At 71.9% G+C, this 115,343-nt stretch carries 99 protein-coding genes (1 of these 99 running past the window's edge); 60 read left to right on the top strand and 39 right to left on the bottom strand.

The annotated features are described in order from the left end of the window. A protein-coding gene (locus J3486_RS12805; protein WP_207820392.1) for a glucosidase crosses the window boundary here: on the bottom strand, positions 1-2,086 show its 5' portion. 614 nt of this gene lie to the left of the window's left edge; the window shows 2,086 of its 2,700 coding nt (coding positions 1-2,086); the start codon lies at positions 2,084-2,086; its stop codon lies off the left edge, out of view. A gap of 20 nt (positions 2,087-2,106) precedes the next feature. Next, the gene (locus tag J3486_RS12800) at positions 2,107-3,537 is read right to left on the bottom strand and encodes a hypothetical protein (protein ID WP_229377963.1); all 1,431 of its coding nucleotides are present in this window, start codon (positions 3,535-3,537) and stop codon (positions 2,107-2,109) included. Positions 3,538-3,681: 144 nt separating this feature from the next. Here J3486_RS12800 and J3486_RS12795 point away from each other — a divergent pair, with 144 nt between their 5' ends. The 3 genes from J3486_RS12795 to J3486_RS12785 all read left to right on the top strand — a co-directional run bounded on the left by J3486_RS12795 (position 3,682) and on the right by J3486_RS12785 (position 7,154). Further along, the gene (locus J3486_RS12795) at positions 3,682-4,236 is read left to right on the top strand and encodes a DUF1269 domain-containing protein (protein ID WP_207820773.1); all 555 of its coding nucleotides are present in this window, start codon (positions 3,682-3,684) and stop codon (positions 4,234-4,236) included. Continuing rightward, on the top strand, positions 4,236-4,721 hold the full coding sequence (locus J3486_RS12790) for a DUF1269 domain-containing protein (protein ID WP_207820391.1): 486 nt from the start codon (positions 4,236-4,238) through the stop codon (positions 4,719-4,721). The genes J3486_RS12795 and J3486_RS12790 overlap by 1 nt, the downstream gene beginning before the upstream one ends. 147 nt (positions 4,722-4,868) lie before the next feature. Further along, entirely contained in the window at positions 4,869-7,154 is a 2,286-nt protein-coding gene (locus J3486_RS12785; RefSeq protein ID WP_207820390.1) for a LuxR C-terminal-related transcriptional regulator, read from the top strand. Here the strand turns inward: J3486_RS12785 and J3486_RS12780 are convergent. Together J3486_RS12780 and J3486_RS12775 are read right to left on the bottom strand one after the other, a co-directional pair. Next, positions 7,075-7,551, bottom strand: a complete 477-nt coding sequence (locus tag J3486_RS12780; protein WP_207820389.1) for a LuxR C-terminal-related transcriptional regulator — start codon at positions 7,549-7,551, stop codon at positions 7,075-7,077. The two genes, J3486_RS12785 and J3486_RS12780, sit on opposite strands and share 80 nt — an antisense overlap. Before the next feature lie 146 nt (positions 7,552-7,697). After that, positions 7,698-7,907: a hypothetical protein gene (locus J3486_RS12775; RefSeq protein ID WP_207820388.1), complete on the bottom strand. Its 210-nt coding sequence runs from the start codon at positions 7,905-7,907 to the stop codon at positions 7,698-7,700. A gap of 160 nt (positions 7,908-8,067) precedes the next feature. Between J3486_RS12775 and J3486_RS12770 the strand changes: the two genes are divergently transcribed. Continuing rightward, the gene (locus J3486_RS12770; RefSeq protein WP_207820387.1) at positions 8,068-8,532 is read left to right on the top strand and encodes a hypothetical protein; all 465 of its coding nucleotides are present in this window, start codon (positions 8,068-8,070) and stop codon (positions 8,530-8,532) included. 17 nt (positions 8,533-8,549) lie between these two features. On the opposite strand, the gene J3486_RS12765 is transcribed toward J3486_RS12770, so the two are convergent. Next, complete coding sequence (locus J3486_RS12765; RefSeq protein ID WP_207820386.1) at positions 8,550-9,869, bottom strand: diacylglycerol kinase family protein; 1,320 nt, start codon at positions 9,867-9,869, stop codon at positions 8,550-8,552. 159 nt (positions 9,870-10,028) lie between these two features. Between J3486_RS12765 and J3486_RS12760 the strand changes: the two genes are divergently transcribed. Then, positions 10,029-11,447 carry a DUF2252 domain-containing protein gene (locus J3486_RS12760; protein WP_207820385.1) on the top strand — a complete coding sequence of 473 codons (1,419 nt, stop codon included), beginning with the start codon at positions 10,029-10,031 and terminating at the stop codon, positions 11,445-11,447. On the opposite strand, the gene J3486_RS12755 is transcribed toward J3486_RS12760, so the two are convergent. After that, positions 11,439-12,254, bottom strand: coding sequence for a YhjD/YihY/BrkB family envelope integrity protein (locus J3486_RS12755; RefSeq protein ID WP_207820384.1), 816 nt, complete (start codon positions 12,252-12,254; stop codon positions 11,439-11,441). The two genes, J3486_RS12760 and J3486_RS12755, sit on opposite strands and share 9 nt — an antisense overlap. Positions 12,255-12,524: 270 nt before the next feature. On the opposite strand from J3486_RS12755, the gene J3486_RS12750 reads away from it, so the two are divergent. The 8 genes from J3486_RS12750 (at position 12,525) to J3486_RS12715 (ending at position 21,691) form a co-directional block, all read left to right on the top strand. Then, positions 12,525-13,247: a GAF and ANTAR domain-containing protein gene (locus J3486_RS12750; RefSeq protein ID WP_207820383.1), complete on the top strand. Its 723-nt coding sequence runs from the start codon at positions 12,525-12,527 to the stop codon at positions 13,245-13,247. Positions 13,248-13,416: 169 nt separating this feature from the next. Further along, positions 13,417-14,382: a helix-turn-helix transcriptional regulator gene (locus J3486_RS12745; protein WP_307804789.1), complete on the top strand. Its 966-nt coding sequence runs from the start codon at positions 13,417-13,419 to the stop codon at positions 14,380-14,382. Between the two features lie 163 nt (positions 14,383-14,545). After that, a complete protein-coding gene (locus J3486_RS12740; RefSeq protein ID WP_207820382.1) occupies positions 14,546-14,917 on the top strand; it encodes a hypothetical protein in 372 nt (123 codons plus the stop codon). 11 nt (positions 14,918-14,928) lie between these two features. Then, positions 14,929-16,515, top strand: a complete 1,587-nt coding sequence (locus tag J3486_RS12735; RefSeq protein WP_207820381.1) for a peptidoglycan-binding protein — start codon at positions 14,929-14,931, stop codon at positions 16,513-16,515. Next, a complete protein-coding gene (locus J3486_RS12730; RefSeq protein ID WP_207820380.1) occupies positions 16,484-17,035 on the top strand; it encodes a protease inhibitor I42 family protein in 552 nt (183 codons plus the stop codon). Before J3486_RS12735 ends, J3486_RS12730 begins: the two co-directional genes overlap by 32 nt. 22 nt (positions 17,036-17,057) lie before the next feature. After that, positions 17,058-17,474 carry a hypothetical protein gene (locus J3486_RS12725; protein WP_207820379.1) on the top strand — a complete coding sequence of 139 codons (417 nt, stop codon included), beginning with the start codon at positions 17,058-17,060 and terminating at the stop codon, positions 17,472-17,474. A 208-nt stretch (positions 17,475-17,682) separates the two neighbouring features. Further along, positions 17,683-19,158 (top strand): sigma-70 family RNA polymerase sigma factor, encoded by a 1,476-nt coding sequence (locus J3486_RS12720; protein WP_207820378.1) that lies wholly within the window; start codon positions 17,683-17,685, stop codon positions 19,156-19,158. Positions 19,159-19,375: 217 nt separating this feature from the next. Then, the gene (locus tag J3486_RS12715; protein WP_207820771.1) at positions 19,376-21,691 is read left to right on the top strand and encodes a non-reducing end alpha-L-arabinofuranosidase family hydrolase; all 2,316 of its coding nucleotides are present in this window, start codon (positions 19,376-19,378) and stop codon (positions 21,689-21,691) included. 246 nt (positions 21,692-21,937) lie between these two features. Here the strand turns inward: J3486_RS12715 and J3486_RS12710 are convergent, their stop codons facing one another. The 8 genes from J3486_RS12710 to J3486_RS12675 all read right to left on the bottom strand — a co-directional run bounded on the left by J3486_RS12710 (position 21,938) and on the right by J3486_RS12675 (position 35,074). Continuing rightward, positions 21,938-24,277: a sialidase family protein gene (locus J3486_RS12710; RefSeq protein ID WP_207820377.1), complete on the bottom strand. Its 2,340-nt coding sequence runs from the start codon at positions 24,275-24,277 to the stop codon at positions 21,938-21,940. Between the two features lie 69 nt (positions 24,278-24,346). Further along, positions 24,347-26,329 (bottom strand): glycoside hydrolase family 31 protein, encoded by a 1,983-nt coding sequence (locus J3486_RS12705; protein ID WP_207820376.1) that lies wholly within the window; start codon positions 26,327-26,329, stop codon positions 24,347-24,349. Positions 26,330-26,445: 116 nt separating this feature from the next. Continuing rightward, entirely contained in the window at positions 26,446-29,079 is a 2,634-nt protein-coding gene (locus tag J3486_RS12700) for an RICIN domain-containing protein (RefSeq protein WP_207820375.1), read from the bottom strand. A gap of 126 nt (positions 29,080-29,205) precedes the next feature. Then, entirely contained in the window at positions 29,206-32,076 is a 2,871-nt protein-coding gene (locus tag J3486_RS12695; RefSeq protein ID WP_307804788.1) for a glycoside hydrolase family 3 C-terminal domain-containing protein, read from the bottom strand. A 461-nt stretch (positions 32,077-32,537) separates the two neighbouring features. Further along, entirely contained in the window at positions 32,538-33,053 is a 516-nt protein-coding gene (locus tag J3486_RS12690; protein WP_207820374.1) for an ROK family protein, read from the bottom strand. Beyond that, a complete protein-coding gene (locus J3486_RS12685; RefSeq protein ID WP_207820373.1) occupies positions 33,044-33,364 on the bottom strand; it encodes a hypothetical protein in 321 nt (106 codons plus the stop codon). Before J3486_RS12685 ends, J3486_RS12690 begins: the two co-directional genes overlap by 10 nt. Before the next feature lie 48 nt (positions 33,365-33,412). Continuing rightward, positions 33,413-34,720: a serine hydrolase domain-containing protein gene (locus tag J3486_RS12680; RefSeq protein ID WP_374194718.1), complete on the bottom strand. Its 1,308-nt coding sequence runs from the start codon at positions 34,718-34,720 to the stop codon at positions 33,413-33,415. Between the two features lie 213 nt (positions 34,721-34,933). Beyond that, positions 34,934-35,074: a hypothetical protein gene (locus J3486_RS12675; RefSeq protein ID WP_207820371.1), complete on the bottom strand. Its 141-nt coding sequence runs from the start codon at positions 35,072-35,074 to the stop codon at positions 34,934-34,936. A 592-nt stretch (positions 35,075-35,666) separates the two neighbouring features. Between J3486_RS12675 and J3486_RS43995 the strand changes: the two genes are divergently transcribed. The 6 genes from J3486_RS43995 (at position 35,667) to J3486_RS12645 (ending at position 38,829) form a co-directional block, all read left to right on the top strand. Further along, positions 35,667-35,906 carry a peptidoglycan-binding protein gene (locus tag J3486_RS43995; RefSeq protein WP_229377961.1) on the top strand — a complete coding sequence of 80 codons (240 nt, stop codon included), beginning with the start codon at positions 35,667-35,669 and terminating at the stop codon, positions 35,904-35,906. 93 nt (positions 35,907-35,999) lie between these two features. After that, positions 36,000-36,158 (top strand): hypothetical protein, encoded by a 159-nt coding sequence (locus tag J3486_RS12665; RefSeq protein ID WP_207820369.1) that lies wholly within the window; start codon positions 36,000-36,002, stop codon positions 36,156-36,158. 692 nt (positions 36,159-36,850) lie between these two features. Next, entirely contained in the window at positions 36,851-37,276 is a 426-nt protein-coding gene (gene panD / locus J3486_RS12660) for an aspartate 1-decarboxylase (protein WP_207820368.1), read from the top strand. Positions 37,277-37,306: 30 nt separating this feature from the next. Further along, positions 37,307-37,660, top strand: coding sequence for a GNAT family N-acetyltransferase (locus J3486_RS12655; RefSeq protein WP_207820367.1), 354 nt, complete (start codon positions 37,307-37,309; stop codon positions 37,658-37,660). Positions 37,661-37,702: 42 nt separating this feature from the next. Next, entirely contained in the window at positions 37,703-38,353 is a 651-nt protein-coding gene (locus J3486_RS12650; protein WP_207820366.1) for an aspartate/glutamate racemase family protein, read from the top strand. A gap of 44 nt (positions 38,354-38,397) precedes the next feature. Next, positions 38,398-38,829, top strand: coding sequence for a nitroreductase family deazaflavin-dependent oxidoreductase (locus J3486_RS12645; RefSeq protein ID WP_207820365.1), 432 nt, complete (start codon positions 38,398-38,400; stop codon positions 38,827-38,829). Between the two features lie 341 nt (positions 38,830-39,170). Here the strand turns inward: J3486_RS12645 and gndA are convergent, their stop codons facing one another. After that, entirely contained in the window at positions 39,171-40,610 is a 1,440-nt protein-coding gene (gene gndA / locus J3486_RS12640; RefSeq protein ID WP_207820364.1) for an NADP-dependent phosphogluconate dehydrogenase, read from the bottom strand. Positions 40,611-40,721: 111 nt separating this feature from the next. Between gndA and J3486_RS12635 the strand changes: the two genes are divergently transcribed. Both J3486_RS12635 and J3486_RS12630 read left to right on the top strand, forming a co-directional pair. Next, positions 40,722-41,693 (top strand): acetylxylan esterase, encoded by a 972-nt coding sequence (locus J3486_RS12635; RefSeq protein ID WP_207820363.1) that lies wholly within the window; start codon positions 40,722-40,724, stop codon positions 41,691-41,693. A 123-nt stretch (positions 41,694-41,816) separates the two neighbouring features. Further along, positions 41,817-42,941, top strand: coding sequence for a transglycosylase family protein (locus tag J3486_RS12630; RefSeq protein ID WP_207820362.1), 1,125 nt, complete (start codon positions 41,817-41,819; stop codon positions 42,939-42,941). Here J3486_RS12630 and J3486_RS12625 read toward each other — a convergent pair. Continuing rightward, positions 42,931-43,989, bottom strand: a complete 1,059-nt coding sequence (locus tag J3486_RS12625; RefSeq protein WP_229377960.1) for a DMT family transporter — start codon at positions 43,987-43,989, stop codon at positions 42,931-42,933. The genes J3486_RS12630 and J3486_RS12625 overlap by 11 nt on opposite strands. A 304-nt stretch (positions 43,990-44,293) precedes the next feature. Here J3486_RS12625 and glgA point away from each other — a divergent pair, with 304 nt between their 5' ends. Both glgA and glgC read left to right on the top strand, forming a co-directional pair. After that, on the top strand, positions 44,294-45,451 hold the full coding sequence (gene glgA, locus J3486_RS12620; protein WP_207820769.1) for a glycogen synthase: 1,158 nt from the start codon (positions 44,294-44,296) through the stop codon (positions 45,449-45,451). A gap of 16 nt (positions 45,452-45,467) precedes the next feature. Continuing rightward, complete coding sequence (gene glgC / locus J3486_RS12615; RefSeq protein WP_207820361.1) at positions 45,468-46,685, top strand: glucose-1-phosphate adenylyltransferase; 1,218 nt, start codon at positions 45,468-45,470, stop codon at positions 46,683-46,685. Positions 46,686-46,720: 35 nt separating this feature from the next. Here glgC and J3486_RS12610 read toward each other — a convergent pair whose 3' ends face one another. Continuing rightward, positions 46,721-47,761 (bottom strand): Lrp/AsnC family transcriptional regulator, encoded by a 1,041-nt coding sequence (locus tag J3486_RS12610; protein ID WP_207820360.1) that lies wholly within the window; start codon positions 47,759-47,761, stop codon positions 46,721-46,723. Positions 47,762-47,874: 113 nt separating this feature from the next. On the opposite strand from J3486_RS12610, the gene J3486_RS12605 reads away from it, so the two are divergent. Both J3486_RS12605 and J3486_RS12600 read left to right on the top strand, forming a co-directional pair. Beyond that, on the top strand, positions 47,875-49,077 hold the full coding sequence (locus J3486_RS12605) for a M20 family metallopeptidase (RefSeq protein WP_207820359.1): 1,203 nt from the start codon (positions 47,875-47,877) through the stop codon (positions 49,075-49,077). Further along, entirely contained in the window at positions 49,074-50,510 is a 1,437-nt protein-coding gene (locus J3486_RS12600; RefSeq protein WP_207820358.1) for an MFS transporter, read from the top strand. The genes J3486_RS12605 and J3486_RS12600 overlap by 4 nt, the downstream gene beginning before the upstream one ends. Before the next feature lie 56 nt (positions 50,511-50,566). On the opposite strand, the gene J3486_RS12595 is transcribed toward J3486_RS12600, so the two are convergent. The 5 genes from J3486_RS12595 to J3486_RS12575 form a co-directional block, all read right to left on the bottom strand. Beyond that, positions 50,567-51,583, bottom strand: a complete 1,017-nt coding sequence (locus tag J3486_RS12595; RefSeq protein WP_374194723.1) for an ABC transporter permease — start codon at positions 51,581-51,583, stop codon at positions 50,567-50,569. Between the two features lie 2 nt (positions 51,584-51,585). Continuing rightward, positions 51,586-52,548: an ABC transporter permease gene (locus J3486_RS12590; protein WP_207820356.1), complete on the bottom strand. Its 963-nt coding sequence runs from the start codon at positions 52,546-52,548 to the stop codon at positions 51,586-51,588. After that, positions 52,541-54,070, bottom strand: coding sequence for a sugar ABC transporter ATP-binding protein (locus tag J3486_RS12585; RefSeq protein WP_207820355.1), 1,530 nt, complete (start codon positions 54,068-54,070; stop codon positions 52,541-52,543). Before J3486_RS12585 ends, J3486_RS12590 begins: the two co-directional genes overlap by 8 nt. A gap of 1 nt (position 54,071) precedes the next feature. After that, on the bottom strand, positions 54,072-55,178 hold the full coding sequence (locus J3486_RS12580; RefSeq protein WP_207820354.1) for an ABC transporter substrate-binding protein: 1,107 nt from the start codon (positions 55,176-55,178) through the stop codon (positions 54,072-54,074). 228 nt (positions 55,179-55,406) lie between these two features. Then, the gene (locus tag J3486_RS12575; RefSeq protein WP_207820353.1) at positions 55,407-56,423 is read right to left on the bottom strand and encodes a LacI family DNA-binding transcriptional regulator; all 1,017 of its coding nucleotides are present in this window, start codon (positions 56,421-56,423) and stop codon (positions 55,407-55,409) included. Positions 56,424-56,615: 192 nt separating this feature from the next. On the opposite strand from J3486_RS12575, the gene J3486_RS12570 reads away from it, so the two are divergent. The 4 genes from J3486_RS12570 (at position 56,616) to J3486_RS12555 (ending at position 65,676) form a co-directional block, all read left to right on the top strand. Next, positions 56,616-59,267, top strand: a complete 2,652-nt coding sequence (locus J3486_RS12570; protein WP_207820352.1) for a PA14 domain-containing protein — start codon at positions 56,616-56,618, stop codon at positions 59,265-59,267. Positions 59,268-59,335: 68 nt separating this feature from the next. Further along, positions 59,336-61,729, top strand: a complete 2,394-nt coding sequence (locus J3486_RS12565; protein WP_207820351.1) for a beta-L-arabinofuranosidase domain-containing protein — start codon at positions 59,336-59,338, stop codon at positions 61,727-61,729. 67 nt (positions 61,730-61,796) lie between these two features. Next, positions 61,797-64,145, top strand: coding sequence for a GH92 family glycosyl hydrolase (locus tag J3486_RS12560; protein ID WP_374194717.1), 2,349 nt, complete (start codon positions 61,797-61,799; stop codon positions 64,143-64,145). Positions 64,146-64,299: 154 nt separating this feature from the next. Beyond that, positions 64,300-65,676 (top strand): wax ester/triacylglycerol synthase family O-acyltransferase, encoded by a 1,377-nt coding sequence (locus J3486_RS12555; protein ID WP_207820349.1) that lies wholly within the window; start codon positions 64,300-64,302, stop codon positions 65,674-65,676. A 1-nt stretch (position 65,677) separates the two neighbouring features. Here J3486_RS12555 and J3486_RS12550 read toward each other — a convergent pair whose 3' ends face one another. Further along, positions 65,678-66,565: a LysR family transcriptional regulator gene (locus tag J3486_RS12550; RefSeq protein ID WP_207820348.1), complete on the bottom strand. Its 888-nt coding sequence runs from the start codon at positions 66,563-66,565 to the stop codon at positions 65,678-65,680. Between the two features lie 136 nt (positions 66,566-66,701). Between J3486_RS12550 and J3486_RS12545 the strand changes: the two genes are divergently transcribed. Further along, positions 66,702-67,970 carry an MFS transporter gene (locus J3486_RS12545; RefSeq protein WP_207820347.1) on the top strand — a complete coding sequence of 423 codons (1,269 nt, stop codon included), beginning with the start codon at positions 66,702-66,704 and terminating at the stop codon, positions 67,968-67,970. Between the two features lie 172 nt (positions 67,971-68,142). After that, a complete protein-coding gene (locus tag J3486_RS12540; protein WP_207820346.1) occupies positions 68,143-69,648 on the top strand; it encodes an SDR family NAD(P)-dependent oxidoreductase in 1,506 nt (501 codons plus the stop codon). Here the strand turns inward: J3486_RS12540 and J3486_RS12535 are convergent. Beyond that, positions 69,627-70,451, bottom strand: a complete 825-nt coding sequence (locus J3486_RS12535) for an SDR family oxidoreductase (RefSeq protein WP_207820345.1) — start codon at positions 70,449-70,451, stop codon at positions 69,627-69,629. The genes J3486_RS12540 and J3486_RS12535 overlap by 22 nt on opposite strands. A gap of 94 nt (positions 70,452-70,545) precedes the next feature. Then, positions 70,546-71,103, bottom strand: coding sequence for an inositol oxygenase family protein (locus J3486_RS12530; protein WP_207820344.1), 558 nt, complete (start codon positions 71,101-71,103; stop codon positions 70,546-70,548). Positions 71,104-71,292: 189 nt separating this feature from the next. Here J3486_RS12530 and J3486_RS12525 point away from each other — a divergent pair, with 189 nt between their 5' ends. From J3486_RS12525 to J3486_RS12505, 5 genes are all read left to right on the top strand, one after another. Next, positions 71,293-71,649, top strand: coding sequence for a hypothetical protein (locus J3486_RS12525; protein WP_207820343.1), 357 nt, complete (start codon positions 71,293-71,295; stop codon positions 71,647-71,649). Between the two features lie 59 nt (positions 71,650-71,708). Next, entirely contained in the window at positions 71,709-72,443 is a 735-nt protein-coding gene (locus tag J3486_RS12520; protein ID WP_207820342.1) for a DsbA family protein, read from the top strand. Further along, positions 72,440-73,342, top strand: coding sequence for a cytochrome c biogenesis CcdA family protein (locus tag J3486_RS12515; protein WP_207820341.1), 903 nt, complete (start codon positions 72,440-72,442; stop codon positions 73,340-73,342). The genes J3486_RS12520 and J3486_RS12515 overlap by 4 nt, the downstream gene beginning before the upstream one ends. A 496-nt stretch (positions 73,343-73,838) precedes the next feature. Then, positions 73,839-74,012, top strand: a complete 174-nt coding sequence (locus J3486_RS12510; RefSeq protein ID WP_207820340.1) for a hypothetical protein — start codon at positions 73,839-73,841, stop codon at positions 74,010-74,012. A 237-nt stretch (positions 74,013-74,249) separates the two neighbouring features. Beyond that, the gene (locus J3486_RS12505; protein ID WP_207820339.1) at positions 74,250-76,595 is read left to right on the top strand and encodes an alpha-L-fucosidase; all 2,346 of its coding nucleotides are present in this window, start codon (positions 74,250-74,252) and stop codon (positions 76,593-76,595) included. A 21-nt stretch (positions 76,596-76,616) separates the two neighbouring features. Here the strand turns inward: J3486_RS12505 and J3486_RS12500 are convergent, their stop codons facing one another. Further along, positions 76,617-77,408: an alpha/beta fold hydrolase gene (locus tag J3486_RS12500; RefSeq protein WP_229377958.1), complete on the bottom strand. Its 792-nt coding sequence runs from the start codon at positions 77,406-77,408 to the stop codon at positions 76,617-76,619. 66 nt (positions 77,409-77,474) lie between these two features. Between J3486_RS12500 and J3486_RS12495 the strand changes: the two genes are divergently transcribed. The 4 genes from J3486_RS12495 to J3486_RS12480 all read left to right on the top strand — a co-directional run bounded on the left by J3486_RS12495 (position 77,475) and on the right by J3486_RS12480 (position 80,310). Further along, complete coding sequence (locus J3486_RS12495; protein WP_207820337.1) at positions 77,475-77,930, top strand: MarR family winged helix-turn-helix transcriptional regulator; 456 nt, start codon at positions 77,475-77,477, stop codon at positions 77,928-77,930. Positions 77,931-77,947: 17 nt separating this feature from the next. After that, complete coding sequence (locus J3486_RS12490) at positions 77,948-78,769, top strand: alpha/beta fold hydrolase (protein WP_207820336.1); 822 nt, start codon at positions 77,948-77,950, stop codon at positions 78,767-78,769. Positions 78,770-78,911: 142 nt separating this feature from the next. Next, on the top strand, positions 78,912-79,790 hold the full coding sequence (locus J3486_RS12485) for a formylglycine-generating enzyme family protein (protein WP_207820335.1): 879 nt from the start codon (positions 78,912-78,914) through the stop codon (positions 79,788-79,790). Beyond that, complete coding sequence (locus tag J3486_RS12480; RefSeq protein WP_207820334.1) at positions 79,783-80,310, top strand: hypothetical protein; 528 nt, start codon at positions 79,783-79,785, stop codon at positions 80,308-80,310. Before J3486_RS12485 ends, J3486_RS12480 begins: the two co-directional genes overlap by 8 nt. On the opposite strand, the gene J3486_RS12475 is transcribed toward J3486_RS12480, so the two are convergent. Next, a complete protein-coding gene (locus J3486_RS12475; protein ID WP_207820333.1) occupies positions 80,292-81,944 on the bottom strand; it encodes an amidohydrolase in 1,653 nt (550 codons plus the stop codon). The genes J3486_RS12480 and J3486_RS12475 overlap by 19 nt on opposite strands. 28 nt (positions 81,945-81,972) lie before the next feature. After that, on the bottom strand, positions 81,973-83,454 hold the full coding sequence (locus J3486_RS12470; protein WP_207820332.1) for an APC family permease: 1,482 nt from the start codon (positions 83,452-83,454) through the stop codon (positions 81,973-81,975). 143 nt (positions 83,455-83,597) lie between these two features. On the opposite strand from J3486_RS12470, the gene J3486_RS12465 reads away from it, so the two are divergent. Continuing rightward, a complete protein-coding gene (locus J3486_RS12465; RefSeq protein WP_207820331.1) occupies positions 83,598-84,296 on the top strand; it encodes a TetR/AcrR family transcriptional regulator in 699 nt (232 codons plus the stop codon). A 3-nt stretch (positions 84,297-84,299) separates the two neighbouring features. On the opposite strand, the gene J3486_RS12460 is transcribed toward J3486_RS12465, so the two are convergent. Continuing rightward, the gene (locus J3486_RS12460) at positions 84,300-85,271 is read right to left on the bottom strand and encodes a LysR family transcriptional regulator (protein WP_207820330.1); all 972 of its coding nucleotides are present in this window, start codon (positions 85,269-85,271) and stop codon (positions 84,300-84,302) included. Between the two features lie 70 nt (positions 85,272-85,341). Between J3486_RS12460 and J3486_RS12455 the strand changes: the two genes are divergently transcribed. Continuing rightward, complete coding sequence (locus J3486_RS12455; RefSeq protein ID WP_207820329.1) at positions 85,342-86,280, top strand: NAD-dependent epimerase/dehydratase family protein; 939 nt, start codon at positions 85,342-85,344, stop codon at positions 86,278-86,280. A gap of 326 nt (positions 86,281-86,606) precedes the next feature. Here J3486_RS12455 and J3486_RS12450 read toward each other — a convergent pair whose 3' ends face one another. Further along, a complete protein-coding gene (locus J3486_RS12450) occupies positions 86,607-87,305 on the bottom strand; it encodes a FadR/GntR family transcriptional regulator (RefSeq protein ID WP_207820328.1) in 699 nt (232 codons plus the stop codon). A gap of 252 nt (positions 87,306-87,557) precedes the next feature. Here J3486_RS12450 and J3486_RS12445 point away from each other — a divergent pair, with 252 nt between their 5' ends. Genes J3486_RS12445 through J3486_RS12410 form a run of 8 tightly spaced genes read left to right on the top strand, consistent with a single transcriptional unit; the run spans position 87,558 to position 95,572 of the window. Then, a complete protein-coding gene (locus J3486_RS12445; RefSeq protein ID WP_207820327.1) occupies positions 87,558-88,655 on the top strand; it encodes a sugar ABC transporter substrate-binding protein in 1,098 nt (365 codons plus the stop codon). After that, positions 88,652-90,187: a sugar ABC transporter ATP-binding protein gene (locus tag J3486_RS12440; protein WP_207820326.1), complete on the top strand. Its 1,536-nt coding sequence runs from the start codon at positions 88,652-88,654 to the stop codon at positions 90,185-90,187. The genes J3486_RS12445 and J3486_RS12440 overlap by 4 nt, the downstream gene beginning before the upstream one ends. Continuing rightward, entirely contained in the window at positions 90,180-91,214 is a 1,035-nt protein-coding gene (locus J3486_RS12435) for an ABC transporter permease (protein WP_207820325.1), read from the top strand. Before J3486_RS12440 ends, J3486_RS12435 begins: the two co-directional genes overlap by 8 nt. Positions 91,215-91,262: 48 nt before the next feature. Continuing rightward, positions 91,263-92,624 (top strand): L-fuconate dehydratase, encoded by a 1,362-nt coding sequence (locus tag J3486_RS12430; protein WP_207820324.1) that lies wholly within the window; start codon positions 91,263-91,265, stop codon positions 92,622-92,624. Beyond that, positions 92,621-93,376, top strand: a complete 756-nt coding sequence (locus J3486_RS12425) for an SDR family NAD(P)-dependent oxidoreductase (RefSeq protein WP_207820323.1) — start codon at positions 92,621-92,623, stop codon at positions 93,374-93,376. The genes J3486_RS12430 and J3486_RS12425 overlap by 4 nt, the downstream gene beginning before the upstream one ends. Positions 93,377-93,381: 5 nt before the next feature. Next, a complete protein-coding gene (locus J3486_RS12420) occupies positions 93,382-94,404 on the top strand; it encodes an aldo/keto reductase (protein WP_207820322.1) in 1,023 nt (340 codons plus the stop codon). Beyond that, the gene (locus J3486_RS12415) at positions 94,401-94,715 is read left to right on the top strand and encodes an L-rhamnose mutarotase (protein WP_207820321.1); all 315 of its coding nucleotides are present in this window, start codon (positions 94,401-94,403) and stop codon (positions 94,713-94,715) included. The genes J3486_RS12420 and J3486_RS12415 overlap by 4 nt, the downstream gene beginning before the upstream one ends. Then, a complete protein-coding gene (locus J3486_RS12410; protein WP_307804787.1) occupies positions 94,712-95,572 on the top strand; it encodes an amidohydrolase family protein in 861 nt (286 codons plus the stop codon). The genes J3486_RS12415 and J3486_RS12410 overlap by 4 nt, the downstream gene beginning before the upstream one ends. Here J3486_RS12410 and J3486_RS12405 read toward each other — a convergent pair. Next, entirely contained in the window at positions 95,533-96,939 is a 1,407-nt protein-coding gene (locus tag J3486_RS12405; protein WP_207820320.1) for a lipase maturation factor family protein, read from the bottom strand. The genes J3486_RS12410 and J3486_RS12405 overlap by 40 nt on opposite strands. 106 nt (positions 96,940-97,045) lie before the next feature. On the opposite strand from J3486_RS12405, the gene J3486_RS12400 reads away from it, so the two are divergent. Genes J3486_RS12400 through J3486_RS12390 form a run of 3 tightly spaced genes read left to right on the top strand, consistent with a single transcriptional unit; the run spans position 97,046 to position 101,320 of the window. Continuing rightward, the gene (locus J3486_RS12400; protein ID WP_207820319.1) at positions 97,046-98,281 is read left to right on the top strand and encodes a DUF6777 domain-containing protein; all 1,236 of its coding nucleotides are present in this window, start codon (positions 97,046-97,048) and stop codon (positions 98,279-98,281) included. A 47-nt stretch (positions 98,282-98,328) separates the two neighbouring features. Next, positions 98,329-100,443 carry a SpoIIE family protein phosphatase gene (locus J3486_RS12395; protein ID WP_207820318.1) on the top strand — a complete coding sequence of 705 codons (2,115 nt, stop codon included), beginning with the start codon at positions 98,329-98,331 and terminating at the stop codon, positions 100,441-100,443. 16 nt (positions 100,444-100,459) lie between these two features. Then, on the top strand, positions 100,460-101,320 hold the full coding sequence (locus J3486_RS12390) for an Fpg/Nei family DNA glycosylase (protein WP_207820317.1): 861 nt from the start codon (positions 100,460-100,462) through the stop codon (positions 101,318-101,320). Between the two features lie 7 nt (positions 101,321-101,327). On the opposite strand, the gene J3486_RS12385 is transcribed toward J3486_RS12390, so the two are convergent. Further along, entirely contained in the window at positions 101,328-101,993 is a 666-nt protein-coding gene (locus tag J3486_RS12385) for a zf-HC2 domain-containing protein (protein WP_207820316.1), read from the bottom strand. Positions 101,994-102,072: 79 nt separating this feature from the next. Between J3486_RS12385 and J3486_RS12380 the strand changes: the two genes are divergently transcribed. From J3486_RS12380 to J3486_RS12365, 4 genes are all read left to right on the top strand, one after another. Next, complete coding sequence (locus tag J3486_RS12380) at positions 102,073-102,822, top strand: LytTR family DNA-binding domain-containing protein (RefSeq protein ID WP_207820315.1); 750 nt, start codon at positions 102,073-102,075, stop codon at positions 102,820-102,822. A 68-nt stretch (positions 102,823-102,890) separates the two neighbouring features. Continuing rightward, positions 102,891-103,253, top strand: a complete 363-nt coding sequence (locus J3486_RS12375; RefSeq protein WP_207820767.1) for a hypothetical protein — start codon at positions 102,891-102,893, stop codon at positions 103,251-103,253. Continuing rightward, positions 103,250-105,187: a cation acetate symporter gene (locus J3486_RS12370; protein ID WP_307804786.1), complete on the top strand. Its 1,938-nt coding sequence runs from the start codon at positions 103,250-103,252 to the stop codon at positions 105,185-105,187. Before J3486_RS12375 ends, J3486_RS12370 begins: the two co-directional genes overlap by 4 nt. Next, positions 105,184-106,383, top strand: coding sequence for a sensor histidine kinase (locus J3486_RS12365; RefSeq protein WP_207820314.1), 1,200 nt, complete (start codon positions 105,184-105,186; stop codon positions 106,381-106,383). The genes J3486_RS12370 and J3486_RS12365 overlap by 4 nt, the downstream gene beginning before the upstream one ends. A gap of 24 nt (positions 106,384-106,407) precedes the next feature. Here J3486_RS12365 and J3486_RS12360 read toward each other — a convergent pair whose 3' ends face one another. Beyond that, entirely contained in the window at positions 106,408-106,911 is a 504-nt protein-coding gene (locus J3486_RS12360) for a hypothetical protein (RefSeq protein ID WP_207820313.1), read from the bottom strand. A 144-nt stretch (positions 106,912-107,055) separates the two neighbouring features. Further along, the gene (locus J3486_RS12355) at positions 107,056-107,592 is read right to left on the bottom strand and encodes a sigma-70 family RNA polymerase sigma factor (RefSeq protein ID WP_207820312.1); all 537 of its coding nucleotides are present in this window, start codon (positions 107,590-107,592) and stop codon (positions 107,056-107,058) included. A gap of 273 nt (positions 107,593-107,865) precedes the next feature. Between J3486_RS12355 and J3486_RS12350 the strand changes: the two genes are divergently transcribed. Beyond that, positions 107,866-109,056, top strand: coding sequence for a CapA family protein (locus J3486_RS12350; protein WP_207820311.1), 1,191 nt, complete (start codon positions 107,866-107,868; stop codon positions 109,054-109,056). 115 nt (positions 109,057-109,171) lie between these two features. On the opposite strand, the gene J3486_RS12345 is transcribed toward J3486_RS12350, so the two are convergent. Together J3486_RS12345 and J3486_RS12340 are read right to left on the bottom strand one after the other, a co-directional pair. Continuing rightward, the gene (locus J3486_RS12345) at positions 109,172-110,422 is read right to left on the bottom strand and encodes an MFS transporter (RefSeq protein WP_374194716.1); all 1,251 of its coding nucleotides are present in this window, start codon (positions 110,420-110,422) and stop codon (positions 109,172-109,174) included. 154 nt (positions 110,423-110,576) lie between these two features. Beyond that, complete coding sequence (locus J3486_RS12340; RefSeq protein WP_207820310.1) at positions 110,577-111,038, bottom strand: universal stress protein; 462 nt, start codon at positions 111,036-111,038, stop codon at positions 110,577-110,579. 145 nt (positions 111,039-111,183) lie between these two features. Between J3486_RS12340 and J3486_RS12335 the strand changes: the two genes are divergently transcribed. After that, positions 111,184-112,038 (top strand): polysaccharide deacetylase family protein, encoded by an 855-nt coding sequence (locus tag J3486_RS12335; RefSeq protein WP_207820309.1) that lies wholly within the window; start codon positions 111,184-111,186, stop codon positions 112,036-112,038. A 34-nt stretch (positions 112,039-112,072) separates the two neighbouring features. On the opposite strand, the gene J3486_RS12330 is transcribed toward J3486_RS12335, so the two are convergent. Next, a complete protein-coding gene (locus J3486_RS12330) occupies positions 112,073-112,732 on the bottom strand; it encodes a class F sortase (protein ID WP_207820308.1) in 660 nt (219 codons plus the stop codon). A gap of 349 nt (positions 112,733-113,081) precedes the next feature. Here J3486_RS12330 and J3486_RS12325 point away from each other — a divergent pair, with 349 nt between their 5' ends. Continuing rightward, a complete protein-coding gene (locus tag J3486_RS12325) occupies positions 113,082-113,573 on the top strand; it encodes a hypothetical protein (RefSeq protein WP_207820307.1) in 492 nt (163 codons plus the stop codon). Between the two features lie 115 nt (positions 113,574-113,688). On the opposite strand, the gene J3486_RS12320 is transcribed toward J3486_RS12325, so the two are convergent. Together J3486_RS12320 and J3486_RS12315 are read right to left on the bottom strand one after the other, a co-directional pair. Continuing rightward, the gene (locus tag J3486_RS12320; protein WP_207820306.1) at positions 113,689-114,213 is read right to left on the bottom strand and encodes a hypothetical protein; all 525 of its coding nucleotides are present in this window, start codon (positions 114,211-114,213) and stop codon (positions 113,689-113,691) included. 183 nt (positions 114,214-114,396) lie between these two features. Continuing rightward, on the bottom strand, positions 114,397-115,158 hold the full coding sequence (locus tag J3486_RS12315; protein WP_207820305.1) for a DUF4239 domain-containing protein: 762 nt from the start codon (positions 115,156-115,158) through the stop codon (positions 114,397-114,399). Positions 115,159-115,343 lie beyond the last annotated feature (185 nt).

Raw genomic sequence — 115,343 nt, 5'->3', positions numbered from 1 at the left:
GCCGCGGACCGCCCGCCGAACCGGCCTGCGCCGCGCTCAGCGTCACCGACAGCGAGGGGTGCCGCGCCGCGAACCGCTGCAACCGCTCCAACAGGTCGCCGACCTGCGCCAGTTGGTCGGGTCGGAACACGGTCGACGCGCACAGCGGCAGCAGCCCCACCATGGAACGCACCTTCAGCCGCACCGCCTGCCCGTCGGGAAGACGCAGCACGTCGTAGAAGAAGCCGTCCTCCTCGTCCCACAGCTCGTCGCCGAGGTCGCCGATCCGGTCCATGGAGGCGGCGATCCACAGATAGTGCTCGACGAACTTGATCACCAGCTCGTCGTACGCGTGGTTGTGCTGGGCCAGTTCGAGGGCGATCTGCAGCATCGACTGGCAGTACAGCGCCATCCACGCGGTGCCGTCGGCCTGTTCCAGGGTGCCGCCGGTGGGCAGCGGTGCGCTGCGGTCGAAGACGCCGATGTTGTCGAGGCCGAGGAAGCCGCCCTGGAACACGTTGCGGCCCGCCGGGTCCTTGCGGTTGACCCACCACGTGAAGTTCGTCAGCAGCTTCTGGAAGGTGCGCTCCAGGAAGGCGTGATCGGCCTCGCCCGTCGTGCGCTCCTCCAGCATGTAGACGAAGTACGCGGCCCAGGCGTGCACCGGCGGGTTCACGTCACCGAAGTTCCACTCGTAGGCCGGGATCTGCCCGTTGGGGTGCAAGTAGCTGTCACGCAGCAGGAGTTCGAGTTGCTGCTTGGCGAACTCGACGTCCACGACGGACAGCGCCACCGTGTGGAACGCCAGGTCCCACGCGGCGAACCACGGGTACTCCCACTTGTCCGGCATCGAGATGACGTCGTCGGTGACCATGTGGAACCACTCGCGGTTGCGCACCCCGTCCCGCGGCGCACTCCACGGCGACACGTCGTGCTCCGCCAGCCACGTCTCCAGGTCGTAGGCGTAGTACTGCTTCGACCAGAGCATCCCGGCGAGCGCCTGGCGCAGCACCCGCGCCTCGTCCTCGCTCGCCCGATCGGGTGTCAACTCCCGGTAGAAAGCGTCGGCTTCGGCGATGCGCTCCTTGAAGACGGAGTCGAATCCGCGGGCCAGCGAGAGTGATCCGCCCGCGGGTCCGAGACGCAGCCGCAACGTCTCGGACCCGCCAGGGGCGACCACCATCGAGTAGTGAGCCGCCGCTTTGGTGCCCTCCCGTTCCGGATTCACGGCCGTACCCTCGCCCTCGACGATGTACCGGCCGATGCCGTCCTTCACGTAGGGCGAGCTGTTCGCGCTGCCGAACAGCCGCTCGTTGTTCGTCTCGTTCTCCGTGAACAGCAGCCGCGGCGCGCCCGCGCACCGCAGGTCGTAGGAGCCGAGCTCGGGATGGTCGGCGCGGACCGCCGACACCTGGCGCGGCGCTTCCACGGCCCGCAGCCGCGGCGCCGGTTCCGGCGCGCGGCCGTCGTGCCAGGACCAGGTGTTGCGCAGCCACAGCGTGGGCAGCACGTGCAGCGCCGCCTCGTCGGGGCCCCGGTTCTCCACGGTGATCCGCATCAGGATGTCGTCGTGGTCCGCCTTGGCGTACTCCACCGTCACGTCGAAGTACCGGTTCTCGTCGAAGACTCCGGTGTCCATCAGCTCGTACTCGAACTCCTGGCGGCCGCGCGAGCGGTTCACCGCCAGCAGGTCCTCGTACGGATAGGCGGCCTGCGGGTACTTGTAGAGGTACTTCAGGTACGAGTGGCTGGGCGTGCTGTCGAGGTAGAAGTAGTACTCCTTGACGTCCTCGCCGTGATTGCCCTCACCGTTGGTCAGGCCGAAGGCGCGCTCCTTGAGGATCGGGTCGTGGCCGTTCCACAGGGCGACCGCCAGACAGAGCCGCTGCTTCTCGTCGCAGATGCCGCCGAGACCGTCCTCGCCCCACCGATAGGCGCGCGAACGCGCGTGGTCGTGCGGAAAGTACGACCACGCGTCGCCGCCGGGGCTGTAGTCCTCCCGGACCGTGCCCCACTGCCGCTCGCTCAGGTACGGGCCCCACAGGCGCGCCCGCGCGTTGCCGGCCGCCGTCGGCCCCACGCCCGCGGTCTGCTCCTGCTTCTTCATGCGCGTACTCCCTGCCTAGGTCAGCCGGATGCGCCAGTCTTCGCGGGGCCCGCGGGGCCCGCCTCACCTGCCGGGGGTGAGCTCCCCGGGCGGGCCAGCAGCGTGAGGGCGATCTCGTACGCGGCGAGCAGCGCGCCCACCACGAAGAGCGCCGTCCACGACGACAGCAGCAGCGCGATCAGTACGGCGACGAGCGCGCCGCCCACCCGCAGCACGTCGGCGTGCCGGGCCAGCCACGGCCGTGCGGCCTTGTCCTTGGTGATCCGCGCACTGGCGCGGGCCGCGAACTGCGCACTGGCGCGGGCCCCTTGAACGGTCCAGCGGCGCAGCGCCCTCGGCAGCCGGCCGGGCCCGATCAGATACATCAAGGCCGCGAGACCGACGCCGAACCAGAGCAGCTGGTCGCCGCGGTCGCGCAGCGTCGTGAACACCGTCCACAGCGCCGCCTGCAGTCCGTCGCGGTAGACGCCCTCGGGGACCTGGCCGAGCAACTGCCGGCGCACCGCCCGCAGCACCGTCGTCAGCACCGTCACCGTCACCACCAGCCACACGCCGAGCTGGAGCAGGGTGCGCCGCCGGTCGGGCGCGGCCCACAGCGCCAGCGCGAGCAGCACCGGCACGGCGATCAACAACCCCACCAGAGCGCGCTTGAACACCAGGACCGACTGCTGGAGCTGGCCGAGGGTGTGCCGGTTGTAGAGACGTATCTGCCCGAAGTCGTCCGGGAGCTGGACGCCCAGGGCCTTCTCGATACGGTCGTGCAGGCCGGGCGGGATCTCACCGGACTTCAGCGTCGGCAGGTCGAGCTTCTTGCCGAACAGTGAAGGCAGCTGCTGCTCAAGGGAGTTGAGCATGTTGTTGACCATCGGGAGCAGGTTCAGAGTGACCGTGTCGCCGCTCACCTGCACGTTCTTGTTCTTCTTCTCCAGGAGGGCGACGATCCGCTCGTGCGCCAGCCGGTTGGTCGCCCGCCAGATCGCCTCGAACTGATCCGTGGCGAGCAGTTGGGACACGGACTTCTGCATGAAGTCGTGGACCGAGCCGCTGACCGGGCCCGCGAGGAACGTGGCCCGCGGCGGCAGCGCCTGCGTCAGCCGCGCCTGCACGTCCAGCTGGTCGAAGATCTGGTCGGTGAGATACGTGGACACGGCCTTGTTCACGTCCGGTTCCTGCGGCAGCGGGCCCACGGTCGCCACCCAGCGATCCGTGTTCAACGTCGTCCGCGCCCCCCACACGCCCACCACCGACGTCACCCCCACCACGGCGACCAGCGCGATCAGCACCGCCGCCAGCATCCGCCGCACCACCAGCAGCCGCGCCGCGCGGCGCCGCTCGCCGCCGGCGCGGTCGCGCAGCTCGGCGACCTCGGCGCGCAGCCGCACGAGTTCCGTCTCGGCCGCCTCGGTCGTCTCGGCCGGCTCGGCCCCGTCCGGGGCCCGGTCCTGGGACATGGGTGACACCTCCCGTCGTCGGTGGCCCCCCACCGTCGTCGCGCCCCGCGTCCCGTCCCTCACCTGCGGCGGGTGACGCGGCGGCGGGGCGGCGAGCGCTGTGATGACGACGTGACGGGGGCGGATTCGTGGAAGGGAGGCCAGATGACCGGGATCGGGCCGGTGCAGCTTTTGACGGTCGAGTTCGGGCCGGACGCCAAGTTCGAGGGCCGGATCATGGAAGAGCTGTCGATCCTCGAGGCGAACGGTCAGATCCGTGTCCTCGACGTCCTCTTCGTCAGCAAGGAGTCCAGCGGCGACCTGTTCAGCATGGACTACCAGGCCGAAGGCATGGGGGAGACCGTCGCCGGGCTGCTCGGCATCTCCGGCGAGCAGGTGAAGGCGGCCCAGAAGGAGTTCCCCAGCCTCGTCGAGGGCAACGCCTTCGGTCTCAGCCTGGAAGAGATCAGGGAGACGGCGGACGCCCTCGACCCGGGCACCGCCGCCGCGTTCGTGCTCCTCGAACACGTCTGGGCGAAGTATCTGCGCACTGCGATCCGTGACGCGGGCGGCGTGCCCGTCGCGGAAGGCTTCCTCACCGAGGAGGCGCTCGCACCCGTCGCCGAGCAGGTCGCCGCCGCCGCGGAGCGGCTCGGCGACCCGGTCGACCCCAACGGCGGGGAGAAACGGAAGGCACGCCACCACCCCAGGAGGCCCTGATGGCCGATCTCGTCGTGCTCGGATTCGCGGACAGGGAGAAGGCGGAGGCCGTGCTGCGCCTGTCCAAGGAACTGTCCCGCCAGGAACTGCTCGACCTGGAGGACGCCGCCCTCGCCTGGCGCACCATGGACGGCAAGATCCACGTGAAGCAGACGTACAGCACCACGGCGACCGGCGCCGCCGGCGGCGCCCTGTGGGGCTCGCTGTTCGGACTGCTCTTCCTGATGCCCGTGTTCGGCGCCGCGGTGGGCGCCGCCACCGGAGCCGTCGCCGGAAAACTCACCGACATCGGCATCAACGACGCGTTCGTCAAGGAGATCGCGGGCACCCTCGAACCCGGCCGCGCCGCCGTGTTCGCCCTCGTCCGCCGCTCCACCCCCGACCGGGTCCGCGACGCGCTGCGCCCCTTCAACCCCAGCGTGATCCGTACCTCGCTCACCAAGGAAAGGGAGGAAGAGCTGGTCAGCGCCCTTCAGGGGGTATGACCGCAGGCTCCTCGGGCGGCCCGGCCGAAACGCCGTCGCACCCCGGAACTTCACCCGGGTGAGATGGCGTCCGCCGGGCCGCCCGGCTGTCCCGACGGGTCCACACTGGCCGAGCGGGTCGGGCCGACCGAGAGCGAGGAGCCGTCCATGGCCGACGTGGATACCGGTCCCGAGTGCGAGGCGCCCTGCACGGCGCCGGCCCTGCCCGCCTGGATCGTGCCGCGGCCGCGCCTGACGGACCGTCTGGCCCGGGCCGTACGAAGCGAGTTGACCGTCATCGTGGGACCCGTGGGCGCGGGCAAGACGGCCCTCGCCCTGGAGTGGGCGCACACCCGGCGCCCGCCGGGACCGGTCGCCTGGGTCACCTGCGACGGCCGCGCCGAACAGCCTGCCGTCTTCTGGCCGCGGGTCACCTCGGCGCTGCGCGACGCGGGCGTGCGCGTCCCCGACTCCGTCGCCACCGGTGAGGGGCCGCTGCTCGTCGCGGCGCTCGCCGCCGAACTCAACCGGCGCACCGAACCGGTGGTGCTGCTTCTCGACGACTTCCAGCCCGCCCCTGGCTCCCCGATCGCGGACGGCGTCAGCAGCCTGCTGCGGCACGCGCCCGGCGTGCTGCGCCTGGTCGTCCTCGCCCGCCGCGACCCGCCGCTGCATCTGCGCCGCGGCCGGCTCGCCAGCGGAGTGACCGAACTGCGCACCGCCGACCTCGCGTTCGACGACCGGGAGACCGCCGCCCTGCTCACCCAGCACCGTATCGACGTGCCCCGGCAGACCGTGAGCACCCTGCGCCGGCGCACCGACGGCTGGGCCGCGGGCATCCGGCTCGCCGCGATGTCCATGGAGAAGCTGGAGCAGCAGGGCGAGGCCGAGCGGTTCGTCGACAAGTTCGCCGGGGACGACGAGGCGGTCGCCAGCTATCTCGTCGAGGAGGTCCTCGACCTCCAGCCGCCCGCCATGCGCCGGCTGCTGCTCACCACCAGCGTCCTGGACCGGGTCAACGCCGAACTCGCCGCGGCGCTCTGCGGCGAGGACGTCGGCAGCCACTTCGCCGACCTCGTCCGCGAGAACTCCTTCCTCAACCCCCTCGGGCACGGCTGGTACCGCTGCCACCAGATGTTCGCCGACGTCCTGCGGATGTGCCTGCGCCACGAGACCCCGGGGCTCGTCGTCGCTCTGCACCGCAGCGCGGCCGCCTGGCTCGGCGCCCACGGCCAACTCGCCGACGCGGTCGGTCACTTGCTGGCCGCCGACGACTGGGATCGGGCCGGAGAGCTGATCGTGCGACGCCTCGCCGTCGGCCAGGTCCTCGGCCTGTCCAGGACCCGGCTGCCCGCCGACCTCACCCGCCGGGCCCCCGCCGAACCCGAGAGCGACCGTCCCGAGCCGGTGCTGCTCGCCGCCGCCGTCGCCCGGGCCCGCGACGACGACGCGACGTGCCTGCGCCATCTGGAGCGGGCCGCAAGGCAACTGGCCGAACTGCCGCAGGACAGCCTCGAACAGGCCGACCGCGTCACCCGCTGCCGGCTCGCCCTCGCCGTGATCCGGATGTCCAGGCTGCGCGCCCGCGATCCGCACCTGGCCTACACCGCCGCCCTCGAGGTGGAGGCCGTCGGGCCGCTGCTGCCGCAGGGCGCGCTGGCGCAGCACCCCGAGATCCCGGCGCTGGCCCTCGCGGTGCGTGGCAGCTGGGAGATCAGGGCCGGACATCTCAAGGCCGCCGAGACGTCCCTGACCGGAGCGCTCAAGGCGGCGGGCGCCGCGGGCAACGGCGCGCTGCGCCGCGACAGCCTCGTCGAACTCGCGTTGCTCGAAGCGGTCCGCGGCCGCTTCCGCGCCGCCGACGAACTCGCCGCCCACGCCACCCAGCCGCCGCTGCCCAGCTGGAGCGCCGCCGAACGCTCACGCGCCGCCCTGCACCTGGTGCGCGCCTGGGTGGAACTGGCCCGCGGCGAGCCCGGCCGGGCCCGGCACGAACTCGCCCGTGTCGACGGTGTGCTGCGTACGGCGCCGGACGCGTTCCTCGCCGAGCTGCGCATGCTCGCCGGGGGGCTGGCCGGCGCGGTGGAGCGCGGCACGCCCGCCCCGCAGGTCCTCGGGGAGCTGCTGCGCGGTGCCCGGCTGCCGGAGAGCGTGGTGCGGACGGTGAGCCCGGCCTGCGCCTTCGTGCTCGGCGCGGTCCGGCACGGCGCCGCGAACGGCTCGGCCGTGCCGGAGCGCCTGGGCGGACGGCCCGCCCGTACCGAGCGGTTGAGCCCGCGCGAACGCGACGTGCTCAGCCGTCTCGCCCAGATGATGACCACCGAGGAGATCGCGGCGGAGCTGTATCTCTCGGTGAACACGGTGAAGACCCACCTCAAGAGCGTCTACCGCAAGCTCGACGTGACCCGGCGTTCTGCCGCGGTCCGCCGGGCACGCGAACTCCAGCTTCTGTGAGCAGGCCGAGCGCGCGTCCGCGCGCCACGGCCTGGGCCCGGGACGAGGCACCCAACTTGCGGTACAGGGACCGGACATGGCTCTTCACGGTGTTGTGCGACACGTACATCCCGTCGGCGATCTGCCGCAGGGGCACCTCCTCCTGAAGCCGGCTGAGTACGGCCAACTCGCGGCCGGTGAGCGGCTGGACGGGCAACTGCTCCGGCCGGGGCCGCGGGACCGAGGCGAGCACGGCGGCCGCCTCCTCCACGAGCACCCCGGCGCTGCGCGGATCGGCCACGGTGCCGGCCACTCTGACCAGCGTCTGCGCGACCCACATCAGGCAGGCCGTCACGGTCGAGTCCTGGGCGGGGACAGGGCCGGGTCTCGACGGTCGGTCGTACAGCACTGCGGGCATGCCCCTCACCTCCCCATGTGGAGGGCATCCCCTCCACGGTGAGGGGCGTCACCGCCGTCGCGTAAGGGGCCTGTCGGCCCGATCGCCCGGGGACGCTTTGCCTCCCGATGCCTCGTGCCACGGTCGTATGCCGGGACGCGGAGGGGTCAGGAGGGCACCTCCGGCAACCGGCGCACCTCGACCAGTTCCAGGCCCAGGGCCTGCACGCGGTCGAGGATCCCGTACAGGGCGGCCTGGTCGAGTCCCGTCCCCACCAGGACCGTCTCGGAGGGGTGCGGCACCACCGTCAGCTCCCCGAACGCCGATCGGAAGGCTTCGCCGATCCTGCCGCGGACGTGGATCTCGAAGTCGCCCATGCCGGCACCTCCCTGAGACGGCTCGGCCCCCGGTCCTCGGCCAACTTCTCGTGGCGGCGCGGCCTGTGCCATCACCTGACACGGGTGACGGTGCGCGGGGCATCCGGCGGGATGCTCCGGAGTCGACGGGACACACACCCGTGACGAGGAGGCGACGGACATGGCCGGGCAGATCTCACCGGACCACCCCCCGGGCTCCGGGGCACCCGAACAGGAGCCCCACGTCAGTGTGATGGGGCTCGGCGGCGTCGTCTTCGCGGCGTGCGTCCTGGGCGTCATCGGCGGGTTCCACGCCATCGCGGGGCTCTCCGAGATCCTGAACGACAACTACTACCAGGCCCAGAACGACTACGCGTACGACTTCGACACCAATGTGCGCGGCTGGATCGAGATGATCACCGGCGTGGTGATGTTCGGGGCGGCCCTCTGCCTGTTCAGCGGCCGCACCTGGGCCCGGATCGTCGGAATGGCCGTCGCCGCCCTGAGCGCGTTGCAGAACTTCTTCTTCACGCCCTACCACCCGGTGTGGTCGGCGATCATCATCATCCTCGACGTCCTGGTGATCTGGTCGCTGGCGACGTACGGGCGCCGCGAGGCGCACAAGGTGTACGGGGCGCCGATGTAGCCGGGCGGCCGACGGCGTCAGCTCCGGTTCGTCAGGCCGAGTTCGGCGATCGTGCGCCAGTCGAGGGCGGGCCGCTCCCGGTAGACGCCGGGCCGGTGCCGGGGCACCGCCACGCGCAGCACGCCCGCCCTGACCTCGCAGCGCACCGGCACCGGCAGCCGCACCGCCTCGCCGTCGATGCCGACCGGCAGCTCCGTCCGGTCCGCGTCGACGGTCACCTCGGTCGCCTGGGCCCGGTCGAGCCCCGTGGCCCGGCTGCCGCGCAGCAGCCCGGCCGCCTGCGCGGCGCTCGTCACACGCACGCCGGCGCAGCCGAGGACGCCGCCGTCGATCCGGGTGCGCCGGCCGAGCCCCGCCACGTCGTGCTCGCCGTACGGGTTGTTGCTCACGAGCAGCGCCTGCGGATCGTCGAAGGTGTGCTCCCCGGCACGCGCGGTCAGCCGCGCGCCCCGGTGCCCCACCAGCAGTTCGGGCAGCAGTTCCAGGGTCGTACGGGTCTTGCCGTCGCGGTACGCCGGACTCTGCACCACCTCCGCGTACGCGCCGAAGGAGACGTTGTTGACGAACGGCCTGCCGCCCGCGCGCCCCAGGTCCACCCGCAGCTCCACCCCGTCGCGCAGCGCGTCCAGGGCGAGCGCCGGGTCGTCGCGGTCCAGGCCGAGGTCGAGGGCGAAGTGGTTGCGGGTGCCCGCGGGGATGACGAGGAACGGCAGGCCGAGCTCGGCGGCGACCTCGGCGACCAGGGCCTGGGTGCCGTCGCCGCCCGCCACGCCGAGGAGGTCGGCGCCCCGCGCGGCACAGTCCCGGGCGAGCGCGGAGACGTCCGTCCCGCCGGGCCCCTCGGTGTCCAGCAGCACCACCTCGGCGCCGAGCCGGGTGGCCTTCTCGCGCAGCCCGAACCGTTCCACCTTCCCGCCACCGGACCGCGGGTTCATGATCAGCACCGCGCGCCGGAACTCCGGCGCCGGACGCTCCGCCATCGCGGCCGGGGCGACGCCCGGGGTGAGCGCCGCCCGCCCGGTGTACGCCGCGAGCAGCCACAGCGCCCCCGACACCAGCACCACCCAGAGCAGGTCGGCCCGCGCGTACGCCACCAGCACCCACACCGGGGCGCCGACCGCGAGCAGCACCGCGAGATACCGCGGCACACCGCGCCGGCTGAGGACCCACCACACACCCGCGAGCGTGACCGCGACTCCGGCGAGCCCCACCCCGAGCAGCGCGAACGTCCGCAGCCCGGCGAACACGCCGAGCACCACCAGCGCGGCCAGCGCGCAGAGCAGACAAGCGCGCGCCAGCCGTCGTCGCCTCCGCAGTCCAGCGATCTTCGGTTCCATGACGGGCAGTCTGCGGCCTGCGCACCCGCCGCTCCTCACCCCTGACAGGCGAGTCGCGGCGCGACTTCACACGGCCGGGGTGACGCCCGGGGAGCCGGCCCGGTCCAGTGTCCGCGGCACCGGCGCGCGCCGGACCGGGAGCCGCGAGGGGAGTACGCCATGAACGGCACCGACACCACCACGACCACGTACGAGCACGCCACCCCGCGGGAGCGGGCGAGCCGGGGCAGGGCCGCCCGCTCCCGCGTCCCGCGCTCCGCCCACGGCGTGTTCGCGCCCGCCGCGGACCGGCCCGACCCGGTGGAGATCCTGGAGGACCAGTCGGGGAGCCGGCTGCCCGAGCTGGTGCCCCTGCGCTACGGCCGCATGACGGAGTCCCCGTTCCGCTTCTTCCGGGGCGCCGCCGCCCTGATGGCGGCCGACCTCGCGACCACGCCCGCCACCGGCCTGCGGGCCCAACTCTGCGGCGACGCGCACCTGTTGAACTTCCGGCTGCTCGCCTCCCCGGAGCGGCGCCTGATGTTCGACATCAACGACTTCGACGAGACCCTGCCGGGCCCCTGGGAGTGGGACGTCAAACGCCTCGCGGCCAGCCTCGCCATCGCGGGCCGCGGCAACGGCTTCGGCACGGCGCAACGCACCCGCGTGGTGCGGGCGACCGTGGCCGCGTACCGCAGGGCGATGGAGGAGTTCGCCGGGATGCGCACCCTGGACGTCTGGTACGCGCGCATCGACGCCGACGAGCTGTACGCGACGCTCTCCGCCCGCATCGACGCCCGCTCGCGCCGCCGGATGTCCGCCGCGCTCACCAAGGCCCGCACCCGCGACCACCTCCAGGCCCTCGACAAACTGGCCGCGGTCGTCGACGGCGAGCTGCGCATCACCCCCGACCCGCCCCTCATCGCGCCGCTCGACACCCTGCTGCCCGGCGTCGAGCGCAAGCACCTGGAGGACCAGCTGCGTCAACTGGTCGACCGGTACGCCCAGTCGCTGCCCGCCGACCGCAGGGCGCTGCTCGCCCAGTACCGGGTCGTCGACATGGCCCGCAAGGTCGTCGGCGTGGGCAGCGTCGGCACCCGCTGCTGGGTGATCCTGCTGCTCGGCCGCGACGCCGACGATCCGCTGCTGCTTCAGGCCAAGGAGGCCCAGACCTCGGTTCTCGCCCCGTTCGCGGGCGCCGCCGCCCAGGCCAACCAGGGCGAGCGGGTCGTCGCGGGCCAGCGGCTGATGCAGGCCGCCGGTGACATGTTCCTCGGCTGGGAGCGGGTCGAGGGCATCGACGGCAGCGAACGCGACTTCTACATACGGCAGTTGCGGGACTGGAAGGCCATCCCACAGGCCGACCTGATGAGCCCCCAGGTGATGCGCCTGTTCGGCCGCACCTGCGGCGTCAGTCTGGCCCGTGCCCACGCCCGCTCCGGCGACCGCATCGCGATCGCCGCGTACCTCGGCCGCTCCGACGCCTTCGACCGGGCGATCGCCCGGTTCGCGGAGGCGTACGCGGACCAGAACGAGCGGGACTGCGCGGCGCTCGGCAAGGCGGTCGAGGAGGGGCGGGTGCGCGCCGAGTCAGGGTGACGCGTCGCCGGGTCCGGGCCCTGCGCCGAGCCACCGCCGGACGAGCTCCTCCTGCGCCAGGACCCGGCCGATCGCCACCCCGCCCACGACCACGGTGAAGAACACGATCAGCCACGACAGCAGCGTGAACACCGAGCCGAGCGCGCCGTAGCGCTGTTCGCTCATCCGCAGGGCGCGGGGCAGCCACAGGGCGGAGGCCGAGCAGTACGCGACCACCCCGGCGCCGGTCAGCAGCGCCCCCGGCAGCAGCGGCGGCCACGGTACCCGGCCCGCGAGCAGCAGATGCTGCGTCCACCACCACATCAGCACCGTGTCGGCCAGCTGCAGCACCACCCCGAGGGCGGCTCCCGCGCCGAACGCCCGGTGCAGCGAGCCCTGGAGCACCAGCATCACGATCCACACCATCAGCCACACTGCCCAGCGCCAGGCCACGTACCGCACGCCGGAGCGCGGCAGTTCCCAGGAGCGTTCGCACATCCGCTGGAGGGCGCGGGTGAACGAGGTCGCCGACACCAGGGCCACGAGCACTCCGACCGCGCCCCAGCTGTGCAGGGCCGCGTCGCCGCCGTCGGTCAGGGTGTCGAGCTGCGCCACCACGGCTCCGTCGGCGCCCACCAGGGTGTGCAGCGAGCGCCGCATCTCGTGGCGCACCGGCGTCGGGCAGAACGAGGCGACGGCGATGAGCATCGGCAGCGCGGCGAGGAACGCCTGGGCGGCTAGCCGGGTCGCCATGTCCAGAACGGTGACCCGGACCAACTGCCGCGCGACACGGGCCGCGAACGACCGGGCGGCGTCGACGATCGCCATGACGGTGTCCTCCCCTGGCAGGACGGCGAAGCGCACTCCTGCCGGGCACCCTGCGCCGTCCCGGTCGGACCCGCGCCACCCGGCACGGGCGACGCCGGGCCCCGTCGACCGGTGGCGTCGCCGCCTGCTCCCGATCCCCACCGCGTTTTGCGGACAATCCCCCGGTGGGGGAAGGAGTCCGTTCGTTTTTCGGGCAGCGCCACGAGGGGCCGCTCGTGATGATGGGGACGGGGAGCCGATCTGCGGCTCGGTGTGCCCGAGGAGGCCGTGGTGTTGCGAGACGTCGAACTGGCTTCGGCGGCGGCACGACTGACAGGGGAGGCGAGCCGTGAACCCGCGGGCGTGGAGCGGGTTCTGGCCGTGTTCGTGGAGAGCGTCCGGTATCTGGCCGACGTCGACGGAGCGGCTGTGCACTGTGTGTCGTGCGGTGGTGCGGCCGCACGGACGGAGGCGACGAGCCGGGAGCTGCGTGCGCTGACGGCCGAGGAGGCGGCCTGGGCCGAAGGCCCCGGACACGCCGCGTGCACCACCGGACGGGCGATCGTCGATCTGGACGTGACGCCCCGCCCGGCCCTGGTGCGCTGGCCCCGCTGGGTACCGCGCGCCAGGGCCCTCGGAATCGGCCGTGTCACCGCCTTGCCGCTGGCCGTCCCCGATGGCCCGGTCGGCTCGCTCGTGCTGGTCAACGGCACGGGACTGCCTCTGGACGCGCGGACCCTGGACCTGGCGCGCACGCTCACGCAGATGACTGCCAGTGTGCTGTTCCTCCAGCGACAGGTACTCCGGAACCTCGCCGTGATCGCGCAGTTGGAACACGCACTGGACAGCCGTGTCGTCATCGAGCAGGCCAAAGGGATGCTCTCGGTCCTGCACGGCATCCCCCTCGACGACGCCTTCGCACTGCTGCGCAACCACGCCCGCTCGCACCGGCGCAAGATCACGGAGATCGCCCAAGAGATCACCGAGAACAGGTCACCGCTTCCCTCGCCGTGAACCGGAGGCGATCCGGTCAAGGACGTGCGGGCGTGTCCTGAACCGGCCGCCCGGCCCAGGGCGGGGCGGCCGAACTCCGGCGCCGTTCCCGGCGCTTCGGGTAACGTGCCACGTCCCCTGCCCGTCCGGCGGTACGTGCGCGCCGAGCGTCTGAATCGGAGTCGGAACCGTGAGCGACGTACCGGCGCGACTGACCGAGAGGCGGACGGAGTCCGGGGACGAGGCCCAGCGTCTGCTGCACGCCGCGTACGGTCAGCGGTTCCGCGCCGTGGACCGGCCCGGGGGCGGGAAATACCGCATGCGGCGCTTCGACGCCGACTCCTTCGCGTACAACGAAATGGCGCTGCCCGCGCACCTCGAATTCACCAAGGAGCCGCACGACAGCCTCGTCGTGGTCAGCGTCGACGCCGGTCGGGCCCAGCGCAGTTCGGAGGGTGAGCACGGCCGCTTCGCGGCGGGGGACGTCTTCGTCGGCCATGTGCCGGGACGGCCGTGCTCCGGGTTCACGACGGACGTGTACGCGGCCGCCGTCACGCTCGGCGCGGACCTGCTCGCACGGGCCGCTGCCATCGTCGACCCGCGCCGCGGCCGCCCGCTGCGTTTCACGAGCCTCACCCCGGTCGACCGACAACGCGCCGCTCACTGGGAACGTCTGCGCGGCCACGCCGCGGGCGTCGCCGAACTGGGCGACGAGGCGGGTCCGTTGCTCATCGGTCCGCTGGCCCGGCTGCTGGCGGGTACGGCCCTTCAGGTCTTCCCCAACACCCACGTCGGCCAGGAGCCGTCCCGCGTCGACACACGGGACACCGGCACGTCGGTGACGGCCCGCGCTCTGGCCTACATCGATGCACACGCCCACACCGACATAGGTCTCGCCGACATCGCCGCCGCCGCCCGCGTCACGCCCCGCGCCCTCCAGTACGCCTTTCGCCGGCACCTGGACACCACCCCGCTGTCCCATCTGCGACGCGTCCGCCTCGCGTCCGTCCATGCGGAGCTCAAGGCGGCCGACCCGCTGCGCGGCGACACCGTCACCCGGATAGCCGCCCGGTGGGGCTTCCTCCACCCGAGCCGCTTCTCCGCCGTCTACCGCGCCGAGTACGGCTGCTCGCCCCGCGTCACCCTCCACGGCTGACGGACCCGCGCTCATGGGAGGCCGGATCGAGCGTGCGGATGCGCACGATGTGGAGGAGCCGTGTACGGCACCCGGATGATGAACTGCTCATATGGAGTGCGTGTTAGCCTGCGCGCGATCAGGATCGAACACACCCGGTCGCGGGTAATGCGGGGGAGACGCGGTGGGCTCGGACGGCTACCAGGTCAAGGCGGGAATGACCGGGCAGGCCCGGCAACTCGACGACGCGGGAACCGACATGGACGGCGTCAGCTCGGCCGTGAAGTCCCGCACGCACTACTCCTACGCCGACACCGGAGGCAACGACGCCGCGTCGGCGCTGAACGCGTTCGTGACCGCGTGGGAGGCACAGACCAAGACCGTGGCGTCGGCGCTGCACGAACTCGGCGGCAAGGTGCAGCTGGCCAAGGCGTCCTACCACGGCAGTGACAGCCGGGTACGGGCCGATGTGCACACCGTGCCCTCCGGCGGCGAGAGCGGCCTGACCGACACCTCACCGCAGAGCGGCCGCGCCTCGTCGCTTTCGAGCTACTGAGAGGCGGGACGATGTCGTTCTTCTTCAACCCCGTCGACTCGCCCTCCGTCCGCCTCGACTGGCTGGCCGGACTCTCCAAGAAGCTGCTCGCCGCGGGCAGCAAGAACGAGGTCCTGGACCTCATCGACGACGCCCTGTCCGTGCCGCGACCCGGTGGGGACCCGGGCGAGCTGGAGAGCCTGGCCATGCTCTACCGCGGCCAGATCGACGCGGTCAGCGGCGTCCACGACCAGGTGGACCGGGTGGGACGCAAGAGCCTGTCCGAAGTCTGGGTCGGCGACACGAGCGTGCTGGCCTCCGACGTGGTGAGCGCCGCCGCGCGGTCCGTGGACCAGATGCGCGAGGCGTTCCAGGGATGCGCCTCGGTGCTGCTGACGCTGTCCGACGCGATCGGCGCGGCCCAGCGCAAGGACGAACAGGGCCGCGGACAACTGCTGGAGCAGAAGAAGATGCTCGGCGGCCGGGACGGCTTCTTCGACGACCTGCACGAGAACGACGAGGAGGAGTGGGACCGCAAGAACGCCGCCCACTTCGGCTCCTACGCGGTCGACCTGATGCACGGCGCCGTCTCCGACGCCCAGGAGGCCACCCGCGTCGCGGCCCGCGACCTCAACAAGTGGGCCTCCGAGGCGCGCGCCGGAAAGATGCAGACCAGCGAACTCACCCCCGCGGACAAGCTGATGCTCGCCGACACGGGGGTCGCGGGCGCCGACGCCGAGCTGAACGAGATCCTCACGGCGAGCGACCTGGAGCGCGCCTCGACGCGGATGGACCTGCTCAGCCTCGACGACGAGATGGCCATGGAGCGGATGCTGGCGACGTCGGACAGCCCGCAGGAGCGGGCCTATCTGATGAAGGCGCTGGCCGCGGGGCACAGTGTCGACGAGATCCAGACGTTCCAGAACAAGATCCACGGCAAGGACCCCGCCTGGATGAGCCGGCACCTCACGCCGGTGGTCACCGCCTCGGACAGCATGGACGACGAGGGCCTGGCGCCGGACGGCTCGAACAACAACAAGGACGAGGTCTCCTTCGACGGCCAGCGCTGGATCCAGGGCGGCGACGGCTCCGAGGGCACCTGTGTGGCGTCGTCCACCGTCACCTCCCGTGCCATGGTCGATCCCGTCTACGCGCTCGAACTCACGGGCGGCCCCGACGGACAGCAGGACGACCCCGAGGCCTTCAAACAGCGCCTGGTGGCCGAACAGCACCGGCTGCACACCGAGGGCGACGGCGGCAAGAACTGGGGCGGCATGGGCCCCGAGGGACAGGAACGGATCAACGACAACGAGGTCGGCCGCGCGACCGGCAGCGACTACCAGCGGCAGGACCTGAACAGTGCCGCCGACCGCAGGGCGGTCCTCACGGACGTCGAGAACTCGGTGGCCCAGGGGCACCCCGTGCCGGTCGACGTCTCGGGCGACAAGGGCGCCCACGCCATGACCATCATCGCCCAGGAAGGTGACATGCTTCAGGTCTACAACCCCTGGGGCGAGACCACCTGGGTCAGCGAGGACGACTTCATCAACGGCCACATGGGCAAGGCTTCCGACAGTGATCTCCCCAATGCGTACAGCGTCTATCTTCCGCAGCAGTAGCCGGGGCGGCGGTGCCGCGGTCGCGGCCGTCGCGGTGCTCGCCCTGGCGACGGGCTGCGGCTCCGGTGCAAACGAGCCGTCCGACACCCCCGCGGCCACCGCACGGCACTCCTCGGGCACCGGCGACGGGACGACGAGCCGTCCGGTGAAGGACACCCGCATCACGGCCGCGCCGGGCGAGCGCTTCACGCTCACCGTCGGCCAGAACGCGTCCACCCGCGACTACTGGTACCTCGTCGACCCCCGGCCCGACAGCGCGGTGCTGGTCAGCCGTGGCCAGAAGTACGCCGCGGCGAAGGACTCGGCGCCCGGTTCCAGCGGCAGGCTCACCTTCACCTTCGAGGCCAAGGGCAAGGGCACCACCCGGTTCACGCTGCTGCACTGCACCTTCACCACCTGCCAGGGCAACACCGCCGACCGGCCCCCCGGGACCACCAGTCCCTCCGCCACCCCCAGCACGCCGACGGCCACCCCCACCCTGGCGCCCCGGCGCATCACGTACACCGTCACCGTCGACTGAGCCGAGACCCCGAGGCCCCGCCATGAACCACGCCCCGCACCCGCCGGACCGCACGGACGACGAGCTGGCCCGGCTCGACATCTCCGCCCTGCTGAGCGACGGGCTCACCGCCGAAGCCGGCCCCCGGCGCACCGCCCTGTTCGGCGACGGCGCCGTCGCCGCGGCCGTCGTCCTCGACCGCCTGGGCACCGAGCCGCGCTCGGTTGCCTTCCTCGCCGACACCGTGCGCGCGGGCGGCCTCGCCCACGCCACCCAGCTGCCCGAGCCACTGCCCCGCCCCGAGGCGGCCGGCCTCGTACGGGAGTGGCTGCGGACCGGCAGCGACCTCGACGGTGGGGTCCCCGTCGACGACACCGCGGCCACCTGGCTGCGCGCGGTGGCCACCCTCATCGAGCTGAAGCAGCGGACTCGGGCACGGGGCGCGTTCAACCATTCCTAGGCCGATGCCGAGGGCGGCGGCGTCGAGTGCCGCACGGCCGGGGTCGGTCCGGCGGGGATGGTCTGGCCGGGGCCGAACGGCCGGCGCGCGGCGCCGATCCGCGCACCCCATGGAGCCGAGGGGCGGTGGCGGACGAGCCCGTCGCCGCCGCTAAGGTATTCCGCCTTACTCGGCGGATCTCTCCCTTGAAGAGGCGGGCACGGTGCTCATGGACGCGGATCACGCGCGGCTGGTCGTCGCAGCACAAGACGGTGACCGGCGGGCGCGCGAGGAACTGGTCTCCGCGTATCTGCCGTTGTTGTACAACATTGTGGGGCGCGCGCTGAGTGGTCACGTCGACGTCGACGACGTCGTGCAGGAGACCCTGCTGCGCGCGATGCGCGACCTGCCCGCCCTGCGGACCCCGGAGAGTCTCCGGTCCTGGTTGGTGTCGATCACACTGCGGCAGATCACCACCTACTGGCAGCGGCAGCGCGCCCGTGAGGACCGGACGACGCTCATCGACGAGGCGCTTGCGGTGCCCGACGCCGGTGCCCCGCTGGAGGACGCGACGATCCTGCGGCTGCGCCTGTCCGACGAACGCGGCCAGGCCGTCGAGGCCGGGCGCTGGCTGGACGCGGAGCACCGGGTGCTCCTTTCGCTGTGGTGGCAGGAGTGCGCCGGGCTACTGACCCGGCAGGACATCGCCGACGCGACGGGACTGAGCGTCGCCCACACCGGCGTACGCCTGCAACGCATGCGCGAGCAGCTCGAACTGAGCCGGACGATCGTCGCCGCGCTGGCGGCCGACCCGCGGTGTCCGGGGCTGAACGGGACCGTCGCCGGCTGGGACGGGGTTCCCGCCTCGGTGTGGCGCAAGCGGATCGCGCGGCACACCCGCGGCTGTCCGACCTGCGCGGCGACGGCGACCGACCGGGTCCCGGCCGAGCTGTTGCTGCTCAGCGTCGCGCCGCTCGCCGTTCCCGCCACGCTCCTGGCCGCGCTGACCGCGAAGGGCCTGCTCTCGGGCACGGCCACGGCGGCCGGCATGACGGCGGCGGGAGGCGGGGGCCTGCTCGGCAAGTTCCACGCGCTCACCGCCCATCCGGTGGCGGCGCTCGCCACCGGTGGGGTTCTCGTCGCCGGGACCGCCACGTACGTGGCCTGGCCCGAGCCGGAGCACCGGGTGCCCGGTGTCACCGCCTCGCCCACGTCCGGTCCGTCCACGTCCGGTCCGTCCGCCACCGCGCCGCCTGCGTCCGGTCCGTCCGCGCTGCCGGCCGTCGTCCCGCTGGGCGCGCGATCGCTGGAATCCGTGGACCAGCCCGGCCGGTTCGTGACGTACGCAGGGGACTTCGCCGTACTCGGCAGCGGTGAGCAGGCGCGGCGGCGGGGGACCTTCACCGTCGTCAAGGGGCTCGCCGACAGCCGGTGCGTCACCTTCCGGGCCGCCGACGGCCGGTATCTGCGCCACAACTACCTGCGGCTACGGCTGAGCACCGACGACGGCAGCCGACTGTTCCGGGAGGACGCCACCTTCTGCCCGCGGCCCGGGGCGGTCGACGGGTCCGTGACCCTGCGCGCGCACAACTACCCGGGGTCCGCCCTGCGTCCACGCGACGGCGGCATCCGCCTCGACGGCTTCAACGGCACCCGGACCTTCACCGGGCAGGCGTCGTTCCTCGTGCGCGGACCCGCGACATGAGCGCGGCATAACGTTTTTCGGCCGCGAGATTCGTCACCGCGTACGCACGGATGTTTTTCGTTACGCGGTCCCACCCGCCACAGCCTCCTCTTCAGGGCGCCCACCACGGCGTACCCCGCTGTTCTGTCCCCTGAAGAAAGTCCCCCCCATGACCAGACACACGGACGAACCCCGCAAGGGTCTGCACCGGCTCCGCCGCCGGCCTCGCCGGACCCTGATGATCGGTACGGCCGCCTCGGCGCTGGTGGCCGGTGCCGTGACGCTCCTGCCCAACTCCGCCGGAGCCGCGGGGCTGGGTACCGACGCCTCCCCCTCGGGCCGGTACTTCGGCACCGCGATAGCCGCCGGACGGCTGAGCGACTCGTCGTACACGTCGATCGCCGACCGGGAGTTCAACATGATCACTCCCGAGAACGAGATGAAGTGGGACGCCGTCGAGCCGTCCCGCGGGAACTTCCGGTTCGCGGCCGCCGACAAGATCGCCGACCGGGCCCTGGAGCACGGCCAGCGGCTGCGCGGACACACCCTGGTGTGGCACTCGCAGCTGCCGGACTGGGTGAAGGCGATCAACGACCCGACCACGCTGCGCAGCGTCATGAACAACCACATCAAGACGACGATGGGCCGCTACAAGGGCAAGATCTACGCCTGGGACGTCGTCAACGAGGCATTCCAGGACGGCGCCGGCGGCGCGCTGCGCGATTCGGTGTTCAAGAACGTGCTCGGCAGCGGCTTCATCGAGGAGGCGTTCCGCACCGCCCGCGCCGCCGACCCGGCCGCCAAGCTCTGCTACAACGACTACAACATCGAGGACTGGTCGGCCGCCAAGACCCAGGGCGTCTACCGCCTGGCGAAGGACTTCAAGGCGCGCGGCGTCCCGATCGACTGCGTCGGCTTCCAGAGCCACTTCTCGGCGGGCGGTCCGCCGGCGAGCTTCAGGACCACCCTCGCGAACTTCGCCGCCCTCGGTGTCGACGTGCAGATCACCGAGCTGGACATCGCGCAGGCCTCCGCCACGAACTACGCGGCCGCGGTCAACGCCTGCCTGGCGGTGGCGCGTTGCACCGGCATCACGGTGTGGGGCGTACGGGACAGCGACTCGTGGAGGGCGGACGAGAAGCCGCTGCTCTTCGACGGCAGCGGCAACCCCAAGCCCGCGTACACCGCCGTCAAGGACGCGTTCAACGCCGCCTCGGGCACCAAGCCGGCCGACCCGGGTGCCGGTACGGGACCGATCAAGGGCGTGGCCTCGGGTCGCTGCCTCGACGTCCCGGGCTCCTCGACCACCAACAACACCCAGGTGCAGCTCTACGACTGCTCCGGGCAGCCCAACCAGAGCTGGACGTACACCGCGGCCAAGCAGCTGAAGGTGTTCGGCAACAAGTGCCTGGACGCGAAGGCGAAGGGCACGGCGAACGGCACCGAGGTCGTCATCTACGACTGCAACGGCGGCGCCAACCAGCAGTGGAACATCAACTCCAACGGCTCGATCAGCGGAGTGCAGTCCGGCAAGTGCCTCGACGCGATCGGCGCGAGCACGTCCAACGGCACCAAGATCCAGCTCTACACCTGCGCGAACGCCGACAACCAGAAGTGGTCCGCCCCGTCCGGGACGGCCGGCGGCACGTGCGCCCTTCCGTCCTCGTACAAGTGGAGCTCGACCGGTGCCCTCGCGCAGCCGGCGAACGGCTGGGCCTCGCTGAAGGACTTCACGCACGTCACCTACAACGGCAAGCACCTCGTCTACGGGTCGATGTCCACGGGCACCTCGTACGGGTCGATGGCGTTCGCCCCGTTCACCGACTGGTCGGACATGGGCAAGGCCACGCAGACCAAGATGGGCCAGAACGCGGTCGCGCCCACCCTCTTCTACTTCGCGCCGAAGAAGATCTGGGTCCTCACCTACCAGTGGGGCGCCTCGCCCTTCAGCTACCGCACGTCGAGCGACCCGACCGACCCCAACGGCTGGTCCGCGCCGCAGGCCCTGTTCACCGGCAAGCTGCCCGACGCCGGGACCGGTCCGATCGACCAGACGCTGATCGGCGACGACCAGAACATGTACCTCTTCTTCGCCGGTGACAACGGCAAGATCTACCGGGCGTCGATGCCGATCGGGAACTTCCCCGGCAACTTCGGCTCGACGTACACCACGGTCATGACGGACACCGTGAAGAACCTCTTCGAGGCGCCGCAGGTCTACAAGGTCCAGGGGCAGGATCAGTACCTGATGATCGTCGAGGCGCGGGGCGCGAACGAGAACCGCTACTTCCGCTCCTTCACGGCGACCAGCCTCGGCGGGTCGTGGACCCCGCAGGCCGCCACCGAGTCCAACCCCTTCGCGGGCAAGGCCAACAGCGGCGCCACCTGGACCAACGACATCAGTCACGGCGACCTGATCCGCTCCAACCCGGATCAGACGATGACCGTCGACCCGTGCAACCTCCAGCTGCTCTACCAGGGCAAGGACCCGAACTCGGACGCCCCGTACGACGCTCTGCCGTACCGGCCGGGCGTCCTGAGCCTGCGGCGCTGATCAACCCCACCCCCAGGGCGTCTGGCGGCGCGGTCCCCACCTCGCCGCCGGGCGCCCGATCAGCGCATGTCACTGCTTCGTCTTGTCGAAGTAGAACTCTCCTTGCCGTCCGTCCTCGCCTTCGTCGGTCTCCAGCGGTTCTGGCGCAAGGACCTGACGGCAGGCGCCGGGGGTTCGACGCACGGCTGGGTGGCCCGTGTCTCGTCCGGGCCACCCAGCCGTCACACTGTCCGCGCTCAGCGAAGGTCAGACCGGGTCGCCGTAGACGGCCCCCCGTCCATTGGTGCCGAAGTACACACGGCCGTGGATGCGGGGGTCTCCGGTGAGGGTGCCGCCCGTCCAGGCGTACTGGTGCCGGTCGTCGTTGACGCGGACCCAGGTGCGGCCCGCGTCGTCGGACCGGAAGATGCCGCGCACTCCGTGGATCTTGGAGCTCGTGAACACCGTGGGGTACGTGGCGCCCGGTGCGGCCTTGCCGAAGCCGACCACGTCGCCCTGGTCGACCGCTTCGATCCGGGTGAAGGCCGTTCCGGAGTCGGTCGAGCGCCACATGCCGTACGGCGTGGAGGTGCCCTCCTTGGCGGTGCCGCCGGCCAGCCAGATGTCGCCCTCGTGGCCCGGCACCGCCTTGAACCGGACGTTTCCATCGGTGGGCAGGCCGGTGGCAGCCGTACGCCGGAAGTTCTCACCGCCGTCGGTGCTGATGTAGAACCCGCCGGAGGAGTACGCGTAGAACGTCGCCGGGTTCACCCGGTCGGAGCGCACCGGCGCCCCCGCCGGCAGCCCCTTCGCGGCGGTCCAGGTCGCGCCGTGGTCGTCGGACCAGCTGACCGGTGCCCCGGCCGGTGACCAGACGATCCGCCGGCCGTCGGCGCCGACGGCCACGGCCTGGTCCTCGACACCTGGACCGGTGAGGCCGGACGGTTCGTCGCCGGACGGCTTCCAGGTGTCGCCGCCGTCGGTGGACACGGCGAAGTGCTGGGTCCAGCCGCTGGTGGGGTAGCCGACCCGGGCGATGGTGTGCGGCGCCAGCTCCGCGAAGTCCAGGGCCGGAGTGTTGCCGAACGTCGGGGTGTCGTACATCTTCGGTGCCTTGTTCAGGTCCGTGTGTCGGAAACCGCCGACGTCGCCGATGCCGGAGAAGAGATGAGCGCGCCCGGCCGGTGGGCTGATCAGGCACAGGACCGCCGTCTCCTCCAACCCCTGGGCCCGCACGGACAGATGGACCGTGCCGTCGTCGTCCCAGTCCGTCAGGTTGTCGGCGCCGTAGATCGTCGCACCGGTCCCGTACAGGAAGCGGTCGGAGTCGAACGGGTCGATCTGGACGGACTCCATCATCCAGCCCAGCTTCGGTGCCTTCTCGGGCGGCTCGGGGGAGGCGTTCCAGGTCAGCCAGGGGGCGTCCGAGATGTCGATGTCGTAGCGGAAGGTGCGCTGCCCGTTCGCGTCCAGGTCCCAGATCCGGCTCCAGGTGGCGCCGCCGTCGGTGGACCGGAAGAGCAGACAGTCCGGGTACCACTTGACCTGGGTGGACACCATCAGGGTCCGCGGGTTCTGCCGGTCGATGGTCAGGCCGCTGTAGCCGTAGGCGTTCTCGTCGCTGGTGGAGGGGACGGGGCTGATCCGGGTCCAGGTGTCCGTGGCGGTGTCGAGTTTCCACACGTCGCCCTTGGAGCCGTCGTAGGGGCCGGCGGTGTCGCTGGTGGCGAGGTACAGGTAGCCGCCTTCGTGGTCGAACACGGCGTGGTGCGGCAGGTATCCGGTGGGCTGGCCGGGGACGCGCTGCCAGGTGGCTCCCGCGTCGGTGGACCGGTAGAGGATGTTGTCCTTGTCGGCGACGGTGACGTACAGGGTCCGGGTGGCTCTGCCCGGTCTTCCGGTGCGCTGGTCGAAGACGACCTGCAGCACTCCCAGGTTGTCGCCGTTGTAGCCGTCGGGGTCGGAGGGGTCAGGGACGAAGTTGCCGACGTTCGGGAAGGCGGTCACCTGCGCGAAGGTCTTGCCGTGGTCGGTGCTGCGCCACAGGCCGTGGCCGCCGCGCACGCCGAGGTACAGGATGCTGTTGCGGTTCGGGTCGATCACGAGACGTTCGCCGATGCCCCGGCCGGGCATGTTGCCGCCCAGGCGGAACGGCAGGGGAGTGGTCTTCCAGGTACGGCCGCGGTCGGTCGAGCGCAGGATCGCCGCCATGGTCGGATCCCAGTCGGGCAGGGTGTAGGTGCCCGCCGCCAGGTAGACCCGGTCGGGATCGACCTCGTCGGTGGCGATGCTGATGATGCCGGTGTGCCCGTACTCGTCCCAGCCGATCCAGTCGGTGAGGGGAATCCACCGCCGGGTCGCCGTGTCCAGGCGGTAGGCGCCACCGATGTCGGTGCGGGCGTACACGAGGCCGGGCTCGCGCTGGTTGAAGACGATGCCGTGGACGAAACCGCCGCCGACGATCTCCGCGTTGCGGAAGCGGTACGGGGCCCTGGCCTGTCCGGAACCGGCGGCGGACGCGGCGTAGGGGGAGAGCACCGGGAGCGCGGCCGCGGCCGCGCCGGCGGCCAGCAGCCCGCGGCGGGAGAGATGCGGGGTCGGGGACATGGACGATCCTGCCTTTCCTGTGAGGTGTGGTGGGTCTCAGGGGTGGTGCAGGTCGGTGCGGGCCGTGCGTCAGGAGAGCAGCGACGCCGCCTCGGACCCCTCCCGTACGAAGACCGGGATGCGTTCCAGGGGGGCTTCGGCGTCGAGCGTCGTTCCGCCCGTCCGTACGGCTTTGGTGGCGGGGTCGAGCCAGTCGGTCCCGGACGGCAGATACACCCGGCGGGTCCGGGCGCCCGCCTCGTACACGGGCGCCACCAGCACATCGGGGCCCAGCAGGAACTGGTCGTCCACGTCCCAGGCATCCGGGTCCTCGGGGAAGTCGAAGAACAGCGGGCGCATCGGTGGGGCGCCCGTACGGTGCGCGTCGTCGGAGAGGCGGTGCAGGTACGGGCGTAGACGTTCGCGCAGCAGCAGATGCTCCCGCAGGATCCCGTACGCCTCGTCGCCGTACGACCAGACCTCGTTCGGCCCACCGGTCATGTCCGTGGAGAAGGCGGGGTAGTTGGGCTCCCGGTCCCCGTGCAGTCGCATGACCGGACTGAACGTGCCGTACTGGAACCAGCGGACGAGCAGTTCACGGTAGTCGGGGTCGTCCGGGTCGCCGCCGGCGAAGCCGCCGATGTCGGTGTTCCACCAGGGGATACCGCTCATCGCGACGTTCAGGCCGGCCCTGATCTGGCGGGCGAGGGAGTCGAACGTGGTGGGGATGTCGCCGGACCACAGCAGGGCACCGTGCCGCTGGCTGCCCGCCCACGCCGAGCGGATCAACGACAGGGGGCGGTCCTCGCCCGCCGCGCGCAGACCGTCGGCCACCGCGCGCGCGTGCTCCAGCGGGTAGAGGTTGGCGACGGCCGCGGCCGGCCCGGCCGCGTACACCGCGCGCTCGGCGACGGCCGGGGGCAGATCGGGTTCGCAGGCGTCCAGCCAGAAGCAACTGACGCCCGCAGAGTAGTAGTTGGTGTTCAGGCGCTGCCACAGAGCCGCGCGGGCGCCGGGGTGCGTGGCGTCGTAGTAGGCCATCGGTCGAGTCGTCGCGTCGCCGCCGTGGCGCGAGGGCCACGGCAGGGTGAGCAGACCGCTGTCGGCATCCTCGACGAGGTGTCCGGCGGCACGCAGTTCGTCGTACGTGTCGCTGCCGGGCTCGACCGTCGGCCAGACCGAGACGGCGAGCCGCACCCCGAGCCGTGCCAACTCCCGCGTCATGGCCTGGGGGTCGGGCCATTCGGCGGGCTCGAAGCGCCAGTCGCCCATGCGCTGCCAGTGGAAGAAGTCACAGACGATGACGGACAGCGGCAGGCCGCGATCCTTGTACTGCCGTGCCACGGTGAGGAGTTCGTCCTGCATGCGGTAGCGCAGCTTCGACTGCCAGAAGCCCGACGCCCACTCCGGCAGCAGGGGCGGCCGACCGGTGGCCTCGGTGTAGGCGTCGAGGATCTGGGCCGGGGTGTCGCCCGCGGTGATCCAGTAGTCGATGCGTCCGCCGGCGTCCGCGGTCCACCGGGTGGCGTCCGCGCCCAGCTCGACCCGGCCCGTGGCGGGGTTGTTCCACAGCAGTCCGTAGCCCCGCGAGGAGTGCAGGAAGGGTACGGCCGCCACGGTGTTGCTCTGGACGAGATCGACCACACAGCCCTTCTGGTCGAGGCGTCCGTGCAGATGCTGACCGAGGCCGTGCAGCCGTTCACCGTCGTAGGCGTCGAAGGACTGCTGTGCACGGCCGCCCGCCGCGAGGACGCGGGGGCCGGCGTGATGGGAGCGCGGGTCGCGCTCGGCGAGGAGGAGACGGCCCGAGGCGGCATGCCGGAACGTCAGCCGGCCGTCCCGCGAGGCTTCCACGGCCAGACGGCCGTTGACCAGGCGCGCCGAGCCGTCCTCCGATGCGGACAGCGTGACAGGAGCGGCGGGCGCCGGACTTTCCAGGGCTCCGGGGGCGGTGGGGTCCAGGGTCCCGGCCGAGGCGCGTACGCGGACGGCGTTCGGCCCCCAGGGCTCGACGCGGAGCACCTCCGCGGCGGTGAGGAGCTCCAAGCCGCCTGCGCGGATGCGGTAGGACACGGGGTGTCTCCTTCGTTCTTCGTCTTGGACGGGATCTTGGACGGGACCCACGCCTGCGGGATCTCTCGGCCGGGGCCGGGGTCGTCATGGCGACGGCCCCGGCCCCGGCCCCGGGATCAGGAGGGGTCGCCGTACTGGAGGCCGCGTCCGTTGGTGCCGATGTAGACGCGGCCGAAGGTGTCGGGGTCACCGGTGATGACGCCGGTGCTGCCGATGGCGCCCCACTGGTGCGCGTCGTCGTTGACGCGGACCCAGGTGGCGCCCTTGTCGGTGGAGCGGAAGACGCCGGTGACGTCCTTGACCGTGCCGATCAGGTAGAGGGCCTGGTAGGAGGCGCCCGGCGCGGCCTTGCCGAAACCGACGGCGGAGGCGGACGACGCCGTGGTCAGCGTGGTGAAGGTGCCGCCGCCGTCGGTGGAGTGCAGCAGCCCCTTGCCGCCGCCCGTGATCCACAGGTCCCCGGCCCGGCCCGGGACGGCCTTGAGGCGGCCGTCGGCAGGCAGGGCGGTGGCGCGGGCGGTGAAGCTCGCGCCGCCGTCGGTGCTGGCGTACAGGGTGCCGCCGGACAGGGAGTAGAACGTGCGGGCCGAGGAGCGGTCGGCGACGACTTCGGCGTCGGCCCCGAGCCCCTGGACCGCGATCCAGTGCGCCCCCTTGTCGGTCGAGCGGTGCGGCTTCTGCCCGGCCTCGGTCCACACCAGGGTGGAGCCGTCCGCGGCGACCGCGATGCGACCGCTGTGCGCACTGGCCACCGGTTCCGCCGCGAAGCCGTGCCAACTGGCGCCGCCGTCGGTGGAGTAGGCACCGTCCTGGTCGCCGCCCGTACCGACGCGGGCCATCACCTCCGGCTCGGACTCGGCGTAGTCGATGTCGGTGCTGTTGCTCATCAGCGGGTCCTTCATCCGCCCGGACGGCACCTTGGTCAGGTCGTCGTGCCGGAAGCCGCCCTGGTCCCCCATGGCGGTCAGGACGGCCGCGCCGCCGGGCGGAGCGGCGGCGTCGAGGAGCGACGTCTCCTCGAGCCCCTTGGCCCCCACGGTCCAGTGGCTGGTGCCGGCGTCGGCGTCCTTGCTGCGCCAGATGCCGTTGCCGGTGCCGTACAGCACGTGCCCCGAGTCGAAGGGGTCGATGGACAGGGCGGTCATCCAGTGACCGGTGTGCGCGCCGACGTAGGGGGCGCCGGAGGCGTCGCGCACGGCGGTGTCCCCGAGGGACTTCCAGGTCGAGCCGCCGTCGGTGGAGCGGTAGATCGCGTCCTCGGGGTACCAGCGGTCCAGCGTCGTCACCATGACCGTGGACGGCTTGCGCGGATCGACGGCCAGGCCGGAGAACCCGTACGAGCCCTGGGAGGGGGACACGTCCTTCCACTTGCCGCCGGTCGGCGTGTACTTCCACACCGAGCCCCCGGTCACGCCGTTGGGCCCCGGGTTGTCGGTGTAGGTCAGGTACAGCGACCCGTCGCCGGACACGACGCCGTGCTGCGGCAGTTGGCCGGTGGGCTGACCCGCGACGGCCTGCCAGGTGCTGCCGCCGTCGGTGGATCGGTACAGCGGGGCGGACTTGTCGGCGACGCCGACGTACACGGTGTCACGGCCGGCGGGCCCGTACGTCACGAAGGAGATGCCGGAGCCGCTGCCCGCCCCGTCCTTGACGGGGAAGGAGGAGACCTGGTGCCAGGTCGCGCCGTAGTCGGTGGACCGCCACAGCCCGTTCTTGCGGGAGCCGAGCAGCAGATGCGCGTGGTTCGACGGGTCGACCACGAGGCGTTCGCCCGCGCCGCGGCCGTCCTCGTTGCCGCCCACCTTGAAGGGCAGGTCGGTGCGCCGGAAGGTGCGGCCCCGGTCGGTGGAGCGCAGGATCGCGCCGTTGCCCGCCCAGTCGTTGGTGTAGGTGCCCGCCGAGAGGTAGAGCCGGTCGGGGTCGACCGGATCGGTGGCCAGCGCGTCGATGCCCAGCAGGTTCCAGTCCTTCTCACCGATCCAGTCGGTCAGCGGGATCCACTGCTCGGCGCCGGCGTCCCAGCGGTACGCGCCGCCCATGTCGGTGCGGGCGTACAACAGGCCCTGCTCGCGCGGGTTGAACACCAGCCCGGTGACGTAACCGCCGCCCACCACCTGGGCGTTGCGCCACGCGTACGGTCCTGCGGCAGCCGTCGTGGTCGCCGTCCGAGCCACCTTCACCAGCTTCCACTGTCCGCTGGTGCCACTGCTGTCGCCAGGGGACTGGACGGCCGCCGCCCCGTCGGCCGTGGAACCCTTGGAGACGGCCAGGACCTGGCCGCTTCTGCGGGAGGTGAAGGTGACGGCGCCGGAGTCGCCCACCTTCTTGATCTTCCACTCCTGGGCGGGGGAGGAGCTGTTGGTCTGCTGCTCCGCGGCGGCCCCCTTGGCGGTCGAACTCCGCGCTGTGCCAAGGACTTTGAGGCTCGCGCGGTTGACCAGCTCGTAGTAGCCGTCCCCGACGGCCCGCAGCCTCCACTGCTGGCCGGCCGTGTTCCGTGCGGCCCGCTGCCGGACCTGCGTGCCGGCGGCGGTGGAGCCGTCGACGTCGAGGGCCTTGCCACTGCGCAGCGAGACCAAACGGTAGGCGGTGCCGGTGTCGACCGTCGCGGCCTGCGAGTCGTCCTGAGCGAACAACAGGTACGGAACGACGGCGGCGGGCGCGCCGAGCAACAGGCCGGTGGCGGTCCAACGGCGACGGTGACGTCCGCGGCGCCCGCCGTGCGCGGTGCTCTTCGCTTGGGTGTTCATGGGGGGTGTTCTCCTCGCTTGCCGTTCACTGGAAGTCGACGGACCCGGGCACTGCTGTGAACGGGTCCGGCTCCTAGTGGCCACAGACGCCGCAGAGGTTGCTTTGAGCTGGTGGGCGAGGTGAACTCAGCTGTTCTCCGACGACGAGTGGAAGCGGAACGCGGCCAGTCGGAAGGAGCCGCGCAGGATCAGGGCCAGGTCGTGCGGGCCGGGTTCGACGCCGGACAACTCGGCCGTGACCGTGGTCCACGCGTGCCGGTCGCCGGTGACCGGCACCGCGATCCGGCCCAGACTCCGCTCGCCCGCCCGCACTTCCACGCTCGCCCCGCCCCCGGCCTCCCCCTCGCCGGCGACCTCGGCCTCGAAGCGGTCCGCACCGGCCAGATCGGTCGACCGGAACACCAGTGTCGTGGGGCGGGACGGATCGGCGGAGGTCACCGCATCGCCCGCGGCCCGGGTGGCGTCGACCAGGACGGCGCCCGTGTGGTCGTCGAAGTCGCAGGCACGGGTGCGGCGGTGGACGACCGTCCGGGGGACAGGCGGTGGCCCGGTCACCCGGAGGCGCGCGGTGTCCACGATGTTCCCTGCGGAGCGTGCCGCCAGTACGTCGTAGTCACCGGGGTCGACGGTGAAGGTTCCGGTCACCACGTCCCAGTGGGCGAACCGTTCGGCCGGGAGCCGGAAGTCGAGCCGCCTCGTCTCCCCCGGTTCGAGCCGGACCTTCTGGAAGTCCGCGAGGCGCAGCCGGGGCGCCTGGTAGCGGGCGTGAGGGGCACGGACGTAGAGCTGGACGACCTCGCTGCCGGGGCGGGATCCGGAGCAGGTCACCGTCACCGAGACGTCCACGGTGCCGTCCTGGGCCATGGTGTCCGCGGAGAGCCGCAGGTCACGATAGGTGGTATCGGCGTACGAGAGGCCGTGCCCGAACGGGTAGAGCGGCGTGGCGTGGTGGTACTGGTAGGTCCAGCCGGCCTTGATGACGTCGTAGTCGAGCGGGTGCGGCAGTTCGTCGTCGCCGCGGTACCAGGTCTGCGGCAGCCGTCCGGCGGGATCGGACGTGCCGAGCAGTACGGAGGCCAGCGCATGGCCGGTCTCCTGGCCGCCGTGGGAGGTCCACAGCACCGCCGGGAGATGCGCGTCGGCCCAGTCGACGGCGTAGGGGTAGCTGCTCATGACGACGAGCGCGGTCTCGGGGCGGACCGCGGCGACCGTGCGCAGCAACGCCTCCTGGGTCTCGGGCAGGGCGATGTCCGAACGGTCCTCGGTCTCCCGGCCGTTGATCATGGGGTGGTTGCCGAGGACCACGATGGCCGCGTCGGCCGACGCGGCGGCGGCCCGGGCCGCCGCCGTCCCGTCGTGCAACAGCTCCCGCTGCCAGCGTTCGGCCGCCATGACGTCGTCGGAGGTGACGCGCACACTGCCGTCGGCAGGATCGACGGCGGCGTAGCAGCCGGTGCGGACGTGCCGGAGCGCGACAGTGTCGCCCGCGTCGCCCTCGTCGTCGGGTACGGGCTCCAGACGGAACGTCTCGTCGACGAACCAGTTCTTGACCACGGTCCGTTCGGCGACGAGTGAGCCGTCGTCGGCACGGCCGAGGTAGCGGCCGGTACCGGCTTCGCACAGAGTGAGAACGCCGTCGCCCCACTCCTGAACGTCGAAGGCGCCCTTGCCCAGGGGCTCGCCCGTCGTACGGGAACGCAGCGCGATCCGGTCGGCGCCCGGCACGCACACCACCTCGCCGCCCAAGGGCGCGAGCGCTGCCCGCAGACCGGTGGCGATGCCGACCTGGTACGGCAGGGCGCCGCTGTACCAGTCCTCGTACAGGGTGTCCGCGTGCGGGCCGATGACCGCGATCCGCCGGGAGCGGGCCGGGTCGAGCGGCAGCAGGCCGTCGTTCTTGAGCAGCACGACCGACTCGACCGCCGCACGCCGGGCGAGGGCGCGGTGCTCGGGACAGTCGACCACCTCGGGCCCGATCCCCGCGTACGGGTCCAGGTCCGGGTCGAACTCGCCCAGGCGGAATCGGAGTTGCAACTGGCGGCGGACCGCGCGGTTCACGTCCTCCTCGTCGATGAGGCCGCGCTCCAGCGCCTCGCGCAGTCGGCCGACCACGGTCGCGCTGTCCTCACGGAGGTCGGTGAAGTTGTCGATGCCCGCTTTCAGAGCGGCGGCGTGGCCTTCCGCGTGGCTTTCGAAGTAGTGCTCCGGTGTGACGAGGTTGGTCGGCGCGCCCTCGTCGCTGACGACGAACAGTTCGTGGCCGGTGGGCCGGGCCCAGGCCCGCAGCTCCCGTTCGATCAGCGGACTGACGTGGCAGGGACGGCCGTTGACCAGGTTGTATGCGGCCATGGCGCCGGTGGCCGCACCGGAGGCGATGGCCGGGCGGAAGGCGGCCAGGTCGTACTCGTGCAGCACGCGGGGGCGAAGGCCGGAGGAAGTGGTGCTGCGGTCCTGCTCGTTGTTGTTGGCCAGGAAGTGCTTGAGCACGGGAGCGGTCCGCAGGTAGACGGGGTGATCGCCGGCCAGCCCCCGACAGTACGCCGTGGCGGTCCGCGCGGTGTGCAGCGAGTCCTCCGAGTACCCCTCCTCGTTGCGGCCCCACCGCGGATCGCGCAGCAGGTTCACCACGGGTGACCAGACCTGGAGCCCGTTGGGGCCGGACCCGGCCGGGGCGGTCCGGTGCCGGTGCAACGCGCGCAGCTCTGTCGAAACGGCCTCTGCCACGGTGCGCACCAGCGATTCGTCCCAGGTGGCCCCCAGCCCCACGGCCTGGGGGAAGACCGTTGCCTTCCCCAGGCCGGCGACACCGTGCAAAGCCTCCGTCCCGGTGCGGAACGCGACGATGCCCAGGCGGGGGACAGCCGGTACGTACTGGTGCAGCATGGCGAGCCGCTCGTCGAGCGTGAGCCGTTCCAGCAGGTCGTCGACGCGGTCGTGCAGCGACAGCGCCGGATCGCGGAAGGCGGGTGTGGCTGCGGCTGGGGACGCGGAAGTCACGTGAGGGATCCCTCGGCAGGCGGGAGTCGAGCAGGGGTGGTGTACGTGTCGAAGCGCATCGACGCTGACATTCCCCGCGTTGACTGTCAATGGTTCGAACAGAAGGATTTTCTTTGGGTGTTGGCGTGCATTTCTCCTTGTCGAGCAGGAGTGACTCGGTTAGCTTCACTGTTCCGTGAAGCGCTTCGATTTCTTGACATCCGAGGACACCGAGGTGGTGGAGGTGAAGGCCGCGGGCCACGAACGGGGCCGATCGGGCAGTCGCCTGTCGGCCGGGGCCGCGCTTGTCGGCGGATTCGGATCGCGTCCTGGGGGCGGACCGGGAACGGGAAAGTTCTGGCCATGAATGCATTTCAGGGGCACCAGAAAGGGCGCTCCGGTTCGGGCTTGGCCCTAATCGAAGCGCTTCGAAAAAATCTGGAATCTGACCACACCCGCGCCCGCGCGGGGCGTTGGGGGAGTCAGCGGCCCAGGACGTGGCTCTGGATGACGGTGGCCGCCGCGCCGCGGGCCCAGTGGGCGAAGTCGCTGTGACGGATGTCCACGTCGAGAGGGGCGGCCCGAGGTGTGCGGTCTGCCCGGAGACCCTCGTCCACGGCTGTGCGGGCGACTTCCGCCAGACGTACGCCCTCACCGGTGACAACGATCTTCGGCACCCATGTGAAGTTGGCGACCGCGGCCAACAGGCGGCCGAGTGCTCGACCGGACCGGGTGACCACGGCCGCGGCCACCGGTTCGCCCTCGGCCGCCAGGTCGAGGCACTCGTCATAGGTCACCGGACGGCACAGCCCCACGGAGGCGCCGCCGAACCAGTGCTCCGCCCGGGTGAGCGCCAGCAGGTCGTTGTCGACCGTGACCGAGCCGGCGAACGTGTCCTGGAGGAGGCGGCCGAGGGGCACGGCCGTGGTCCACCCCAGAAACGGCGCATCGGTCACCGTCGTACGGTCGACGACCCGCCCGCCGAGGCTCACCCCCATCCGCTGACCTGTACGTGATCGGGGCTGAGCTCGTCAGCCAACTCGCGGAGGGTCGCCACGACGGAGGCGGGGTCCCGGCCGGTCAGCGGCCTGCGGCTGGAGGCCGTCACTTCGGCGCGCATGGTGGTCAGGACGGCGTGGACGTCGGCGCCCGTCACCTTGGCGCCGATGAAGTGGCGGGCGGTGGGGTTTATGTCGAGCGGCCGGGTCCTGCGTACCGTCCCGGAGTCGGAGTCGCCCTTGCCGTCCACCCCCACGAGCAGCCCGCTGTCGACGAGTGGCTTGGCCAACCGGGAGGACGACCGCCTCATCGCTCGCGTCCGACCTTCACCTCAGAGAGGATCCGCACCCGAGTCCTGTCAGGCAACGTCAGGTCGTGTCATCAGCGGTGACCGAACGTGCAGTTCCAGGCTGGGGCCGGTCAGGGGCGGGGTGCTCCAGGTAGCCGTCGCGGTTGCCGTGTCGGCGTCGACGGTCAGCCGAACACGGTGCGGGGTGGTGATGACGTAGAGGTCGGCGACGTAGGTGCTGCCCTGCCAGGCACCGGCTGCCACAACAGGTCTGCCGAGCGGGGCACTCTCCCGCCAGTCGCAGTGGCCGACCTCGACATCGAAGAGCGACTCGAATCGTACGAGCCATCCACCGTCGGTGGGATCGACGGTGACCGTCGTTCCGTCGGGCAGGGCCGACCCCTCCGCCGAGGCGTCGAGTTTCGCGCTGACCCCACGCCCCGGCGCGGCCGAACCCGGCACCGGGTGCAGCGACAGGTGCTGCAGCCGGTCGGCGAGGATCGCGTCGTCCTGGGCGCTTCCCGCCTGACCGACGCCGGGCAGCAGGCACTCCCACACCGCGTCGAGCACATCCTGGGCCTCTCCCTGGGCGGTCACGGCGACGACGAGGTCGTGGGACGGGACCACCACGCACTGCTGCCCATAGGAGCCATGGCCGTGGTAGCCGTGACGCGACATCCAGAACTGGTAGCCGTAACCGTAGGAGAAGTCCGCCTGATCCACCCCGTCCAGAATCCACTCACTGTCGATGTGCCGACTGGTCGCCAGCTCCACCCAACTGCGCGGGACGAGTTGTCGCTCGCCCCACGTGCCTCCGCGCCGCAGCAGTTCACCGAAGGCGGCGACGGCCTCGGTCGTCAGGTGCAGTCCGTGGAACCCGAAGACGTCGCCGTTGGCCACCCGATCCCACTCGGCGTGGTCGATGCCCATTGGCGCGAACAGGCGCGCGTCGAGGAACTCCGCAAGACCGCGGCCCGTGACCCGTTCCACCATCCGGGCCAGAATGTGGGTGGTCGAGTTGTCGTAGACGTGGCGTGTTCCCTGGGCCGTGTCGAACGGCAGGCTCAAGAAGCCCTTCACCAAGTCGTCGGGTTCCCGCTGCCACGCCTCGGCGAGGCTGTCGGTGGGGTGCCCGCACGTCATGGACAGCAAGTGATGAACGGTGATGCGGCGCCCCTGCTCCGAGATGTGGGCCGGAACGCGGTCGGGCAGCACGTCCACCACACGGTCGTCCAGCGAGAGCAGCCCGTCCCCGATCGCGAGCCCCACGGCAACAGATGTGAACGACTTGGTCAGGGAGTAGAGAAGGTGCGGTCGGTCGGCCGAGTACGGCGCCCACCAGCCTTCGGCCACCACGTGACCGCCGTGGACGACCATAAGGGAGTGGCTTTCGCCTGATCGCGCTTCGAGCCTGTCCAGCAGGGTGAGGATCGAACGCGACGATATCCCCGAGGCGACCGGCGCCGAACGGGGAAGCAGAGTGCGCTGAGATCGCATCCCGGCTTTCTAACACGTTCCCGCGAGCGGGACGTCGAGCTTCGTCGTCACGGAGCAGGATCCCCCTGTGGCTGCGTTCCTGACCTGCGGGGGTCACGCGATGTCGGCGTGCCGGTCGACCTCGTCCAGCACGGCGTCGAGCAGACGGGGGACGCGGGCGTCGAGTTCTTGCGCCCCATGGCTATGGACGACTCGGCGCAGCAACTCGCGCGCGTCGTCTCGCTCGACACACACCGGGAGGGTGTGCGCTCGACATTGCCGTCACCATCACCGCCGGGGCGCACGCCCCGGGCATCGCCGGCAAGGAAGAGCGGGCCAGAGAGCGGGCCAGCCTTGCGGGGCTCCTGGGAGGAGCGAAGCGAGCGGCGCCGCTCAGGCCGTGGGTGCCGTCGAATTGCCCGGCGTTTCAGCGGCCCGGTGCTCTCCAGTCGTTCCTTCCGTGAGGTGTACGGGCTCAGTCCGAGCGGGTACCGTGCGCTGAATGTCTACGATCTGCGCACGGATCGTTCAGTGCGGTGATCGTTGCCGCTCTAGGTTGTCGGTGTCGTCGGAGCGCAGAGGGGGCTCCGGGGCTGATGGCTCACGCCGGCCGTCGCCCCGGCAGCCCCGTTCTCCGCTCCTGCCGTTCCTCTGCACCTGGGAGAACACTTACGTGAAACGTACCTTGGCGGCCCTGGCCACCCTTGCCGCAGTCGTGGGAGGCGTCCTGGTCACAGCCCCCACCGCGGCGGCGGCCGATGGCTACTGTTCCACGTCCACGGGCGTCGTCCGGGGCGACTACGGGACCCATGTCCCCACGACCAGTTGGGGGTCGACCTCTTGTGTCATGAGCCGGGGCTCCACCGGCGACGGGGTCGAGGAACTGCAGTTCGCCCTGACCATCTGCTATGGGATGGACACCGGGGGCACCGACGGAATCTACGGCGCCAAGACCGAGGCCGCCGTGCGGTCGCTGCAGAGCGCGACCGGACAGACGGCCGACGGGATCTACGGCCCCAACACCCGCAACGTCGTGGAATGGCGCTGGTACCGGTACCCCAACGGCGCGAAGTGCGAGCGTCTTTGACGCATCCGGCGCACGAGCCGCTGCGTTCCGACGCGTGCGGCCGCATGCACTCCGGCCCATGTTCGAGGAGACCTTCGAGAGGGAGCATTGCTGATGAAGAGCATCGCTGGCGCGGGTGCCGGCGCACTGCTCGCCGTTGTGGCTGCTGCGGGCAGTGGAAGGGCCACGGGCACAGCCATGCAGGACTGGGCCGCCGACTGGTGGTACGTGTGCAACAAGTCCCTCCCGAACTCCCCCGATTCCGGAGCGTAGTTCGGGAACGAGCCACGCAGGCAGCCCAGGGGCCCGTGTCGCCGTCAGGTGACCGGGCCCCTCGACTTCTACGGGTGTGCGGGGCGGGCGGTGGAACGGGGACCCCCGGCGACGCGCCGAGCACCGTGCCTGTCTCGACCGCAGCAGAACGGGCCTTTCAGCACGAGTACTGCCCAGCGCGCCCGCCACCCGAGCACTCATCCGCCGCTTCGCCGCCCGAACACGACGGCGACCGCCTCGTCGGTGACGTGTTCCGGGACGGGGGAGTCGGGGTCGGCCGCCGCCGGAATGTCCGATGTGTTCGACGGCTTCAATGCAGATGCTCCTGGTGCGTCGCGTGGGGTAGGCATCCGAGGTCTCCGGATGCCACCGCCACAGTGTCAACTCGGGACCAGGACCATGGTCGCGAGAATCCCCGGTTTCGGTAGCCGGGGAATGGGTGCTACGTTCCGCCGGGCCGTTCCACCTGTGGTCTGGTCGCGTGACCGAGGTACTCGGAGTGGCCGGTGCTGGCTTCCACCAAGGGGGCGACCCGAAAGCTGACGCCTCATCAGGAAAGTCGGCGTTCCGTCAGCATGAGTGCTGCAAAAACCTGGGGGAAGCTGCCCGGACCCGGGACTGGTTGTACCGTGGACGAGAAGCACTTGACCTGCAAAAACGCAGGCAGGGAGCCTACCTGTAGGAGTACCGCGATGTTGCGCACCATGTTCAAGTCCAAGATTCACCGTGCCACCGTCACCCAGGCCGACCTGCACTACGTCGGCTCGGTCACCATCGACGCCGATCTTCTCGACGCCGCTGACCTGCTGCCCGGCGAGCTCGTGCACATCGTCGACATCGACAACGGGGCCCGGCTCGAGACGTACGTCATCGAAGGGGAGCGGGGGTCCGGCGTGATCGGGATCAACGGGGCGGCGGCCCATCTCGTCCACCCCGGCGACCTGGTGATCATCATCAGTTACGCTCAGGTCGACGACGCCGAGGCGCGAATGCTGCGGCCCAAGGTCGTGCACGTGGACCGGGACAACAGGATCGTGGCGCTCGGCGCGGATCCGTCCGAGCCGGTCCCCGGCGGCGACCAGCGGCGCAGCCCTCAGGCGGTGCCCGCCGCACGCTGAGGCCGGTCACCCGCACACCCGGGAGTGACCATGAGCGACATCGAGATCCACGACGACCGCGACGCGGGCCTGCTGAGGGCCCGCGTGGGCGGTGCCGACGGCGAAGTCGCCGGATACATCCAGTACTTCGTCCTCGACGAGCCGCAGCGTGCCCTCGTGCCGGTGCACACCATCGTGGAGCCCGCGCACGAGGGGAAGGGCATCGGCGGCTCGCTCGCCCGTGAGCTGTACGCGATCGCCGCCCGGGAGTCGATCGTGGTGGCGCCGCTGTGCCCGTTCGTCGTGAAGTGGGCAGCCCGTCACCCCGGCGAGGCCCCGGCCGTCCCCGATGAGCTGCTCGCCGCCGCGAAGGCCGCCGTGGAGGCCGATCCGAACAAGTGGTGACCTGCGGAAACCGGTGAACGGCGGGTGAGTAGGGTGCCGGACATGCATCTGGCGCTCCTGCACACCTCGCCCGTCCACGTCCCCGTCTTCGACGCCCTGCGCGACGCCGCTCACCCCGGCCTCGCCCTGCGCCACATCGTCCGCGAGGAACTGCTGGAGCGGGCCAGGGAGCACGGGCCCGACTCCGTCACCGGCGACATCCGTACGCTCCTGAAGGCGGCGGCCGACGACGGCGCCGCCGTCGTGCTGTGCACCTGCTCCAGCATCGGCGCCGTCGCCCAGGCCCTGGCCGCCGAGGCCGGAGTGCCGGTGCTCCGCGTCGACCGGCCGATGGCCGCGCTCGCCGTCGCCGAGGGGCCGCGCGTCGTCGTGGTCGCCACCACCCACAGCACGCTCGGCCCGACCGTAGCCCTGGTGGAGGAGGAGGCGGCCCGCGCGGGCCGCCCCGTCGAGGTGCGCACCCTGCTGGTGGAGGACGTCTGGGAGCTGTTCCTCGCCGGGGAGCGCGAGACCTACCTCGACCAGGTCGCTGCCGTCCTCGACACCGTCACCGATGCCGACGCGGTCGTCCTCGCCCAGGCGTCCCTGACCGACGCCGCCGACCGCACCCGCACCACCGTCCCCGTCCTCTCCAGCCCCGGCCCGGGACTCGCCGCCGCGGCCGCGGAGTGCGCGCGGGTGATGTCCGTCTAGCCTGAGGAGCTGACCGCAGCGCAGTCGAGGGACGAGGAGCCGTCATGACCGACGTCGTCATCAGCCCCACCGGGTGGGTCGCCGACCAGGCCCGTACGTACGAGGAGTCCGGCGGGACCAAGGGCACCACCATCCAGGGCGTGCCCTGCCTGCTCCTCGACTACCAGGGCCGCAAGTCGGGGCAGTGGCGTCGCACCGTGCTCATCTACGGGCGCGACGGCGACGACCTGCTGATCGTGGCCTCGTACGGCGGCTCCGACAAGCACCCCCTGTGGTACGTGAACCTGCAGGCCAACCCGGACGTACGGCTGCGGGTCGGCACCGAGCGGTTCACGGCGCGCGCCGAGACCCTGCCGGCCGAGGAGAAGGCCCGGGTCTGGGACTCCCTCGTCGAGCTGTTCCCGCGCTACGCGGAGTACCAGAAGAAGACAAGCCGGGACATTCCAGTCGTGCGACTCGTACGTACGGACGGCTGAAAGGACGCGTGGACCCGGCGGGCGTGGGCACGCGCCCCGGGAGACAGTGGAAGTGCACCGGCCGCCCAGTGGCGCGTCCGGCGTACCCCCTCCGAACCGTTGGAGGCACCGCCATGACCCACCCGTTCCCCGACCCCGTCCCGCCGGGACCCGTGCCCGGCCCCGGGCCGAGTCCGGGCCCGGGACCCGACCGGCCGGACCCGGGGCCGCTCCCGGATCCGTTCCCGACGCCGAAGCCCCGGCCCGTGCCGGAACCCTCGCCGTCCCCGGTCCCGCCCGGACCGACCCCGGACCCCGACCCGACACCACCGGAGCCCGAGCCGTCGCCGGTCTAGCGGTGACTACGCCTCGACCTCGGAGCGGTCACCGCCCCACAGCGTGTGGAACGAGCCCTCCCGGTCGGTGCGCCGGTACGTGTGCGCGCCGAAGAAGTCCCGCTGGCCCTGCGTGAGCGCGGCCGGCAGGCGCTCGGCGCGCAGCGCGTCGTAGTACGCGAGCGCCGCGGCGAAGCCCGGCGTGGGCACCCCCTGCGTGGTCGCGGCGACCAGGACGGCCCGCCAGTCGTCCTGCGCCGCCGCGATCTCGTCGGCGAACCCCTTGTCGGAGAGCAGGCTGACGAGGCCCGGCTCGGCCTCGTACGCCGCCGTGATCCGGTCCAGGAAGGCGGCCCGGATGATGCAGCCGCCGCGCCAGATGCGGGCCACCGCGCCCAGGTCGATGTCCCAGTCGTACGTCTCGCTGCCCGCGGCGATCTCGTGGAAGCCCTGCGTGTAGGAGACGATCTTCGAGGCGTACAGCGCCTGTTCGACCTTGTCGGCGAAGGCCGCGGCCTCCGGTTCGCTCAGCGCGTCCGGCTTCGGGCCCGCCAAGTGCCGCGACGCGTCCCGCAGTTCGGCGTGCCCGGACAGCGAGCGCGCGAACACCGCCTCCGCGATGCCGGACACCGGCACGCCCAGGTCGAGCGCGATCTGCACCGTCCAGCGGCCGGTGCCCTTCTGCTCGGCCTGGTCCTGGACGATGTCGACGAACGGCCGGTCCGTGGCCGCGTCGGTGTGCGCCAGCACGTCCGCCGTGATGTCGATCAGGTAGGAGTCGAGGCGCCCCTCGTTCCAGGTGCGGAAGATCTCGGCGATCCGCTCGGGGGAGCACCCGGCGACGTCACGCAGCAACTGGTAGGCCTCGCCGATGAGTTGCATGTCCGCGTACTCGATGCCGTTGTGCACCATCTTCACGAAGTGCCCCGCGCCGTCCGGGCCGACGTGGGTGACGCACGGTTCGCAGTTGCCCGCCTTGGCCGAGATCCGCTCCAGCATCGGACCCAGCGAGGCGTACGACTCGACGCTGCCGCCGGGCATGATGCTCGGCCCGTGCAGCGCGCCCTCCTCGCCGCCGGAGATCCCGGTGCCGACGAAGTGGATGCCCTGCTCGCGCAGGTCCTTCTCGCGGCGGCGGGTGTCCGCGAAGTGCGCGTTGCCGCCGTCGATGATCATGTCGCCGGGTTCGAGGAGCGGGGCGAACTCCTGGATCACGGCGTCCGTCGCCTCGCCGGCCTTCACCATGATGACGAGCCGCCGCGGGCGTTCCAGGGCGGCCACGAACTCCTCGGCCGTCTCGGTCGGGACGAAGATGCCCTCCTCGCCGAACTCCTTCACCAGCGCGTGCGTACGGGACGCGGTGCGGTTGTGGAGGGCGACCGTGTATCCGTTCCGGGCGAAGTTCCGGGCGAGGTTGCGGCCCATCACCGCGAGGCCCGTGACACCGATCTGGGCTGTAGTGCTCATGCCTGTCGCTCCTGGATTGGGAAAATGAAAGATCTTGTTCAGTTGGGCAGGGGTGAGGAGTTAGGTTTACGTCCGTCCCCCCGAGGACTCTCTACGAATCTGGAGCCGTGCGTGCCTCATTTCGACCTGTCGCTCGACGAACTGCGTGCTTTCAAGCCGTCACTGACCGCCCCGGACGACTTCGACGCCTTCTGGGAGAAGACGCTGGCCGAGGCGAGGGAACACGACCTCGACGCGCGCTTCGAGCCCGTCGAGGTCCCCTACACCGCGGTGGACGTCTTCGACGTTACGTTCGCCGGCTTCGGCGGGCATCCCGTGAAGGGCTGGCTGATCCTGCCCGCGAACACCGCGGAGCCGATACCCGCCGTCGTCCAGTACATCGGCTACAACGGCGGCCGCGGCCTGCCGCACACCCATCTGCAGTGGGCCGCCGCCGGGTTCGCGCACTTCGTGATGGACACCCGCGGCCAGGGCAGCGGCGGCTCCGTCGGCCACACCCCCGACCCGGTCGGCAGCGCTCCCGCGGTCTCGGGCTTCATGACCCAGGGCATCCAGGACCCGCACGACTACTTCTACCGTCGCGTCTACACCGACGCCGTGCGCGCGGTGGAGGCGGCCCGCTCGCACCCGCTCGTGGACGCCTCGCGCGTGGCCGTGACCGGCGGCAGCCAGGGCGGCGGCATCACCATCGCCGTCGCGGGCCTGGTCCCCGACCTGAAGGCGGCGGCGCCCGACGTGCCGTTCCTGTGCCACTTCGGGCGCGCGGCCACCCTGACCGAGCGCCACCCGTACCGGGAGATCGCCCTCTACCTCAAGACGCACATCGGCGAGGACGAGCGCGTCTTCCGCACGCTGTCCTACTTCGACGGCATGAACTTCGCGGCCCGCGCCGGCGCGCCCGGTCTGTTCTCGGCCGCTCTCGAGGACCTGACCTGCCCGCCGTCGACCGTGTTCGCCGCGTACAACCACTGGGCGGGCAGCGAGCGTTCGATGGAGGTGTACGCCTTCAACGACCACGAGGGCGGCGGTGCGGTCCAGCAGGCCGTCCAACTGCAGTGGATCCCCGGGTATTTGAGGGACTAGCCACCCGAAGGGCGAAAAGTGGCCAAGGTGGCTCACGGCACCCTTGTCACCTGTGCGTAGGAGCGGCTAATTTGCCGCTCCTACGCGTGCCTGGGGGCATCCCGGGGAGCTGAGGGGGCGTTGATGGCGTTACGGGGACGGCACCGCCGGTACCAGCCGAGCCGGGTCAACCGGGCTTCGCTCACGGTGACCGTGGGCGGCGCGGGCATGGCGATCCCGCTGATCGGCGCGGGCACCGCGCAGGCCGCGGACGTCGGCAGCTGGAACAAGGTCGCGGCCTGCGAGTCCAGCGACAACTGGAGCATCAACACCGGCAACGGCTACTACGGCGGACTCCAGTTCACGTCCTCCACCTGGGCCGCGTACGGCGGCAGGGCCTACGCCCCGCGCGCCGACCTCGCGACGAAGGACCAGCAGATCGCCGTCGCCGAGAAGGTCCTCGCGGGCCAGGGACCTGGTGCCTGGCCGGTCTGCTCGCAGCGGGCGGGCCTGACCCGCACCCCGGCCGCCCCCGTCCGTACGGTCACGGACGTCAAGCCGGAGACGATCCCGCAGTCGACGGCGAGCAAGGGCCGCCCGGAGATGTACACCGTGGTCGGCGGCGACACCCTCTCCGGTATCGCCGACGCCCGGAAGGTGAGCGGCGGCTGGGCCCGCCTGTACGCCGCCAACCGTGACGTCGTCGGGGGCGACCCCGATCTGATCGTCCCGGGCCAGCGGCTGACGCTGCCGGGCGCCGCCACGGCCAGGCGCACGGCATCCGAACCGAAGAAGTCCGAGCCGAAGAAGTCCGAGCCGAAGAAGACCGAGCCGAAGAAGGCCGAGGCGCCGAGATCGACCTCCGGCGCCGTCGTCGCCCCGGTCGCGGCCTCCATCGGCACCCCGTACCATGCGACCGGTTCCTCCTGGTCGCAGGGCTACCACACGGGCGTCGACTTCGAGGTGCCCACCGGAACCTCCGTGAAGGCCGTCGAGGCGGGCACGGTCGTCTCGGCGGGCTGGGGCGGCTCGTACGGCTACGAGGTCGTGATCCGGCACGCCGACGGCAAGTACACCCAGTACGGACATCTGTCGGCGCTGACCGTGAAGGGCGGGCAGCGGGTGGTGGCCGGGCAGCGCATCGCCCGCTCCGGGTCCACGGGCAACAGCACGGGCCCGCATCTGCACTTCGAGGTGCGGACCGGGCCCGGCTTCGGCAGTGACGTGGACCCGCTCGCGTATCTGCGGGCCCACGGGGTCAGGATCTGATGTCCTCGTAGTCCGCACAGCCCCCGTAGGAGCCGGAACCGGGGTCCGAGCCGGATCCCGTGCGGTGACCGTCGCGCTGGGTCTTCGGCTGGCGCGGCAGACCGTCGAGGGCGGCCGGGCTGTCCGGCACCTCCGGGCTGTCGTCCCCGGCCGCGTCCTGCGGCCCGGCCGGGGCCTGCGCCGCGCCCTGCGCGACCACCGCGGCCGCCTGCGTGGCGTGCTCCCGGCCGATCCGCTCGGTGGTGAGCAGGATCAGGCCGCCGGCCGCCACGACGCCGCAGCCGAGCGCCAGGACCGTGCCGATCGTGCCGTGCCGGAACGTCTCGCCGAACAGGGTGATGCCGACGGCCGCGGCGACCACCGGGTTCACGACCGTGGCCGTGGCCAGCGGCGCGGCCAGGCCCGCGCCCCGGTAGGAGGCCTGCGACAGGAGCATGCCGGTGACGGCGAGCCCCGCGATCGCGAGCAGCGTCGTCAGCTGCTCCAGCGGCTCGCCGGACCAGTCCACGGCCACGGACTTCGTGAACACCGAGGCCATGCCGAACGCCCCGCCCGCCGCGACGGCCAGCAGCACCGCACGGACCGCCGGGTGCCGGTGCGCGGCTCGCGCCGACGTCATCAGCACGAGCACGCCACCGACCGTGATCAGCCCGACGAGCAGCCGCTCCGTGCCGTCCAGGGACTGCTCGGAGGAGGCGCCGGTCAGCGCCAGCAGACCCGCGAGCCCGGCGGTCGCCATGATCGCCCCGCGCCAGGCCGTGGACCCGGCCCTGCGGCCCACCAGCAGCGCCGACATCGGCAGCGCGAGCACGATGGTGAGCGCGCCCAGCGGCTGCACCAGGCTGAGCGGGCCGAGGGCGAGCGCGACGACGTGCAGCAGCGCGCCCAGGCCGTTCAGGCAGCCGGCGCCCCACCAGGCGGGCCGCCGCAGCGGCGCGTAGGCCGCCGCGGGGGAGGTCTCGGCCACCCGCTCCTGCACGATCGCCCCGCCCGCGTAGGCCACCGCGGAGACGAGGGAGAGCAGCACGGACAGCGCGAGGGCACTCATGAGGCGCTCCTGGCGGGACGGCGCGGCGAGCGGTCGGTTGTCATACCTCCACGATCTCTCGCGCGCGCGTTTTCTGTCGTCCGACCAGAGCAGTCATTGGGTCCTACTGCCGATGGAGTACGTCGCCTCCTGAGTCATCCCCAGGGTGGGTGCCCGTGGGACTACTGACCGTGTCGGCACTCTTCCGCGCGGACCGTTCATGGGTGACCATGAGACGCAGCTCGCGAACAAGAAGCACGGGAACGACAGTGCGAGTGTGACCTTCAGCAGTGTTGCCGACCGACGACGGGGGCCGCGCGTGCGAGTGGGACTGCTCAGCCGGGAGTACCCCCCGGATGTATACGGCGGTGCGGGGGTGCACGTCGAGTTCCTGGCGCGGGAGCTGCGCCCCCTCGTCGACCTGGAGGTCCACACCTGGGGCGAGGGCGCGGGCGACGGAGTGCGCAGGCACCGCGCCTGGCCGGCCCTCGACGGGGCGAACGACGCCCTGCGCACGCTCTCCGTGGACCTCTCCATGGCCGCCGCGCTCGAAGGCCGCGACCTCGTCCACTCCCACACCTGGTACACGAACCTCGCGGGCCACCTCGCGGCGCTCCACCTCGGCATCCCGCACGTGCTGACCGCCCACTCCCTGGAACCGCTGCGCCCCTGGAAGGCCGAGCAGCTCGGCGGTGGCTACGCGCTCTCGGCGTGGGCCGAGCGCACCGCGGTCGAGGCCGCGGACGGTGTGATCGCCGTGTCCCGCGCGATGCGCGACGACATCCTCGCCTGCTACCCGGCCCTGGAGCCGAAGAAGGTCCGCGTCGTGCACAACGGCATCGACGTCTCGCTCTACCACGCCGAGCCCGGCACCGACGTGCTGCGCCGCTACGGCGTCGACCCGTCCCGCCCCTACGTCCTGTTCGTCGGCCGCATCACCCGCCAGAAGGGCGTACCCCATCTGCTGCGCGCGGCACGGCAGTTGACCAAGGACGCGCAGCTGGTGCTGTGCGCGGGGGCGCCGGACACCCCCGAGATCGGGCGGGAGTTCCGCGAGCTGGTGGAGGAGCTGAAGCGGACACGGGACGGGGTGTGCTGGATCCCGTCGATGCTGCCGCGCTCCGAGGTCGTCCAACTGCTCGGCCACGCCGCGGTGTTCGTCTGCCCGTCGGTGTACGAGCCGCTCGGCATCGTCAACCTGGAGGCGATGGCGTGCGGCACCGCGGTCGTCGCCTCCGCGGTCGGCGGCATCCCCGAGGTGGTGGCGCACGGTGAGACCGGTCTGCTCGTCCCGTACGCCGAGCAGGACCCGGAAGGCTTCGAGGCGGGCCTCGCCGAAGCCCTGAACACGGTGGTGGCCGACCCCGCGACGGCCCGGAGCATGGGCGCGGCCGGACGCGAGCGGGCGGCGGCGGAGTTCGACTGGGCCGCGGTGGCCCGGCGCACGGTGGACGTGTACCAGGAGATCCTCAAGGGCTCCTAAAACACAGGGGGTTGGCATGCGCGGTGGACCTTCGGTGCTCGGGATCGTACTGGCGGGAGGAGAAGGCAAACGGCTGATGCCGCTCACCGCGGACCGGGCGAAACCTGCGGTGACGTTCGGCGGCACCTACCGTCTCGTCGACTTCGTGCTCTCCAACCTCGTCAACGCCGACATCCTGCGCATCTGCGTCTTGACGCAGTACAAGTCGCACTCGCTCGACCGGCACGTGACGACGACCTGGCGGATGTCGAGCCTGCTCGGCAACTACGTCACCCCGGTCCCGGCGCAGCAACGCCTCGGCCCCCGCTGGTACTTGGGCAGCGCCGACGCCATCCTCCAGTCCCTCAACCTGGTCCACGACGAACAGCCCGACTTCATCGCGGTGTTCGGCGCCGACCACGTCTACCGCATGGACCCGCGCCAGATGCTGGCCCAGCACATCGAGTCGGGCGCGGGCGTGACGGTGGCGGGCATCCGCGTGCCGCGCGCGGAGGCGTCCGCGTTCGGGATCATCACGCCGGCCCGCGACGGCACACGCGTCGAGGCGTTCCTGGAGAAGCCCACCGACCCGCCGCCGCTGCCCGGCTCCCCGAACCAGGTCTTCGCCTCCATGGGCAACTACCTCTTCACCACCAAGACCCTCGTCGACGCCCTCAAGGAGGACGCCGAGGACGACGACTCGGCGCACGACATGGGCGGTTCGATCCTGCCGCTGCTCACCGAGCGCGGCGTCGCCCAGGTCTACGACTTCGACGGCAACCACGTGCCGGGCGAGACGGAGCGCGACCACGGCTACTGGCGGGACGTCGGCACCCTCGACACGTACTACGACGCGCACATGGACCTGATCTCCGACCGGCCCGCCTTCAACCTGGACAACCGGCGCTGGCCGATCTACACGCACTCCGGCCAGCTGCCGCCCGCCAGGTTCTGCGCCGCGGGCATCGCGAGCGAGTCGATCGTCAGCCCCGGCTGCGTCATCCGCGGCCAGGTCACCCGCTCCGTCCTCTCGCCCGGTGTGGCCGTCGAGGACGGCGCGGTCGTGCAGGGTTCGGTGCTGCACCACAACGTCCGTGTCGGGCGCGGCGCCGTGGTGCGCGGCGCCGTCCTCGACAAGAACGTGGAGGTCCCGGCGGGCGCCACCATCGGCGTCAACCCGACCCGGGACACGGAGCTGTACACCGTCTCCAAGGGCGGCGTGATCGCCCTGGGCAAGGGGCAGCCGGTGTACTGAACCCGCCGGTCCCGAAGGACGTCCGAGCGGGTTGCTCAGCCGGCGGGCGCCACGGCCCTGATGTCGATCGGTACCGCACCGGTGCGGTACCCGCGCTCGTCCAGCAGATGCCCGTTCAGCTTCATCGGCCACAGCGCCACCGCCCGGTCGACGACGGTGAGCGCGGGCACCCGCTCGGCGAGCCGGACCTCGAAGCGCTGCGCGTCGTCGAGCGAGCGGACCCAGGCGATCACCTTGAGGTTGTGGCGGCCGATCACCCCCGCGCAGAGCCGCACCTCACGCGCGCCCGTGACCTGCTCGGCCACCGACCGCAGCGCGTCGGGCGCGGCCCGCCCCCACAGGATCAGCGAGACCGGCCACTCCGACAGGGGGCGCGCCACCTCGCAGCGCATCTGGGCCATGCCGGAGGAGAGCAGGCGGTTGACCCGGCGGCGCACGGTGTCGGGGCTGGTCCCGCACCGCTCCGCGAGCAATCGGTGGCTCGCCCGGCCGTCGACCGACAGCTCGGCGAACAGCGCGTGGTCCAGCTCCGTGAGCGGAAAGGCGGCGGCCTCCACCCGGGGCGCCGCGTCCGCGAGCCGGGCGATCTGCTCGCTGCTCAGCGCGCGCAGCCGCCAGCGGCTGCCCTCCGTGTACACCGTGCTCGCCAGATGGGTGCGGGTGGTGACGATGCCGTCGAGCGCCCCGAGTCGGTGCGTCACCCAGCGGGTGAGCGCCGCGAGATGGGGCGCGAGCACCGTGAGCAGCAGATCGCGGCCGCCGCTGACGTGCTCGACGGTGATCACGTGCGGCTCCGCCGCCAGGGCGCGGGCGACCTCCGTCAGCCGCCCGTTCGCGCAGTCGACCTCGACGAACGCCAGACACCCCTGACCCGACTCGGCGGCCGGCGGCCCCGGATGACAGCCGATCCACGCGGCCCCGGCCCGGGTCAGCCGCGTCCAGCGGCGGGCCGCCGTCACCGGATCCACTCCGATCGCCGCGCCGATCCGGGCCCATCCGGCCCGCGGCGCGATCTGCAGCGCGTGCACCAGGGCCTGATCCAGGTCGTCGAGCGTCGCCGCACCGGATTCCTGCATCACCGCTCCACTCCTGCGTTTTCCCTGCGATTCATCTTCCGTTCCTGCGCCAGGACCGCACTCTGGCGCCACCCCCGCCGCCCGCCGGACCGTACCAGGAGGTTCACCCCCGCATGTCGCTCACCGAACGCGCCCAGGAACTCCAGCCCGAACTCGTCCGGCTGCGGCGCGCCCTGCACCGCGAACCCGAGCTCGGCCTCGACCTGCCCCGCACCCAGGAGAAGGTCCTCGCCGCCCTCGACGGGCTGCCCCTGGAGATCACCCTCGGCAAGGGCCTCAGCTCCGTCACCGCGGTGCTGCGCGGCGGGAAGCCCGGCGGCGCCGTCCTGCTGCGCGGCGACATGGACGCCCTGCCCGTCACCGAGCAGAGCGGCGTGGAGTACGCCTCCCGGGTCCCCGGCGCCATGCACGCCTGCGGCCACGACCTGCACACGGCCGGTCTAGTGGGCGCGGCGACGCTGCTCGCCGAGCGCCGCGAACACCTCCAGGGCGACGTCGTCTTCATGTTCCAGCCGGGGGAGGAGGGCCACAACGGCGCGGGCGCCATGATCGAGGAAGGGGTCCTCGACGCGGCCGGCAAGCCGCTCGACGCCGCGTACGCGCTGCATGTCGCCGCGAACACGCTGCCCGGCGGCTGGGTCGCCACCCGCCCCGGCACCGTCACCTCCGCCTCCGACCGGATGACCGTCACCGTGCGCGGCAAGGGCGGCCACGGCTCGACCCCGTTCAGCGCCAAGGACCCCGTCCCGGTCGCCTGCGAGATCGTCACCGCCGTCCAGACGTGGGTGACCCGCCGCTTCGACCTCTTCGACCCGGCCGTCGTCACCGTCGGCACCTTCCACGCCGGCACCCAGGCCAATGTCATCCCGGAGACCGCCACCTTCGAGGCCACGATCCGCAGCTACTCCGAGACCGTGCACGAGCGGCTCGTCGAGGGGCTGCCGAAGCTGGTGCGCGGCATCGCCGAGGCGCACGGCGTACAGGCCGAGGTGGCGTACTCCGTCGAGTACCCGGTGACCGTCAACGCGCCGGACGAGACCGCCTTCGCGATCGACACCGCCCGCGACCTGCTCGGCCACGACGTCGTCTGGCAGGCCCCCAACCCGGCCAACGGCTCGGAGGACTTCGCGTTCGTGCTGCAGCGGGTGCCCGGCGCGATGCTCATGGTCGGCGCCGCCCCCGAGGGCGCCGACCTCGTGCAGGGCCCCATGAACCACTCGCCGCTGGCCGTCTTCGACGACGCCGTCCTCGCCCGCCAGGCCGTCCTGCTCAGCGGCCTCGCCGAGCGGCGCCTCGCCCAGGGGACGACGGCGTGAGCGCCGCCGGGGGAACGGCGGGCAAGGTTCGCGCCGTCGTCGGGCTGCTCGTCGCCTTCGAGCTGGTCAGCGGGCTGCTGCAGGGCGCCGCCGTGCCGATCGTGCCGGAGGTCCAGGACTGGCAGGGGATCACCACCGGGCAGGCCCAGTGGTTCACCAGCATCCAGCACCTGGCCGCCGCGATCTGCGTCCCGGCCTTCGGCCGCCTCGGCGACCTGTACGGACACCGGCGGATGATCCGTGTCGCGCTCGGCACCATCGCCGTCGGCACGGTCCTCGTCGCCTGCGCCCCGAACCTGGGCGTGCTGCTCCTGGGCCGCGCCCTGATGGGCCCGCTGGCGGCGCTCCTGCCCCTGGAGATCGGCCTCGTGCGCGACCGGCTCAGCGTCGACGACGGACGCAAGGCCGTCGGCCTGCTGGTCGGCATGCTCACCCTCGGCACGGTCCTCGGCCACGCCCTGGTCGGCCCCCTGCTCAGCCTCCTCGGCGATCTCCGCCTCACCCTGGCCGCGCTCGCCGTCCTCGCCGTCGGCTGCACCGCGCTGTCCTTCACCGCGATCCCCGAGTCCCGCACCCGGGCACGCGGCCGGATGGACTGGCCCGGCGCCGCCCTGCTCGCGCTCGCCCTGGTCACCCTCCTCGGCACCGTCGCCCGCGGCGCGTCCTGGGGCTGGTTCTCCGCGCCCACCCTCGGCGGACTCCTGCTCTCCGCCGCCCTGCTGTACGGCTGGGCCCGCCTCCAACTGGACCGGCCGAACCCCCTGGTGGACGTCCGCTCCCTCGCCCGGCGCAAGAGCGCCCCCGCCTACGCCTCCGGGTTCGTGCTCGGCGCCGTGATGTTCGGCGGGCAGACCGTCGGCGTCAGCTTCATGGCCGCCTCACCGGCCGACGAGGGGTACGGATTCGACCTCGCCGCCTGGCAGATCAGCCTCTACGGCGTGCTGCCGAACATCATGGCGTTCGTGGGCTCCGCCCTGTGCGCGGCGCTCGCCGTCCGGATCGGCTACCGCAGACTCCTGCTGCTCGCCTTCATGCTCCTCACCGCCGGCTGCGTGGGCCAGCTCGCACTGCACTCCGCGCTCGCGCCGTTCGCCGCCGCGAGCGCCCTGATCGGCGTCGGCTGCGGGCTCGCGCTCGGCGGACTGCCCACCGTGATCGTCGAGGGCAGCGCCGCCGACCGCACCGCCAGCGCCACCGCCGTCTACAACAACCTCAAGACCCTCGGCGGCAGCGTCGGCGGCGCCGCCTTCGCGGGCGCGCTCGGCACCCTCGTCATCGGCACGACGGACACCCCCGCGCTGACCGCGTACCTGACGATCTGGGCGGGCAGCGGCGTGGCCTGCGCGCTGGCGATCCTGGCCCAGCTCGTCCTGCGGGAAAGGAGTTCAGGCCCCGCCGTGTCCGCGGCGCCGCTCACGGAGGACGTCCACTGACGCCGCGGGGCGACGGCCGGATCGCGGCCGCCGCCCCGCAGCCCACCGGCGCCGGGTCACAGCACCCGGCGCCGCCGCCCCAGCCAGGTCTGCGCGATCACGACCACGGCCAGGAACGCCCCGCTGACGACCTGCTGGTACGCGGAGTCGAGCGACCCGATCTGGTTGATCACGTTCTGGATCACCTTCAGGAGCAGCACCCCGACCAGCGATCCGCTGATGAACCCGAACCCGCCCGTCAGCAGCGTGCCGCCGATGACGACCGCGGAGATCGCCTCCAGCTCCATGCCGGAGCCGAGGATCGTCACCCCCGACACCAGCCACGCCGCGTTGAGCGCGCCCGCGAGCCCCGCGCACAGACCGGACACCGTGTAGACGCCGATCTTCGTACGGGCCACCGGGGCGCCCATCAGCGCCGCCGCGTCCTCGTTGCCGCCCACGGCGTACACGTACTGCCCGAAGCGCGTACGGCGCAGGACGACCGCCCCGCCCACGAACAGCGCCAGCGTGATCCACACCGGGACCCCGATGCCGAGCAGCCTGCCCTGACCGAGCGTCGCGAAGAACGTGGACTTGTCGACGAGGTACGTGGTCGCACCCTCGTCCGTGATCGCGAGCAACAGCCCGCGCGCGCCCAGCATCGCGGCCAGCGTCACGATGAAGGGGGCCAGCCGGGAGCGGGCGATCAGCACTCCGTTGACCAGGCCGATCAGTCCGCACACGGCGAGCGGCAGCAGCAGCGCCACCACCGTCCCGTACTGCGAGCCCCATGCCGCGAGGACCCCGCCGAGAGCGAACAGCGAGCCCACCGACAGATCGATGCCGCCCGTCACGATCACGAACGTCATACCGAGCGCCACCACCGCGAGAAACGCGGACGACAGCGCCATGTTCTCCAGGTTGTCCCCGGTCAGGAACGTGTCGAAGGAGAGCGACGCCACGATCACGGCGATCACCAGGGTGACCAGGGCGCCGTGCTGCTGGGCCAGCGCACTGAGCCGCTCCGCGCGCGTCGCGCCCAGCGGTTCCTCCTCGCCCGTCCTGGCCGGCGGCGCCGTCTCCACGTCGGTCATGGTCATCGCTTCCCCCGCTCCCTGGCCGCGTAGACGGCGAGCACGATCACCACGGCCTGCGCGATCTGCGTCCACGACGGCGGCAGATCGTGCTTGATGAGGGTGGCCGTGAGCAGCTGGATGAGGACGGCGCCCGCGACGGTGCCGCCGATCCGCACCCGGCCGCCGGTGAGCGGCGTCCCGCCGACCACGACGGCCGTGATCGCGGACAGTTCCATCAGATTGCCGAGCGACGTCGGGTCGCTCGCGGTCAGCCGTGCGGTCGCCAGCACCCCGGCCACGGCGGCCAGGACGCCCGACAGGACGTACACGACGATCAGCACCCGGCGCACGGGCAGCCCCGCGAGCCGCGCCGCCGGACGGCTGTCGCCGACGGCGAGCAGCTGACGGCCGAACGTCGTGCGCCGCACGACGAACGCGACGAGCAGCGCCAGCACCGCGGCGATCAGCACCAGATAGGGGACGCCGAGCACATCACCGGTGCCGAGCGAGCGCAGCCCCGGATCCCGTACGTCCTTGAGCTGCGGGAGCAGGACCAGCGCGAGCCCGCGTCCGGCCACCATCAGCGCCAGGGTGGCGACGATGGGCTGCACCCCGACGAAGGCGACGAGCGCGCCGTTCGCGACACCCACCAGGGCGCCGCCGACGAGCGCGGCGACCACCGCGATCCACGCCCCGTAGCCCAGATAGAGGGAGATCAGGGAGGTGGCGAGCGCCATCACCGAGCCGACCGACAGGTCCACGCCCTCGGTGCCGATGGCGAGCGCCATGCCGAGCGCCACGATCAGCACGGGGGCGACCTGCACGGCCTGGGTGCGGAAGTTCTCCGCGGACAGGAAGTGCGGGGTGAAGGCGATGTTCGCCAGGAGCAGGACCACGACGCCCGCGTACACGCCGTAGTCCTGGAGGAGGCGCAGAAGGCGGGCCCGGTCGAGCCCGGTCCTGCCCAGGGTCAGTTCACTCAACGGGCGGCCCTCCGGCGGGAGTTGCGGCGATCGCGCGCATCAGTCGGTCCTCCGTGACCGCGTCTGCGGTGAGCTCGGCGACCACCGCGCCGTCCTTGAGGACGACGACCCGGTCCGAGCCCTCGATCAGCTCCTCCATGTCGGAGGAGATCAGGAGCACACCGAGCCCGTCGTCCGCCAGCTCGTCGATGAGCTTTTGGACCTCGGCCTTGGCGCCCACGTCGATGCCGCGCGTCGGCTCGTCGAGCAGCAGCACCTTCGGGTTCATCGCGAGCCAGCGGGCGAGCAGCACCTTCTGCTGGTTGCCGCCCGACAGCTCGCCCACCTTCTGGTGCGGACCCGCCGACTTGATGTGCAGCCGCTGCACGAACGTGTCCACGATCCTGTCGATCCGGGCCTCGTCGACCAGGCCGAACCGGGACAGGCCCGGCAGCGCCGCCAGCGCGATGTTCTCCCGCACGGACAGGCCCGGCACGATCCCCTCCGCCTTCCGGTCCTCGGGCAGGAGACTGATCCCCGCGCGGATCGCCGCCGGTGTCGAACCGGTGCGGACCGCGGTCCCGGCCACCAGGACCCGGCCGCCGTCCACGGGCAGCGCGCCCGCGATCGCCTTCGCCGTCTCGCTGCGTCCGGAGCCGAGCAGCCCGCCGAGTCCGACGACCTCCCCGGGCCGCACCTCCAGCGACACCCCGTGCAACTGGTGCCGGACCGTCAACTCCTGTGCGCGCAGGATCGGTTCGGACGCCGCGTCGTGCTCGCCGGAGAACTTGGTGAGCCCCTCGTCCTGTACGTCACCGACGGCGCGGCCCAGCATCAACGAGACGAGATCGAGCCGCTCCAACGCCGCGAGCCGGCCCGTGTGCACCACCTTGCCGTCCCGCAGCACCGTCACCGCGTCGCACACCGCGTAGAGCTCGTCGAGCCGGTGACTGACGTAGACGACGGCGATGCCGCGCTCCCGCAGCATCCGGATCACGCCGAACAGGGTCTGCACCTCGCGGGGTTCGAGGGACGACGTCGGCTCGTCCATGATGACGACCTTCGCGTCCACCGCGACCGCGCGGGCCAGGGCCACCATCTGCTGCGCCCCGACGCCGAGTTCGCGCAGCGGACGCTGGACGTCGACCCGTACCCCGAGCTCGCGCAGCGCCCCGTCCGCCTCCCGGTGCATCCGCCGGAAGTCGATCAGGCCGAGGCGGCCGCGCGGCTCGCGCCCCAGGAACAGATTGCGGGCCACGCTCATCAGCGGGACGAGATTGACCTCCTGGTAGATGGTCGAGATGCCCGCGTGCTGTGCTTCGAGCGGCGTGCCGAAGCTCACCGGCCGGCCGTCGTACGCGAGCTGCCCCGCGCCGTCGGCGTCCGGCTGGTACACCCCCGTGAGCACCTTGATCAGGGTGGACTTGCCCGCCCCGTTCTCCCCGATGAGCGCGTGCACCTCCCCGGCGCGCGCGGTGAAGTCGACACCGTCGAGGGCGCGCACGCCGGGGAACGTCTTGCTCAGGTTGGTCACCGACAACATGTCAGAAAGCCTTGTTCAGGTCCGACTTGGCGTTGTTCTTGGTGTACGCGCTGTCCTTGATGACGATGTCCTGGCCGACCTTGTCACCCTTGGTGAACGAGTCCAGGGTCTGGAAGGCGAGCGGACCGAACCGCGGGTTCGACTCGATGACGCCGGAGATCCAGCCGTCGACGATGCCCTGCACCGCGTTCCGGGTGCCGTCCACCGTCACGATCTTCACGTCGCCGGCCTTCTTGCCCGCGCCCTTGAGGGCGTTGACGGCGCCGAGGCCCATCTCGTCGTTCTCGGCGTAGATCCCGGTGATGTCCGGCTTGGACTGGATGAGCTGCTCGGTGACCTGCTGGCCCTTCTCACGAGCGAAGTCGCCGGTCTGCTTGAAGACGACCTTCAGGTTCGGGGCCTTCGCCTTGATCCGGTCCTCGAAGCCCTTGGTGCGCTCGGTGGTGACGTTGTTGCCCGCGGCGCCCAGCAGGATGGCGATCGTGCCCTTGCCGCCGGTCGCCTCGATCATCTGGTCGGCGGCCCGCTTGCCCTGCTCGACGAAGTCCGAGCCGATGAACGAGACATAGTCCTTGCAGGCCGTCGCGTTGATCTTGCGGTCGACGGTGACGATCGGGATGTGCTTGGCGGCCGCGGCGCGCAGCACCGGCTCCCAGCCGTCGGAGTTCAGCGGCGCGATGACCAGCAGGTCCGCGCCCTTGGCGATCAGGTCCTGGACGTCGCTGATCTGCTTGGAGAACTGCGACTGGGCGTTGGCGGTGAGCAGCTTGATGCCGCGCTTGTGGGCCTCGGCCTTGATGGAGGCGGTCTCCGCGATACGGAACGGGTTGGCCTCCTTCTCCGACTGCGAGAAGCCCACGGTGGCGCCCTTGAGGTCGAGCTTCTTGCCGCCGTACGTCGAGATGTCACAGGTTGCGCCGGTGCCGGGCGAGGCGACCTCCTGCCCGGCGTTCTCGCCCGCCGCACTGGAACTCGCCTTGCCCGAAGAGGAGTTGTCGTCCTCGGACTTGGCGCACCCGGTGGCGAGCGCGAGGCCCGCGACGAGGCCGGCGGCGAGCAGCGCCCGCGAGGAGGTACGGCGGCGACGGTGGAACGCGGTCTGCGTCATGATCAGGTCCCCAAAACGGCACGGCCCGGCGCGGATACGCGCAGACGGGATGGGTCGGCTGGTGCGATGGCTTGAGCGGTGGCCAGGGCGATGGCGTGCGTCGGCGCGGGAGCGACGGCGCATGTTCGACCGGTCGGATCGGCGGTACAGGGGAGGTTTTTACATCGTTGGAAGAAGGCTGTAAAGAGGTCGCGCAAGGAGCCGTTCGACGCGGCGGCCGCCGCCGGCTCAGCGTCGGCCGAGCGTGCTCTCCCGCTCCACCAGCCGGAATTCCGCCGTCAGTTCACGTCCGGCGCGCTCCTCGGGGTGCTCCAGACTGCGCAGCAGCGACTGCACCGCGAGTCGTGCGATGGCCTGCTTGTCCGGCGAGATCGTGGTCAGCGTGACCGCGCCGAACTGCCCCTCCGCGATGTCGTCGAACCCGACCACCGCCACGTCCCACGGCACCCGCAGGCCCCGCTCGTGCAGCACCCGCATCGCCCCGATCGCGACCAGGTCGTTGTACGCGAACACGGCGTCGGGCCGCACCCCGGAGTCCAGCATCCGTGCCATGGCCTCCGCCCCGTCGCCCCGGTCCCAGCCGCCCGTCGCCCCGACCAGCGAGTCCGGCGCGGCGAGGCCCGCCTCGGTCAACTCCCGCCGCCAGCCGTCGAGTCGGAGCCGGGCCGGCTGGTTCGCCGAGTCGGTGCGTTCGCCCAGGTAGGCGATGCGGGTGCGGCCCCGGCCGACGAGATGGCGCACCGCGGTGCGGGCCGCCGCCACGTTGTCGATGGCGATGTGGTCGTGCGGCAGGTCGTACGCGCGCTCCCCGAGCAGCACCAGCGGCACCTCGTCCCCGTCGCGCCCGCGCAGGTCCTCGGCCTCCAGCTCCAGCGGGCTGAGAATGAGCCCGTCGATCACCCGGGCCCGGAACCCCTGGCTGACCAGGAGTTCCTGCTCGCGCTCGCCGCGGGTGTGATCCAGCAGCACGGTGATGTCGTGCTCGCCGGCGGCGTCGATGACCGCGCCCGCCAGCTCCGCGAAGTACGGGTTGCCCAGCTCCGGCAGGGCCAGCGCGATGATCCCCGTACGCCCTTTGCGCAGATGGCGGGCCGTCAAGTTCGGCCGGTAGCCCAGCTCGTCGATGGCCTCCTGGACCCGGGCCCGCATCGCGGGCGTGACGTGCTGATAGTTGTTCACGACGTTCGACACGGTCTTGATCGAGACGCCCGCGCGCTCCGCGACATCCTTGAGGCTCACCCGCACGGAATCTCCTTCGGCTGGGCGCGCCCGCTCTTCGGACGCGCTTGTCATGACCCTGGACAGCGCGCGGGGGTGCGTGCTGTCATGCCAACTGCCGTTCATTTCCAACGATGTACAAGCGAAGTACACACGAGTTGTACCGACTTGAGCGGCGAGCCGCCACCCTTCCTCAAAGCCCCAAGCACTGGAGGATCCGTGCGCACCAGAACCACCCTCAGACACCGCGGCCGACATCTGGCCCTGCTGCTCACCGCGGCACTCGGCCTCACCGCGCTCTCCGTGGCCCCGAACGCCGCGGCCGGTGAGAATGATGCCGGGAGCAGGGCCGCCACCTCGGCGGACGAGCCCGTCGTCCCCCACGGACTCAAGGGCGAGTACTACAGCCAGTCCGCCCCCGGCGCCTTCGACTTCGCCGCCCTGAAGGCGACCGGCTTCGACCCGCAGATCGACTTCGGCAGCCTGGAGTCCCGCCTCCAGTCCGCCACCGGCAGCGCCGACGACGCGAGCGTGCGCTGGACCGGGAAGCTGGTCCCCGAGAAGACCGGCTCGACAACGTTTTCCCTCATAGGGGACAACGGATTCCGGCTCTGGGTCGACGGCAAGCTCGTCATCGACCACTGGGTCGACGACTGGGACAAGGAGCAGACCTCCGCGCCCGTCGACCTGACCGCCGGCAAGGCGGTCGACATCAAGGTCGAGTACTTCGAGCACTACGGCGGCTCCAATCTCCACCTGCGCTGGACCGAGCCGGGGGAGCAGAAGGAGGCCATCCCGTCCTCCGCGTTCCGCATCCCCGACGACTGGAAGTACGACGGTGCCATCGGCACCACGGTCCTCGGTGACGGCCGCACCCTCAAGCTCGACTTCGCGCAGAAACTGGGCACGGTCCCCGCGGACGTCGGCGACCACCTCAACGCCGTGATCGGGGGTGCGAAGTGGCCGCTGAGCAGCGTCAAGCCAGACCCCGACGACGCTCGCGCCCTCGTCGTCGGCCTCAAGGAGCCGGTCGTCGGGAACAAGGACGGCGACGCGGCCGGACTCGCCGACGTCACCTACGACGGCAAGGGCGGCCTGGCCGGCAGTGACGGCACCGCCGTCGGCGCGTTCTGGTCGAGCGGCCCGAACCACTCGACGTACGAACTCAGGACCAAGTGGGGCGACGACGTCACTCCCGCCAACGCGCACCGCGAGTACCCGCGCCCCCAGCTCACCCGCACCGACTGGCGCAACCTGAACGGGAGTTGGGAGTTCGCCGCCGCCAACGAGGGCGACCCGGTCCCGGTCGGCAAGAAGCTCGGCGAGAAGATCCTCGTGCCCTACCCGGTCGAGTCCCAGCTCTCCGGCATCGAGCGCCACGAGGACCGCATGTGGTACCGGCGCACCTTCACCGTCCCCGCCGACTGGAAGGTCGGCAGCGGCAAGCGCCTCCAGCTGAACTTCGGCGCCGTCGACTGGAAGGCCGAGGTCTACGTCAACGGCACGAAGGTCGCGGACCACAAGGGCGGTTACGACAAGTTCAGCGCCGACATCACCGACGCGCTGAAGCCCGGCCGTACCCAGGAGCTGATCGTCGGCGTCTACGACCCGACCGACGCCAAGGACGGCGAGAACCCGCCCATGGGCAAGCAGCGCCTCGACCCGTCCGGCATCTGGTACACCCCGTCGTCCGGCATCTGGCAGACGGTGTGGATGGAACCGGTCGCCACCGACCACGTCAGCGACCTCAAGCTGACGCCGGACGTCGACAAGAAGCAACTCGCCGTGCAGACAACGGGAGTTCGCGACGGTCTGCCCGTCACCGCGACCGCGTACGCGGGCAGGACGAAGGTGGCCACCGCCACCGGCACCTCCGGGCAGCCGCTGACCCTGAAGATCGCCGACCCGCACCTGTGGACCCCCGACGACCCCTACCTCTACGACCTCAGGGTGAGCGTCGGCGGGGACCGGGTCGGCAGCTACTTCGGGATGCGCTCCATCAAGGTCGAGAACGTCGACGGCACCCCGCGCACCGTCCTCAACGGCAAGCCGGTCTTCATGATGGCCACCCTCGACCAGGGCTTCTGGCCCGACGGCCTGCACACCGCCCCCAGTGACGAGGCGCTCGCGTACGACCTGAAGATGCACAAGCAGATGGGCTTCAACTCGGTCCGCAAGCACATCAAGGTCGAACCCGACCGCTGGTTCTACTGGGCGGACAGGCTGGGCCTGCTGGTCTGGCAGGACATGCCCGCGATGGCGGCCGGCGTCAACCCGTCGACAGCGGCGCGCGCCGAGTACGAGCGCGAGATGAAGACGATGATCGACCAGCACTACAACCACCCGTCGGTCGTCATGTGGGTCACCTTCAACGAGGGCTGGGGCCAGTACGACGAGGCCCGCATCGCCGACCAGGCCAAGGCCTGGGACCCGACCCGGCTGATCAACTCGATGTCCGGCATCAACCTCGGCGTCGACGGCGGCACCGGCGACATCATCGACGAGCACGGCTACCCGAGCCCCGCCCTGCCACCGAACCCGGACGGCAAGCGGGCCCTGGTCAGCGGCGAGTACGGCGGCCTCGGCCTCGCCGTGCCCGGACACGCCTGGTCGGTCCAGCAGAGCTACGTGGACGTGGACCCGGCGACGTACACGGACGACTACCTGGAGAAGCTCGGCGAGGTGCACAAGCTGGCCTGCAAGGGCGGCAACGGCGCCGTCTACACGCAGATCTCCGACGTGGAGGGCGAGCTGAACGGCCTGCTCACCTATGACCGCAGGGTCGTCAAGCCGGACGTGAAGCGACTGCACGACGCACAGCAGGCGCTGATCAAGGACGCTTCGCAGGCGACCGTGGCGAACTGCTCCTGACCCGTTCGTCCCCGGGGGCGGGCCCGCACGCCCGGGCCCGCCCCTCTCCTTCCCCCGGGAGCACCCTCATGACAGTGACCAGACGCGGCGTGCTGCAGGCCGCGACCGTGGCCTGCGCGGCCACCGCGTTCGGCGCCGCGCCGGCCCTGACGGCCCGGGCCGACGCGGCAGGACCCGCCGCCGACGCCTTCACCCGGCTGCCCGTCGGCAGCATCACCGCACACGGCTGGCTCGACCATCAACTCCGGCTGCAACTGGCCGGGTTGTGTGGTCGATACGACGAGAAGTCCCACTTCCTCGTCATGGACACCTGCGGCTGGGTCCACCCCGAGCTCGGCGGCTGGGAAGAACTCCCTTACTGGCTGCGGGGATTCGTACCGCTCGCCGTCGCCACCCGCGACGCCGACGCGCTCGCCACCTGCAAGCGCTGGATCGACGCGATCCTCGCCACCCAGCAGGACGACGGCTTCTTCGGCCCGCGTGCCCTGCGTACATCGTTGAACGGCGGCCCCGACTTCTGGCCCTTCCTGCCGCTCCTGATGGCGCTGCGCACGTACGAGGAGTACACGGGCGACGAGCGGATCGTGCCGTTCCTGACCCGGTTCCTCACGTACATGGAGGCGCAGGGCAAGGGCGCCTTCGACTCCAGCTGGGTCTCCGTGCGCTGGGGCGACGGCATCGACACCGCGCGCTGGCTGTACGAGCGGACCGGCGACGCCTTCCTGCCGCGCCTCGTCGACAAGATGCACCACTACGGCGCCGACTGGACGGGTGAGCCGCCCACCCCGCACAACGTGAACATCGCCCAGGGCTTCCGCGAACCCGCCCAGTACGCCCAGTGGGCGGGCGGCGGCGCCGAGGACCTGGTGCGGGCCAGCTATCGCACGTACGACCAGGTCCTCGGTGAATACGGTCAGTTCGCGGGCGGCGGATTCGCCGGTGACGAGAACTACCGGCCCGGCTTCGGTGATCCACGGCAGGGCTTCGAGACCTGCGGCATCGTCGAGTTCATGGCCAGCCACGAACTGCTCACCCGCATCACCGGCGACCCGGTGTGGGCCGACCGCTGCGAGGACCTGGCCTTCAACATGCTGCCAGCCGCCCTCGACCCGCAGGGCAAGGGCATCCACTACGTCACCAGCGCCAACGGCGTCGACCTCGACAACGCCCGCAAGACAGAAGGGCAGTTCCAGAACGGCTTCGCCATGCAGTCGTTCCAGCCGGGCGTCGACCAGTACCGCTGCTGCCCGCACAACTACGGCATGGGCTGGCCCTACTTCACCGAGGAACTCTGGCTCGCCACGCCGGACGGCGGGCTCGCCGCCGCGCTGTACGCGCCGTGCTCCGTCGAGACCACGGTCGGGGGCGTCCGCGTCACCGTACGGGAGGAGACGGACTACCCCTTCGACGAGACCGTCACCCTGACCGTGGGCGTGGACCGGCCCGCCGACCTCCCGCTGCGGCTGCGCATCCCCGGCTGGTGCGAGAAACCCCGCCTCTCCGTCAACGGGCAGGCGGTGAGCGTGGGTTCGGGACCGTCGTTCGCCGAGATCCGGCGTACCTGGCGGGACGGCGACCGCGTCACCCTGCGGCTGCCGCAGCACACCACCCTGCGCACCTGGAGCCGCAACCACGACAGTGTGAGCGTCGACCACGGGCCGCTCACCTACTCGCTGAAGATCGCCGAGAAGTATGTGCGCACCGGCGGCAGCGACACCTTCCCCGAGTACGACGTGCACGCCGCGTCCGCCTGGAACTACGCTCTCGTGCTGGGGAGTTCTCCGACGCTCGCCCGTCGGCCGGGCCCGCTGCCCGCCAACCCGTTCACCCTCGACGGGACCCCGCTCACCCTCGCCGCCAAGGCCCGCCGGCTGCCCGAGTGGATCGCCGACGACGAGCACGTGGTGGCGCCCCTGCAGCCCAGTCCCGCGCGCAGCCGCGCGAGCGTCGAGACCGTCACCCTCGTCCCCATGGGCGCGGCCCGGCTGCGCATCACGTCCTTCCCGACGGCCGCCCCCGACGGACACCCCTGGACACCCGAACCGCCGTACCACCGCGTCGGGAACAAACACAGCGGCAAGGTCCTCGCCGTCGACTCCATGTCCACCGCGAACGACGCGCGCGTCGTCCAGTTCGACAACTCGGGCACGGGTGACCACGCCTGGCAACTGCTGGACGCGGGGGACGGCCGGCTCCGGATCCGTAACGGGCAGAGCGGCAAGTTCCTCGCCGTCAAGGACAGTTCGACGGCCGACAGTGCCTGGGCCGTCCAGTACGAGGACAACGGCCGCCCCGACCTGCTGTGGCGCCGGATCGACCAGGGCGACGGCTGGTTCCTGCTGCGCAACGAGCACAGCGGCAAGGTGCTCGGCGTGGACGGGATGTCCGGCGACAACAGTGCGCAAGTGGTGCAGTTCGCCGACAACGGGACGGACGACCACCTCTGGCGGCTGGAGTCTTGACGGGCCGTCGGCACCGCACGAAGAATGATCTCCGCACCCTGCTGACAACGTTGTCGAAAGGCGCATGATGAAGAGACCCAACCGCCGTTCCGGCACGCGCATGTGGGGCGCGGTCGCCGCCGCGGCCCTGCTCGGCACCGGACTCGCGGCGCCCGCCGTGGCCACCGACGCGGGACGACTGACCGATCTGGTGAACCCGTTCATCGGCACGGAGAACGAGGGCAACACCTATCCGGGCGCCGCCGTGCCGTTCGGCATGGTGCAGTTCTCGCCGGACACCGGGCACAACACCGGATACGACTACTCCGAGAACCACATCCGCGGCTTCTCCACCGTCCATCTCTCGGGCGTGGGCTGCGGGTTGGGCGGCGACCTGCCGGTCCTGCCCACCACCGGCGACATCACGTCGACCGACTACTCCACGTACGCCGCCGAGTTCAGCCACGACGACGAGAAGGCGTCGCCCGGCTACTACAAGGTGGGCCTGAAGACCGGCATCGAGGCGGAGCTCAGCGCCACCAAGCGCACCGGCGTGCAGCGCTACACCTTCCCGGACACCGACAAGGCCAACGTCCTCATCAACGCCGGGCAGTCGCTGCACAGGACGCTGCACACCAAGGTCGAGATCCTCGACGACCACACCGTGCGCACCGCCATCACCGGCAGCGGCTTCTGCCAGGACACCAAGCCGTACACGGTCTACACGATCACCACGTTCGACCGGCCGTTCACGGCGTCCGGCACCTGGAAGGGCGACACGGTCACCGCCGGGTCGAAGACGTCGACGGCCGACGCCGAACGCAACGGCGCCTACGTCCGTTTCGACACCGGCAAGGACCGCACCGTGGAGGCGACCACCGCGATCTCCTACGTCGACGCGCACGGAGCCGCGCTCAACCTCCGTACGGAGGGCGGCCGTTCCTTCGACAAGGTGCGCGACGCCGCGCAGGCCGCGTGGGAGGACCGCCTCGACGACGTCCGCACCCAGGGCGGCAGCGACACGCTGCGGCGCACCTTCTACTCGTCCCTCTACCGGTCCTTCCTCGCGCCGAACATCGGCAGCGACGTCGACGGCCGCTACACCGGCTGGGACCAGAAGATCCACCGCACTGCTGCGTACGGGGGGTCCACGTACTACCAGAACTGGTCCCTGTGGGACACCTACCGCACCCAGACGCAGCTCCTGTCGCTGCTCGCGCCGCGCGAGACCCGCGACATGGCGCTCTCGGTCATCCAGATCGACAAGGACAGCGGCTGGCTCCCCAAGTGGGGCTACGGCACGGTCGAGACGAACATCATGACCGGTGACCCGGTCACCCCGTTCCTCACCAACGCCTACCAGCAGGGCCTGCTGAAGGGGCACGAGGAGGACGCGTACCGCGCGCTCAAGAAGAACGCCGACGGCGTGCCGCCGGCCGACTCCGCGCCGGTGGGCCGCGAGGCCAACAGGGAGTACCTCGCGAACGGGTTCGCGCCCTACATCAAGGACCGCGCCCATGTGAAGCCCGGCGACTCCGACTACGACCACGGCGCCTCCGCCACCCTGGAGTACGCGCTGTCGGACGCCATGCTCGGCCAGATGGCGAAGGAACTCGGCCACGCGGACGACGCGATGCGGTACACCGAGCGCGCCCAGAACTACCGCAGGATCTTCGACAGTTCGACCGGATTCTTCCGTGCGCGCGACGCCTCCGGCGCCTTCACGGGACCGGCCGACCCGGCGCAGAGCGAGGGCTTCCACGAGGGCACGTCCTGGCAGTACCAGTGGCTCGTCCCGCAGGACCTGCCCGGCATGGTCTCGCTGATCGGCGGCGAGGGCGCGGCGAACCAGCGGCTCGACTCGTTCTTCGCCTACGACAAGCTGCTCGCCGACCCGGCGAAGACGGCCCGCGAGGTGTGGGTCAACGGACCGTACGCCTACTACAACGCCGACAAGTACAACCCCCAGAACGAGCCCGACCTGATCGCGCCGTACACGTATCTGTCGACCGGTCAGCCGTGGAAGACCACGGACGTCGTGCACGCGGCGCTCACCCTGTTCACCGACGCCCCGACCGGCATGACCGGCAACGACGACCTCGGCACCATGTCCGCCTGGAACGTGCTCTCCTCCATCGGGATCTTCCCGGTGCAGCCGGGCACGGACACCTGGGGCCTGTCGACGCCCGTCTTCGAGCGTGTCGACGTCACCCTCGACCGGCGCTACTACCCGAAGGGGAAGCTGACCGTGCGGGCGAAGGGCACGTCCGACACCGACCGGTACATCCAGTCGGCTCGGGTCGACGGCGCCGCCTACGGCAAGACCTATCTGACGACCGAGGACCTGCGCGGCACGAGCGATCTCTCGTTCACCGTCGGCGCGCAGCCCTCGCGGTGGGGGACCGGTGCCGACGCGGCGCCGCCCGCGCTGAAGTGACGTAGCAGACACGGCACTTGAGTCACTTGAGACCCGCCACTCACGCAGTGGCGGGTCTTAATCTGTTGTTAACTGTCCGTGCCTAGATCGTACTTGACCGTAATCGCCCGGGGGTTGTTGACTGCGGATCCCGTCGTCGACGCGAGAGCCCTCCATGACTGCGAAGAGCTCGGACCTGCTCGCCCCACTCGACCTGGCGTTCTGGAACATCGAGACTGCCGAACACCCCATGCACCTCGGCGCGCTGGGGGTCTTCGAGGCCGATGCGCCGGGTGCCGCCCGGCACGCCTACGAACTGCTCGCCTCCCGCGCGGCCGGTGTGCCCGGCCTGCGGATGCGGATCGCCGGGGTGCTCGTCCCGGTGGGCGGCGCGGCCCGGGTGCCGGTCACCGACTTCGATCCGCTGGACCACGTGCGGATCACCGAGCCGGTCGCCGACTTCCACGCCGCGGCGGGTGCATTGATGGAGCGTCAGCTGGACCGGCGCAGGCCGCCGTGGGAGGCCCACGTCCTGCCGTCCGCCGACGGCTCCTCGTTCGCCGTGCTGTTCAAGTTCCACCACGCCCTCGCTGACGGGCTGCGCGCCCTGACGCTGGCCGCCGCCGTCATGGACCCGGTGGAGTTGCCGGCCGCGCGGGCGCCCCAGCCGGAACCCGCCGTGCGCCGCGGTCTGCGCCTGCCGTTCCCCGGCCTGCGCGACATCACCCTCGGCGACCTCGACCCGCGCCGCTACCCGGGGCACGTGCGCGCCCTCGCGGGCGCCACCACCCAGGCCGTCTCCATCGGCGCCTCCGTGGCAAAAGCCACCTGGGGCGTGCGCACCTCGAAGGCGCTCACCTCCGAGGCGAGCGGCACCCGGCGCACCGCAGGCGTCGTCCTCGACCTCGACGACGTCCACCGGATCCGCAAGACGGCAGGCGGCACCGTCAACGACGTCCTGATCGCGGTGGTCGCCGGAGCCGTGCGGCGCTGGCTCGACGAGCGCGGTGACGGCAGCGACGGCGTCGAGCCGCGCGCCCTGATCCCCGTCTCGCGCCGCCGCCCGCGCACCGCCCACCCGCAGGGCAACCGGCTCTCCGGCTATCTGGTGCGGCTGCCCGTCGGCGAGCGCGACCCCGTCGAGCGGCTGCGCACGGTGCGCGCCGCGATGGACCGGCGCAAGGACCGCGGTCCGCAGCGCGGCGCCGGAGCCGTCGCCCTGCTCGCCGACCACGTGCCGCCGCTCGGCCACCGGCTGGGCGGCTCGCTCGTCGGGCAGAACGCGCGGCTGCTCTTCGATCTCCTCGTCACCAGCGTGCCGCTGCCCAGCCTCGGCCTGAAGCTCGGCGGCTGCCCGCTCACCGAGGTCTTCCCGCTGGCCCCGCTCGCCCAGGGCCAGTCCCTCGCCGTCGCCGTCTCCACGTACCGGGGGAGCGTGCACTACGGGCTCGTCGCGGACGCCGCCGCCGTGCCCGACCTCGACGTCCTCGCCCGCGCGATCCGCACCGAGCTGGAGCTGCTCGGCGCGGAGTGCGAGTCGCGCAGGGCGTGACTCAGGCCGAGGCGCCCTGGCGCAGCAGTTCCGTCAGTGCCCGCGCCGCGGCGCTCACGGGGCGGTCGGACGGCGACGCCAGATAGAGCGGCCAGTGCAGATCCGCGTCCGTCACCTCGATCACCCGCAGGCCGTGCGCGGTGTCGGCGAGGAAGCGCGGCAGCAGCGTCACGCCGAGGCCCGCCCGGACGAACGCGGCGCTCGTCGCGATGTCGGTGATCTCGATCGTGACGTGACGCGGCACCCCGGCCGCCGTGAACGCGCGGTCCGCGATCGTCCGGTTGCCGTAGCCCACCGGACAGTCGATGAACCGCAGCTGCGCGAGCTCGGCGATCGACACCGTGTCCCGCCCGGCCAGCGGATGGTCCGGGGGGACCACGAGGTCCATCGTGGAGCTCGCCAGCGGCAGCAGCGTCACTCCGGCCGGGCACGGCCCGGTGTGCGAGACGAAGGCCAGGTCGAGGCGGCGTTCGGCGAGCCCGGTGAGCAGCCCCTGCGACCCGGTCGGCGCGACGCTGATCTGCACCTGCACCTCGGGATGGTGCCGGTGGAACTCGCCGAGCAGCCCCGGCAGGTCCATCAGCCGGATCGAGGTGAGCGTGCCGAGCCGCAGCGTCCCGCGCAGCCCGCCGCGCACCTGCGCCACCGCGTCGGCCGCGTCCCGCGCCGCGTCCAGGGTGATCCGGGCGCGCGGCAGCAGCGCCTGCCCCGCGTCGGTGAGCTGCACCCGCTTGGAGTTCCGGTCCAGGAGCCGCGCGTTCAGCTCGCGCTCCAGCGCCTTGACGGCCGCGGAGACCGCGGACTGGACGATGTGCAGCCGGGCCGCGGCGCGCGTGAAGTTCTGCTCCTCCGCGACGGCGACGAAGTACTCGAGATGACGGAGTTCCACGCCTGAACTATCGCAGATCCAGATCATCACGAGCGCCAGGATTCGTTGGACGTGATGATCGGTCCGGGCGGACAGTAGGCATGTCCACGGCGGGGTCTCCCGGCCGGTGTTGTCGGGCCTTGATCGGAGTACGTCCATGAGCAACGTGTCGGCGCCCCTGCGGGCGCGTCCCACCACGGTCCCCGGTCGCGTCGTCACGGCCGGGCGGGCCGTCGGCTCCCGGCGCCACGGCGTCGGCTTCTGGGCGGTCGCCCTGGTCTTCGTCGTCGCCATGGCCTTCTCGACCGTGCCGACCCCGCTCTACCCGCTCTACGAGACCCGGGACGGCTTCTCCACCTTCATGGTCACGGTCGTCTTCGCCGTGTACGCCGTCGGTGTCGTCATCAGCCTGCTGCTCGCCGGGCACGTCTCCGACTGGCTGGGCCGCAAGAAGATCCTGCTGCCCGCGCTCGGCCTGGAACTGGCCGCCGCGCTGCTCTTCCTGTCGAGCCCCGACCTGCCGGTGCTGCTCGTCGCCCGATTCCTCACCGGACTCGGGGTGGGCATGCTCAGCGCCACGGCAACCGCCCACCTGCACGAACTGCACAGCGCCCACCGCCCCGGCGCGTCCGGCCGCCGCTTCGAGCGGGTCTCCACGGCGGCCAACATCGGCGGCCTCGGCGTCGGCACGCTGGTCTCCGGACTGCTCGCCCAGTACGTGCACGGTCCGCTCCGCACGCCCTACGCCGTCTTCGCGGTCCTCCTCCTCGTCGTCATGGGCGTGGTCGCCCTGGTCCCGGAAACGGTCGCGGCGCAGCCGGTCCGGCCGCGCTACCGTCCCCAGCGGGTCAGCGCCGACCACGGCGACCGGGCCGGATACATCGCGGCGGCCGCCGCCGCGTTCGCCTCGTTCGCCGGCCTCGGCGTGATCACCTCCGTGGCCACCGGATTCGTCGGCCGCACCCTGCACCACCCCTCGCACGCGCTGGCCGGCGTCCTCGTCTTCGCCGTCTACGGCGCCGCGGCCCTCGCCCAGTCGCTCACCGACGGCATCCCGGCCCGCGCGAAGCTGACGCTGGGCCTGCTCGCCGAGGGCGCCGGGTTCCTGCTGCTCGCCGCCGGCATGCACACCCTGAACCTGGTGGTGTTCGTCACCGGGGCCGTGGTCGCCGGCGTCGGCGCGGGCCTGCTGTTCAAGGCCGCCGTCGGCAGCGTCGTCGCCATGGCGGCCCCGGCCCGCCGGGGCGAGGCCCTCGCCGGGCTCTTCCTCATCGCCTACCTCGGCCTGAGCGTGCCGTCCGTCAGCGTCGGCGTCGCCACCCTGGCGGTACCGCCCACCACCGCGCTGACCTGGTACACGGGCGTCCTGATCGTGCTCCTCGGTGCCGTGGCGCTGCTCGGTCTGCGGCCGTGCGGGCGCCGCTGAGAGCGTCCTGCCGCCCGTGGTGTGAGGCTCGTCATTTGGCCGCCCCAGGTCCCGCCAGTATCCTCGCGATCTGGCGGGATCGACTCTCTGACCTGTAAGGTGCCGCCTTTTGGCAGCTGCGCGGCCCACCGGTATCGCCGCGGCACGAGTGACACGAGGAACAGCAGCGGCGATGACCGTGACAGAGGACAACCAGACCGTCGCGGCCGACGAGGCCACGGAGATCGAGCACGGCCCCGGCATCGACCCCGAGCGTCTCGCCATCTGCCTCAGCGTGCTGGAGGAGCTCGACCGGATCGACGTCGACCACCCCGACGCGATCACCGTCCGCCGCGCCACGGCCGGCATCTACCGGACCGTGAAGCAGCGCCGCCGCCAGGAGCGCCGCGCCGCCAAGACCGCGCACGACAAGGCCGTCACCGAGGCCACCGCCACCGGCTCCGCGCAGCGCATCGACGACGAGACCGAGGGCATCCTGCCGTCGTCCGTCACCGAGGCCGGCCGGATCGCCGGGATACTCCAGCGCCCGCGCTCCTGCTACACCTGCAAGACGCGGTACGTGGAAGTCGACTACTTCTACCACCAGCTCTGTCCGGACTGCGCCCGCCTGAACCGGGACAAGCGCGACGCCCGCGCCGACCTGACCGGCAAGCGCGCCCTGCTCACCGGCGGCCGCGCCAAGATCGGCATGTACATCGCGCTGCGCCTGCTGCGCGACGGCGCGCACACCACGATCACCACGCGCTTCCCCAAGGACGCCATCCGCCGCTTCAAGGCGATGGACGACTCCGCGGACTGGATCCACCGCCTGGAGGTCATCGGCATCGACCTGCGCGACCCGGGGCAGGCCGTCTCCCTCGCCGACCAGGTCGCCGAGGCGGGCCCGCTCGACATCCTCATCAACAACGCGACGCAGACCGTGCGCCGCCTTCCCTCCGCGTACGCGGCTCTCGTCGACGGCGAGAGCGCGCCGCTGCCCGCCGGTGAGCTGCCCCCGTACTCCGTGATCGGCGCGTTCAACTCCGGCGCCGTCGACGGCATCGCCGCCCTGCCCCTGGGCACCAGCGGCATCGAGGCGCAGAAGGTCGCCGACCTCGCGCTGGTCGCGGGCAACGCGAGCGTGGAGCGCCATCTCGACGGCACCGCCATCGACGCCGGCGGCCTCGTGCCGGACGTCGTCGACACCAACACGTGGGTACAGAGCATCGAGCAGATCTCCCCGGTGGAGCTGCTGGAGACCCAGCTCTGCAACTACACCGCCCCGTTCATCCTCATCAGCAAGCTGCGCCCCTCGATGGCCGTGGCCGCGAAGAACGCGAAGAGCGGCCGCTCCTACGTCGTCAACGTCTCGGCGATGGAGGGCGTCTTCGGCCGCGGCTACAAGGGCGCGGGCCACCCGAACACCAACGCCGCCAAGGCCGCGATGAACATGGTGACGCGCACCAGCGCCCAGGAGATGTTCCAGACCGACGGCATCCTCATGACATCCGTCGACACCGGCTGGATCACCGACGAGCGCCCGCACTACGACAAGCTGCGCCTGGCCGAGGAGGGCTTCCACGCCCCGCTCGACCTGGTCGACGGCGCCGCCCGCGTCTACGACCCGGTCGTCCTCGGCGAGTCCGGCGAAGACGTGTACGGCGTCTTCCTCAAGGACTACGCGCCCGGAAAGTGGTGACGCAGCTGCTGGTGGACGGCGCCCGTCGCCGCCGCCGGTGACGCCGCCCGCACGCGCGTACCGCCGTCCACCAGCAGATCCGCGCCGGTGGTCCACTCCGCCTCGTCGGACACCAGCCAGCGCACCGCGCGCGCCACGTCCTCGGGTTCGCCGATCCGTCCGGCGGGCAGGCCCGCGGCCACCGACTCCTCCGCGCGCTCCCACACGAAGCGCGCCATCTCGGTGCGGACGAGCCCGGGGGAGACCGAGTTGACCCGCACCGACGGGCCCAGTTCGCCCGCGAGTTGAGCGGTCAGGTGCAGCAGCGCCGCCTTGCTCGTGCCGTACGCCCCCACATTCGGGCCGACGTGCCCCGCGCCCTCGGTGCACACGTTGACGACGGCGCCGCCGTGCTCGCTCATCCAGGCCCGCCACACGCACTGGACCAGGCGCAGGGGTGCCTCCACGTTGATCGTGAAGGCGGTGCGCCAGGCGTCCGGGTCGGCGTCCATCAGGGGACCGTAGGGCTGGTTCGTCGCCGCGTTGTTCACCACGATGTCGACGCGGCCGAACGCCGCCGTCGTCCGCTCCGTGACCTCCCACAGATGCGCGGGATCGGAGACGCAGCCGGTGACGCCGACGGCGTCCGCACCCCGGGCGCGGAGCGCGGTGACCGTGTCCCGTACGTCCTGCTCGGTGCGCGCCGTCACGCACAACCGGGCGCCCGCGCGGGCCAGTTCGTCGGCGATCGCCCGGCCGATGCCGCGCGAGGCGCCGGTCACGATGGCGGCCCTGCCGCTGAGGGGCCGGTGCGACGACGTCATGCGCGTACGGTCTCACGACCGCAGTGCGCATGACGATGCGTCAGGGGTGGGGTGGTCGTGGACGATTGGTGGGGCGGTTGTGTGGGTGGGCGCCTCACAGCCCCTGGCGCGCGTTGTCGGCCGCGGGCGTCGCCAACCGCTCCAGCACCGGGCGCCAGTCCTCCAGTTCCCCGGCGTTCAGGCCCACCACCTTCCCCGCGTCGTCCGCCTGCCGCAGTTCCACCGCGTCCTGCGCGTGCGGGTCCGCCTCGAACGCCGCCATCTCCGCCCGCGTCATCGGGCCGCCCTGCACGGCGAGCGTCAACGCGCTCTGGGGCGACAGGCCGCGGGCCGGTTCGAGCGCGGCCAGATAGCGCTTGGCCGGGACGTGCAGCCGGACGAGGGCGGCGACCCGGTCGCCGAGCAGGCCGCGCACCGCGTCCGCCGCGACGTCCGCGTGGTGGGCGTCGTCGCCCGGCCGCAGCAGATGGCCCAGATCGTGCACCAGGCCCGCGGCCTGCAACTCCTTGTCGCTGGGGTGGGAGCGGCGGAGCAGCGCCGCCGTCTGCAGCGCGTGGTCGTGCAGGTCGACGGGGTCGCCGCTGCGGTCGGGGGTGTCCCAGGCACCCCGGCAGGCGTGCAGTGCGGCCATCAGTTCGTCGACCGTGTCCATGGTGACTCCTCCCGAAGATCTTCCGAGGTTTGTCCGGAAGGACACCATGGCGAGCTGACGGACCGGTCAACGGCACGTTAACGCTCCAGGAGACGCGCCCGTACGCGGTCCGTCCGTCACATCGGCGTGGTGCCGCGGGAGTTGCGGGGCGATTCGGGCGCGGCCGGACGGGTGGTGCAGAATTGCCGCATGCCCCGTCTCGCCGTCCACGCCCTCCTGGTGACCCTGCTGGTCACCGTGCTGGGCTGCGCGCAGGCGGGCGCCGACGCCGGTACGCCGTACCCGGCGCCGGTGACCACGGCGGCCTCCCAGGCCGCGCCCGTCACCCCCGGCTGCGACCCCGAGCAGCGCCACGCGCCCGACAGCCGGCAGGGCGTGCCCTCGCGCGGCACGTCCGCGCACGAACTGCTCGCCCCGCTCGCCCACGACCACGGGTCCGGTGCGACGGCCGTCCTCGACGGCATCGCACCCGCCGCCCCCGAGGGCCGCGGCCCGCCCCCGCACGACCCGCCCACCCCGGTCCAGCTCTCCGTCCTGCGCGTGTAGACGACGCGGTACCCACCCGTGTCCTGTCCCGACTCCCTTCACGCAAGGACGACTTCGGCATGCCGAAAAACACCACCAGCTCCAAGGCCCGCCCGCTCGCCCTCGTCGCCGCGGTGGCGGTGGCCGCCGCTCTGCTCGGCACCGTCTCGTACACCGCGACGAGGCCCGAGCCGCGCGCCGACACCTCCCAGCAGGAAGCCGCGTCCGGGCAGCAGCTCGACGACGCCACCGCCCAGTTGACGAAACTCGCCCGGCGCGACGCCGACGACGCCCTCGCGCAGGGCCGCGCCGACGCGCCCGTCGTCCTCATCGAGTACGCCGACTTCGCGTGCGGCTACTGCGGCAAGTTCGCCCGCGACACCGAACCCGCCCTCGTGAAGAAGTACGTCGACGAGGGCACCCTGCGCATCGAGTGGCGCAACTTCCCGATCTTCGGCGCCGAGTCCGAGGCCGCCGCCCGCGCCTCCTGGGCCGCAGGACAGCAGGGCCGCTTCTGGCAGTTCCACGCGGCCGCCTACCAGGAGGGCGCCAAGGAGAAGGGCTTCGGGGCCGACCGGCTCGACGCGCTCGCCCGCGAGGCCGGCGTCGAGGACCTCGCCCGGTTCCGCGCCGACCGCGACAGCGACGCGGCCCGCGCCGCCGTCAAGAAGGACCAGGACGAGGCGTACCGGCTCGGCGCGACCTCCACCCCGTCCTTCCTCGTCAACGGACAGCCCCTCGCGGGGGCCCAGCCCACGGCCACCTTCGAGCAGGCCGTCGAGGAAGCCGCCCGGACGGCGAAGGCCGCACGGTGAACGACATCGGCTACCTCGCGGCGTTTCTCGGCGGACTGCTCGCGCTGCTCAGCCCGTGCAGCGCGCTGCTGCTGCCCGCCTTCTTCGCGTACTCCGTCGACAGCCCCACCCGCCTCGTCGCCCGTACCGGCATCTTCTACCTCGGACTCGCCACCACCCTCGTACCGCTGGGCGCCGCGGGCTCGTACGCCGGACGGTTCTTCTACGGAAACCGGGACCTGCTGGTCGCCGTCGGCGGCTGGCTGATCATCGCGCTCGGGGTGCTGCAGATCGCGGGCCGCGGCTTCGCCTCCCGGCGGATGGCCGAACTCTCCGGCCGGATCCGCCCCACCAACGCCCTGTCCGTGTACATGCTCGGCGCCGTCTACGGCCTCGCCGGCTTCTGCGCGGGACCGATCCTCGGCAGCGTCCTGACCGTCGCCGCGCTCGGCGGGCACCCGGTCTACGGCGGACTGCTGCTCGCGATCTACGCGCTCGGCATGGCCGTCCCGCTGTTCCTGCTCGCGCTGCTGTGGGAGCGCTGGGACCTGGGCGGGCGGCGCTGGCTGCGCGGGCGGCCCGTCCGCGTCGGGCGGTTCGAGGTGCACACCACGTCGCTGGCGTCCGGCCTGTTCTTCATCGCGCTCGGGACGCTGTTCCTGGTCTTCGACGGCACCACCGCGCTGCCCGGACTGCTCGACGTGGACGGCTCGTTCGCCGCCGAGCAGTGGGCGCGCGGCGTCGGCGACCACGTCCCCGACGGGGTGCTGCTCGCCGTGGTCGTCGCCGTGGCGGGCATCGTCCTGGTCGTACGGGCCTGGGGGCACGGCCGTCCGCGCACGGCGGCGAAGGACGACGAACCCCGCGAGGCCGCGGCCCCGGGCGGCGCGTCCGACGGCGGGCGGCGACAGGGACCATGAGCGGAAGTCCGCCAATCTGCCGCGCGCCGGGCACGGCGGGGCGAGCGCGCTCTGCGGGCAGGTCCGCGACGCTTGATGTGCGCGGCCTCGCCGTCCACGCCGAGGGGGCCGGGCCCGCACGCCCCGGCCGCACCTCCCGACCCGTCCGGCACGTCCCCGGGAGGCCGGGTGAGGCCAAAACCGGTCGCGCCGGAGTGAGGGGCGTGGCTGAATGAACACCTGGCGTCCTCCGTAGGGACGACAGGTTCCAGCCCTATCGAGCGGACCCCCGCTCATTTGGTTACTCTGTAGCCGGACGGTTACCGCAAGTGGGTTCCACCCGTTCCCATGGTTCCGTCCGGGGAGAGGCCGGTCACCACGGCCGATCCCTCCAGCGCAACCGGCGCCACCGCGCCCGAACTGGCCCTCTACCCACACCCGATCGGGCGTCCGGTGTCCTGTACGACGCTGGGCCGGTCACGCCGGAGCGGGTTACCCGACACACAAGGAGTGCGCGGTGACACCAGAGAAGACGAATCGCGAGCAACGCCCGAAGGAACGCACGGAGCACGCCGGCCGCAGGCCGGAGAAGCTCGGCAGCCTGGACGTGTGGGCCCGCTCGGCCCCCATCCGCCTCGCCGGGTACGAGGACGATCTCGCCGAGCCGCACATCCTGCCCAGCGTCGACTGATCCCGGGGTCGCGCCGCCCCGACCGTTCGCCCGCATCCCTCCTCGGTGAGGGGTGCGGGCGCACGTGTTTCTCCGGCACTGTCCCGTGCCGCCACCCCGACCACGATCATCCGATCACTCACTCGATCACTCCCTCAACTCGCCTCCCTGTGCGACCCATTGACGGCGTCTGTTGGCACATGCACCATCAGACCTCCGACGAATGCAAGCCGAGTCGCCCTTCAGGGAGTGCTGTGCATGAGTGCGTACCCAAGACGTCAGGTCCTGTCCGCCGCAGCCGTCGTGGCCGCGGCGACCGCGCTGCCGTGGACGGCGGCGGGCCCCGCCGCGGCGGACGGCGCGGCAGGGGAAGGGGGTGACTGGGGCACCGTCCCCGCACCGGTCCCGGTGCCGCTGGAGAGCCACTTCGACAACGACGGCATCGACACCGCCGACGCCCACGGCGGCAGTTTCGACGGCAGCGGCTACACGTTCCCCGGCGAGGAACTGCCCGCGGGACGGCTCGAAGTCGACGGCGTCACCTACCGGTTCCCCTCGGCGGCGGCAGGCGAGAAGAACAACGTCGTCGCCCTCGGCCAGCGCCTCGACCTGCCCGCGGGCCGCTATCTGTCCGCGCTGTTCCTCGCCGCGGGCAGCTACGGCAACGCCTCGGGACAGGCCACCGTGCACTACGCCGACGGCTCCACGGCGACGGCCGGGCTGAGCGCCCCCGACTGGTACGCGGGCGGCGGCTCCGTGGCGGCGTCGTTCCGCTACAAGCCCGACGGCACCAAGGACGCCCACTCCGTCGGCATGGGCGTCAGCGAGATCGCCCTCGACCCGCAGCGCGAGGCCGTCGCGATCACCCTGCCGAAGCTGAATCCCGCCGAGGCGAACAAGACCGCCCTGCACGTCTTCGCGCTCACGCTCCAGCCGGCCGCCGAGGGCCGGGCCCTGCTGCTGCGCGACGCCCGCTCCACCTTCTCGCTCCTGGAGGAGACCGGCGCCCAGAGCGTCGAGGCCACCGTGCTCAACGCGGGCACCGTCGCCGTCCTCGCCGCCGACGCGCTGACCGTGGGCGTCGACGTCCCCGGCGCCCGCACCGTCGCACCCGCGCGCGTGACGTGGCTCGCCCCCGGCGAACAGGCCCGCGTTCGCGTCGGCATCCGCAACCGCGGCGGCATCGCGCCCGGCACCGTGCGCAGCGGCTCGGTCGTCGCCACCGGACGCGGACAGCAGGCGGCCACGGCGGCGCGGAAGCTGACGCTCGGCGTGCCCGACTACGCGCCGACGGAGGCCTCGCTGTCCGGGCACCAGGCGCCGTACTGGTTCCACTCCGCCAAGTTCGGGATCTTCATCCACTGGGGCGTCTACTCCGTGCCCGCGTGGGCACCGGTCGGACAGCAGTACGCCGAGTGGTACTGGAACCAGATGCAGGACCCGAACAACCCGACCTACGCGCACCACAAGGAGGTCTACGGCGAGGACTTCGCCTACGACGACTTCATCCCGCGCTTCACCGCCGAGAAGTTCGACCCGCGCGCGTGGGTGGAGCTCTTCCGCGACGCGGGCGCCCAGTACCACGTCCTGACGTCCAAGCACCACGAGGGCTTCGCGCTGTGGGACACGCGGCTGTCCGACCGCAACGCCGTGAAGATGGGCCCCAAGAAGGACCTCGTCAAGGAACTCTTCGAGGCGTCGAAGCGGTACGCGCCCGAACTCCACCGCGGCCTGTACTTCTCGATGCCCGAGTGGTTCAACCCGGACAACCCGTGGATGGGACACGCCCCGCGCAACCCGTACACCCTGGAACCCGTCCCGTACACCGGCTACACCGCCGGCAAGGACTACGTGAAGGACTTCCAGGCCCGGCAGATGCTGGAGCTGATCCACAACTACGACCTGCAGCTGATGTGGTGCGACATCGGCGGCGCCAACGACTCGCTGCACGTCCTCGCCGAGTACTTCAACCACGGCAAGAACCGGCCGCGCCCCCTTGAGGTCGCCGTCAACAACCGCGCGGGGATCGGCTTCCACGACTTCACGACGCCCGAGTACACGACGTACGACAACACCGTCGTCGCCAAGTGGGAGTCGAGCCGGGGCCTGGACCCGTTCAGCTACGGCTACAACGCCCAGACGCCCGACGACCGTTACATGACGACCGAGGAGGTCGTGCACAGCCTCGTCGACATCGTGTCGAAGAACGGCAACTTCCTCCTCGACATCGGGCCGCGCGCCGACGGCACCATCCCCGAGATCATGCAGACCCGGCTCCGGGAGACCGGGCACTGGCTGAGGACCAACGGCGAGGCGATCTACGGCACCACGTACTGGTCGCGGATGGCGCAGCTCGGCGAGGACCTGCGGTTCACGGTCAAGCAGAACGAGGCGTTCTACATCCACTCGCTCGCCGAACCGGGTGCCACGCTCACCGTCGAGGCGCCCGTGCCGGTGCGGCCCGGCGACAAGGTGACCCTGCTCGGCCACGACCGGCCCCTCAACTGGCGGGTCAGGAACGGGGCGTTCGTCGTCGACGTGCCGGCCGCCGCCCGCCGGGCCGGCGAGCACGTGTGGGTGTTCAAGGTGGCGTGGCAGGGCTGACCCCGCGCCGCGCACCGTGTCTCACACCGTGCGCAGGAAGTCCTCGACGAGGCGGTCGAAGACGTCCGGGCGCTCCATGTTCGGGTAGTGGGCGGTGCCGTCGACCGGCACCGTCCGGCCGTTCCCGACCGTGCGGGCGAGCCGTTCGGCCATGGCGTTGTGGTCCGGCGCGTCCAGGGTGCCGGTGACCGTGAGCACGGGGACCGTGATGTCGGCGGCCCGCTTCCAGGTCTCCGGCACCGGGATCCGGTGGTCGGGCTCGTCGGCGGTGTGTTTCGAAAGGGTGGCGTGCGTCATGCGGCGCAGCCGGTCGACGACGCCGGGCGCCAGATCGTCGACGCCGCGGTGCGGTCCAGGCCCGAACCGGGTGAACGCCTCCACCGCCGCGGCCAGGTCCCCAGCCGCCAGCGCGGATCCCAGATCGGCCCACACCGCGTGCACCCAGGGATCGTCGAAGACGGGCTCGCTGGTCCCCGCCCCGACCACCACGGCGGCGGCGACGAGGTCCGGGTGCTCCAGGGCGGTGTCGACGGCGACGGCGCCGCCCATCGAGACCCCGACGAGCAGCGCAGGCCCGGTGCCGAGCCGGCGCAGGAGCGCGGCGAGGTCGTCGGTGTGACGGAAGGGCGCCGTGGCGTTGGCGGACCGGCCGTGGCCGCGGGCGTCGGGGGCGATCACCCGGTACCGCTCGGCGAGAACCGGGATCTGGTCGTCCCACATGCGGTGGTCGAGGAAGCCGCCGTGCAGGAGCACCAGCGGGCGGCCGGACGTGGCGGTGTCGATCCAGTGGAGTTCCTTGAGCACATCCATCATGACAACCAAGGTGTCATTTTCTCTCTGGGATGACAACTGGGTTGTCATGACTGGCATGATGGGGGCGTGAGCGAAGAGCGGGAGACGGCCGAGCGGCTCGCCCAGGTCTACGACCTCGTGGGTCCGCTGTACCGGCGCGTGCTGCGCAAGGTGGAACTGGACGGGGCCGGGGCGGGGGTCTCGGCCGGTGTCCGTGCCGTGCTCGACATGCTGCGCAAGCAGGGGCCTTTGACGGTGCCTCAGATGGGCCGGGCGCAGTCGCTCAGCCGGCAGTTCGTGCAGCGCATGACGAACGAGGCCGCCGCCCTCGGCTACGTGGAAGCGGTCCCGAACCCGGCGCACAAAAGGTCCTCGCTGATCCGGCTGACCGAGGAGGGGCGGGCCGCGATCGCCGCCGTCGTCGACCGGGAGCACGCGGAACTGGCCCGGCTGCACGGCCGGGTCGACGCCGCCGACGTCGAGGCCTGCGTACGGGTGCTGACGGAGATGCTGGGCCTGCTCGACGACGTCGACGTCAACTGATGTGGGGGACGACGGACATGACCTGGACGGAACGCGTCGTCGTGCGCGACGGAGTGCGCCTCGCCTGCCGCGACTGGGGCGGCGAGGGGCCTCCTGTCGTCCTGCTGCACGGGCTCGCCGGACACGCGGGGGAGTGGGACGGCCTCGCCGCGTCCCTGCGGCACCGGCACCGGGTCGTCGCCGTCGACCAGCGCGGCCACGGTGCCAGCGAACGCCTTCCCGGTGACGTGTCCCGGGCCGCGTACGTGGCCGACGTCGGTGCCGTGACGGGTCGACTCGGACTGGACCGGCCCGTGTTGATCGGCCAGTCGCTCGGCGCTCACACCGCGCTGCTGGCCGCGGCCACGGGCCTCTGCCGGGCGGCCGTCCTCGTCGAGGCGGGCCCCGGCAGAGCGGACCCCGCGCTGCCGAAGGAGATCGGCGGTTGGCTCGACACCTGGCCGGCCCCGTTCCCGTCCCGGCGGGCCGCCGTCGACTTCTTCGGCGGGGGCGCCGCGGGCGAGGGCTGGGCGGACGGCCTGGAGGAGCGCGACGGCGGACTGTGGCCACGCTTCGACCGTGACGTGATGGTCGCTTCACTGGAGGAGAACACCGGCCGCGACGTGTGGGACGAGTGGACGGCGATCACCTGCCCGACGCTTCTGGTGCTCGGCCAGAACGGCATCATCGGCACCGAGGAGGTCGACGCCATGTTCCGTGCGCGCCCCGACCTCCTGGCCGTGAGCGTGCCCGGTACCGGGCACGACGTCCACCTGGAGCGCGGCGATGCGCTGCGGCAGGTGATCGAAGCGTTCCTGTTCACCGCCGTGGCGCCGCGTGCGAGGATCGACGCCGGGTGAGTCCGGACCGCTGTGCTTTTCCTGGGAGAGAGCTTTGAGCCCGCACGACCTTTCCGTGATCCGTGGCGGCGACCCGGTCGGCGTTCCCGCGTGTTGTGCCGCGCCGCGCGGTGACGCAGCCCCGGCCGCAGGACCGGCGCCGATGACGATCACCGCGCGCCCCAAGGCCTCGGGCCGCGGCATGGTCACGCTGGCCGGCGGCACCTTCTGGATGGGCAACGAGGACGCGCTCGCCAACCCCGGCGACGGGGAGGGCCCGGTCCGCGAGGTCACCGTCTCCCCGTTCCGCATCGACGAACACGCCGTCACCAACGCCCGGTTCGCGGTCTTCGTCAAGGAGACCGGCTACGTCACGGACGCCGAGCGGTTCGGCTGGTCGTACGTGTTCGCGGGCTTCCTCGGCCCGCAGCGGGTGCGCGCCACGCAGGCCCCGGCCGCCACCCCGTGGTGGCGCGGCGTCGAGGGCGCGACCTGGCGGGCGCCCGAGGGCCCCGGCACCGGGATCGGCGACCGGGCCCGGCACCCCGTCGTCCACGTCAGCTGGGCCGACGCGCACGCCTACGCGCAATGGGCGGGCAAGCGGCTGCCCACCGAGGCCGAGTGGGAGTACGCGGCCCGCGGCGGCCTCGACCGGGCCCGCTATCCGTGGGGCGACGAGCTGACCCCGCGCGGCCGCTGGCGCTGCAACATCTGGCAGGGCGACTTCCCCACGGTGAACACCGGTGAGGACGGGCACGTCGGCACCGCCCCCGTGGACGCCTACCGGCCCAACGCCCACGGCCTCCACAACGTCGTGGGCAATGTCTGGGAGTGGGTCGCCGACCGCTTCACCGCCACCCACTGCGCGGCCCCGGCCGTCGACCCGCGCGGGCCGGAGGAGGGCGACAACCGGGTCATGCGCGGTGGCTCGTACATGTGCCACGACTCGTACTGCAACCGGTACCGGGTCGCCGCCCGAACCTCCAACACCCCCGACTCCAGCAGCGGCAACTGCGGATTCCGGTGTGCCGCCGATGTCTGAGGACGTCTGGCACGTGCTGCCCGCCGACGTGCGCGAGGCCGTGGACGCGCAGGTGCTGCGGGACGCCTTCATGCAGGCGGTGCACGTCCTGTTCAAGCGCGGTGTGCGGTTGAACGAGGCGCAGGAGATCGTCGGCGACCGGTATCGCCATCACGGTGACCGGGTCGCACGGCGCCCCGAACCGCCCCTCGGTCTGCCCGCGTTGGCCGACCGGGCGGCCGAGGCGCCCGGCCGGGTCGTGGAGATCGCCGCCGAGTGGGACGGGGACACGGTCCACGACTGGTTCGTGGACCTCGTCGCCGTCACCGCCGATCCGGCGGGCACCCATCCGCTGACCACGGTGACGTGGAGCGCTGCCCGCCGGTACCTGGACGGCGAGGAGACCGGGACACGGCGTCCGGCCGCCGTCGTCGCCGAGCGGATCGGCACCGGCCTTGCCGCCCGGCTCGCCGTGCCGTTCCGCTTCGACCACCCCGACGAGCCGGACCGCCAGGACCCGGGTCAGCCGAACACGCGCTGACCGCCGACGAACGTCTGCGCCACCCGCGTCGTCCCGATCTCCTCGGCCGGGCCCGCGAACGTGTCCCGGTCCAGGACCACCAGGTCGGCCAGGTACCCCGGCGCGATCGTGCCCGTCTCCCCGTCGAGGTGGTTCACGTACGCGCTGCCCGCCGTGTACGCGGTCAGCGCGTCGTGCAGACCGATCCGCTGCTCGGGCAGGAAGACCGGGGTGCCGTCGGGCGCGCCCGGCTCCACCCGGTTCACCGCGACATGGATCCCCTGCAGCGGGTCAGGGCTGCTCACCGGCCAGTCGCTGCCCGCCGCCAGCGTCGCGCCGGAACGCAGCAGCGCCCCGAACGGGTACTGCCACGACGCCCGCTCCGCGCCCAGGAACGGAATGGTCAGCTCGTCCATCTGCGGTTCGTGCGCGGCCCACAGCGGCTGCATGTTCGCCGTCGCACCGAGCCGGCGGAACCGGCCGATGTCGTGCGGGTGCACGACCTGGAGATGGGCGAGGTGCGGCCGGGTGTCCGACCGGCCGTTGGCGCGCCGCGCCGCCTCCACCGCGTCCAGGGCCTCCCGCACGGCCCGGTCGCCGAGCGCGTGGAAGTGCACCTGGAAACCGTGGGCGTCCAGCTCGGTGACGTACTTCTTGAGGTCCTCCGGCGGTACGAAGCTGATCCCGCTGTTGTCGGAGACACAGCCGCAGCCGTCGAGGTACGGGCCGAGCAGTGCCGCCGTGCCGTTCTCGGCGACTCCGTCCTGCATGATCTTCACGGTCGTCGAGCGGAACCGGCCCCGGGTGCCCGCGGCCCGCCGCGCGACCAGTTCCTCGATCTGCTCGGTGCCGCGCGTGCGGTCCCACCACAGCGCGCCCACGACCCGCGCCGTCAGGCTTCCGTCGGCCGCGCAGGCGAGGTACGCGTCCGTCGGGTCGGTGAGGTTGGCGTGCTCCCCGAGCAGTGCGTCCTGCCAGGCGGTGATGCCGAGGGAGTGCAGCAGCTCCTGGGCGCGCAGCAGGCCCGCGACGCGCTCCTCGCGGGTGACCGGCGGGAGCAGCCGGCCGACCAGGTTCGCGGCGCCCTCCTGCAGCATGCCGGTCGGGTTGCCGGAACCGTCGATGGCTCGCTCGATGCGGCCGTCGGCCGGGTCCGGCGTACGGGCGTCGATGCCGGCCCGCTCCAGGGCGAGCGAGTTGACCCAGGCACCGTGGTGGTCGCGGTTGACCAGGTACACCGGGCGGTCGGGGACGAGTGCGTCCAGCTCGGCGGCCGTCGGCAGTCCGCCGGGGAACGCCTCCATCGACCAGCCGCCCCCGGTGAGCCACTCGGCGTCCGCGTGCTCACGGGCGTACGCGGCGATCGTCTCCCGGTACGCGGCGAGCGTCGTCGCCCCGCTCAGATCGCACTGGCCCATCTCCATGCCGCCGCCGACGGGATGCGCGTGCGCGTCCTGGAAGCCGGGGATCAACAACTTCCCCGCCAGGTCGACGACTTCGGTGCGCGGGCCGATCAGCTCGCGCACCTCGTCGTGGCCGACGGCGACGACGCGCTCGCCGCGCACCGCCACCGACGTGGCACGGGACCGGGCGGGCGAACCGGTGTGGACCGGGCCGCCGGTGAACACGAGATCGGCGGGGGTGGTGTCGTGCATCGAGGCAACTCCTTTTGGTGCGGGGGTGTTACGGGAGCTCGGTGGCGGTCAGGGGCAGCGCGTCGGCGTCCGTTCCGCGTCCCGAGGTGAAGTAGGGGGAGCGGCGGCCGTACTTCGCGACGGCCGCCATCGCCAGTCCGGAGACGACGATCGCGATGGGTACCGCAAGCATGAACCAGCCGTTGTCCGGGCTGAGTTCGAAGTGGTCCGACATCGTCGCGTAGTCCCGGGCGAGATACGCGCCGATGCCGAGCAGCGCCAGCGCGCTGAGGCCCGGCGCGAGCACCGCTCGCGTCGCCTCGCGGAAGTCGGTGCGCAGCAGGGACCGGAAGCGGACCGCGCAGGCGAGCGCCGTCAGACCGTAGTAGAGAGCGACGATCAGGCCGATGGAGTTCACGGCGGCGAGGATCATCTCGTTCAGCTTCGGGATGGCGAGGGCGAGGACCGAGATCACGGCGGCGATCGCCATGACGAGGACCGTGCCGATGGCCGGGGAGCCGTAGCGCGGGCTGATCCGCGTCCACACCTGGCCCATCGTGCGGTCCCGGCCCATCGCGAGCAGCCCGCGCGCCGTCGGGATCACGCTGGCCTGCACCGAGGCGACCGCGGAGAACAGCAGGGCGAGCAGCGGCAGACTCGCCAGCGGCTCGTCGGCGAGCTTGGCACCGAGGTAGGTGAGCGCCTGCGGGCCCTGCTCCATCAGCTCGGAGAGTGACATCTCGCGCTGGAAGGCCACGGACCCGTACAGGAACAGCGCGAGCATGGTGAACAGGGCGATGAAGCCGCCGCGTCCCGCGTCCCGTACGTCTTTGGTCTCCTCGGTGACGCTGAACGCGGCGTCCCAGCCCCAGAAGAAGAACACCGCGAGGACGAGCCCCTGCGCGAAGCCGGTGCTGTCGTGAATGGCGAACGGGTTCAGCCACGACCACTGGAAGGCATGGTCACCGGTGACCAGGGACCAGCCGCAGAAGCCGATGAGCACCACGTACTCGAAGACCAGCAGCCAGGTCTGCAGCCGGGTCGCCTTGCGGATGCCGGTGACGGCGGTGACCGTCACGGCGGTCAGCACGACGAGGCCGACGGCCGTCGACAGGGCCGTCGAGTTCGGGTCCAGGTCCAGGCCGAGCAGGCTGTGCAGGTGGGCCTTGTTGGCGAACTGGAGGAAGACCGAGCCGGTCACCGCGCTCGTGTACGCCATGAAGACCAGGGTGCCGACGAGGGTGACCCAGCCGGTGAGGAAGCCCAGCCAGGGGCCGAGCGAACGGCCCACCCAGACGTAGCCGCTGCCCATGTTCTGCTCGTGCCGGTTCAGCCTGGCGTACGCCGTCGCGATGCCCAGGATCGGCACGAACGCGACGAGCAGGATGGCCGGCGCCTGGAGGCCCACCGTCGCGGCGAGGGACCCCATCCCGATGCCGATGCTCGTGGTGGCGGCGGTGCTGGAGGCGGCGACGGCGATGCCGTCGACCACACCGAGGGAGCGGCGCAGGCCGGGGGACTGGCTTCTCATGGGCGGACTCCTGGGGCCGGATGAGGGCGGGGGCGGGGGGGTGGTGGTGCGGTGAGGAGGCTGCGATCAAACCGGCCTTGTCAACGTTGCGTCAATGGTGTTGTCATAAGGCGTCATCGAGCGACGACAGAGGGGTTCGAGCCATGACAGAGGGGCGGATTCCGGCCGAGCGGCGACGGCGCAAGCCGACGAAGTCGGGGGTGCTGCTGTCCGAGGACGTGATCGTCGACTGTGCGCTGCGGCTCGTCGGCCAGCACGGGCCCGACGCGCTGAGCGTGCGCCGCCTCGGCGCCGCGCTCGGCTGCGACCCCAGCGCCCTGTACCGCTACTTCCACAACACCGACGACCTGCTGCTCGCCGTCGCGGACCGGATCATCGGGATCTCGATGGCCGGGTTCGCGCCGGAGACGATGCCGTGGCAGGACGGGCTGCGGGAGATGGCCCACCGCATCCACCGCGGCTACCGGGAGCACCCGCGCGTCGCGGCGCTCGCCGCCTACCGCGTGACGCGCCGCGAGCACGAGTTCCGCTCCGTGGAGGCCGGCATCGGGCTGATGCGGCGCGCCGGGTTCGGGCCCGAGGACGCGGTGCGGCACTACTCGGCGTTCGTGGACACCGTGCTCGGCCACGCGGCCCTGGACGCGGCCCATCTCGCGCTGCCGGTGGAGCGCAGGCGGGCCGACGACGAGGCGTGGGCCGGGACGTACGCGGAGATCGCGGCGGACACGCACCCCCAACTGGCCGCTGTACGGGGGTACTTGCCGTTGATGGCGGGCAGCTCGTTCGAGGCGGCGCTGGAGCTGGTCGTCGCGGCGCTGGCCGCGGCGGCGCCGGGGGAGTAGCGGTCAGACCCCGCGCTGCCGCGCCGCCTGCTCGCGCAGCGCCTCGACGAACGTGGTGACGTGCGGGCGGCCCGCGCGGCGCAGCAGGGCGACCCCGATGTGCCGCACCGGGCACGGCTCCTCGACGGGGACGGCGACGAGCCCCGGGATCTTCGGGGTGAGGGCGATCGACGGGATGAGCGAGACGCCGACGCCCGCCGCGACCAGGGAGCGGGCGAAGAAGTAGTCGGTGGTGGTGCCGCGCACGTCCGGCTCGAACCCGGCGCGCTCCGCGTGCCGCCGCAGATACGCCTCGGTCTTCAGACAGCCGAGCACCCACGGCTCGCCCGCCAGCTCGGCGAGGTCGAGGGACGCGCGGCCGGCGAGGCGATGCCCGCGCGGTAGCACGGCGCGCAGCGGGTCGTCCATGAGCGGAACCCATGCGGGGGTCGATCCGGGGCTCGCGTCGCGACCGCCGGGAGCGGGTCGGGAAATGGGGTCGGGGTCGGAGCCGGCTCCGACCCCGGGGCCGGCGGGCAGTGGTCCGTCGAAGCGGTAGGCGAGCGCCAGGTCCACGGCGCCCTGGCGCACCAGCGGCAGCGTGTCCTCCGGCTCGCCCTCGCGGACGTGCAGCACGGTCCCGGGGTGCGCCGCCGTCAGCCGCGGCAGGGCGCCGGGCAGGAGCAGCCGGCCCCCGCTGGTGAACGTGGCGACCGTCAACTGCGCCGTGCTCGTGCGGAGTTGAGCGACCTGGTGCTGTGCGTGCGCCAGCTCCGCGGCCACCGACTCGGCGGCGCCGAGCATGATCCGTCCCGCCTGGGTGAGGGTGACGCCGCGGGTGCTGCGGGTCACGATCCCGGCGCCCACGCTCCGCTCCAGGGCCGCCATGTGCTGGGAGACGGCGGAGGGCGTCAGACGCAGGGCGGCCGCCGCCCGGTTGAAGCTGCCGTGTTCCGCGACGGCCCGCAGGACCCGCAGCCGCTGCACATCGATCAACAGTTTTCCTTCATACGGGTTCAGCGAGTGGTCACTTCTGCTGGTGACGATAAGTCCCCAGGATGAGGGCATGCAAAGGATCTGCGTCATCGGCGGAAGCCGGTACTTCGGGAAGCTCTTGGTGGCACGGCTGCACGCGGCGGGTTACCACGTCACGGTGGTCAACCGCGGTTCGGTCCGGCCGCCCGCCGGGGTGGAGCACCTCGTCGCCGACCGCGACGACGAGACCGCGCTGGCGGCCGCGCTCGGCACCCGCACCTTCGACGTCGTCGTCGACCAGGTCTGCTACACACCCGTGCAGGCCGCCGTCGCCGCCCGCGTCTTCACCGGCCGCACCCGGCGTTACGTCATGACCTCGACGATCGAGGTGTACGACCCGGCGACCGCCGCGCTCCCGGGCGCCGCGGCCCCCGGAACGGAACCGGAGCCGGTACCGGAGGCGGCGGTGGACCTGGCGGGCTGGACGGTGGCCCTGGACCTGCCCTGGCACGACGCCGCGTACCGGGAGGCGCACTACGCCGAGGGCAAGCGGCAGGCCGAGGCCGTCCTGGCCCGCGCCGCCGGGTTCGGCTTCGTCTCCGTGCGCAGCGCCCACGTCCTCGGCGGTGGGAGGCAGGAGTTCACCGGCCGGCTCGCGCACTACGTCGAGCGGATCGGCCGGGGCGAGGAGGTCGTGGTGCACGAGGACGCGGTGCCGACGGTCTTCGTGCACCACGAGGAACTCGCCGATCTGCTGGTGTGGGCGGCGGCCGCCGACTTCACCGGCCCGGTGAACGCCTGCTCCGACGGGCCGCTCGACGTCCGCGAGTTCGCCGCGGCCGTCGCCGCGCAGCTGGGCCGGGAGCCCGTGTGGCGCACGGTGGCGGCGGGCGAGGAGGCGTCGCCGTTCTCCTTCGACCGGCACTGCGCGATGAGCAACGCCCGCGCGAAGCAGCTGGGGTTCGTGTTCTCGCACACGAGGGACTGGCTGCCCGGCGTGGTCCAGGAAGCACTGAGGTCGGCGTCCTGAGGTCGGCGTCCTGAGGCTCGCGTCCTGAGGTCCGCGTCCTGAGGCTCGCGTCCTGAGGTCCGCGTCCTGAGGCTCGCGTCCTGAGGTCCGCGTCCTGAGGCTCGCGTCCTGAGGTCCGCGTCCTGAGGCCCGCGTCCTGAGGTCCGCGTCCTGAGGCCCGCTCCCTGACGTCCGCGCTCTGAACCCCGTGGGCCCGTCCCCGTGGCGACCACCTCGCACAGAACGGATCCCATCCGCCACCGCGCCATCGGCGACACCACCGTCAGCGCCCTCGGCCCGGGCGGCTCAAGGCTCGGGGTTCGGGCCCTGGCCCCCGCCTCCGGGGCTCACTCCAACTGCCCCCGCAGCCACTCCTCCACCTCGCCGACGTGCGCCGCCGCGGCGGCCCGCGCCGCCTCCGGGTCGTGGGCCACCAGCGCCCGATGGATCCGGGCGTGCTCGCGGCGGGTGCGCTCGAACGCGCCCTCCTCCTGGTAGCCGCGCCACACCCGGGCCCGGAACGTCCGCGACGACAGCCCCTCCAGGATCGCCGCCATCGCCTCGTTCCCGGCCGCCGCCACGATCGCCCGGTGGAACGCCAGATCGTGGGAGAGGATCTCCTCCGGGTCGTCCGTCGCCTCCATCGCCGCCAAGTGCTCCTCCACCTCGGCGAGTTGAGCGCGTGAAATGCGGGCCGCGGCGAGCGCCGTCGCCGTCGACTCCAGGATCCGGCGCACCTCCAGGAGCTCCACCAGACGCGGGCCGCGCGAGAGGTCGGCGACCACCCCGAACGTCTCCAGAAGGTCGCCGGCCTCCAACTGCGTGACGTAGATGCCGGAACCGTGCCGCGCCTCCAGGACGCCGAGCACCGTGAGTGCCCGGATCGCCTCCCGCATCGACGAGCGCGAGATGCCGAGCTGCGCCGCCAGGTCCCTTTCCGTGGGCAGCCGTTGCCCCGGCTCCAGACTGCCGCCGCCGATCATCGCCTTGATCTGCTCGATCGCCCGTGCCGTGACGGTGCCCCGCTGAGGTGCGGTCTGTTCCACGATGACGTCCTCCCACACAGGGTCCGCTGCCGGATGCGGCGCAGTCTAACCAGCAAGGTGGTCCGACCACTACCGAGGTGGTCGGACCTCTCTGGGGTCTCAGGAGGTCTCGGAGGCGTAAATACCGAGAAAAATTGGCGACGAAGGGTGTTGAGGAGCCGAAGTGGTCTGATAAATCTCTGGGCGCGGCCGGTGCCTGGACGGGCAGTATCCGGTCCTTCCCCATGTTCTCCGGAGCCGAGGAGCGGTCCGATGACTGGCACCACGAAGGGCACGAAGTCGAAAGCCTCGAAGGTTTCGAGAGGGAGGGCGCTGCGCGCGGCGGCCCTTGCGGGGTGTGTCGCCCTCGCCCTCAGCGCGTGCGGCAGCACGAAGGACGACAACGCGGGTTCCGCGGGCGGCGGTGGCGGTGACGGCAAGGGCAAGGTCGGCGTCATCCTGCCGCTGCTGACCTCGCCGTTCTGGCAGTCGTACAACGACTACGTGCCGAAGATGGCGAAGTCCGAAGGGGTCGACGCGCTGAAGACCGTCAACTCCAACAGCGATCCCTCGCAGCAGATCACCGACATCAACAACCAGCTCAACCAGGGCGTGAAGGGCCTCGTCGTCGCCCCGCTCGACAGCGCCGCCATCGCCGCCGGCCTCGACCAGGCCGAACGCAAGGGCGTCCCGGTCGTCGCCGTGGACGTCGCGCCCGAGAAGGGCAAGGTCGCCATGGTGGTGCGCGCGAACAACGTCGCGTACGGCCAGAAGGCCTGCGAGTACCTCGGCCGGCAGGTCAAGTCCGGCAAGGTCGTGCAGATCATGGGCGACCTCGCGTCGGTCAACGGCCGCGACCGCTCCAAGGCGTTCCGGGACTGCGTGAAGCAGAAGTACCCCAAGCTGAAGGTCCTGGAGATTCCCGCCAAGTGGGAGTCGGACACCGCCGCCTCCAAGCTGGACACCCTGCTCAACGCCAACCCCGACATCAAGGGCATCTACATGCAGGCGGGCGGTGTCTACCTGGCGCCGACCCTGCAGACCCTCAAGTCCAAGGGGATGCTGAAGAAGGCGGGCGCCGCGGGCCACATCACCATCGTGTCGAACGACGGCATCCCGCAGGAGTTCGACGCCATCCGCAAGGGCCAGATCGACGCCACCGTCTCGCAGCCCGCCGACTCGTACGCCAAGTACGGCATGTACTACATCAAGGCGGCGATGGAGGGGAAGACGTTCAAGCCGGGCCCGACCGACCACGACTCCACGATCGTCAAGCTGCCGAACGGCATCCTGGAGGACCAGCTGCCCGCCCCGCTGGTCACCAAGGACAACGTCGACGACCCGAAGCTGTGGGGAAACACGGTCAAATGACGTCTCCCGCAGCCCCGTTGGTGGAAGCGACGGGCATCGCCAAACGGTACGGGCCCACGGTCGCCCTCGCCGACGGCCGGCTCACCGTGCGTGCGGGCGAGTCCCACGCGCTGGTCGGCCGCAACGGCGCGGGCAAGTCCACCCTCGTCACCGTCCTGACGGGCCTTCAGGCGCCGGACGCGGGCACGCTGTTGTTCGACGGCGAGCCCGCGCCGCCGCTCGGCGACCGCGCGGCATGGCGGGCGAAGGTGGCCTGCGTCTACCAGAAGCCCACCGTCGTCCCCGAACTGACCGTCGCCGAGAACCTGTTCATCAACCGGCAGCCCGAGTCCCGCCGCGGCTTCTTCAGCTGGAAGAAGCTGCGGGCCGAGGCCGAACGGCTGCTGCACACCTGGGACATCCACGTCGACCCCGACGCGCGCACCGCCGACCTCAAGGTCGAGGACCGCCAAATGGTCGAGATCGCCCGCGCGTTGAGCCAGGGCGCCCGCTTCATCGTCCTCGACGAGCCGACCGCGCAGCTCGACAACAAGGAGATCGAGCGGCTCTTCGCGCGGATGCGCTCGCTGCAGGACTCTGGCGTCACGTTCCTGTTCATCTCGCACCACCTCCAGGAGGTGTACGAGGTCTGCCAGACGGTCACCGTGCTGCGCGACGCCCGCTGGATCACCACCGCGCCGGTCGCCGAACTTCCGCGCCCCGCCCTGGTCGAGGCCATGGCGGGCGAGGTGGTCGCCGAGCAGGCCGCCGCCGCGGCCGAAGCCGTCGTGGAGCAGGACGGGGCTCAGCGGGCCGGCGCCCCGGTCGTCCTCGACGTACGGGGCCTGACCTCGGACACGTACGCCGACGTCGATCTGACCGTGCGCCGCGGTGAGGTCGTCGGCCTCGCCGGATCCAGCGGCAGCGGCAAGATCAACCTGGCCGAGTCGCTGGCCGGACTGCACACCCCGACCTCCGGCACCGCTCGACTCGACGGCGAACCACTGCCGTTCGGTGACGTGTCGGCGGCGCTCGCGGCGGGGGTCGGCTGTGTGCCGCGCGACCGGCACGATCAGGGCCTCGTCACCGGCATGTCCATCGGCGACAACGCGACGATGTCCGTCCTCGGCCGGCTCGGCCGGTACGGATTCGTCGGCACCGACCGCAAGCGGGCCTTCGCCCGCGATCTCATCGAGCGTCTCGACATCCACGCCGAGGGCCCGGACCAGCCGGTCTCCGACCTGTCCGGGGGCAACGCGCAGAAGGTCGTGATGGCCCGCGCCCTCGCCTCCGACCCGCGGCTGCTCGTCCTCATCAACCCCACCGCCGGCGTCGACGTGAAGTCCAAGGAGTCCCTGCTGCGCCGCGTCGACAGCGCCCGCGACGACGGCACCGCCGTCCTCGTGGTCTCCGACGAACTCGACGACCTGCGGCGCTGCGACCGGGTGCTCGTGCTGTTCCACGGCCGGGTCGTCGCCGAGCACGCGGCGGGCTGGCACGACCACGAGCTGATCGCCTCCATCGAGGGAGTCCAAGGAGACCACCATGGCTGACATCAAGGCCGCGTCGGCCCCGGCGACGAGCGCCCCGGCCCGCCCCGGCGGCGGCACCGGCAAGAACGTCCTGCTGCGCCGGGCCCGTGAACTCGCGCTCGTCCCGGCCCTGTTGCTGCTGATGATCCTCGGGGCGATCGTCAACGACTCCTTCCTCACCGAGCGCAACCTGATCTCCATCCTCGGCGCGTCCGCGGCCCTCGCCATGGTCGTGCTCGCCGAGTCCCTGGTCCTGATCACCGGCAAGTTCGACCTGTCCCTGGAATCCGTCGTCGGCATCGCGCCCGCCGTGGGCGCGCTGCTCGTGCTGCCCGCGTCCCAGTCCGGCTGGGGCACCGAGTTCCCGGCCGCGCTCGCGCTGCTCGCCGTCCTCGTCGTCGGCGGGGTCATCGGCGCCTTCAACGGCATCCTCGTCGTGAGGTTCAAGCTCAACGCGTTCATCGTCACCCTGGCGATGCTGATCGTGCTGCGCGGCCTGCTCGTCGGCGCCACCAAGGGCAAGACCCTGTTCGGCATGCCGGACTCGTTCTTCTCGCTGGCCACGACGACGTTCCTGCGCGTCCCCCTGTCCGTCTGGCTGTCCGCCGTCTGCTTCGGCGTGGCCGGCCTCGTCCTCAAGTACCACCGCGTCGGCCGCGCCCTGTACGCGATCGGCGGCAACGCGGACGCGGCGCGCGCCGCCGGCATCCGTGTCGAGCGCGTCATGCTCGGCGTGTTCGTCGTCGCCGGTGTGCTCGCCTCCGTCGGCGGCATCATGCAGACCGGCTACGTCGGCGCCATCAGCGCCAACCAGGGCAACAACATGATCTTCACGGTGTTCGCCGCCGCCGTCATCGGCGGCATCAGCCTCGACGGCGGCAAGGGCACCATGTTCGGCGCGCTCACCGGAGTCCTGCTCCTCGGCGTCGTACAGAACCTCCTCACCCTCGCCCAGGTGCCGTCCTTCTGGATCCAGGCCATCTACGGCGGAATCATCCTGCTCGCGCTGATGATCGCCCGCGTCACCACCGGCCGCGCCCAGGACTGACGGCACCGTCCCGGCCGCCCCGGCGGCCCCCTGCCCGAAAGGCATCCCGTGCCCCCAACCACCACCCCCCGCGTCACCGCGGTCGACACCTACGACATCCGGTTCCCGACCTCCAGGGAACTGGACGGCTCCGACGCCATGAACCCCGACCCCGACTACTCCGCCGCCTACGTCGTGCTGCGCACCGACGCCGGTGACGGGCACGAGGGGCACGGCTTCACGTTCACCATCGGCCGCGGCAACGACGTCCAGGTCGCTGCGATCAACGCCCTGCGCCACCATGTCGTCGGCCGCCCGGTGGAGGAGCTGTGCGCCGACCCGGGCAGCATCAACCGCGACCTCATCGGGGACAGCCAACTGCGCTGGCTGGGGCCCGAGAAGGGCGTGATGCACATGGCGATCGGCGCGGTCGTCAACGCGGTGTGGGACCTGGCGGCCAAGCGGGCCGAGAAGCCGCTGTGGCGGCTGCTCGCCGAGGCGGACCCCGAGTGGCTCGTCTCCCAGATCGACTTCCGTTACATCGCGGACGCCCTCACCCCCGAACGCGCCCTGGAACTCCTGCGGTCGGGCAGGCAGGGCGCCGCCGAGCGCACCGCGACCCTCCTCGACCGCGGCTACCCGGGCTACACCACCTCGCCCGGCTGGCTCGGCTACAGCGACGAGAAGCTCAGCCGGCTCGCCCGGGAGGCCGTCGCCGACGGCTTCACCCAGATCAAGCTGAAGGTCGGCGCCGACCTCGACGACGACATCCGCCGCTGCCGCACCGCCCGCGAGGTCATCGGCCCCGACATCCGGATGGCCATCGACGCCAACCAGCGCTGGAACGTCGACGAGGCGATCCGCTGGACCCGCGCCCTCGCCGACTTCGACCCGTACTGGGTGGAGGAGCCGACCAGCCCCGACGACGTCCTCGGGCACGCCGCGATCCGCGAGGCCGTCGGCCCCGTCAAGGTCGCCACCGGCGAACACGTCCAGAACCGCATCGTGTTCAAGCAGCTCCTCCAGGCCGGCGCCATCGACATCCTGCAGATCGACGCCGCCCGCGTCGGCGGCGTCAACGAGAACCTCGCCATCCTGCTGCTCGCCGCCGAGTTCGGCGTCCCCGTCTGCCCGCACGCGGGCGGCGTCGGCCTGTGCGAACTCGTCCAGCACCTCTCGATGTTCGACTACGTCGCCGTCACCGGGACCACCGAGAACCGCGTCATCGAGTACGTCGACCATCTCCACGGCCACTTCACCGACCCGGTCGTCCTGCGCGACGGCCATTACGCCGCGCCCACCGCCCCCGGCTTCTCCGCCACCATGCGGCCGGAGTCCATCGCCGAATTCACCTTCCCCGACGGCGAGTTCTGGGTGAAGGACCGGGCAGGGCAGCAGCACACCCCGCACACGAACGGAGCAGCGGCATGACCGACTTCCAGGGACTCAAGGCCCTCGTCACCGGCGGCGCCTCCGGCCTCGGCCGCGCCACCGCCGACCTCCTCGCCGCCCGCGGCGCCGACGTCGCCGTCCTGGACCGGGACATCAGCGCCGTGGAGAAGCCGCTGCGCGGTTACGCCGCCGACGTCACCGACGACGAGACCGTACGGGCCGCCGTCACCGCGGCCGTCGCCGACCTCGGCGGCCTCGACATCCTCGTCAACAACGCGGGGATCGGCGCCCAGGGCACCGTCGCCGACAACGACGACGCCGAATGGCACCGCGTCCTCGACGTCAACGTCCTCGGCATGGTGCGCGTCTCCCGCGCCGCCCTGCCCGCGCTCCGGGACTCGGCGCACGCCGCGATCGTCAACACCTGCTCCATCGCCGCCACCGCGGGCCTGCCGCAGCGCGCGCTGTACTCCGCGTCCAAGGGCGCCGTGTACTCCCTCACGCTCGCCATGGCCGCCGACCACATACGCGAGGGCATCCGCGTCAACTGCGTGAACCCCGGCACCGCGGACACCCCCTGGATCGGCCGGCTCCTCGACAACGCCGACGACCCGGCCGCCGAGCGCGCCGCCCTCGAAGCCCGCCAGCCCACCGGACGCCTCGTCAGCGCCGACGAGGTCGCGGGCGCCGTCGCCTACCTGGCGAGCCCGCTCTCCGGCGCCACCACCGGCACCTCCCTCGCCGTCGACGGCGGCATGCAGGGCCTGCGCCTGCGCCCCGCGGGACAGTGACCCCGATGCGCACCCGCACCCTGGGCCGCACCGACGTCCCCGTCACCGCACTGGGCTTCGGCGCCGCCGTCATAGGCAATCTGTTCACCCCGGTCCGCGACGACGAGGCGTACGCCGCGCTCGACACCGCCTGGGACGCCGGGATCCGGTACTTCGACACCGCCCCGCACTACGGCGTCGGCGTGTCCGAGCGCCGCGTCGGCGAGTTCCTGCGGACCCGGCCCACGGGCTCGTACACCCTGTCCACCAAGGTCGGCCGGCTCCTGGAACCGGCCGACGACGGGGGCGCCGGCGGCGCCGGGGGAGACGACAGCGCCCACGGCTTCGCGACGCCCGCCACGCACCGCCGCGTCTGGGACTTCAGCGCGGCGGGCGTGCGCCGCTCGATCGAGGACAGCCTCGGACGGCTCGGCCTGGACCGGATCGACGTGGTCTACCTGCACGATCCCGACGACCACGCCGAGCAGGCCTTCGGCGAGGCGTACCCGGAGCTGGAGCGGCTGCGCGCCGAAGGCGTGGTCGGCGCGATCGGCGCGGGCATGAACCAGGCCGGGATGCTGACCCGCTTCGTGCGCGACACCGACGTCGACGTCGTGCTCTGCGCCGGCCGCTACAGCCTCCTCGACCAGCGGGCGCTGTCCCGGCTGCTGCCCGCCGCCACCGAACGCGGTGTCTCCGTGATCGTCGGCGGTGTCTTCAACTCGGGCCTGCTGGCCGACCCGAAGCAGGGCGCCACCTTCGACTACGGTCGCGCCGCGCCCGCCCTCGTCGAGCGCGCCCTGAAGTGGCAGGCGCTGGCCGAGCGCCACGGCACCACGCTGCGGGCTGCCGCCCTCGCCTTCCCCGGCGGGCACCCGGCCGTCACCGGCGTCCTCGTCGGCACCCGCAGCGCGGCCGAAGTCAGCGACACCGTCGCGCAGTTCACCGCCGAGGTGCCCGCCGCGTTGTGGCAGGAGGCCCGCGACAAGAACCTCCTGGCCGCCGACGTCCCGACCCCCGGAACCCGTGAAGAGGAGCCGTCCGCGTGAGAGTCGCCCTGCACACCAAGGTCCGCGCCGACCGCATAGAGGAGTACGAGGCCGCCCACCGCGAGGTCCCCGGCGAACTCGTCGCCGCCATCCGGGCGGCGGGCGCCAAAGAGTGGACGATCTGGCGCAGCGGCACCGACCTGTTCCACGTCCTGGACTGCGAGGACTACGCACGCCTGCTCGCCGAACTCGACCGGCTGCCCGTCAACATCGCCTGGCAGGCCCGGATGGCCGAACTCCTCGACGTCGTCCACGACTACACCGCCGAGGGCGCGGACGCCGGCCTCCCCGTGGTCTGGGAGCTGCCGTGACGGGCGTCATCGACGCCCACCACCACGTGTGGGACCTCGCGGTGCGCGACCAGGACTGGATCACCGGACCCGAACTCGCGCCCATCCGGCGGGACTTCGCGCTCGACGACCTGCTCCCGCAGGCGCGCGCCGCCGGCGTGACCGGCACCGTGCTCGTGCAGACGGTGCCGGTCGCCGAGGAGACCCCCGAGTTCCTGGCGCTCGCCGACCGCAGCGACCTCGTCGCCGCCGTCGTCGGCTGGGTGGACCTGGCCCGCCCCGACGTCGCCGACGAACTGGCCCGGCTGCGCGAACTCCCGGGCGGACACCACCTGGTGGCCGTCCGCCACCCGGTGCAGGGGGAGTCCGACCCTGACTGGCTGCTCCGCCCCGACGTACGGCGCGGCCTCGCCGCGGTCGCCGACGCCGGGCTGGTCTATGACCTCCTGGTCCAGGCCCACCAGATGCCCGCCTGCGTCAAGGTCGCCGCCGCCCACCCCGAACTCACCTTCGTCCTTGACCACTTGGGGAAGCCGGAGATCGCGGCCGGGCGGCTCGACCCGTGGCGCGCCGAGCTCCGCGCCCTCGCCGCGCTGCCCAACACCGTCTGCAAACTCTCCGGGATGGTGACCGAGGCCGACTGGTCCACCTGGACCGTCGACGCCCTCCGCCCCTACGCCGACACGGCCCTTGGCGCGTTCGGCACCGAGCGCGTGATGTTCGGCTCGGACTGGCCGGTGTGCACCCTCGCGGCGACCTACGCCCAAGTCGTCGACGCCGCAATGGAGCTGGTCGGCGGCAGGGACGAGGACGTCTTCTCCGGCACGGCCCGCCGGACCTACCTCAGCCGGGTCGGCGGCAGGAACTCCCGCACATAGGTCCGCTCCCACCACGCCCCCGACGCCCGCCGCTCGCCCCACGTCGTGTACCGGTAGCGGAACACCCGGGCCCGTACGTACACGGGCGGCGCGTCGGGGAACGGGCAGTGCCGCAGCAGCCGCAGCGTGTCCCGGTCGCCTTCGAGCAAGCGCTCCACGAACGGCTCGAACCAGGAGCGGGCGTACGCGGGCGACAGCGCGGCGAACCACATCATCCAGTCGAGCCGCAGATGGTACGGGGCGAACTGCCGCGGCATCCGGCGCGGATCACCCGGCTTGCCCCGGAACTCGTAGGCCCGCCAGTCGGATCCGTGCCGTGGCACCGGATCCGCCGTGCCCTCGATCACGATCTCCTGCCGGACGCGGCCGACCGTGCCGAACGCCCCGTACGTGTTCACCAGGTGCAGCGCGTCGTACGACCGGTTCATGGACTGGCGCCGGGAGAGCAGATTGCGCACCGGGCGCAGACTCAGCACCGCGACGACCCCGAGCAGGGCCAGGACGAGGACCGCGTACCAGAGCGGGGGCGACGGCAGATCCGGTGGAGTGCGCAGGGCGGAGAGATCCAGGACCGAGGTCGCGAGGACGACCGTCAGCCAGTTCAGCCAGGCGAAGTTCCCGGACAGGATCAGCCACAGCTGCGTGACGGTCATGACGGCAGCCGCGACGCTCGCGTACGGCTGCGGCGTGAACAGGAGGAAGGGGACCACGAGCTGGGTGACGTGGTTCGCCGCCGCCTCCACCCGGTGCAGGGGGCCCGGCAGATGGTGGAAGAACCAGCTCAGCGGGCCCGGCATCGGCTGTGTCTCGTGGTGGAAGGAGAGACAGGTCAGCCGGCGCCAGCAGGCGTCCCCGCGCATCTTGATCAGCCCCGCCCCGAACTCCAGGCGGAACAGCACCCAGCGCAGCAGGAACAGGACCACGACCGGCGGCGCCACCTCGTCGTTCCCCAGGAACACGGCCAGGAAGCCGACCTCCAGGAGCAGCGACTCCCAGCCGAAGCCGTACCAGGTCTGGCCGACGTTCACGATCGACAGGTACAGCACCCAGGGCACCAGCCACAGAGCCATCGCGCCCCACAGCGGCAGCAGCCCGTCGGCGCCGGCGAGCAGCGCCGCCGCGACCGCCGCACCGGTCCAGGCGCACCCGGCGAAGATCCGGTCCGAGTAGCGCAGCCGGAAGAGCGTCGGCGCCCGCCGCCACGGCACCCGCGCCAGGAAGGCCGGCACCGGCAGCATCCCGCGCTCCCCGATCAACGCCCGGAACTGGAGCGCCGCCCCGGTGAACGCGACGAGGTACACCGTCGCGAGACCCCGCTGGAACACCAGGCGGCTCAGCCAGTGGTCGGACGCAGAGAACCAGTCCACACCTCCAGTGTGTGCCCCCTTTCCCGGCAAGGTCACGACTTGCAGGCCATGCGCACCCGGTCCAGACAATAAGGATATATCGCTGGTGCACAGGTGGGAGAGTCGCGTGCGCGCACGGAACAGGACCAGAACCTTCGTCACGGCCCTCGGGGCATCCGCGGCCCTGCTGCTCGCCGGATGCTCCGGGGACGGGGACAAGAGCGCGGCCGACGGCAAGGGCGAGCTGTTCATGCAGCCCGTCGCCGCACAGGGCCCCGACCCGTTCACCGACTCCACCGCCACGTCCGACGCGAGCCCCCCGCCCGTCACCCGAACGCCGCAACCGTCACCGACCGGCAGCCCCTCCGCCACCCAGCAGGGCGTGCGGGAGATATCCGGCGCCACCCCGGGCCTGTACGGCGGCACCCACGCCCTGGGCAGCTGCGACGTCGAACAGCAGATCCGCTTCCTCACCGCCGACCGGGCCAAGGCCGGCGCGTTCGCCGGCGCCTCCGGGATCTCCAGCGCCGACATCCCGAGCTTCCTGCGCGGGCTCACCCCCGTCGTGCTGCGCGCCGACACCCGCGTGACCAACCACGGCTACCGCGACGGCAGCGCCACCACGTTCCAGTCGGTCCTTCAGGCGGGCACCGCCGTCCTCGTCGACGGACACGGCGTGCCGCGCGTCCGCTGCGCCTGCGGCAACCCGCTCAAGTCGCCCGTCGCCCTCCAGGGCACGCCGAACCGGCAGGGCCAGGCCTGGAGCGGCTACGAGCCGACGCGGGTCGTCGTCGTGACCCCGGCGCCGAAGATCATCCAGAGCATCACCATCATCAACATCGTCAACAACACCTGGATCGAGCGGAAGATCGGCGACGACGGCGACCACGACCGCGTGGTCCCGCCGCCCACGCCGACCCCCACCCCGAGCCCGACGACACCGACCCCCTCGCCGAGCACCACCTCACCGAGCTCCGGTGACGCGACGAGCCCCAGCACCTCCAGCTCCGCCTGCCCCACCGTCACCGCCACGGCGACCGACGGCACCGGCAGCCCGTCCCCGTCCCCGTCCCCCTGGCCGTCCGGCTGCCCCTCACCGACCCCGGCGTCGACACAGCCCTCCACCCCCGACACGACCACCTCCACGGACGTGCCCGGCAGTGACGCGGCGACCAGCGACACCCCCGGCACCGACCAGCCCTCCGACACCCCCTCGGACACCGGGGACACGTTCGGCAGCGGCGACACCGGTGCCACGGACCAGGACACCGGGCCCGACGCGGTCCCCGACACCCCCGACCAGCCGGACAGCGGCGGCCTGATCCCGGACGCCACCGACAGCACCGACGGCACCACGCCGTGACCGGGCGCAGACATGCGGCCTCCCGGACCTGCGCATAGCGTGGCCGTATGGACGCGGGCAGCGGGGGCGGCGAGGAGCCCGGGAGCTCCCCGGGCGGGGAGCGCCCGGAGGACGACTCGCCGCGCGGATTCCTGGAGGCGTACGGGCGCGGGCTGCGCATGGGCAGCTTCGACTGGGACCTCGACAGCGGGCTCATGCACATGGACCGCAACGCCCACGACGTGTTCGACATCCGGCCCGAGGAGTACGACGAGAACCCCGAGACCCTCGGCATGCGCGTCCCGCCCGGCGAGGGCGGCCGCCTCGACGCCCTCGTCTCGCAGGCCCTGAAGAACGGCGACGAGAACTACGGCGCGTACTTCCGCATCCGCACCCGCGACGGCGAGCTGCGCTGGACCCACACCCGCGGCTACATCCGGCGCGACGCGGACGGCCGCCCGCGCCGCATCGTCGGCATCGTCCGCGACGCCACCGACGAACTCAACGACGCCACCGTGCAGCACGAGCGCGCCGCCCGCGAGGCCGTCCGGCGGCGCGAGACGAGCGTCGTGCAGAGCACCACCGCCGCCCTCGCGCACGCCCGCACCGTCAGCGAGGTCATCGACGTGCTGCGCGAGACCCACGGCGTGGAGCACCTGGGCGCGACCAGCTTCGTCATGGGTCTGGTCAGGGCGGGCCGGATCCATCTCGTCGCCGAGGGCCCCAGCGGCAGCTTCGTGCCGGGCACCCACGTCACCCGCGTCGACGACCCGTACCCGATGGGCGAGGTCGTGCGCACCCTCAAGCCCCGCTTCATCGAGTCGCCGGAGGACTTCGCGACCTCGTACCCCGAGCTGTGGCCGCACATCACCCACCTCGGGATCCGCTCCGCCGCCTATCTGCCGCTCATCGCCCAGGCCCGGCCGATCGGCGCCGTCGGCCTGCTCTACCACGACCGCAAGGGCTTCACCCAGTCCGAGCGCAACGTCCTCGTCGCCCTCGGCAGCAGCATCGCGCAGAGCCTGCAGCGCGCCATGTTCTACGAGCAGGAGAAGGACCTCGCGCAAGGGCTGCAGCAGGCGATGCTGCCGCGGTCCATCCCGAGCGTGCCCGGCGCCGACATCGCCGTCCGCTACCGCGCTGCCACCGGTCAGTCCCTCGGCCGGGACATCGGCGGCGACTGGTACGACGTGATACCCCTGCCCGGCGGCCGTGTCGGCGCCGTCATCGGCGACGTCCAGGGCCACGACACGCACGCCGCCGCCGTCATGGGACAGCTGCGCATCGTGCTGCGCGCCTACGCCGCCGAGGGCCACACCCCGGCGACCGTCATGGCCCGCGCCTCCGTCTTCCTCCACGAACTCGACACCGAACGCTTCGCGACCTGCCTGTACGCGGAGGCCGACCTGTCCACCGGCGTCGTGCAGCTCGTCCGCGCCGGACACCTGGACCCCTTCCTGCGCCGCATCGACGGCATGTGCCGCCGCCTGCCCGTCCAGGGCGGCCTGCCGCTCGGCCTCTCCGCCGAGTTCGGCCGCCTCGAATACCCGGTCACCACCGTCGAACTCGACCCGGGGGAGACCCTGTTGCTGTGCACCGACGGCCTCGTCGAACAGCCCGGCACCGACCTCGACGACGGCCTGCAGGCCCTCGCCACCCTGGTCGGGAACGGCCCCGACGACATCGACGAACTCGCCGACCGGCTCACCGCCAGCGTCGGCGCGCGCGGCGGCGAGGACGACGTCGCGCTCCTGCTGCTGCGCCGCCGCGGCGCGGGCCCCGCCCAGAGCGGCGGCCGGCTCACCGAGCACGTGCCGCCCGGCGACCCCGACGCCCTCGCCGACGCCCGGCACATGATCCGCGCCGCCGTGCGCGCCTGGGGCGCAGGGGACCGCGCCGACGAGATCGAGCTCGTCGCCGACGAACTCGTCACCAACGCCCTGATGCACACCGACGGACCGGCCATCGTCACCCTGCGCGTCCTGACCGGCCCCGGCCGAAGACTCAGGGTCGACGTGGAGGACACCTCCAGCGCCCTGCCGCGCCGCCGCGAGGCCGGCGACGACGGCGTCTCGGGGCGCGGCCTCCTCCTCGTCGACCAACTCGCCGACGTGTGGGGTGTGGAGGCACGCGGCGGAGGAAAGTGCGTGTGGTGCGAGTTCATCGTGCCTGACCGCGACTGAGCGGAGGAGCCCCCGCATGCCGGAACTGCCCGAGGTCGAAGCCCTCAAGGACTTCCTCGCCGAGCACCTGCTCGGCCACGAGATCGTGCGCGTCCTGCCCGTCGCGATCAGCGTCCTGAAGACGTACGACCCCCAGGTCACCGCCCTCGAAGGGCGCACCGTCACCGGCGTGGCCCGGCACGGGAAGTTCCTCGACATCGACGCCGACGGACTGCACCTCGTCACCCACCTGGCCCGGGCGGGCTGGCTCCGGTGGAAGGACCCGCTGCCCTCGGGACCGCCCAAGCCCGGCAAGGGCCCGCTCGCCCTGCGCGTCGCCCTCGAAACGGGCGAGGGCTTCGACCTCACCGAGGCGGGCACCACCAAGAAGCTCGCCGTGTACGTGGTCCAGGACCCGTCCGCCGTACCGGGTATCGCCCGCCTCGGCCCCGACCCGCTCGCCGACACCTTCGACGAGAAGGCGTTCGCCGCCCTCCTCGACGGCGAACGCCGCCGGATCAAGGGGGCGTTGAGGGACCAGAAGCTGATCGCCGGGATCGGGAACGCCTACAGCGACGAAGTGCTCCACGCCGCGCGCATGTCCCCGTTCAAACTCGCGTCGACCCTCACCCCCGACGACGTGCACACCCTCTACGAGGCGATGCGCACCACCTTCACCGAAGCCGTCGAGCGCTCGCGCGGTCTCGCCGCCGGACGGCTCAAGGCCGAGAAGAAGAGCGGTCTGCGCGTGCACGGGCGCGCCGGTGAGCCGTGCCCGGTGTGCGGCGACACGATCCGCGAAGTCAGCTTCAGCGACAGCTCGTTGCAGTACTGCCCGACCTGTCAGACCGGCGGCAGACCGCTCGCCGACCGCAGGATGTCACGGCTGCTGAAATGACGGCCCATCAGGAGGGCGGCGGCACCGGCAGCGACAGCAGCCGGCCGCCACCGATGGCCCGCACCTCGAACCGCGCGATGTCGTCCGGCTGTTGAGCGGTCCCGCCCGCCACCTCCGCACGGTCCGGACCGTCGCCGTCCACGGCCCAGCTCGCCACCGTCTGCTCCTTGCCGTCCCGCCCCACCGCGACCAGCTCGCACTGCCGGGGCCCGCCCGGATCCCGTACGTCCAGGGCGATCTGGCTGCCCCAGCCGCGCTCGTCGGCCGTGAGCGTGGCCGCCACCCCCGATCCCGGGTCCCGCCCGTGCAGCGCGAGCCCGGCCGGCTCCGTGGACGGCCGCAGCAGCGAGGTCCCCGCACCGGCCGCCGTCACCAGCAGCGCGAGGACGGCGACCACCGACCACAGCCGCCTGCGCGCCCTGCGGTGCAGCCGGCCGAGCCGGTCCACGGCCCGCTCCACCAGCGTCGGCGCCGGCCGCACACACCACTCCACACACGGCGGCGTCGCCCGCGCGTACATCGCCAACAGGCCCGTCGTGGGCCGCATCTCACCCACGTACGCCGCGCACGCGACGCACTCCACCAGGTGGTCCTCGAAGCGGAACCGATCCGCCGGGTCGAGGACCCCCAGGGCGTAGGCGCCGGCGTCGCGATGCCGTTCCAGGGACCTCATGCGTTCCTCCTGCTCTCGACCACCGGTACGCACGGGGCAGCCGATTCATTCAAGCGACCGCGCGATTACACTCCGCCGCATGTTGCGCGTACTGGCCGTCGACGACGAGGAACCCGCCCTCGCCGAACTCCTGTACCTCCTGCGCTCCGACCCCCGCGTGCGCAGCGCGGAGGGCGCGACGGACGCCACCGAGGCGCTGCGCCGCATCGGCCGCGCCCTGGAGGAGGGCCCCGGCGGCGACGGCGCGGTCGACGTGCTCTTCCTCGACATCCAGATGGCGGGCCTGACCGGCCTGGACGTGGCACGCCTGCTCGCCGGGTTCGCCCGGCCGCCGCTGGTCGTCTTCGTCACCGCCCACGAGGACTTCGCCGTGCAGGCCTTCGAGCTCAAGGCCGTCGACTACCTCCTCAAGCCGGTCCGCCGCGAACGCCTCGCCGAGGCCGTGCGGCGCGTCGCCGAACGCGTCTCGCTCGCTCCGCCCCCGGCCACCGTCGCCGACCGCATACCCGTCGAACTCGGCGGCGTCACCCGGATGCTGGCGGTCTCCGACATCACGTACGCCGAGGCGCAGGGCGACTACGCCCGGCTGCACACCACCGACGGCACCAGCCACCTCGTCCGCATCCCGCTCGCCACCCTGGAGGAGCGCTGGCAGGCCCTCGGCTTCGTCCGCGTCCACCGCAGTCACCTCGTCGCCCTGCACCGCATCGACGAACTCCGCCTCGACGGCGGCGGCATGACCGTGCGCGTCGGCAGCGCCCGGATCCCCGTCAGCCGCCGCCACACCGGCCGGGTGCGCGAGCTGCTGATGCGTCGGGGCGGCGGCTGACCAGCCCCTTCCGTACGACCGTGGCAGCCGCCTACACTCCGCCCGTGTCCGAACCCAGGCGACAGGTGGTGACCGGCGAGCCGCGCACCGTGCACGGCGCCGCGGGTCCGCCCGGCCTGCGCACCCAGTCGGAGATCGACGAACAGACGACGCTCGGCGCCGCGTACGTCCGCTCCCTCATGCGCAGCCAACTGCGCGCCGGGATCGCCGCGTTCGTCGTCCTCGCCGCCCCCGTCGCGATCCTGCCGCTCTTCTTCGGCGCCCTGCGCAACGCCGCGGTGGAATGGCTCGTCCTCGGCTTCGGCTGCTACCCGTTCCTCGTCCTCATCGCCTGGTGGTACGTGCGCAGGGCCGAGCGCAACGAACGCGACTTCGCCGCCCTCGTCCGCGGCCGCGACCCGCACGACCCCGACGGCGCAGGGGCGCCGTGAACGAGGCGTACGCGATCCCCGCGGTGGCCGTCGTCGTCCTCGCCACCGTCCTCATCGGCGGCTTCGGCCTGCGCATCTCCCGCACCACGTCCGACTTCTACGTGGCCTCGCGCACCGTGGGGCCCCGCCTCAACGCGGCCGCGATCAGCGGCGAATACCTGTCGGCGGCGTCCTTCCTCGGCGTCGCCGGGCTGCTCCTCGTGCACGGCCCCGACATGCTCTGGTACCCCGTCGGCTACACGGCGGGCTATCTGGTCCTGCTCGTCTTCGTCGCGGCCCCGCTGCGCCGCTCGGGCGCGTACACGCTTCCGGACTTCGCCGAGGGCCGCCTGGAGTCGCGCCAGGTGCGGCGCGTGGTCAGCATGTTCGTGGTCGGCGCGGGCTGGCTCTATCTGGTGCCCCAACTCCAGGGCGCCGGGCTGACGTTGCAGATCCTCACCGGGGCGCCCCGATGGTTCGGCGCGGCGCTGGTGGCGGCCGTCGTGGTGGTGGCGGTCGCGGCGGGCGGCATGCGCTCCATCACCTTCGTGCAGGCCTTCCAGTACTGGCTGAAGCTGACGGCGCTCCTGATCCCCGCCTTCTTCCTCCTCCTGGCCTGGCGCGGCCAGGGCGCCACGCCGCCGAGCGTCTTCGCGACGGACCTGCCGACGGCCGGCGCGGGCTCCGGTCAGCCCCTCGCCACCAGCCGCGCCGACCACCCGCTCTACGCCACGTACGGACTGATCGTCGCGACGTTCCTCGGCACCATGGGCCTGCCGCACGTCGTCGTCCGCTTCTACACGAGCCCGCACGGCGGCGCGGCCCGCCGCACGACGGTGGTGGTTCTGGCCCTGATCGGCACCTTCTACCTCCTCCCTCCCCTGTACGGCTGGCTCGGCCGCCTCTACGTCCCCGAACTCACCGGCGCCCACGACGCGGACGCCACCGTGCTCCTGCTGCCCGGACGGGTCGTGGGCGGTGTCGCGGGCGACCTGTTGGGCGCGCTGGTGGCGGGCGGCGCGTTCGCGGCGTTCCTGTCCACGGCGTCGGGCCTGACGATGGCCGTCGCCGGGGTCGTCAGCCAGGACGTGCTGCCGACCCGCGGCGTGCGCCACTTCCGCCTGGGCGTGGTGGTGGCCATGGCGGTGGCCCTCGGCGGGGCCCTCCTCGTCGACGGCGTCCCGGTCGCGGACGCGGTGGGCATGGCCTTCGCGGTGTCGGCCTCCTCCTTCTGCCCGCTCCTGGTCCTCGGCATCTGGTGGCGCCGCCTCACCCCGCCCGGCGCCCTCGCGGGCCTCTTCCTGGGCGGCGGCTCGGCCCTGCTGGCAGTGACCCTGACGGTCGCGGGCGCGGCGACCTCCGGCTGGCTCCACACCCTGCTGGCCTGGCCGGCGGTGTGGTCGGTCCCGGTCGGCTTCCTGGCGATGATCCTGGTCTCCCTGGCCACACCGCACGCGATTCCCCCGCACACCACAGCAACCATGACCCGCCTCCACCTCCCGGAAACCCTCAAATCCCTGACCCGGCCGAGTACCCCAAAGGGGCGCGGACAACGGCGCGAGCAACCCACCACGGCGGATGCCCGCGAGTCGACACGCGCCCCTATGGCGCGTGGGCGTGAGGGGCGCGGGGAACGGCGCGAGCAACCCACCACGACGGATGGCCGCGAGTCGACGCGCACCCCTATGGCGCGTGGGCGTGAGGGGCGCGGGGAACGGCGCGAGCAACCCACCACGACGGATGGCCGCGAGTCGACGCGCACCCCTATGGCGCGTGGGCGTGAGGGGTGCGGGGGACAGCGTGAGCAACCCACCACGGCGGATGCCCGCGAGTCGACGCGCACCCCGACGGCGCGTGGGCCTCAGGGGCGCGGGGAACGGCGCGAGCAACCACCGGCCACCGGTACCCGCAGCACGACACCCTCACCCCCCACGGCGAGAGGCGACCACGAGTGACAGCCACCGGCACCGTCACGGCCGTCCTCCTCGCCCTCTGCCCCCTCCTCCTCGGCGCAGGATTCCTCCTGGGACGCCGCACGGCCCACCCCACGGGCCGCAGCGACGTGGGCACCCCGGTGGAGCGCGCCACCTTCGAGACCCTCCACACGGCCTCGCTCGCCGCCCCGGCGCTGCGCGCCGGCCTCACCGAGGACTCCGCCCGCAAATCGGCCCGCCGCCTGCGCAGCCTCCTCGGCACCGAAGCCCTCGCCCTGACCAACCGCTCCACGGTCCTGGCCTGGGACGGCACGGCCGAACACCCGCACACCGATCACGTCATGGCCCAGCTCGACCCCCTGCTGAAAACCGCCCGCACCGTCGCCTTCGCCTGCGGCTGCGACACGGTCGACTGCCCGCTGCGCTGGGCGGTCGCCGCCCCCGTCGTGGCCGACGGCCGGGTCCGCGGCGCCGTCGTCGCCTACGCGCCCCGCGAGTCCGCCGTCCTGGCCCGCGCCACCGACGAAGTCGCCCGCTGGGTCTCGGTCCAGCTCGAACTGGCCGAACTCGACAGCTCCCGCACCCGCCTCATCGAGGCCGAGATCCGGGCCCTGCGCGCCCAGATCTCACCCCACTTCATCTTCAACTCCCTCGCGGCGATCGCGTCGTTCGTCCGCACCGACCCCGAGCGCGCCCGCGAACTCCTTCTGGAATTCGCCGACTTCACCCGATACTCGTTCCGCCAGCACGGCGAGTTCACCACCCTGGCCGACGAACTCCACTCCATCGACCAGTACTTGGCCCTGGTGCGGGCCCGATTCGGCGACCGCCTCACCGTCACCCTGCAGATCGCCCCCGAGGTCCTCCCGGTCACGCTTCCGTTCCTGTGCCTGCAACCGCTCGTCGAGAACGCCGTCAAACACGGCCTGGAGGGCACCGTCACCCGCAGTCGCATCTCCATCGGCGCGACGGATGCGGGCGCCGAGGCGGAGGTCGTCATCGAGGACGACGGCGTCGGCATGGACCCGGAGAAGCTGCGCGCCATCCTGCGCGGCGAGGGCGACCGCTCGACCGGCATCGGCCTGTCGAACGTGGACGAACGCCTGCGCCAGGTCTTCGGGGACGCGTACGGCCTGGTCATCGAGACGGGGCCGGGCGCCGGCACCAGGATCACGATCCGTATCCCCAAGTACCGGGCCGGCGTCTACGCCCCCTGAGCGGGCGCGGGCCGGTACGGACGATCAGAACAGATGGATCGCCAAGTGCCCGAGCGGAAGCCCGAGTTGCCAGGCCGGCGTCCACACCTGCGGCCCGTCCTCCTCGTCCGGCACCGGCACGGCGTCGAGGTCCGGAGCGAGCAGCTCGGTCTCCTCCAGCCATCTCCAGGCCGCCGTCGCGAGCTCCAGATCCGGCGAACGCCGCCCCGCGCCGCGCGCCCGCGCCTCCCGCTCCGCGAGCCGGGCCCGCACCCACGACTGCCACGGCTGGTCGTAGGCGGTCAACGACGACCAGGTCTCCAGCTGCGACACCACCCGGATCCCGGACAGTTCGTCACCCGAGTCGGACAGGAAGATCGTCAGGGCGAGTGCGTCGCGCCCCGCCCGGAACTCGAAGGACGTGGGCGGCATCAGATCCCCGGTCCGCAGCAGCTCGTCCGCGATGTACTCGGCGTACAACCACGCCATGGGGACGGCGAGTTCACCGTCGGCGGCGCCTGACAGGCCGCCCTCGTTACCGTGCAACATCCCTTCCTGCCTTCCTCCGGTCCGTGCTTCGCCGGCCCCCGGGTCCCACCCGTCCAACTCGCCGGGGAGGACAGCGGATTACTCAACCGAGGAAAGGGCGTCGCGAGCAAGGCGCTTTGCCAATGCTTGACCCAGTGTCCGGTTTCAGCGCAGGTCAGAGGTGTATCCCGGCAACGCTCTGCGCAACGCCCGCAACGCGTAGTACGCACGGGACTTAACGGTACCCGGGGGAATGCCGAGCGCTCGTGCGGCCTCCGCCACACTCGCACCCTTGAAGTAGACCTCCAGGAGCACGGCCCGGTGTTCGGGGGTGAGCGTCGCCACCGCTTCGCGCACGTCGAGCGCGGCGGCGGACCGCTCGGCGTGGTCGGCGCACACACGGGCGTTCTCGAGAACCGCGTCACCGACCTCCGCCGGGCGGGCGAGCCGGGCCCGCCGGGCGTCGATGGCGAGCCGGCGGCCGACCGTGAACAGCCACGGCCGCACCGACTCGTACTCCGCGTCGAGCGCCTCCGGGTGCTGCCACGCCCGCACGTACGTCTCCTGGACCAGGTCCTCCGCCCGCTGCCGGTCCCCGTCGCACAACCGCAGCAGGAACGAGAAGAGCGGCCCGCCGTGCTCCCGCTGAACCTGGGCGAGGTCGTCCTCCGTGGTGGTGGGTGGTGTGAGCGCCGTCGTCATGCGCGTATGGCAACGCACGCCCCGTCGTCCGCCCAGGGGACACGCGCGGTTGTGCGGCGGACGGTCGAAGCCGTCGACGAGCGGTGCGGTGAACGGGCCGAGCGGCGCAGCGAGGTGACGCCATCTCAGGGACGCGCCCGGTATGGGGACTTGACTCTCCCTTGTCATCGCACATGGATACGTATCGCGAAAATCACCCCGATAATGCGCGGATCGTGCCGTACCCGAGGCAGCCGCCCCGCCGCTGAGCCTTAACCCAAGGGAGCCCCGCCGATGACCCGAAGCCCGCGCCGCAGGACCCGGCAGGGAGCCACGGCTCTCGCGGCCGCTCTCGTCGCCCTGGGGGCGGTGTCCTGCACCGGACCCGGCGGCCCGCCCGAGCGCGCCCCGGCGGCGCCCGTGTCGCCCTCCGCGGCGTCCGGCGCGGGCGCGGCGCCGCGCGGCTTCACGCTCGTCGCGTCCGGCGACGTCCTGCCGCACACCTCGATCATCGCCCGCGCCAACGAGGACGCGGACGGCGACGGCTACGACTTCCGGCCCATGCTCGCGGGCGTCAGGACGGTCGTCTCCCGGGCCGATCTCGCGATCTGCCACATGGAGACGGTGTACGGCGCGCAGGGGGACTACAGCGGCTACCCGGACTTCAAGTCCCCGCCCCAGGTGGCCGCCGCGCTCCGGGCCACCGGCTACGACTCCTGCTCGACCGCCTCGAACCACACCCTCGACGACGGCACGGACGGGATCGCCCGCACCCTCGGCGCCCTCGACCGCGCGGGCGTGAAGCACGCCGGCTCGGCGCGCACCGCGAAGGAGGGCCGCAGCCCGGCGTGGCTGCGCGCGGGCGGCGCGAAGGTGGCCCAGCTCGCCTACACCTACGGCACGAACGGCTACCGGCTGCCGCGGGACAGGCCCTGGGCGGTCAACCTGATCGACCGTCGGCGCATCGTCAGGGACGCCCGCGCCGCCCGCCGGGCGGGGGCCGACGTGGTCGTGGTCTCGCTGCACTGGGGCACGGAGTGGCAGGACGAGCCCGACGCCCAACAGTTGCTCCTGGGCCGCCGATTGACGGCGTCCCGCACCAAGGGCCGACCCGACATCGACCTGATCCTCGGCACCCACGCGCACGTCCCGCAGGCGTACGAGAAGGTCAACGGGACCTGGATCGTCTATGGCATGGGCGACCAGATCGCGGGCGAGATGTTCAACCCCGAGGGCGACCAGGACGACCGCGGCAACATGAGCAGCATCGGCCGCTTCACGTTCGCCCCGCCCGCCCGCGCGGGGCAGCGGTGGCGGGTGACGAAGGCCGAGTTCCTGCCGCAGTTCTTCGACCTCGGCTCGGGCCGGGTCGTCGACGTCGACCGGGCCATCGCCCACGGCGCCGACCTGGAGGCCGTCCGCGACCGGATCCGCCGCGTCGTCCTGAGCCGCGGCGCGGCCCAGGACGGCCTCGTCATGCGCTGACCCGGCCCCGTGCGCCTGCTGCGCGCGGCCGGCCGGCCTGCCGCTTTGGTCGACCAGGGGTGACCGGGCTGCGGGCGCCCTGTGCGGCGAGCCGGACCGTATCCGATCGGGCGGCTCAGGCCTCCACGCGCCGCAAACCCCGTACGGCGGGAATCGCCAGCAACAGGGCGCAGGTGACGAGCGCCATCCCCGCGGACACCCCCAACAGCGGTACCGTGCCCAGGACGATCGCGAGCGGCCCGGCCAGCGCCTGCCCGACCGGCTTCATCACCAGTGAGCCGGCCGCGTCGTACGCGTGCACCCGGCCGAGCACGTCCTGCGGAACGTGCGTCTGCACGCTGGTGTGGAACATGACGATCCAGAACGCCATGCCCACCCCGCTCACCGCGTAGCAGCACGCGATGAGCGGCGCGGGAAGACCCAGAGCGACGCTCAGCGGCATGAGCGTCCAGAGGATCATGGCCAGGGCGCCGGCCCGGAGCGGGTACCGGGGGCGGAGCCGGATCGCGATGATGCCGCCCAGCACGCTCCCCGCCCCGAGGGCCGACATGACAAGGCCGAACGTCGACGCCCCGTGGTCCGTGACGAGCTTGCTGTATCCGAGGGTCTGGGCGGGACCGGCCCCGGCCAGCTGCCACAGCATGTAGACGACGATGACGCTCCACAGCCAGGTCCTGGCCCGGAACTCCCGCCACCCCTCGACGAGATCGGCCCGGAACGACGAGACCCCGTCCCGCCCGAACGGTCCCATCGGGATCGAGCGCAGGAGGAACAGGCAGATACCGCTGACCGCGTAGGTCAAGGCATCGAGAGCGATCACCGCCGCGGGGGAGGCGACCGCCAGCAGCAGACCGGCGAGCGACGGGCCGATCACGGTCGTGATGGACTCCGAGATGCGCAGGGTGGCGTTCGCTTTCAGCACGTCCCGGGCGATGCGCGGGGTGATGCTGGCGACTCCGGGCTGGAAGACCGCGCTGCCCGCCCCGACCAGGGCCAGCAGCACCAGGAGCTGCCACAGCTTCGGCGTACTCAGCAGGAAGAGCAGTGCCAGCACCGTCTGGAAGCACAGCCGGGCGGTGTCCGAGACGACCATCAGCCGCCGGGCGCCGTAGCGGTCGGACAGCACCCCGCCGAAGATGATCAGCGCCGCGAACGGGGCGATGAGCGCGGCGAGCGCATAGCCCACGCCGCTCGGCCCGTAGCCCGCACGGATCACGGCGGCCGTGATGGCGACGGGCAGCATCGCGTCGCCCAGCAAGGAGGTGGTGCGGGCGGCGAAGAACAGCCGGAAGTCCGCCGTCCACAGCGACGAGTCCGACGGGCCCTCCTTGACCTGCAGGTCATGGACCATGTCCGAGTCGTTCACTGCTCATCATCCCCATGTGTCCCGTGCGCACCGGTCAGGGGAGACACTCTCGCGCGCCGGGACGCGGGTCAACGGAGTATCGGGAAGAGGCCCGACACGCCTGCGCGGGCGCACCGTTCGCAGCCGCACGCCACCTCGCGCCGCCGGAGGGGTGTCAGGGCACGACGGTGACCGGCCAGCGGCCCGCCTTCACCAGACGGACGGCCACCGAGCCGATGATCCGGTGCCCGGCCTGCTCGGACGCGCCCACGACCACCGCGTCCGCCTTGAGTTCGTCGGCGGCGGTGACCAGGCCGTTGTAGGGGTCGCCGCGGAAGGTGTGGAACTCCCAGCGCACGTCGTATATGTCCTTGACCCGCTCGGTGGCCTCACGGATGTACTGGACCAGGCTCTCCGCGATCTCGTCGGTCGTCTCCGCCACGGGCACACCGAGAGCGGCACCGGCCGCCATCACGGGCTGCACGTAGACCACGGCGAGCAGGGCGCGCTGACGCCGGGCGAGGCCGCCCGCGTAGGCCGCGGCCCGGAACGACGAGTCGGAACCGTCGACACCGACGACGATCACCTTCGGGCCGTCCGTGCCGCGCTCGAACTGATGGGGCTGCTGTTCGGTCACGGCCAGAGGCTAACGGAAAGCGCTGGTAGGAGCAGCGGCGGGGCGGCCCACCGGTGGCCCAGGACCGCGGCTGAACGGGTGCTTTCGCGCGTCCCATCCGGTGGTGGTGTGCGGGCCGGCGCCGGCGCCGTGTGACGCATGAACCATGACCAACCATCAGACCCTGCCCGGACGACGGTCGTTGCTGCGCGGATTCACCGCCGTCGGCCTCGCCGCGCTCACCGGCTGCGCCGCCACCGACAGTCCGGGCACCCCTGAGACGGCGGACCCGAGCGCCGCGCCCGCCGCCGGTGGACCGCCCGCGGCCAGGCCCCTGAAACCCTCCGCGTACCGGCTCAGTCCGATCGCCGGATACGGTGCGCAGCGCGCCGCCCCGGTCCCCCTGAAGGCCCGTCACCGGCCCATCCTCAGCTGGGACTTCGCGCGCGGGGAGCGCGCCATGGTGCTCACCTTCGACGACGGCCCCGACCCCCGCTACACCCCCGACATCCTGCGCACCCTGCGCAGGCACGACGTACGGGCGATGTTCTTCGTCTGCGGCGAGATGGCCGTGGACAACAAGGACCTGCTGCGCGAGATGGCCGACGACGGGCACATCATCGGCAACCACACCTGGACGCACCCGCTGCTGACCCGGATGACGCGCGCGGGCATGCGGCCCGAGATCGAGCGCACCTCGCAGGTCGTGCAGGACACGGTCGGCGAGGCGCCCGCCTGGTTCCGGGCGCCCTACGGGGCGTGGAACCGTGCCGCGTTCCGGCTCGGCGCCGACCTCGGCATGGAACCGCTCGCCTGGACCGTCGACACCCTCGACTGGAACACCCCGGGCACCGGCACCATCGTCTCCCGGGTGCTGGGCGGCGCGGCGCCCGGCGTGATCGTCCTCAACCACGACGCCGGCGGCAACCGCTCGCAGAGCGTCGCCGCGCTGCGCGAATATCTGCCCGCGCTGCTCGACGACGGCTACCGCATCACGGTTCCGCGCCGGCGTCTCGTCTGACCCGTCCCGGCAGGGCGCCCGCCCCGGGCCGTGCTCAGCGCACGGACACCAGGCGGGCGAAGACCACGACATTTCCGTCGTAGCCGTGCTGCTTCGAGAATCCGCCGCCGCAGGTGATGACCCGCAACTCCGGGACGCCGGTGGAACCGTAGACCTTCTTGCCGGGGAAACTGGACTTCTCGAAGACATCGATCCCGTAGATCCGGAATACGGCCGTCTTTCCGTCCTTCCGCATCACCTCGACATGATTTCCCTTCTTCAGGGACCCCAGGCCGTAGAAGACCGCGGGGCCCTGCATGTTGTCGACGTGCCCCACGATGACGGCCGTGCCCTTCTCGCCGGGCGACACCGCGCCCGAGAACCAGCCCGCCAGATTCGGGTCCTGCGGCGGCGGGGCGTCCACCCAGCCCTCCGCGTCGAGGCCGACCGGCATCACCGGCGCGTCCACCTGGATCGCCGGGATCCGCACTCGGTCCACCAGCGAGAACGGCAGCGGATCAGGCGCTTTCGACGTCGCCCACACCGGCGTACGACTGTCCGCGGCGGCGGCCGAGGCGGGCTGTGGCGGACCGATGTCGAATTCCCCCGAACCATTGCGGATCAGGGCGAGACCGGTGAGCAGGACCAGCGCCATCACGCCCCACGGGGCGCGTTTTCTCGGCTGCTCCTCCTCTTCCAGCATTGCGTCGGACATTCGCTCATCCCCTCTGGAAACGGCGGCGAGACCGAATCCGTTTGCGCGTACCAGCACGCTAAGTCGGCCGCGCACACCCAGCGACGGGGCAAGGGCGAACGGGTGGCTCCGAAAGGGCGGTCCGGAATGCCGGTGAGCCATCCGAGTCGCCACCCTCAGGAATTTTCTGACGGTCCGTGACCTGCGGTGATATCCGCTCTCGCAGACTTCTTCCGGTGTGTCGGCTCACCAGGACGGCCGATTCCCGAAATGCGGGTGTGCGCACGGCATCTGAGGGTTCGTCTGGGAGGCGTTCTCGCCGAAATTCCCGGGGACCGTTCCCCGGGGACGCCTTCCGCGGAGGATTTCCATGCGTACCACCCGTGCCCTCGCGGTGTCCGCCGCCGCGTTCGCCGCCGTCGGACTCGCCGCCCCCGCAGCGTCGGCCTGGGACAACCCGACCAGCCTCTCCGTCTCGCCGAGCGTCATCCCGCGCGGCGGCCAGGTGACCGTGTCGGTCGACGGGACGAAGTGCCAGTCGGGCAGCACGGCGTCGTCCGACGCCTTCGGCACCGTCAACCTGACCGCGGTTCCGGGCGGCAGCCAGGCGACCGGGACGGCCACCGTCCACGACGACGCCTCCGTCGGCGCGCACGACGTCAGCGTCAACTGCCAGGGCGTGCCGCTGACGAGACCGGCCGCCTTCACCGTGATCCACGGCGGTGTCCGCGGTGGTCTCGGCGGGTCCACCGAGACCGGCGCCACCCCCACCGACATGGCGATCGGCGGGGCGCTCGTCGCCTCGGCGCTGATCGGCGGCGGCGTGTTCTGGATGCGCCGGCGCGCGGAGAACCGGGCCTAGTCCGGGTCGGCGCACGGCGGGCCCCGACCCCTTCGCGGGGCCCGCGCCGCACGTGAACGGGCCGGTGCCCCGAAGACGACGCTGTCTTCGGGGCACCGGCCCGGTCGGGTGTCGGTCAGGCGTCGTTCTCGCCGGTGCGGCGCCGCGAGAAGTAGTACGCGCCGCCCAGCGCACCCGCGATCAGCGCCCCGCCGAGGGCGATCTCCTGGAGGTCGAACCCGCCGAGACTGCCGCCGACACCGGCCTTCACACCGTGCGGCACCGGCGGCGGGGGCGTCGGATCGGTTCTGCCCGAGGCGATGGTCAGGTCGACGCTGCGGGACGGTCCGCCCGCGCAGGAGAACTTCACGGTGTACATGGCGCCTTGCTTGGCGTCCCAGTCGACCATGGCGCTCCGCTGGCCGCTGCCGCCGCCGATCGTGACCGAGTCGAAGATGCCGGCCGACACCGTGGTCTCGCCGCTGCAGCCGCTCGCGTACAGCGTCACCTGGCCGCCCGCGGCGATCGTCGTGGGAGAGACGCTCACCTGGAACGAGTCGTTCGAGTCCCCGGCCACCGCGGCCGTCGCGGACGGCGCGGCGGCGAGCGAGAGCAGAGTGAGACCGAGCGCGGCGGCGGAAGCGGTGCGTATCGCGATCATGTTGGAGTTCCTCCGGGTCCACGAGGAGCAGCTGCGGACCGGTTCCGCTGGCTAGGGACAGGCACCTCGCTGCCCGAAACGCTAGGGACACCTCCTGACGGGCGCGATCGGTGTCGTGCGAACGGGGCACAGCTGTGGGCCGGACAGGGGACACGACGGCCTGTCGGCTTTCCTTTGGCGGTCTCAGGCGGCTCCCGGGAAGAGCATCAGGAACGGCTCGGCCGTCGCCGCGATCCCACGGCTGTAGGGCGCGTCGAAGTCCCAGATCAGGAAGAGCAGGAAAGCGATCAGCGCGGAGAAGAGCCCGGCGAGGACCAGCTCGCGGGGCGTCCGGCGGATCTGCAGGGCGAAGATCATGCCGATGGTGACCAGGGCGCCGGCGATCAGACCGAACCAGACGACGCCGGGCATCGTCGCGCCGGTGGAGTCGGCGCGGGCGCCCCGGGCCGCGTCGGCGGCCGAGACCTGGTCGAGCAGCGGCTGATAGGCCTGCGCCTCGAAGTCGTTCTTCGGCTCGTAGTCGGTGACGTCCCGGCGGATCTTCCCGAAGAGCTCGTCCCCCTTGGTCGTCAGCTCGCCCTTGGTCCGCATCGAATGCCACTCGGTGGTCACGACGTGGCTGACATAGGTGTCGACATCCGCCCGGATCCGGGTGCGGACGGCGTCCGGGTAGACGCGGACGCGCTCATGGATCTCGTGCAGCGCCTGCGCCTCGTTCCTGACGTGGTCCTGGGCGGCGCTGCGGGCCTCCCAGACACCGGCGATGGCCAGACCCAGGACGATCGCGTACACCACGCCGATCATCATCGTCATGTACTCGATCACGTCCGGGGTCTCCGTCGGATCGTCGTCGTCGCCGATTCTGCGCTGTTGCAGCACCTGGACGATGAGCACGATGGCGCACACGGCGACCATGGCGAGAGCGAGAACAAGCCATTCCGACATCGATTACCTCCACGAAGGATCAGCGGGGGCGCAGTGCGGCGACCGCGAGCACCGCGGGCGCGGTGATGAGCAGGGTGAGAGTGACCAGGGACGGCCCGCCGCGCGGTGGCGCGCGGTGCGCCGTGGGGCGGTACGCCGGGTAGTGCACGGGCACCGGGGTGGGGGAGGGGCGCTGGGTGCGGGTG

This window comes from Streptomyces sp. VRA16 Mangrove soil, assembly GCF_017377775.1.
Taxonomy (GTDB): Bacteria; Actinomycetota; Actinomycetes; order Streptomycetales; family Streptomycetaceae; genus Streptomyces.
This window is presented reverse-complemented; position numbering and strand designations above follow the sequence as displayed.

What these genes read in the sequence shown, in the direction of transcription:
- J3486_RS12800 (WP_229377963.1), bottom strand. Translation starts at nt 3,537, where the DNA reads ATGTCCCAGGACCGGGCCCCGGACGGGGCCGAGCCGGCCGAGACGACC.
- J3486_RS12795 (WP_207820773.1), top strand. Translation starts at nt 3,682, where the DNA reads ATGACCGGGATCGGGCCGGTGCAGCTTTTGACGGTCGAGTTCGGGCCG.
- J3486_RS12790 (WP_207820391.1), top strand. Translation starts at nt 4,236, where the DNA reads ATGGCCGATCTCGTCGTGCTCGGATTCGCGGACAGGGAGAAGGCGGAG.
- J3486_RS12785 (WP_207820390.1), top strand. Translation starts at nt 4,869, where the DNA reads ATGGCCGACGTGGATACCGGTCCCGAGTGCGAGGCGCCCTGCACGGCG.
- J3486_RS12780 (WP_207820389.1), bottom strand. Translation starts at nt 7,551, where the DNA reads ATGCCCGCAGTGCTGTACGACCGACCGTCGAGACCCGGCCCTGTCCCC.
- J3486_RS12775 (WP_207820388.1), bottom strand. Translation starts at nt 7,907, where the DNA reads ATGGGCGACTTCGAGATCCACGTCCGCGGCAGGATCGGCGAAGCCTTC.
- J3486_RS12770 (WP_207820387.1), top strand. Translation starts at nt 8,068, where the DNA reads ATGGCCGGGCAGATCTCACCGGACCACCCCCCGGGCTCCGGGGCACCC.
- J3486_RS12765 (WP_207820386.1), bottom strand. Translation starts at nt 9,869, where the DNA reads ATGGAACCGAAGATCGCTGGACTGCGGAGGCGACGACGGCTGGCGCGC.
- J3486_RS12760 (WP_207820385.1), top strand. Translation starts at nt 10,029, where the DNA reads ATGAACGGCACCGACACCACCACGACCACGTACGAGCACGCCACCCCG.
- J3486_RS12755 (WP_207820384.1), bottom strand. Translation starts at nt 12,254, where the DNA reads ATGGCGATCGTCGACGCCGCCCGGTCGTTCGCGGCCCGTGTCGCGCGG.
- J3486_RS12735 (WP_207820381.1), top strand. Translation starts at nt 14,929, where the DNA reads ATGTCGTTCTTCTTCAACCCCGTCGACTCGCCCTCCGTCCGCCTCGAC.
- J3486_RS12730 (WP_207820380.1), top strand. Translation starts at nt 16,484, where the DNA reads ATGCGTACAGCGTCTATCTTCCGCAGCAGTAGCCGGGGCGGCGGTGCC.
- J3486_RS12725 (WP_207820379.1), top strand. Translation starts at nt 17,058, where the DNA reads ATGAACCACGCCCCGCACCCGCCGGACCGCACGGACGACGAGCTGGCC.
- J3486_RS12720 (WP_207820378.1), top strand. Translation starts at nt 17,683, where the DNA reads ATGGACGCGGATCACGCGCGGCTGGTCGTCGCAGCACAAGACGGTGAC.
- J3486_RS12715 (WP_207820771.1), top strand. Translation starts at nt 19,376, where the DNA reads ATGATCGGTACGGCCGCCTCGGCGCTGGTGGCCGGTGCCGTGACGCTC.
- J3486_RS12710 (WP_207820377.1), bottom strand. Translation starts at nt 24,277, where the DNA reads ATGTCCCCGACCCCGCATCTCTCCCGCCGCGGGCTGCTGGCCGCCGGC.
- J3486_RS12700 (WP_207820375.1), bottom strand. Translation starts at nt 29,079, where the DNA reads ATGAACACCCAAGCGAAGAGCACCGCGCACGGCGGGCGCCGCGGACGT.
- J3486_RS12690 (WP_207820374.1), bottom strand. Translation starts at nt 33,053, where the DNA reads ATGGGGGTGAGCCTCGGCGGGCGGGTCGTCGACCGTACGACGGTGACC.
- J3486_RS12685 (WP_207820373.1), bottom strand. Translation starts at nt 33,364, where the DNA reads ATGAGGCGGTCGTCCTCCCGGTTGGCCAAGCCACTCGTCGACAGCGGG.
- J3486_RS12680 (WP_374194718.1), bottom strand. Translation starts at nt 34,720, where the DNA reads ATGGTCGTCCACGGCGGTCACGTGGTGGCCGAAGGCTGGTGGGCGCCG.
- J3486_RS43995 (WP_229377961.1), top strand. Translation starts at nt 35,667, where the DNA reads ATGAGCCGGGGCTCCACCGGCGACGGGGTCGAGGAACTGCAGTTCGCC.
- J3486_RS12665 (WP_207820369.1), top strand. Translation starts at nt 36,000, where the DNA reads ATGAAGAGCATCGCTGGCGCGGGTGCCGGCGCACTGCTCGCCGTTGTG.
- panD (WP_207820368.1), top strand. Translation starts at nt 36,851, where the DNA reads ATGTTGCGCACCATGTTCAAGTCCAAGATTCACCGTGCCACCGTCACC.
- J3486_RS12655 (WP_207820367.1), top strand. Translation starts at nt 37,307, where the DNA reads ATGAGCGACATCGAGATCCACGACGACCGCGACGCGGGCCTGCTGAGG.
- J3486_RS12650 (WP_207820366.1), top strand. Translation starts at nt 37,703, where the DNA reads ATGCATCTGGCGCTCCTGCACACCTCGCCCGTCCACGTCCCCGTCTTC.
- J3486_RS12645 (WP_207820365.1), top strand. Translation starts at nt 38,398, where the DNA reads ATGACCGACGTCGTCATCAGCCCCACCGGGTGGGTCGCCGACCAGGCC.
- gndA (WP_207820364.1), bottom strand. Translation starts at nt 40,610, where the DNA reads ATGAGCACTACAGCCCAGATCGGTGTCACGGGCCTCGCGGTGATGGGC.
- J3486_RS12630 (WP_207820362.1), top strand. Translation starts at nt 41,817, where the DNA reads ATGGCGTTACGGGGACGGCACCGCCGGTACCAGCCGAGCCGGGTCAAC.
- J3486_RS12625 (WP_229377960.1), bottom strand. Translation starts at nt 43,989, where the DNA reads ATGAGTGCCCTCGCGCTGTCCGTGCTGCTCTCCCTCGTCTCCGCGGTG.
- glgC (WP_207820361.1), top strand. Translation starts at nt 45,468, where the DNA reads ATGCGCGGTGGACCTTCGGTGCTCGGGATCGTACTGGCGGGAGGAGAA.
- J3486_RS12610 (WP_207820360.1), bottom strand. Translation starts at nt 47,761, where the DNA reads ATGCAGGAATCCGGTGCGGCGACGCTCGACGACCTGGATCAGGCCCTG.
- J3486_RS12605 (WP_207820359.1), top strand. Translation starts at nt 47,875, where the DNA reads ATGTCGCTCACCGAACGCGCCCAGGAACTCCAGCCCGAACTCGTCCGG.
- J3486_RS12595 (WP_374194723.1), bottom strand. Translation starts at nt 51,583, where the DNA reads ATGACCGACGTGGAGACGGCGCCGCCGGCCAGGACGGGCGAGGAGGAA.
- J3486_RS12585 (WP_207820355.1), bottom strand. Translation starts at nt 54,070, where the DNA reads ATGTTGTCGGTGACCAACCTGAGCAAGACGTTCCCCGGCGTGCGCGCC.
- J3486_RS12580 (WP_207820354.1), bottom strand. Translation starts at nt 55,178, where the DNA reads ATGACGCAGACCGCGTTCCACCGTCGCCGCCGTACCTCCTCGCGGGCG.
- J3486_RS12565 (WP_207820351.1), top strand. Translation starts at nt 59,336, where the DNA reads ATGACAGTGACCAGACGCGGCGTGCTGCAGGCCGCGACCGTGGCCTGC.
- J3486_RS12560 (WP_374194717.1), top strand. Translation starts at nt 61,797, where the DNA reads ATGAAGAGACCCAACCGCCGTTCCGGCACGCGCATGTGGGGCGCGGTC.
- J3486_RS12555 (WP_207820349.1), top strand. Translation starts at nt 64,300, where the DNA reads ATGACTGCGAAGAGCTCGGACCTGCTCGCCCCACTCGACCTGGCGTTC.
- J3486_RS12545 (WP_207820347.1), top strand. Translation starts at nt 66,702, where the DNA reads ATGAGCAACGTGTCGGCGCCCCTGCGGGCGCGTCCCACCACGGTCCCC.
- J3486_RS12540 (WP_207820346.1), top strand. Translation starts at nt 68,143, where the DNA reads ATGACCGTGACAGAGGACAACCAGACCGTCGCGGCCGACGAGGCCACG.
- J3486_RS12535 (WP_207820345.1), bottom strand. Translation starts at nt 70,451, where the DNA reads ATGACGTCGTCGCACCGGCCCCTCAGCGGCAGGGCCGCCATCGTGACC.
- J3486_RS12530 (WP_207820344.1), bottom strand. Translation starts at nt 71,103, where the DNA reads ATGGACACGGTCGACGAACTGATGGCCGCACTGCACGCCTGCCGGGGT.
- J3486_RS12525 (WP_207820343.1), top strand. Translation starts at nt 71,293, where the DNA reads ATGCCCCGTCTCGCCGTCCACGCCCTCCTGGTGACCCTGCTGGTCACC.
- J3486_RS12520 (WP_207820342.1), top strand. Translation starts at nt 71,709, where the DNA reads ATGCCGAAAAACACCACCAGCTCCAAGGCCCGCCCGCTCGCCCTCGTC.
- J3486_RS12505 (WP_207820339.1), top strand. Translation starts at nt 74,250, where the DNA reads ATGAGTGCGTACCCAAGACGTCAGGTCCTGTCCGCCGCAGCCGTCGTG.
- J3486_RS12500 (WP_229377958.1), bottom strand. Translation starts at nt 77,408, where the DNA reads ATGATGGATGTGCTCAAGGAACTCCACTGGATCGACACCGCCACGTCC.
- J3486_RS12490 (WP_207820336.1), top strand. Translation starts at nt 77,948, where the DNA reads ATGACCTGGACGGAACGCGTCGTCGTGCGCGACGGAGTGCGCCTCGCC.
- J3486_RS12485 (WP_207820335.1), top strand. Translation starts at nt 78,912, where the DNA reads ATGACGATCACCGCGCGCCCCAAGGCCTCGGGCCGCGGCATGGTCACG.
- J3486_RS12480 (WP_207820334.1), top strand. Translation starts at nt 79,783, where the DNA reads ATGTCTGAGGACGTCTGGCACGTGCTGCCCGCCGACGTGCGCGAGGCC.
- J3486_RS12475 (WP_207820333.1), bottom strand. Translation starts at nt 81,944, where the DNA reads ATGCACGACACCACCCCCGCCGATCTCGTGTTCACCGGCGGCCCGGTC.
- J3486_RS12470 (WP_207820332.1), bottom strand. Translation starts at nt 83,454, where the DNA reads ATGAGAAGCCAGTCCCCCGGCCTGCGCCGCTCCCTCGGTGTGGTCGAC.
- J3486_RS12465 (WP_207820331.1), top strand. Translation starts at nt 83,598, where the DNA reads ATGACAGAGGGGCGGATTCCGGCCGAGCGGCGACGGCGCAAGCCGACG.
- J3486_RS12455 (WP_207820329.1), top strand. Translation starts at nt 85,342, where the DNA reads ATGCAAAGGATCTGCGTCATCGGCGGAAGCCGGTACTTCGGGAAGCTC.
- J3486_RS12445 (WP_207820327.1), top strand. Translation starts at nt 87,558, where the DNA reads ATGACTGGCACCACGAAGGGCACGAAGTCGAAAGCCTCGAAGGTTTCG.
- J3486_RS12440 (WP_207820326.1), top strand. Translation starts at nt 88,652, where the DNA reads ATGACGTCTCCCGCAGCCCCGTTGGTGGAAGCGACGGGCATCGCCAAA.
- J3486_RS12435 (WP_207820325.1), top strand. Translation starts at nt 90,180, where the DNA reads ATGGCTGACATCAAGGCCGCGTCGGCCCCGGCGACGAGCGCCCCGGCC.
- J3486_RS12425 (WP_207820323.1), top strand. Translation starts at nt 92,621, where the DNA reads ATGACCGACTTCCAGGGACTCAAGGCCCTCGTCACCGGCGGCGCCTCC.
- J3486_RS12420 (WP_207820322.1), top strand. Translation starts at nt 93,382, where the DNA reads ATGCGCACCCGCACCCTGGGCCGCACCGACGTCCCCGTCACCGCACTG.
- J3486_RS12395 (WP_207820318.1), top strand. Translation starts at nt 98,329, where the DNA reads ATGGACGCGGGCAGCGGGGGCGGCGAGGAGCCCGGGAGCTCCCCGGGC.
- J3486_RS12390 (WP_207820317.1), top strand. Translation starts at nt 100,460, where the DNA reads ATGCCGGAACTGCCCGAGGTCGAAGCCCTCAAGGACTTCCTCGCCGAG.
- J3486_RS12385 (WP_207820316.1), bottom strand. Translation starts at nt 101,993, where the DNA reads ATGAGGTCCCTGGAACGGCATCGCGACGCCGGCGCCTACGCCCTGGGG.
- J3486_RS12380 (WP_207820315.1), top strand. Translation starts at nt 102,073, where the DNA reads ATGTTGCGCGTACTGGCCGTCGACGACGAGGAACCCGCCCTCGCCGAA.
- J3486_RS12360 (WP_207820313.1), bottom strand. Translation starts at nt 106,911, where the DNA reads ATGTTGCACGGTAACGAGGGCGGCCTGTCAGGCGCCGCCGACGGTGAA.
- J3486_RS12355 (WP_207820312.1), bottom strand. Translation starts at nt 107,592, where the DNA reads ATGACGACGGCGCTCACACCACCCACCACCACGGAGGACGACCTCGCC.
- J3486_RS12350 (WP_207820311.1), top strand. Translation starts at nt 107,866, where the DNA reads ATGACCCGAAGCCCGCGCCGCAGGACCCGGCAGGGAGCCACGGCTCTC.
- J3486_RS12335 (WP_207820309.1), top strand. Translation starts at nt 111,184, where the DNA reads ATGACCAACCATCAGACCCTGCCCGGACGACGGTCGTTGCTGCGCGGA.
- J3486_RS12330 (WP_207820308.1), bottom strand. Translation starts at nt 112,732, where the DNA reads ATGTCCGACGCAATGCTGGAAGAGGAGGAGCAGCCGAGAAAACGCGCC.
- J3486_RS12325 (WP_207820307.1), top strand. Translation starts at nt 113,082, where the DNA reads ATGCGTACCACCCGTGCCCTCGCGGTGTCCGCCGCCGCGTTCGCCGCC.
- J3486_RS12320 (WP_207820306.1), bottom strand. Translation starts at nt 114,213, where the DNA reads ATGATCGCGATACGCACCGCTTCCGCCGCCGCGCTCGGTCTCACTCTG.
- J3486_RS12315 (WP_207820305.1), bottom strand. Translation starts at nt 115,158, where the DNA reads ATGTCGGAATGGCTTGTTCTCGCTCTCGCCATGGTCGCCGTGTGCGCC.